Origin of the sequence: Nonomuraea angiospora, from assembly GCF_014873145.1 — a bacterium.
In the GTDB taxonomy this organism is placed as follows: Bacteria; Actinomycetota; Actinomycetes; order Streptosporangiales; family Streptosporangiaceae; genus Nonomuraea; species Nonomuraea angiospora.
Map to the genome: position 1 here is coordinate 11,736,139 of NZ_JADBEK010000001.1, position 113,464 is coordinate 11,849,602.

The window sequence follows — 113,464 nt, forward strand, 5'->3', positions numbered from 1 at the left end:
GATCACGGCCCCACCGCCCACGGCCAACGGATCACGGCCCCACGGCGCGCGACTCGCCCCTCGTACCCTCGGCCCCACTATGCGGCGGCTGACGGCCCACGGATCGCGGTGCCACGGCACACGGCTCGCCCCCACGGCGCGGCTGGGCAGCTGACGGTTAACGTGGCGAGCAGGCGCGGAGTGGCCGGTCATGGGCTGTCGGCGGCTACGATCGGGCATCGTGTCAGGGCAGGTGAGTCGGCGGGCCGCGATCGTCTCCGTCCTGCTCCTCGCCGTCGCCCCCGCCAGCGCCCCCACCCCCGATTCCCCCGTCCTCCCCGCCGAGATCCGCGGCCTGTGGGGTGACGGCGAGGTCGTGGTCCGCGGGGCGCGGTCCGTAGTCGTCGGCCGGCACACCGCATCCGGTGAGCTCGGCGACATCGCGCGCAGGGCTGATCGGGCGGGGCAGCGGGTGTCGGCGGTGCTCGGAAGGTCGGTACGACCGCTCGTAGTCGTTCCCCCGTCCGCGTCCGAGGCGGCCGGGCTGGCCGAGGTGGGGCGGGTGGACGGGCTGGCGGCGGTGGCCGATCGCGGGCGTGTGATCATCGTCCCCGAGTTCTTCGCCAAGCTGAACTCCATCGGCAAGGACGTCGTACTCACTCACGAGCTCACCCACGTCGTGGCCGGCACCGACCGCCTGCCCCCGTGGCTCTATGAGGGGTTCGCCGACTACGTCGGCTATCGCGACTCCGGGCTCCCCGTGAGGACCGCGGCCGCCGAGCTCGCCGCCGAGGTGCGGGCCGGGAGGCTGCCGGGGGAATTGCCCGGACCTGCGGCTTTCGCGGCTGACGGGCGGGACCCCGTCCGGCTCGCGCGGGCGTACCAGGAGGCTTGGCTGGCGTGTCGCTTCCTCGCTGACCGGTTCGGTGAGAGGACGCTGGTGAGGCTCTACCGTGACGCCCGCGAGGGCGGCGTAGACCGGGCACTCGCCGCGCTCGGCCTCTCCGCCGCCACGCTGACGGCACGGTGGCGTGACTACGTGCGAGATCAGCTCGCGTGAGGGGGAGGCAGATGAGCGAACGGCGGAACGTGGACGACGCGTCGCAAGAGGCGTCGAAGGAGGATGAGGAGGCGGCCGGAGGCGCGGTGGCGGCCGGGGGCGCGGTGGCGGCCGGGGGCGCGGTGGCGGCCGGGGGCACGGTGGCCGCTGGAGGCGCGGTGGCGGCCGGGGGCACGGTGGCCGATGGAGGCACGGTGGCCGATGGAGGCACGGCGGCGGGTCCGGAGGCCGATCCGCCGGGTGCGTCCGTGGAAGGGGAGAGCGCCGGTCCGGTGTCCGGAGGCGGTGTGTTCGTGAAGGGGGAGAGCGGCGGCGGAAGGCGGGGGCATGGTGAGGACGTGTCCGTGAACGGGGCAAGGCCGCCGGAGTCCGACGGCGAGGGCCGGCTGAGGCGGCAGGCGGCGGTGGCGGCCGTGCTGCTCGGCCTGGTGATCGCGGCCGTGGCCGCCTTCAGCACCCCGTGGCACCTCCTGACCTCCGGACCGCCCGACCCGGCCCGCGACTTCACCGCCGCGCAGATCGCCAGGTCCGAGGCGTTCGACGCGGCCAGCACCCTGCCCGGCTACCTCTCGCTGGCCCTCACGCTGATCATCGCCGGGCTGCTCGTCGCCACCCCGGTCGGCGTGAAGCTGGTGGCCTGGCTCAAAGGCCCCTGGTGGGTCCGCGTGGTGCTGGGCGTCGTGGTCATCACCCTCTTCACCCAGCTGGTCAAGCTGCCGCTCGCCATCTGGGGCGAGACGCTGCTGCGCAGCTACGGCCTGTCCATCCAGACCTGGGGGTCCTGGGGCTCCGACCGGCTGAAGAACATCGGCGTCGACGCGTTCATGCTCTGCCTGATGCTGCTGGTGCTCGTGGCGCTGGCCCGCAAATTCAGGCGGTGGTGGATCCCGGCCGCCGTGGGCGCGTTCGCGCTGACGGTGCTGGCGTCGTTCGTCTACCCGGTGGTGTTCGAGCCGCTGTTCAACGACTTCACGACCATGCAGCAGGGCCAGCTGCGCACCGAGCTCCTGGACATGGCCAAGCGGGACGGCGTGCCGGTCGAGGACGTGCTGGTCGCCGACGCCTCCCGCCGGACGACGGCGCTGAACGCCTACGTGTCCGGGTTCGGCGCCACGCGCCGCATCGTCGTCTACGACACGCTGCTCAAGGCCCCGAAGGCCGAGGTCGAGCTGGTCGTGGCGCACGAGCTGGGCCACGCCAAGAACGACGACGTGCTCTACGGCACGTTCATCGGCGCCCTGGGCGCCGCGCTGGGCGCGATCCTGCTGTTCTGGGTGTTCGGCCTGGTACGCCGCCGCACCGGCGTCACCGGCCTGGGCGATCCGCGCGCGGTCGGCGCGGTCATAGGCCTGATGACGTTCGGCTCGCTGCTCATGAGCCCCGCCGAGAACCTGATCAGCCGCCACATCGAGGCCAGGGCCGACCTGCACGCGCTGGATCTCACGCACGACCCGGCCACGTTCATAGCGATGCAGAAACGCCTGGCAGTCACCAATATTTCCGACTTGTCGCCGGATGCGGTGGAATATGTGCTCTATGCCTCCCATCCTTCCAGCCCCGAGCGCATCGCGATGGCCCGTGCATGGGCCAAGCTGAACGGCGTCCCAGTGCGGTGACTCGTGCGGTGACCCGTGCGGTGACACACCCGGCGGCCGATGCCGTGCCCAAGGTGGATGTCGTGCCCAAGGCCGATGCCGTGCCCAAGGTGCTCGTCGTCACGAACGACTTCCCGCCCAGGCCGGGCGGCATCCAGTCGTTCGTGCACGGCCTCGCGCTGCGCACGCCGGGCGTGGTCGTCTACGCGCCCGCCTGGCCGGGCTGCGAGGAGTTCGACGAGCGCCAGCCGTTCCCGATCGTGCGGCATCCGACGCGGCTCATGCTCCCGACCCCGGCCGTCGCCCGCCGGGCGGCGCGGCTGGTGGCCGAGCACGGCGCGCGGACCGTGGTGTTCGGGGCGGCGGCGCCGCTCGGGCTGCTCGCCCCCCGCCTGCGCCGGGCGGGCGCGCGGCGCGTGGTGATGCTCACCCACGGCCACGAGGCGTCGTGGGCGAGCGCGCCGGGTTTCCGCGCCGTGCTGCGCAGGATCGGCGGGCACGCCGACGTGGTGACGTACCTGGGCGAGTACACGCGCGGCCGCCTGGTCGCCGCCGTCCCGCCGGGCAAGCTCGTACGGCTGGCGCCCGGCGTGGACGTCGGCCAGTTCCGCCCCGACGCGCCCAAGGCCGAGCTGGGCCTGGACGGCCGGCCGGTGGTCGTGTGCGTGTCGCGGCTGGTGCCGAGGAAGGGCCAGGACCAGCTCATCAGAGCCTGGCCCCGGGTGCTGCGCTCGGTGCCGGAGGCGGTGCTGCTGCTGGTCGGCGGCGGCCCCCACCGCAGGACGCTGGAACGCCTGGCGGCGGGGCGGGAGTCGATCAGGTTCACCGGCACCGTGCCGGCCGCGAGCCTGCCCGGTTACTACGCCGCCGCCGACGTGTTCGCGATGCCGTGCCGTACCCGGTGGAAGGGGGTGGACGTGGAGGGGCTCGGGATCGTGTTCCTGGAGGCGTCCGCCACCGGGCTGCCGGTGGTGGCGGGCGCGTCCGGCGGCGCGCCCGACGCCGTGCGGTCCGGCGAGACGGGGCTGGTCGTGGACGGCGAGGACCCGGGCGAGGTGGCCCAGGCGATCGTCGAGCTGCTGACGGACCCCGCCAAGGCCCGCAAGATGGGCGCGGCCGGGCGCGACTGGATCGCCCGCGACTGGGCGTGGGAGCAGGTGGCCGCCCGCTTCCACACGCTCCTCTAGCCCCCGCTAACCCTTCGTGGCCCCCAGCGTCAGGCCGGCGACGAACTGCTTGTGCAGGAGCTGGAAGACGATCAGCGTGGGCAGCGCCACCAGCACCGACCCGGCGGCCAGCAGGTTGTAGTCGGTGAAGAACTGGCCGCGCAGGTTGTTCAGCGCGGAGGTGACGGGCAGCTTGTCGCCCGACGACATCAGCACCAGAGCCCACAGGAAGTCGTTGTACATCCAGGTGAACTGCAGCGTGGACAGCGCCGCCAGCACCGGACGGCACAGCGGCAGCGTCAGCCGCCAGTAGCGCTTCCACACCGAGGCCCCGTCCACCAGCGCCGCCTCGGTGATCTCCTCGGGGATCGTGCGCATGAAGTTCGCCATGACGAACACGCAGAAGCCGAACTGGAACGCCACGTGGATGAGGATCAGTCCCAGGTAGGAGTCGTAGAGCGACTGCGAGTCCGACAGCCACGCGGGCAGCGGGACGAGGGTGTAGAGGGTGTAGAGCGGGGTGATGAGGACCTGCGGCGGCAGCAGGTTCCCGGCGGTGAACACGATCAGCAGCGCCTTGCGCCCGGGGATGCGCAGCCGCGCGATGGCGAAGGCCGTGAACGACGCCATGAACAACGTGATCAGCACGCCGGGCACGACGATGATCAACGTGTTGAGGTAGTAGCGGGGCAGCTCGGCCTGCGACCACGCCTGCCCGTAGTAGCCGAGCGTGAGGTGCTCGGGCAGCGAGAAGTAGCCCAGGCGGGCGGTCTCCTCGTACGGGCGCAGCGACGCGTAGACGGCCAGCGCGAGCGGCAGCAGCCACCCGAGGGCCACCAGCGTCAGGAAGGCGTGCAGCAGGATCCGCAGCGGCCGCACCGGACGCCGGGACGGCGCGCGCCGCTCCTGGGCCGGGGGAGCGGCGGCCGGGGCCGTGAGCGTCATCGTTCCTCCCTGAACATCTGCGACAGGTAGGTGACGATGAACCCCAGCGAGATCACCAGCAGGATCACCGCGATCGCCGAGCCGAACCCGATCCTGCTGGCCTCGCCCACGATGTTCTCGGTGACCAGCACGGACAGCAGCTCCAGCCCGTTCCTGCCCTTGTTGATGGCGTAGACGATGTCGAAGGCCCGCAGCGCCTCGATCACCGTGATGACCAGCACGATCACGTTGACCGGCCGCAACGTCGGGAACACCACGCGGAAGAACGCCTGCCGCTCGTCGGCCCCGTCGATGGCCGCCGCCTCCTTCAGCGCCGGATCGACCGCCTTCAGCCCGGCCAGGTAGATGACCATCACGTAGCCGACGTGCCGCCACCCGGCCGCGACCATGACGACCCAGATGTTGATCGAGCTGTCGCCCAGCCAGTCCACGGTCAGCCCGGTCACCGCGTTCAGCACGCCGTAGTCGGAGGAGTAGACGAGCTGCGCGATGAAGCCCACGACGGCCAGCGAGAGCACGACCGGCATGTAGAGCGCGCTCTGGTAGACGCGCGACAGCCGCAGCCGCCGGTCCAGCAGCACCGCGCAGAACAGCCCGAACGGCGTCGCGATCAGCCCGAGGAAGCCCAGCCACAGCAGGTTGTTGCGGACGGCCGACCAGAACGGCGGATATTCGGCCGCCAGGTCGTGGTAGTTCTGCCCGCCCACCCACTCGATCGGCCCGATGCCGTTCCAGCCGGTGGCGGAGAGCCCGACGGAGGCCAGCGTGGGCCCCCAGATGAGGCCCACGTTGACGACGATGGCCATCCCCAGCCCGATGACCAGGATGGTCACGTCGCGGGCGGAGTAGCGGCGGGTTTTGACGGCCATCAGCGGAAGATGTTGGCCTTCTGCTTCTCGATGCTCGCCAGCAGGGAGTCGATCTCGCCGGGTTTGCTCACGAACGACTGCAGCGACGGGATCATCACGGTGGAGGCGAAGTCCGGCCGCGTGTCGCGGTCGAGGAACTGCGCGATGTGGGTGGCCTTCGACACCAGCTCGGCGCCGCGCTTCTGCAGGGCGCTGTAGCCGGAGGTGTCGGCCTTGGAGCTGGCGGCCAGCGTGCCCGGGTCCAGCTTCGTGGCGATGTTCTGCGAGGAGGCCTGGGCGAGGTGCTTGAGCAGCGCCTTGGCGCCGTCCACGTTCCTGGCCTTGGCGGAGATCATGTAGCCGTCGATGGGCGCGTCGATCGAGTCGGTCCCGTACGCCGGGTTGATCTCGGGGAAGGTGAAGAAGTCGAGGTCCGCGCGGTCGGCCTCGGGGAACTGCTGGGCGACGAACATCCCCAGGAGGTACATCCCGGTCTTCTTCTGCGCCAGCGACTGCCCGGCCTCCTGCCAGGTGCGGCCGAGCGCGGCCGGCTGGTGGTACTCCATCAGCCCCCGCCAGGTGTCGAAGACCTGCTTGACCTTGGGGTCGGTCCACGACTCCTTGCCGGCCATGAGCGAGACGTGGAAGTCGTAGCCGTTGATCCGCATGTTGAGGATGTCGAACGTGCCCATCGCCGGCCAGCCGTCCTTGTCGGCGAACGCGATGGGGATGAGCCCGTCGGCCTTCATCTTCCCGGCCAGCGCGGTGAACTCGTCCAGCGTGGCCGGCGGCTGGTATCCCTTCTCCTGCCAGACGCTCTTGCGGTAGAAGACCGCCCAGGGATAGTACGTGGCCGGCACGAAGTACTGCTTGCCGTCGGTCCCGGTCGACTGGTCCTTGAACGCCTGCGTGTAGTCGCCGCCGATCTCCCGCCACACGTCCGAGACGTCGGTCGCCAGCCCCTGCGCGGCGAAGAACTGCATCCGGTAGCCGGCGAACCAGGTGAACACGTCCTCGGGCGTGCCGCGCAGGTAGCGGTTGATGTTCTCCTGGAACGTGTTGTGGTCCACCGTGTTGATCTTGACCGTGGCCTGCGTGAAGGCCTTGACCTGGGTCTCCAGGGACTTCTTCGGGATCTCATCCGAGGCGTTGGAGCCGATCGTGACCGTCCCCAGGTTGCCGGCGGACCTGCCGCCGGCGGGGGCCGGGGTGTCGTCGGAGCCGCAGCCGACGAGGGCGGCGGGCACGCCGAGCGCGGCTGCTCCGAGCAGGAGATTGCGGCGGGAGATCGGCAGACGTCGGTCCATGATGAGTTCCTCCTAGCCGGACCCTTCAAATCCCCCCGACTTCACTGAAAACTCAACATTTCCGACTGTCAACGCACATTTCTATGACCTTGCCCTGCGGCCGCGCCGTGTCATGATGCGATCGAACCGGTGTCGGAACCTGTTGGGATCTGGTGATGCGATGCTCGCCCAGCAGCGTCAGCAGGCGATTCTGGAGCTCGTCAGGCAGAACGGCGGCGTCCGCGTGGTCGAGCTGGTGCGCGCGTTCGGCGTCTCCGACCTCACCATCCGCCGGGACCTGGAAGTGCTGGCCGGGCGCGGCCTGCTGGCCAAGGTGCACGGCGGCGCCACCAGCGTCGGCTCCACGGACGAGCCGGGCTTCGCGGTCAAATCGGTGCGCCAGGAGGGGGAGAAGCGGGCCATCGCCCGCCGCGCCGCCGCCCTCGTACGGCCCGGCGCCACCGTGGCGCTCTCGGCCGGAACCACCACCTGGACCCTGGCCCGCCGCCTGGCCGCCGTCCCGGCCCTGACCGTCGTGACGAACTCGGTGCGCGTCGCCGAGGTCTTCCGCCACGCCGGCCGGGGCGATCAGACGGTCGTGCTCACCGGCGGCGTGCGCACCCCGTCGGACGCGCTGGTCGGCCCGGTCGCGGTGGCCGCGATCCGCCGGCTCAACGTGGACCTGCTCTTCCTCGGCGTGCACGGCATGACCGTCAGGGCCGGCTTCACCACCCCGAACCTGATGGAGGCGGAGACCGACCGCGCCCTCGTGGAGGCGGCTGGCCGGCTCGTCGTGCCCGCCGACCACACCAAGTGGGGCACGGTCGGCATCAGCACCATCGCGGAGCTGCGCGAGGCGGACGTGCTCGTCAGCGACTCAGGGCTGCCGCCGCCGGCCAGGGAGGAGCTGGCCGGGCACGTGGGCGAGCTCCTCATCGCCGAGGCGCCCGGCCCGGCCCCGCGTGGCCGCGACGGCCCCTGAGCCGTCAGCGCTTGCCGTCGTAGAGCTCGTCGATCTCCTTGGCGAAGTCGCGCATGACGAGGTTGCGCTTGACCTTGAGCGTGGGCGTCAGGTGCCCGCTGTCCTCGGTGATGTCCAGCTCCAGGATCGTGAACTTCTTGATCTGCTCGGGCTTCGACACCAGCAGGTTGGCCCGGTCCACGGCCTCCTGGACCTGCGCCAGCACCGCCGGGTCCGTGCGCAGCGCGGCGGGGGAGGCCCCGTCGGGCAGCGCCTCCGGGTCGAGGGTGATCAGGGCGGCCACGAAGGGCCGGCCGTCGCCGACGATCATGGCCTGGGAGATCAGCGGGTGGGCGCGCAGCGCGTCCTCGATCGGCCCGGGGGCGACGTTCTTGCCCGCCGCCGTCACCAGGATCTCCTTCTTGCGCCCCGTGATCCGCAGGTAGCCGTCGGCGTCCAGCTCGCCGATGTCGCCCGTGTGGAACCAGCCCTCGGCGTCGATCACCTCGGCGGTGGCCTCGTCGTTCCTCCAGTAGCCCGGGGAGACGTTGCGGCCCTTGGCCAGGATCTCCCCGTCGTCGGCGATGCGCAGGCTCACGCCGGGCAGGGGCTTGCCGACGGTGCCGATCTTGTTGCCGTACGGCATGTTGACCGTGCACGGCCCGGTGGTCTCCGTCAGGCCGTAGCCCTCGAAGACCTCGATGCCGACGCCCCTGAAGAAGTGGCCGAGCCGCTCGCCCAGCGCGCCGCCGCCGGAGACGGCGGCCGACAGGCGGCCGCCCGTGGCCGCGCGGAGCTTGGTGTACACCAGCCGGTCGAACAGCAGATGCTTCAGCCGCAGGCCGAGGGGCACGCCGGCGGCGGAGGCGCGGCTCGAGGCCGTCGCCACGTCCACGGCGCTGGCGAAGATCTTGCCCTTGCCGCCGGAGATGGCCTTCTGCTCGGCGCCGTTGTAGACCTTCTCGAACACGCGGGGCACGCCCAGCAGGAACGTGGGCTTGAAGTCCTGCAGGTCGGGGGCCACGTTCTTCATGTTGGGCGTGTGCGCGATGACCGCGCCCGCCTCGATCAGCACCACCTGGATGATCCGGGCGAGGATGTGCGCCAGCGGCAGGAACAGCAGGGCCGCCGGGTCCTTGGTGGCGAACAGCGGCTCCAGCGGGCCGCGCAGCACGTTGAGGGCGGTGAAGAGCAGGTTGTCGTGGGTGATGCGGCAGCCCTTGGGGCGTCCGGTGGTGCCCGAGGTGTAGACGACGGTGGCGAGGTCGGCGATGCCCACCCGCTCGCGCCGCCGATCCACGTCGGCGTCGGAGACGTCACCCGGCTCCAGGGCGCCGTCGATCCGCCAGACCGCCTTCAGCTCGGGCGCGGCCTCCCTGACGGTCTCCTCGTGCTCGTCCAGCTCGACGAACACCGCCTTCGCCTCGCTGTCGGTCAGGATCCACCTGACCTGCTCGACCGAGGAGGTCTCGTAGATCGGCACGGTGACCGCCCCGATCGTCCAGATGGCGTAGTCGACCAGCGTCCACTCGTAGCGGGTGCGCGACATCAGCGCGACCCGGTCGCCGTGCGAGATCCCCGCCGCGATCAGCCCCTTGGCCACCTCGACCACCTGATCGCGGAACTCGGAGGCGGTGACCACGGGCCAGCCGGAGTCCGCCTTACGGCGCATGATCACGGCGCCCGGCTCCTGCTCGGCCCGCTTGAACACGGTGTCGGACAGGCCGGCGGAAGCAGGCACATCGACCAGGACGGGAACGCTGTACTCGCGCAACGGATCAACTCCTCTTCGGGGACCGCCTGGACGTTACCGCGTCAAGTTACGGGCGGGTAGTGTCACAGCTCACGCTAGCAGTCGGCCTCAGTAGGATTTGCCCATGAGGGTCCATGTCGTCAGCGATGTCCATGGCAGGGCCGACGCGCTGGCCAGGGCCGGCGACGGGGCGGACGCGCTGGTCTGCCTGGGCGACCTGATCCTTTTCGTCGACTACGACGACCACGCGCAGGGCATCTTCCCCGACCTGTTCGGCGCCGAGCGGGCCGCCGAGCTCATCGCGCTGCGCACGGCCAAGCGGTTCGACGAGGCCAGGGCCATGTCCGCGCGCCTGTGGGCGACGCTCGACGGCGACCCGCGCGAGCACATCGAACGCCGCGTGCGCTCCCAGTACGAGACCCTCTTCGCCGCCATGCCCACCCCGGCCTTCCTCACCTACGGCAACGTCGACCTGCCGCGGCTGTGGGGCGACTACCTCAGGCCCGGCATCCAGGTGCTCGACGGGCAGGTGGCGGAGATCGGCGGCCTGCGGTTCGGGTTCGTGGGCGGCGGGCTGCGGACCCCCTACCGCACGCCGTACGAGATCAGCGACGAGGAGTACGCGGCCAAGGTCGAGGCGGTCGGGGAGGTGGACGTGCTGTGCTGCCACATCCCGCCGGCCGTGCCCGAGCTCCTCTACGACGTGGTGGCCAGGCGGTTCGAGCGCGGCAGCGAGGCCACGCTGGCGGCCATCGAGCGGACCCAGCCGCGCTACGCGCTCTTCGGCCACGTGCACAACCCGCTCTACGCGCGCACCCGCATCGGGCGCACCGAATGCGTGAACGTGGGCCACTTCCGCGGAAGGGGCGAGCCGTTCGTCCTCGAATGGTGACCCGGCCTGCGGTGGCGGCGCCGGGCGATCCACCGCAACGAGCGGATTCTGCATTACGGTGGTCGCATGGCTGATCGCACCACTTCGAGCACCACCATCAGCGCCGGCCGGCCCGAGGTCATGGCGGTCATCGCCGACTTCCCCTCGTACCCCGACTGGGCCGGGCAGGTCAAGAGCGCCGAGGTCCTCACCACCGACGGGCAGGGCATGCCGGAGACGGTGCGCTTCGTCCTCGACGCCGGGATGATCAGTGACACCTACACCCTCGGCTACAGCTGGCAGGACGACCACGTGAGCTGGCAGGTGGTCGAGCCGGGCAAGATGGTCTCCGAGCTGCAGGGGAGTTACCGGCTCGCCGACACGGGCAGGGGCACGGACGTGACGTACGAGCTCACGGTCGATCTGAGCGTGCCCATGATCGGCATGATCAAGCGCAAGGCCGAGAAGGTGATCGTGGACACCGCGCTCAAGGGCCTCAAGAAGCGCGTCGAAGGCAGCTGAGTTGAGCCCGAGGGTCCTGCTCTTCACCGGGAAGGGCGGCGTCGGCAAGACCACGGCCGCCGCCGCCACCGCCACGCTCGCCGCCAGGCGCGGGCTCAAGACGCTCATCGTCTCGACCGACACCGCCCACTCGCTGGCCGACGCGCTCGATGTCGAGCCCGGCGAGATCGCGCCGGGCCTGCACCTGCACCAGGTGGACACGCAGAGGTCGCTGGAGCGCCACTGGGGCGAGCTGCAGCAGTACGCCAGGGGCGTGCTGAGCGAGCTGGGCCTCGACGAGATCACCTCCGAGGAGATCACCGTGCTGCCCGGCGCCGAGGAGGTCATCGCCCTCCTGGAGCTGCGCGAGCACGCCCGCGAGGGCCGCTGGGACGTGATCGTCGTCGACTGCGCGCCCACCGCCGAGACGCTGCGGCTGCTGGCCCTGCCCGAGGCGCTCGACTGGCACGTCAGCAAGCTCATGCCCGTCGGGCGCAGGCTCGTCAGGCTCGTCTCGCCGTTCATGCGCAGCGTCGCCCACGTCAGCGCGCCCGGCGAGGAGGTCATGAGCGCGGGCGAGCGCCTGCACCGCGGCCTCATGGAGGTGCGCGAGCTGCTCACCGGCGACCACGCCTCCGTGCGGCTCGTGCTCACGCCCGAGTCCGTGGTGCTCGCCGAGGCCAGGCGCACCCTCACCTCGCTCAACCTGTACGGCTACCGCGTCGACGCCGTCATCGCCAACCGCGTCTTCCCCTCCGGCGGCGCCGACGAGTGGCGCGAGGGGTGGGCGGCGGCGCAGTCCAGGCTGCTGGCCGAGGCGGAGCAGTCGTTCGCGCCGCTGCCCATCCACGTCATCCCCTACCTGCCCGCCGAGCCCGTCGGCATCGACGCGCTGGCCGAGGTGGGCGAGGCGATGTACGGCGAGTCCGACCCGTTCGCCGCCCACGCCGTCGAGCCGCCGCTGCGGATGGACGCCGACGAGCTGGTCCTCGCCCTGCCCGGCGCCGACCGCGGCGACGTCGACCTGGCCCGCAAGGGCGACGAGCTGATCGTCACGGCCGGGCCCTACCGCAGGATCCTGGCGCTGCCCGCGGCCCTGGCCCGCAGGAAGATCACCGGGGCCGCGCTCCGCGACGGCGTGCTGCGGGTAGGTTTCAGCCCGGGGAGCGAATCCGCGTCCTGAGGAGTTGAGGAGGATGAGCGACCCATACGCAGGGAGGGCGAGATGACCGAGAGCAACACCGGCAACGACAGAGACCCGATCGGGACCGTCGCGGACGAGGCACGCAAGCTGTTCGAGTCGATCCAGGGGCGGGCCACCCGCCAGGTCGGCAGGAGCGTGTTCAACTCGTTCACCGGCGCGGGCCCCCGCAGGGAGCGCGACGTGTGGGAAGAGGCGGTGTCCGAGTCCCACGACGAGTACATCTGCCGGGCCTGCCCGTGGTGCAGGGCCATCGCGGCGCAGCGCGAGTCGGGCGCCGACGTGACGGGGCACCTGATGGCCGCGGGCGGGGAGCTGTTCGCCGCGTTCCGCGGCGCGCTGGACTCGCTGAGCAGGCCCGCTCCCCGCGGGCCGCGCGAGGACACGCAGGAGCGCCGCGACCGCGGCGACAGTGTGGAACACATAGATCTGGGATAGGGAGAAAAAGGGGCAATGCTCACGATCGGTGTCGATATCGGCGGGACCAAGGTGGCCGCCGGTGTGGTCGACGACCAGGGCGTGATCGTCGAACACACACTCAGGCCCACCGCCGCCGACCGCCCCGACGTGGTGGCCGAGACGGTGGCCGATGTCGTTCGCGAGCTGAGCGCGGGCAGGCAGATCGAGGCCGTCGGGGTCGGCGCGGCGGGATTCGTCGACGAGACCCGCTCGATGGTGCGCTTCGCCCCCAACCTCGCCTGGCGCGAGGAGCCGCTGCAGAAGAAGATCAGCGGCCTCGTCGGCCTGCCGGTCGTGATCGAGAACGACGCCAACGCCATGGCGTGGGGCGAGAGCAGGTTCGGCGCCGGGCGGGGCCAGTCTTTCGTGGTCTGCATCACGCTCGGCACCGGCATCGGCGGCGGCCTGGTGGTCGACGGCGCCCTCTACCGCGGCCGCTGGGGCATGGGCGCCGAGTTCGGCCACATGCAGGTGCTCCCCGGCGGGCGCCAGTGCGGCTGCGGCAACGTCGGCTGCTGGGAGCAGTACGCCAGCGGCCAGGCCCTCGTCAAGGACACCAGGGAGATCGCCGAGGCCCACCCGGAGCAGGCGAAGATCCTCCTCGGCCTGGCCGGCGGCAAGATCGAGGGCGAGGAGATCACCGAGGCGGCCCGGCTGGGCGACGAGGCGTCGCTGGCCGCGTTCGCCAGCCTGGCCGACTGGCTGGGCCAGGGCATGGCAGACCTGGCCTCCGTCCTCGACCCCGGCTGCTTCATCGTGGGCGGCGGTGTCTCGCGGGCCGCCGACCTGTTCATCGACCGGGCCCGCCAGGCCTTCGCCGACAAGCTCACCGGCCGCGGGCACCGGCCGCTCGCCGAGATCCGGCTGGCCGAGCTGGGCGCCTCGGCGGGGGTGGTGGGCGCGGCCGACCTGGCCAGGCTGCGCTGACGATCCGGGTCGGCACGTACAACGTACGCGGGCTGCGCGACAGCGTGCCCGCGTTGACCAGGGTGATCACCGCCATGCGCGCCGACGTGCTGTGCGTGCAGGAGGCGCCCAGGCTCGTCCGCTGGCGGGCCCGGCGCGGGGCCCTGGCCGCCGCGGCGGGTCTGCGCGTGGCCACCCCCGGCCGGATCGGCGGCGTGGCCGTGCTCGCCGGCCCGCGCGCCGCCGTGCTGCACGCCGAGAGCCACGCCCTGCGGTCGTTCCTCGGGCTGGAGCGGCGCGCCCTCGCGCTCGCCGTGGTGGAGATCGAGGGGGCCCGCCTGGCCGTCGGCTCGCTCCATCTCGACCTCAACGGCCCGGCCAGGGTCCACCACGCCGCCGAGGCCGTGGCGCTGATGGAGCGCGCGGCCACCCGGTTCGGCGCGACGATCGTGCTCGGCGGCGACATCAACGAGCAGGCGCACCAGCCCGCCTGGCGCTACCTCGCCGGACGGCTGGCCGACTGCCACGCCGTGGCGCCCAAGGGCGATGGCCTGACGTTCACCGCGGCCCGGCCCTCCGTGCGCATCGACGGCGTGTTCGCGGCGCGCGAGGCGCGTGTCGTGTCGTGCGGGGGAGTGGACGCCCCGATCGCCGATCTGGCCGGGGCCAGTGACCATCTGCCTGTTGTCGCAGAGTTGCGAGTTGGGCACTAACGGGCAAGACCGGCCCCCCAGCCCGTAGCATTTGCTCATGACCCGTCGCTATCAGCGGCGTGCGCTCTCCTTGATCTTGGCGACGTCCGTGGCCTTGACGCAGGTCACGCCCGCCGCGCATGCCGAACCCCGCCGCCCCGCCACCATGGAGGCGTGGCAGCAGTCGACAAGCGCGCGCCTGCAGGCCGACGGTTCACTGTCCGACGTGCTGGCCGTCTCCTCCAACGAGGTGTGGGCGGTCGGCCAGCAGGAGATCTGGGACGTCTGGAAGAACCGCGGCACCATCCGCCACTGGAACGGCAGCGGCTGGTCCGAGGTCTCCCTCCGCGACGCCACCGCCGCGGGCAACCTGCGCGGGCTGGCCGTCGCCGGGCCGTCCGACGTGTGGGCGGTCGGCGACGGGCACGACGGGCTCCCGTACCTGGCCCACGGCGACGTCAGCGGGTTCGACCGGATCAGGCCGCAGAGCATCCCCAGCGGCGACGAGCGCCCCACCTCTCTCCTGCGGGCGGGAGACTGGCTGGGCGGCGTGGACGCCAAGCCGGGGCGGGTCGTGGCGGTCGGCAGCCGCGACCAGCAGGGCCTCATCCTCACCGGCCAGGGCAACTCCTGGACCGTGCAGCAGACCAAGGAGAAGGGCGCCCTCTACTCGGTGGCCGGCGGCTTCGCCGTCGGCGACACCGGCACCGAGCCGCTGATCGTCCACTACTCGGGCGGCGCGTGGAAGTCCATGCCGGTGCCCTCGATCCCCGGCGGCTACCTGCGTGACGTGCAGGTCGACAACGCCAAGCGGGCGGTGGCCGTCGGCGGCGTCTACCGCGGGCCCGGCGAGGTCTCGCCGCTCGTGCTCACCTGGAACGGCAAGCGCTGGAGCGAGCAGCCGACGCCGGTCGCCGACGCCCGCCTCTACGGCGTGACCGGCGACGGCAAGGGCCGCTACTGGATCACCGGCTACGACCCGGCGCGGGCCGCCGAGCCGTTCATGCTGCGCTGCGAGAAGGGCGAGTGCGCGACCATCCGCGGCGAGGCCATGCGGGGCCGCAGCAGCGTGCGCCTCCAGGCGGTGGCCTACCTGCCCGGCAAGGGCACGGTGTGGGCGGTCGGGCACGCGGTCGGCACGGGCGACCGCTACACCGACGTGGTCGAGTCGTTCGCGCCCAAGACCACCACCGCGAAGTCCTAGCGGCGGGCCCCTACAGCACGGCGCCGTCGTCCCAGCCGGAGTCGTTGGGCGGGCCGTCGCCCATGCGCACCACCAGCGCCACGAACCCGCCGATGAACGCCGCCACGGCCGTGAACAGCGCCCAGCCCTCCATGTGCCAGCTCGCCATCGCGGCCACCAGGAGATAGGCGGGGCCGCCGAACAGCGCCACCCACGCCAGCTTGGTGGGCAGGTCGAGCTTGGGCAGCGGAGGCGGCGGGGGCGGCTCGAAGTGCCCCTCGTCCTCCCCCTCGTCGTCCGCGGCGTCCTTGTACGGGTCCTTGTAGGAGTCCTCGTCGGGCTCGGGCTCCTCCGAGGGTTTGACCACTCGGCGGGTGGGCTCGGCGGGGACGTTCTCGCTGTCCGGCCATGGCTGGTCGGCCGAGTCGCGCTCGGCGGTGTCGTTGAAGGACGCGACGATCTGCCGCCAGACCTCGTCCTCGTCACTCTGGGGCGTCACCTAGATGGACCTCTCCACAGCGATCGCGACTTCCCCCTGGGTGCGATCAGTCCCTCTGCAAGGGTACCGAGGCATGTGTCCGGATGAAGTCGAGGCTCCCGGCAAAGATCCTGTCGGCATCGTTGTCAAGCGTCGCAACATGGTAGCTATCGCTTAGCTCCTCGATCGTGGCCTGTGGGACCCTCGCGCGGATGATCGCCACACTCGTCGGCTTGACCACATGGTCCTCCGTGCTGTGGAAGACCAGCAGTGGTTGCGTCACTTTAGCCAGGTCGGCCTGCACCAGCGACCACAGCGAGGGCAGCGACGCGGCCGCCTTCACCGGGGTGCGGGCATAGCCCAGCTCGGTCACGCCGGGTTTCTTGACGTCGTTGGCGACGCCGGGCACCGACGGCACGAACCACTTGAGCAGCGGAGCGAGCTTGAGCAGCGGCACGTCGTTCGCGATCGACGGGTTGACCGCGATCACGCCGGCGATCGCCGGGCCGTGCACCTCGGCGAGTCGCAGCGCCAGGCAGCCGCCCAGCGACAGCCCCGCCACGAACACGTCCGAGCAGCGCCCCTGGAGGTTCGCGAACGCCTTCTCCACCTCGGCGTACCAGTCCTCCCAGCGCGTCCTGTTCATCTCCTGCCACGTGGTGCCGTGTCCGGGCTGGCGGGGCAGCGAGACGCTCACCCCGTGCGCGGCCAGGAACTCCCCCCAGGGCCGCAGCGACTGCGGCGTGCCGGTGAACCCGTGGCAGAGCAGCACCCCGATCTGGCCCGCTCGATGGTGGTACGGCTCCGCGCCTGGCATGAGCGGCATAACAGCTCCTCCATGCAGTTTCATTCCGGCAGATTCCTCCGGGAACGGCCCGATCGTCGCACGTTCCGGGGTGTTTGTGCGAGAGCTGGTGTAGGAGCATCGTGTTCAAGGTGGGAAGATGACTCTGCTCACACGTAACGCGCTGGAGAAGAGGTGCCGGGGTGTTCTACTGGGTGGTCAAGGCCATCTTGGGTCCGTTCCTCCTCGCAGTCTTCCGGCCGTGGACGGAGGGCGCCGACAATGTGCCCAAGCAGGGGCCCGCGATCCTGGCCGGCAACCACCTGTCCTTCGCCGACCACTTCTTCGGCCCGCTGCAGATCCGCCGCAAGGTCATCTCGCTCGGCAAGGCCGACTACTTCACCGGGCGCGGCATCAAGGGCTTCTTCACCCGGCTGTTCTTCAGCGGCGTCGGCACCGTGCCGATCGACCGCTCCGGCGGCAAGGCGAGCGAGGCGGCGCTGCGCACCGGCCTGCGCATCCTGCGTGAGGGCCACATCCTCGGCATCTACCCCGAGGGCACCCGCTCGCCCGACGGCCGCCTCTACAAGGGCAAGACCGGCGTGGCCAGGCTCGCCCTGGAGTCACGGGCGCCGGTGATCCCGTGGGCCGTGATCAACACCTACGAGATGATGCCGCCGGGGCGGCCGCTGCCCAAGCTCGGGATCCGGCCGGGCGTCAAGTTCGGCAAGCCGCTCGACTTCTCCCGCTACTACGGGATGGAGGACGACCGGCTGGTGCTGCGCGCCGTGACCGACGAGATCATGTACGCCCTGATGGAGCTGTCCGGGCAGGAATACGTCGACAAGTACGCCGCGAGCGCCAAGGTGGAGCTGGAGCGCGCCGCGCGCGCCGCCGCCGCCAAGGGATGAGCTCACCCGGAGGCGCGTAAGACCGCCTCGGTCTTCCGCATGGCCGAGGTCATCGTGCGCAGCTCCTCGCGGCTGACCCGGTCGATCAGGTACGCGCGCACGACCTCCAGGTGACCCGGCGCCACCCGTTCCAGGCAGCGCACGCCCGCGTCGGTGAGCACCGCCAGCACCCCGCGCTCGTCGCCGGGGCAGGTGGCGCGCTCCACCAGGCCCGCCTTCTCGAGCTGGGTGATCTGGTACGTCAGCGCGCTCTTCGACACCACGACGCCCTTGGCCAGCTCGGTCATGCGCATCTGATGGCCCGGCGTCTCCGACAGCAGCGTCAGGATTTCGAACTGCGGATGGGTCAGCCCGGCCGCGGCCTTGAGCTGCTCCTCGATCCGCCGTTCGAGCAGGTGGGCGGTGGACAGGAAGGCGCGCCACGCCGCCATCTCCGTCGCGTCAAGCCATCGGGGGTGCGTCACCGGTTCAGTCTACTGTCGTTCAGATTTGAACAATCGATGCTAGGGTTGTCGTTCAAATCTGAACCACTCCCAAGGAGATCGCATGATCGGCCAGGCGCGCCCCGTCGTCCTTCTGCTCGCGAGGATCGCCATCGGCGTGATCTTCCTCGTCCACGGCTACCAGAAGTTCGCGACCATGGGGATCGCGGGCACGACCAAGTTCTTCGAGTCCGCGGGCATCCCGCTGGCCTCCGTGGCCGCTCCCGCCGTCGCCGTGCTGGAGGTGGCCGGCGGGCTCGCGCTGATCCTGGGCGCCGCGCTGCCGATCGCCGGCACGCTGCTGGCCCTCGACATGGTGGGCGCCATCGTGTTCGTGCACGGCGCGAGCGGGTTCAGCGCCGGCGAGGGCGGCTACGAGTTCGTCCTGGCGCTGGCCGCGGCCAGCCTGGCCGTCGGCTTCACCGGTGGGGGCGCGCTGGCCCTGGACAACGTCCTGGCCCGCCGCCGCAGCCCCGAGTCGGCGCTCGCCTGACGGCTTCTCGCACGGGACCCCGCGACCACGCGGGGTCCCGCCGCGTTTTCAGGACAGGTGGGCGCGGATCTGCGCGATGTGCTCAGGCGTCGTACGGCAGCACCCGCCGATCAGCGACGCGCCCGCCAGCTGCCACTCCTTGGCCGCCTGCCCGAACTCCACCGGGTCGGCCAGCCCCAGCCACCTGCGGTGCCCGGCGTCCCACGTCTCGCCCGAGTTGGGGTAGACCACCACGGGCAGCCCGCCCGCCAGGCACGAGATCAGCCCGGGGATGTGACGCGGCGCGGTGCAGTTGGCCCCGACGGCCACCACCTGCGGGTTTCCGCCGAACAGCGCGGCCGCCTCGGTGATCGGCGTGCCGTCGTTGAGCCGCTCGCCGTCGCGGCACGAGAAGCTCACCCACGCCTTCACCTCGGGCGTGCGGGCCAGCAGCCTGGCCAGCACCCGGGCCTCGGGATAGGACGGGATCGTCTCGCAGGCCAGCAGGTCGGCCCCGGCCGAGGCGAGGATCTCCCAGCGCGGCAGGTGCCAGTCGAACAGGCCGTCCTCGTCGAGGTCGTAGTCGCCGGTGTATTCGGCGCCGTTGGCCAGGAAGGCGCCGTACGGGCCGACCGAGGCCGCCACCAGCCCGCCCCCGGCCTCGTCGCGTGCCTGCGCGGCCAGCTCCACCGACAGCCTGATCAGCCGCTCGGCCGCCGCCACGTCCAGGCCGCGCCGGACGAATCCGGCGATCGTCGCCTGGTAGCTGGCGGTCGTGGCCACGTCGGCGCCCGCCGCGAAGTAGTCGGCGTGGGCGCGCCGGACCAGCTCTGGCCGCTCCAGCAGCAGCCGCGCCGACCAGAGCTCGTCGCCGAGGTCGGCGCCGAGCCGTTCGAGCTGGGTGGACAGGCCGCCGTCCAGGACAAGTGCAGTCACTCCACCAGGGTACGAGCACGTGGGCGGGCCCGCGGCCCCCTACCGGTGGCGTGAGCCCGCGCCCACGACCGGAGGCCGGCCGGGGAAGGCGCTGATCACGTGGTCGAGCAGGGCCGGCGTGTCCTCGGGGGAGTCCACCGTGAAGTCCGCCACGCGGGCCAGCTCGTCGCCCGTCTCGGCGTTGGCCACCGCGACCCGGATGCCCATGAAGGCCGGGTCGCGCTCCTCCCTGCCGCGCAGCGCCTCGAAGGCCCGGCCGTCGGAGAGGTCGTCGCCGAAGTACCAGGCGCGGGTCAGCGTCTCGATCTCGCGGGCGACGACCGTGCCCTTGTCGCGCTCGACGGGCGGCCTGAGCTCGACGACCATGCGCCCGTACTGCTCCCGCAGCCCCAGCTCGGCCGCCTTGCGGGACGACCACCGCTCGACCGCGCCGCGCAGCGCCGGGGCCGAGCGGTAGTGCAGCGCCACGATCAGCGCCTTGTCCTCGATCAGGATCTCCCGCGGCAGGTCGCGGGCGGCCTCCTCGGCCACCCGCCGCATGACCGGGGTCCACGGCTCGGCCTCGGCGGCCGTGCGCACCCGGCCGTTCTCGACGGTCTGCATGCCGTACAGGCCGAACAGGCGCAGCTGGGGAGCGCCCGAGAAGCGGTCGCACAGGTACGCGGCGGGGCGGGCGGACACGATCGCGACCTTGCTCACGAGCCTGGCCAGCACCTGCAGCCGTGCCACCGCGCCGGCCACGGGGAACACCGCGCCGGGGTCGCGCATGATCGGCGCGATGGTGCCGTCGTAGTCGAAGAAGAAGCCGGATCCGGCGCTCTCCGAGACGGTGGCGGACACTGCTTCGGCGAAGCGGAGCGGGGCGCGAGAGGTCGCCATGCTCAGTGACGATAGAACAGCGCGACCGGGTCGGACAGACGCCTTCCCGTGAATTTCCCGGCCCTTGCCCGCCACCCTCCGTTCATGATCAGGACGCCGGGTCCGGGTCCGGGAGGGCCGCCAGGCGGGCGAGGGCGCGCGGGTCCAGCACGACCACCTCGCCGGCCCGGATCTCGATCATCCCCCGCCGCTCGAACCCGCGCAGTGCCCGGTTGACGCTCACCCTGGTCGCGCCGATCTCGGCCCCCAGGCCCGCCTGGCCCGCGTGGAGCGGCACCCGGCCCTGGCGCCGGCCCGTGGCGCAGCGCCGTACCAGCCAGGTGGCCACGCGGGAGGGCACGTCGCGCACCGCCGCGTCGGTGAGCCGCTCGTCGAGGTCCCGTACGGTGGCGGCCAGCGTGCGCAGCAGCCGCGCCGCGACGGACGGTTCGGCGGCGAGGAGCTCCAGCACCGCCGAGCGCGGCAGGTAGGCCACCTCCACCGCCGTCATGGCCGTCCGGGTCGCGCGGTGCGGGCCGTCCACGAGGAGCGCCGTCTTGTCGAACGCGACGGGCGCCTCCTCCACGGCGAGCACCACCTCCTTGCCCTCGGCGCTCACCCGCCCGGCCCTGACCCGCCCGTCGAGCAGCACGATCAGCTGCTCCGCCGGGTCGCCCTCGGTGCACAGCACCTGCCCGGCCGGGTAGCGCCGCCGCCGCGACAGCGCCGCGAGCCCGCCCAGCCGCCCGTCGTCGAGCCCGCCGAACATCGGCAAATCGGCCAGCGTGTACGTCATGTATCCCGATATACACCAGCCCGGTGCCCGGCGATGCTGAGCGCCGGCACCGGGGACCCCTAGCGTGCGGCCATGGCGAGATACGTACTCCACCTGGCCTTCGACGGCGACCCCCGCCGCCTCGCGGCGCGCCCCGCGCACCGGGAGCACCTGCGGCGGCTCAAGGACCAGGGGCGGCTGGTGACCGCCGGGCCCTGGGCGGACGATTCGGGGGCGCTGCACGTGTACGAGGTGGCCGACGAGGCCGAGTTGCGCGACATCCTCCGGGAGGATCCGTACACGGCGGTGAACGGCTACGAGATCGTCCTCATGAAGCAGTGGACCCCGATCCTGTGACCCCGTTCTCCGGGGGCCCGGCCGGGCCCCCGGAGAGAGGTACTAGGAGCGCTTCCAGAACGGGCCGCGCCGAGGGCCGCTCGACCCGCCTGAGCCGGAGCCACCCGGGCCGGACCCGCCTGGACCCGAACCGCCTGGGCCGGAGCCGCCCACGAGGGCGGTGAGGACCTCCACCGCCCGGTCGTGCAGGGCCTGGGCGTCGGCGCCCGGTCGCTCGGCGGACTCCAGCTCGCGGGCCAGCGTCTCCAGCTCCGCGTTGCCCCCGAGGTAGGCCGCCAGCGCCGCCAGCCGCGAGCCCAGGTCCGCCAGGTAGAGCAGGTCGGCCATGGGCAGCGCCTTCAGCCGGTCGAGCTCGGCCACCAGTTGCGGCCTGACCGAGTCCAGCGGGTGGGCGGGACGCGGCGCGGACTTCGGCGCCCCGCCGGGCCTGCGCGGCGCGAAGGGAGCGGGCATCGGCTGCCCGGCGAACCCTCCTCCGCCCCCCGCCGGCCCGCCGGTCAGGAAGTCCGGTGCCGCGTCGGCGGCACCCAGACCGGGGTCCGGCATCCGCATCCGCGGGGCGGCCGGCGGGGCGGCCATCACCGCCGCCTGTGCCACGAAGCCCATCATCGGCGGGCTCTGCGGCAGCTCCCACCCGCTCGGCGGCTCGACCGGCTGGATGACCCGGTGCTCCGGCCCTCCGTCGGCGACCTGCCTGGTGTCGACCGCCACGTACGCGGTGAAGCGGCACAGCACGCCGTACTCCAGCGATGTCCGCACGATCCTCGGCTCCAGGTCGTGCTCGCCCATGGCGTAGCGGTCCTCCAGCTCGCGCAGGTGCGCGCGGGCCCACACCGCCTGGATGGCCGGATTGTCCACCGTCACGCCCGTGACCTGCTCCTCCCACGGCCCTCCGGCCGCCAGGCCGCGCACGGTCAGCGAGGAGCCTTCCCGGTAGCGCCCGTACACGCGCAGCGGCACGCCCGGGAAGATCGACCCGAGATGGGTGACGGTGTCCGGCTCGAGGTCGAGCCCCTTGAGGGAGAGGTCGGTCACCAGGGGAGCGCCGATCCTGCGGTGGATCTGCTCCATGGCCGCGTCCAGCCGGTCCTCCGACTCGACCAGCTCGCACCGGCCCGCGCCGAGCCCGGCCAGGCGGCCGAGGAAGCCGGCGTTCACGGCGCGGTCGATGCCGACCGTGTGCACGCGCATCGCCGACAGGGCGCCGCCCGCCTGCTCCAGGATCTGGTCCTCGTTGCCCACCTGGCCGTCGGTGACCAGGACGACGACCCGCTCGCGTTCGTTCCGGCCGTCCAGCAGGGCGACGGCCCGACGCAGCGGCTCCAGCAGCTCGGTGCCGCCGCGGGCGTCCACCCGCGCGAGGTGCTCGACGGCGCGGTAGCGGTTGCGGTCGGACGCCTCCACCAGCCCCTCGAACGCCTCCTCCACCACCGAGTCGAACGTCAGCACCGCGAACCTGTCCTGGGCCGTCAGCGTGTCGACGATGCGGGCGGCGGCCCTCCTCGCGGCGACCATCTTCCAGCCGCCCATGCTGCCGGAACGGTCGAGCACCAGCACCAGGTCGCGCGGCGGGCGCGCGGACTGGAGCGGCGGCGGCACGACGGTGAGCGCGAACGTCCCCCCGCTGTCGAGCTGCAGGGACGTGGACGCGTCGAACGACAGGCGCAGGATGAAGTCGCGGTCGAGCCGCTCGCCGGGGCGCAGGCGTACCGTGTGGCCGTCCTCCTCCACCACGTGCAGGCTGGAGGCCAGCTCGCGCAGCTCCAGCCCGGCCGCGTCCACGGTCGCGCTCAGCGACAGGCGCACCGGGTCGGGGAAGCCGGGCAGCAGGACGGGCGGGCTGATCCTGGACGCGTCCGGCACCGCGTCGGTGTCCGGCGCGACGCCGTCGCCCGCGGACGGGCCGTCGACGGGGCTGCCCGGGATGTAGCGCGGGGCCACGACCAGCGGGAAGCGGAACGTGGCCGCGCCGTCCTCGTACGGCAGGGGCTGGCTCATGCTCAGCCGGACCGAGACGCGCTCGCCGGGCAGGATGTTGCCCACCCGGATCGTGAACACGTCGGGCCGGTCCTCCTCGGCGATCGCCGCCCGCCTGCCCTCGCGCAACGCCTGGTCGTAGTCGGCCCGGGCCTGGGCGCGCTCCTTCAGCACCCCCTCGATCACCCGGTCGTCGGCCTCCATCCGGAACCCGGTGACGGCCGCCCGGTCGGGCAGCGGGAAGACGTACGTGGCCTCCAGGGTGACGTCGAACGGATTCCTGAACCCCTGCGTCACCTCGACCCCGGCGATGAGGCCGGAGATGCCGACGTTCACGTCCACGCTCTCGAGCGGCAGGTTGCCGCGCTCGGTCCGCAGCGCGCCGAACCCGGCGTCCGGCACCGGCAGGCACCGTGCGGGCTCCAGCGAAGTGATCTTCATATCAGCTCCCTTTCTTCGAGCACCGCGAGCAACGGCCCTGCCGCCGTCAGCACCGCCTGAACGTCCTCCTCGGACGGGACCCGGCCCGTGTCCAGCACCAGCCGCACCCCGTCCCCCAACCTGACCCCTACGACAACCGCCCCACCCGGGCCCCCCGACCCGCCCTCGTTCGCCACGTCGGGCTCGGTCGCCACGTGCGGCTCGGCGGCCACGTCCGGCTTGGTCGAACGCGCCCTACCTGGCGCACCGGGCGCGCGGGGCCTGCTGAGGGGCCCGTCGTCCGGCTCGGCCCGCTGACGGCCCGCCTCCGGAGCCCGCACGCTGCCTTTCCCCGGTCGCTCAGCCCAGAACCGCCCCCGCACCGACCCTCGATCGCCCTCCCGAGCGCCGCCCTCCCGAGCGCCGCCCTCCCGAGCGCCGCCCTCCCGAGCGCCGCCCTCCCGAGCGCCGCCCTCCCGAGCGCCGCCCTCCCGAGCGCCGCCCTCCCGAGCGCCGCCCTCCCGAGCGCCGCCCTCCCGAGCGCCGCCCTCCCGAGCGCCGCCCTGCCGATCGCGCGCGGCTTCGGCCGTGCCCGGCACCTCATCACCCCGATCATCCCGGGCGCGCACATCGCCACCGGCTGGTGCACCCTCACCGGCTCGTGCATGGTCACCAGCTCGTGAGCCTTCACCGGCCCCCGCCGACCTGCGCTCGGCCCTGTCCTGGTCGGCCCTGTCGTCCTGGTGGGCCGTGGCCTGGTGGGCCCTGTCGCGGTGGGCCCTGTCCTGCTCGGTTGCGCCGTGCTCAGGCGCCCTGCGCCCAGCCGCGCCACTGCCCCTGCGGGCGTCGGCTGCCGGGTGTGCGCCGTCGGGTGCCTCGCGTGCGTCAGCGCCCCTCCGGCCGCGCATGGCACCGGTCATGGGGGGAGTGGCCGCATGCGTCTGGGGCGGGCCCGGCGTTCCGGAGGTCGCATCCGGCATCCACGGCGCTCCGGACGCCGTCCCCGGCGCCGCGTCCGAGGCCGCCCCGGACGCCGGGGCCAGGCCCGCGGCGGTCTCCAGCATGCGGTCTGTGGCGCCCGCCAGGGCCGTCTGGATCTGGGCGATCGAGTGCCCGGCGGCCTGCAGCCGTTTCACGGCCACGAGTTGCAGCAGGTGCCGCCGGCCGTACTGGGCGATGCGGCCGCGCCTGGTCAGCGGCGGGTCCACCAGCCCGATCGTCGTATACCACCTGATCAGCCGCTCGCCGGGCACATCGCGGACCCGGCCGTTGACGCCCGGTGCGCCGTCCGAGCTCGCGCGCAGCGCCAGCGCCGCGCGCTCGGCCAGTTCGCCGATGGTCCAGCTGTCGCTCATACCTCCACAATGACACTGTCATTATTACACTGTCAATGACGCGGAAGAATGACCGCCGCCATGTCGTTCTAAATAGGGAAAAGTCCGATCGACGGGGAGGAACAGGACATGGCCACGATCACCGGCCCGCTCTCGGGAGATGCCAGGGACACCGTCGCGGAGGCCCTGCAGGGGGCTCTGGTTGATCTCATCGACCTCTCGCTGGTCGCCAAGCAGGCGCACTGGAACCTCATCGGCCCGCACTTCCGCCCGATCCACCTCCAGCTCGACGAGCTCACCGAGCTCGCCAGGACCCACATGGACACCATCGCCGAACGCGCCGTCGCCCTCGGGATCAACCCGGACGGACGTTCCACCACGGTCGCCAGGTCCACGAAGCTCCAGCAGCCGGAGTCCGGCTGGATCGAGGACGGCAAGGTCGTGGCGACGATCACCGGCCTGCTGGACGGTGTCAGCAAGCGGATGCACGAGCGCGTAAGGGTCACCGACGAGCCCGACCCGGTCACTCAGGACCTGCTCATCGCGGTGGCGCAGGAGATCGACAAGCAGCACTGGATGTTCCAGGCCCAGGCCTGACCCGCCAGAAAGCCCGGGAGCCCGCACGGGAGCCCGGGCTTTGGCATGCCGACAGGGCGTGCCAATGTGCCCCGCCAACATGCCCCGCCGGTGTGCCGCGCCGGTGTGCCCCGCCAATGTGCCGCGCCACCGGTGTGCCCCGCCGCGCCGCCGGTATGCCCCGCTGGCATGCCTCGCCGGCAGGGCCGTAACCCCTGGTCGGTGGTTCGCCGACGTGAGTTGGCCGGATGATCGTGCGGTGGGAGTCCGGGGTTTGCGCAGAGTTTGATGTCGCGAGTCCCTGCCATTCATGTCGGTGCGGTCGACTAGCGTGGCACCTAGAGGGAGGCCCCACGATGTCCCACAAGACTCTCCTCCGCACGGGCCCGCTCTTGCGGGGCGGCATCAGCCCGTACGGACCGCTCGGCCTACCGGGCGCCGACGGCCTCGCGCTGCCCTCGGGCTTCACCGGCAGGGTGGTGGCCCGCTCGGGCCACAAGGTCGCCGGGCTGACCTGGCACGCGGCCCCCGACGGCGGCGCCTGCTTCCCCGACGGCGACGGCTGGATCTACGTGTCCAACTCCGAGCTGCCCCTGCTCGGCGGCGCGTCGGCGCTGCGCTTCCGCGCCGACGGCACCGTCGGCGACGCCTACCGCATCCTGTCCGGCACCGACCTCAACTGCGCCGGCGGCGCCACGCCGTGGCACACCTGGCTGTCGTGCGAGCTCGGCCACCGCGGCCGCGTCTTCGAGTGCGACCCGTACGGCGCCCGCGCCGCCCGCCCCCGCCTGGCCATGGGCCGCTTCAAGCACGAGGCCGCCGCCTGCGACCCCGAGCGGCGCGTCGTCTACATGACCGAGGACGAGCCCGACGGCTGCTTCTACCGGTTCCGGCCGAGCGACTGGGGCGACCTGACCGAGGGCACGCTGGAGGTGCTGTGCTCCTCGGGCCACTGGCAGGCGGTGCCCTCGCCGGCGGCGCTGCGCACGGAGGCCCGCCACCAGGTCGAGGACGCCCGCCACTTCGACGGCGGCGACGGCTGCCACTACGCGGGCGGGGTGTGCTACTTCACGACCAAGGGCGACACGGGCCTGTGGGCCTACGACGCGCAGACCTCCGCGCTCGAGCGGCTGTGCGAGGGCGTGCGCGCCATCACCGCCGCCCCCTCCGGCGACCTGTACGTGGCCAGGGAGACGACGGAGGTCGACGTCATCACCCCCGACCGCGCGGTCACGCCGTTCCTCAGGCTGGAGGGGCACGCCGGGACTGAGCTGACCGGGCTGGCGTTCTCGCCGGAGGGCGAGCGGCTCTACTTCTCGGCCCGGCGCGGCCGCACCGAGGGCCACACCTTCGAGGTGTCGGGCCCCTTCCGCGGCTGAGCGCGAGGCGCGGCCCCGCGAGCGGTGAGCGTCGCCCGGCAGTGCGGGGTGCGGGTCCCGCGAGCGGTGAGCGTCGCCCGGCAGCGCGCGGTGCGGACCCCGTGGGCGGTGAGCGTCGCCCGGCAGCGCGGGGTGCGGGTCCTGCGGGCGGTGAGCGTCGCCCGGCGGCGCGGCGTGGAGCGCCGCGTGGGCCCGTGCTCAGCTCAGATAGCGGACCAGGGCGAGCTTCAGCTCCGCCACCAGCTCCGCGCCGCGTTCCGGCGTCGCCGTGGTGACCAGCGGCATCACCGCCTTCACCATGGCCACCGCCATCGTCCCCATGAGCGCGGCGCGCTCCTCCGCCAGGCCGGGGGAGCGGCGGCGGAGCATGGCCGCGACCTGCCGGGCGATGTCGTCGTGCAGTCGCTGCGAGGCCGAGGCCAGCTGGTCGCCCGTCGCCGACCCGTACAGCAGCGACCAGTACGCCGGTGACGCGCTCTTGAACCTGACGCTCTCGTCCACGACCTGCCCCACCAGCGCCTCCAGCGGCACCTCCGGGGTGACGGCGGCCAGCCGGGCGGCCCAGAACTCCTGCCGGTCGTCGGTGTAGCGGGCCACGAGCCCGTCGAGGATCTCCTCCTTGTTGCGGAAGAACTGGTAGAGCGACCCAGGTGACATCCCCGCCCGCGTGGCGACGTGGTTCGTCGTCATGTCCGGGTATCCGACCTCGGCGATCACCGACTCGGCGGCGTCGAGGATCTCCGCCATGCGCTTCAGGCCACGCGCCTGCCGGCGGACCGTGCGTTCAGGCATGGGTCTCCTCGTTGACAAATGCGAGCATTTACTTGTATTTCTGATCCGGAGAGCAAACACGAGTAGTTTACCGAGTTTTGATGCGGGGGGCCTCACATGGCGCTGAACACCCGGCTACGGCCGGTCAACGAGGAGACGGCCGGGCCGCCGCTGCGCAGGCTGGGCTTCCTTCTCTTCCGGCGGCGACGGGCCGTGCTCGCTCTGGCCCTGGTCGTGCTCGCCGTCGCCGCGGCGCTGGCGGCCGGGGCGGTGCCGCGGCTGTCGCTGGCCAGGTTCGAGGCGCCGGGGTCGGAGTCGGACCGGGCGCAGGCCGAGCTGGTGCGGCGGTTCGGGACGGGCAGCCCCGACATGATCTTCCTGGTGACCGCGAAGGCCGGCACCGTGGACGACCCCGCGGTCGAGGCCGAGGGCCGGGCGCTGACCACGCGGATCGGCGGGCGCGAGGGAGTCGCCGAGTCCGCGTCGTACTGGACCCGAGGCAGGCCCGCCACCATGCGCAGCGAGGACGGCAGGCACGCGCTGATCGTGGTGCGCATCCCCGGGGACGCCGACCACGTGCGCGGGCAGGTGCTGCCCCGGCTCGTGCCCGAGATCACCGAGGGCACCGGCCTGCTCCAGGTGCGGGCCGGGGGAGGGGAGGAGGTCTTCAGGGAGACCGTGCCGCTGTCCAGGCAGGACTTCCTGCGGGCCGAACTGGTCATCTTCCCGCTGGCGTTCGTGCTGCTCTGGCTCTACCAGCGGCGGGCCATGGCGGCCCTGGTGCCGATCCTGGCCGGGGTGTTCGCGATGGTGATCGGTCTGGCGCTGCTGCGCGCGCCCCTGGCCTTCACCGGGATCTCCACGTTCGCCCTGAACCTGACCCTCGCGATGGGGCTCGGGCTCGGCATCGACTACTGCCTGTTCGTCATCCAGCGCTTCCGCGAGGAGACGCGGCGCGGCGCGGACCGGGCGGGCGCGGTGGCCGGGGCCGTGGAGCACGCGGGGCGGACGGTGCTGTTCAGCGGGCTCACCGTGGCCTCGTCCCTCGCCGTGCTGTTCGCGCTGCCGTTCGACTTCCTGAGATCCTTCGCGTACGCGGGCATCGCCGTCGTCGCCGGCGGCCTCTTCGCGGCGGTGATCGTGCTGCCCGCCGTGCTGGCCTCGATCGGGACCACGGTGCTCCCCAAGCGGGTCAGGCCGGAGCGGGAGGCGGGGTTCTGGCACGCGCTGGCGGTCCGGGTGATGCGGCGGCCGCTGGTGTTCGGCGGGCTGGCCACGGCGGTGCTGCTGCTGCTCGCCTCGCCGTTCCTGGGGCTGCGGTTCGGCGTGGCCGACGACCGCATCCTGCCCCCGGAGGCGTCGTCCCGGCAGACGCAGGAGATCATCCGCCAGTCCTTCCCGGCGGAGGAGACCGACGCCATCCAGATAATCCCCAAAAATCCGACGTCGGGCGATATTTCGCAGTATGCGGCGGCGTTGTCCCGGCTCCCCGGCGTCGCCCAGGTCGACTCCGCCGCCGGCTCGTTCGCGGACGGCGCCCGGGTGGGCGACGGCGCTCCCGAGAGGTTCCGCCGCGGCTCGATCTGGGACACCTGGCTGTCCGTGGTCCCGTCCGCCGAGGCGCTGGCCGGCGACCCCGTGCGGCTGGTGCAGTCCGTACGCGCCGTCGAGCCGCCCTTCGAGGTCCTCGTCGGCGGCTACCCGGCCGAGCTGGCCGACTACCGCGCCTCCGTCGTCGACCGGCTCCCCCTGGTGCTGGCCCTCATGCTCGGCGTCACGTTCCTGGTCCTGTTCGGGATGACCAGGAGCCTGATCATCCCGCTCAAGGCGTCCCTGCTGAACCTCCTCAGCATGGGCGTCATGTTCGGCGCCGTCGTCTGGGTCTTCCAGGACGGCAACCTCTCCGGCCTCCTGGGCTTCACCCCGACGGGCACGCTCGACCCCAGCATCCCGATCCTGATGCTCTGCGTCGCCTACGGCCTGTCGATGGACTACGAGGTCTTCCTGCTCTCCCGCATCAAGGAGGAGCACGACCGGACCGGCGACACCGAGCAGGCCGTGGCCACCGGCCTGCAGCGGGGCGCGCCGCTGATCACGGCCGCCGGCGGGATCCTGGCGCTCACGTTCGCCGCCTACGCCACGGCGCAGGTGATGTTCGTGCAGATGCTGGGCGTCGGCATGGCCGTGGCCGTGCTGGTCGACGCGACCGTGATCAGGGCGGTGCTGGTGCCGAGCCTGATGCGCCTGGCGGGCCCGCTCAACTGGTGGCCTAGAGGTCGCGTGCCCACATCTGGTCGGTGACCTCGACCCCGTTCTCCACGCTCTTCTCCTCCGACTCCAGCTCGAACCCGGCCCCCTGGTAGATCCGCCGCGCGCTCACCAGGCAGTCGCGGGTCCACAGCGTGATCCGCTTGTACCCCTCGGCCCGCGCGTGCCGCAGGCACTCCTCCACGAGCCGCCGCCCGAGCCCCAGCCCTCTGGCGGACGGCTCCACCAGCAGCATCCGCAGCTTGGCCGTCGTCTCGTCCTGCCGTACGCAGAACACGCAGCCGGCCCGCTCCCCGCCGACCTCGGCGATCCACCCGGCGTCCCGGGAGAAGTCCAGGTTGCCGACGATCCTGGCGACGAGCTGCTCGAACTCCGTGCCCCAGCCGTACTCGCGGCTGTAGAGGTCGCCGTGCCGGTAGACGACCCAGCCCAGGTCGCCGGCGCGCGGCGGCCTGATCACGTACGGCTGCCCGGCGCCCCCGTCGCCCAGCAGCTCCCTGATCGTGGCCATGCCGGCCACCAGCCGCCCCTGGCTCTCGTCCGGCAGCCCGGACAGCAGCCGCTCGATCTCCTCGGCCGAGCGCCGGTCGAGGTCCCCGAACGTCCGCTCGCCCGTGGAGGTGAGCCGTACGAGCTGCTTGCGGGCGTCCGAGGAGGACCGCTCGCGCGAGATCAGCCCGTCGGTCTCGAAGCGCGCCAGGATCCGGCTGAGGTAGCCGGCGTCCAGGTCGAGCAGGGAGCGCAGCGCCCCGGTCTCCATCGGCGCGGCGTGCGCCAGCTCGAACAGCACCCTCACCTCGGTCAGCGAGTACGGCGAGTCGAGCATGCCCGCCTGCAGCACGCCGATCACTTTCGTATAGAACCGGTTGAAGGCCCTGACCTCAGAGACCCTTGCCTCTGTCAACGAACTCATTGCTACAGTCAACCATGAGAGGATCCCGGTTGTGAAGCGCGTCTACATAGGCGGATACGGCCCCGGCATCGTCACGGTCGGCGGCGGGCTCACCAGAGTGGCCTCGCCGTCGTTCCTGGCCGCCCATCCCACCCTGCCGGTGCTGTACGCGGCGGGCGAGCTCGAACGCGGCTGGCTCACCGCGTTCCGGGTGGGCGAGACCCTCGACGTGCTGGACGAACGGCCGAGCGAAGGCTCCTTGCCCTGCCATATCGCCGTGGACCCCACCGGCAGCGTGCTCGCGGCGGCCAACTACGGCGACGGCGTCGCCGTCGTCTACCGCCTCGACGATCGCGGCGCGTTCGAGGGCGAGCCGATCGTGCTGCGCCACCAGGGCTCGGGCCCGGACCCGGAGCGCCAGGAGGGCCCCCATGCCCACGAGGCCGTCTTCCACGACGGGATCCTGCACGTCTCCGACCTCGGCACCGACGAGATCCGCCGCTACCGCTACGACGGCACCGCGCTGGAGCCGATCAGGCTCGAGCCCGGCACGGGCCCGCGCCACTTCGCCTTCTCCGGATCGCGCCTCTACGTGGCGGGCGAGCTGGCCGGCACCGTCACCCTCATCGAGGACGGGCGGCACACGGTCGTCCCCGCCTCGCGCGCGGAGGACAAGGAGGGGGGCAAGAACGCCCCCTCCCACCTCCAGCTCGCCGACGACCTCGTGTACGTCGCCAACCGCGGCCCCAACACCGTCACCGTGCTGCGCGCCGCCGACCTGTCGCACGTGGCGGAGGTGCCGGCGGGCGGCGAGTGGCCCAGGCACTTCGCCGTCGACGGGACCACCATGTACGTGGCCGACCAGCACTCGGACACCGTGGCCGCCTTCCGGCTGAAGGACGGCGTGCCCGAGCCCACGGGGGAGGTGCACGAGGTCGAGAGCCCGGCCTGTGTGCTGATCATGTAAGGAGTTCGCCAAATCACGGCTCACCGGGTCGTTCGGTCATGACCATGGACGGGTGCGAAAGATCCTCGTCATGCTGTCGTCGCTGGTCGTCGTCGCCGGGTGCGGCGGCTCGCCCCCGGCTCCCACCCCGGACGCGGTCCAGCGCCCCGACCGGGCCGGGACGCCTCCGCCCGTGGCGGAGGTGCAGGAGTCGTGGCACATCACCCGGCGCGGCGCGGAGCACGAGATCGAGGGCTACGCCGACCGGGTGAGCGTCCTGCCCGGCGAGCGCTTCGGGCTGCGGGTCTCGACGACCGCTCCGCGCTTCTCGGCGCGCGCCTTCCGCATGGGCGCGAACCCGGTCAAGGTGTGGGAGTCGCCCGCCGTCCGCGGCGTACGGCAGGCGCCGATGCGGCTCGTGGACGGCACGGTGAGCGCGGCCCACTGGCGGCCCTCGCTCACCGTGGACACCGCGGGCTGGCCCGAGGGCGCGTACCTGATCAGGCTCGACGCCTCGACCGGCGCCCAGCGGTACGTCCCGATCACCGTGCGCTCGGCCTCCACCGCCGGCCGGGTGGTGATGGTGAACGCGGTCACCACCTGGCAGGCGTACAACCGGTGGGGCGGTCGCAGCCTCTACACGGGCCCGGGCGGGTTCGCCGACCGCTCCCGCGCCGTGACCTTCGACCGCCCGTACGACGACGTCGGGGCCCGGCTCTTCCTGGACTTCGAGAAGGACGCGCTGGCCGTGGCCGAGCAGAGCCACGTGCCGCTGGCGTACCTGACGAACCTGGACCTCAAGCCCGGCGTGCTCGACGGCGCCCGCGCGGTGGTGTCGCTGGGACACGACGAGTACTGGTCGCCCGGCATGCGCGCGGTCGTCACCACGGCCAGGGACGCCGGCACGAACCTGGCCTTCCTCGGTGCCAACGCCGTCTACTGGCGGATCGCGATGCACGGCAGGACGCTCGCCTGCGACAAGGAGCGGCTGTGCCGGCTGTGGCGCGACTCCAAGCCGGAGAGCACGCTGGTGGGGCAGATGTACGACTGCTTCCCGGCGGAGGGCGCCTACCAGGTGACGCGGCCGCACCACTGGATCTTCGCCGGGACCAAGGGGAGGCGCTTCCCGGGGATGGTCGGCGTGGAGTCCGACAAGGTGTCGCGGGGGTCGCCGGGGAACGTCCAGGTGCTGGCGGAGTCGCCGTACTCCTGCGGCGGCGGGCGGGCGACGCACTCCGACAGCACCTATTACGTGGCGCCCAGCGGGGCGGGGGTGTTCGCGTCGGGGACGATGCGCTGGGTGTGCGCGTTGCGGGGGGAGCGGTGCGGGCACGGCGTCTCCGACCGCGCCGCCGCCTTCACCCGCCGCGCCACCACCAACCTCCTGACCCGCTTCGCCCAGGGCCCGGCCGGCGCCCATCAACACGCCCCGTCGAACTGAAGCGCCGCTCCGAGCCGAGGCGCCCTGGGGCCCTGATCAGGCCATGGTGTCCCGCAGGAACTCGCCGAGCGTCCGGACGATCTCGCGCTCGGCGGGCTCCTTCGTCACGCCCAGCTCGCCCAGCGCCCGGGCCACCGGATCGTCGTCCAGCGACAGCACGCCCAGCAGCAGGTGCTCGGTCCCGACGAACGGGTGGCCCAGCCGCAGCGCCTCCCGCAGCGTCAGCTCCAGCGCCTTCTTGCTCTGCGCCGCGAACGCCACGGCCTCGGCCGTGGGCTCCCCGCCCGGCCCGAGCGCCGCCCTGGCGGCCTCCCCGACCGCCTCCGGCGAGGCCCCGAGCGTCACCATGGCCTTGGCGGCCAGCCCGTCCGGCTCGCTCAGCAGCCCCAGCACCAGGTGCCCCACCTCGATGTGGCCGTGCCCACCGTCCTGCGCCTCCTTCTGCGCCCGTACGACGACGCGGCGGGCCCGATCGGTGTAGCGGGCGTAGGCCCGCAGGTCCCCGGCCGGGGAGCCGCCGTCCTTGGGCACGAACCGCTTCTGCACGGCCTGCTTGCTGACCCCCATGCTGTGCCCGATGTCGGTCCAGGACGCCCCGGACCGCCTGGCCTGGTCCACGAAGTGCCCGATCAGGTGGTCGGCCACCTCGCCGATGTGCTCACCCAGGGTCACGGCGTCGGCCAGCTCTTCCAGCGGGTCGCCGTCCGGGTGGCGGCTCTTGATCGCGTTGATGAGGTCATCGAGACGAACGATTCTGTCCATGCGTCAACCGTAGGTTGACGATCCACCTCCGTCAACCCTAGGTTGACGGCTGAGACTCCCAGAGATAGTTGTCACATCCCAGCCATACTTGTCACCAAGATCAGGTTGGCGGTGGCGTCGGGAGGCGAATCGGTGACGACGGACGTGGCGGCAATGACAGAACGCGAGTACTTCGCCTTCGTGGCCAAGCGGTTGGGCATGTTCGTGGCGGGGTCGAGATTCGCTGGGGTGGAAGGGTTTCTGGACGGCTATGATCAGCACGCGCTGCGGCATGGAGGTCCTGGCCTGCGTGGCTGGCGGGAGTGGCTGGTAGCTCGGCGAGGCCAGGACTGCAACCACGGCTGGCATGGCCAAGTGCGTCATATCGCTCTCCCTGATGGGTGGGAGCGGTGGGATCTGTCCCGCGAAGAGGAAGCCAAGGTTATCGAGGTCCTCTTCACGCTGCTGGATGAGTTTCTCGCTGAACGGGAACTGTCGACGGCGCCTGGTAACTAGACCATCCGGCGATAGCTTCGGGTGACAAAGAGCTGCTGGCGGGCATATTGCTGGTGGATGCCCTGGGTGGACATGCCGACGGCTGCGGCGAGCTCGGCCCAGCTCACCGGCTTGGGCAGGTTCCGTGCGATGGTGAGCGCTTCGTACTCGTCCCTGTCCAGCTCACGGAGGATGCGTTTCGTGCGTTCCATGGTGAGCTTCACGAGCGCGATCGCGATATCCGGTGTGGGGCTCGGGTCGGCGCGGGCGGCGGCCAGGGCGTCTTCCAGGGGAAGGAGTTCACCGCGTTCGTGCCAGGCCAGCGCTGCGGGGCCCGTGGCGTAGCGGTCCGTGAGCAGTTCCAGGCCGGTCAGCGGGGAGGTGGCCGATCGGGCGCGTGGAGGAGGTGGTGGTGGGTGCATGTTGCCTCGCATCGGAGTGCGTCGGAAGACCTCGGCGAGCGTGCTGGAGCGCCGTGAACTGGTGCGGATGGCGTTGGCCGTCCGCGGGTCGTGCTTGGCGCGGCCGATCAGCTCTTGGAAGGTGTCCCGGGCGCTGTCGGGGGACGGTTTGCCGAGCAGTTTGTGCGTGATGCAGAGCAGCGCGGCGCAGGCCAGGGCATCGGTCGGCGGGGCGGCCCAGGGAGAGCGGAAACCTCGCCTGGCCGCTGCCGACGAGGCGTCCGACTGTCGGAGGCGCAGCTCCACTTCGGTGTCGATCGCTGCGGCGAGCGTGCGGGAGGGACAGAGCCGCCGCGTCGCCGGCCAGGACAGCAGGATTAGGCCGGCGGTGAGGGCGGTGTCGGTGAGGTATTGCAGGGGGTCGACGGCCCGGCCCAGCACGGTGGGTGGTTCTGTCGTCGGCTGCCCGGGTTCGATGTGCTGCAGAAGCCGGGTCTGCAGCTTGAGCAGGCGGCGCAGGTCAGCGACTTCCAAGGGCGGCGTTGCCAGGTCGGTCAGTGTCGCCGCGCAGGCCGGCGTGCGTGGCCGGAGCGAGTAAGGGACCTTCTGCGGGACGGTTGCGACGGTGGCGCGGCATCGCAGGGGGTGCAGGCTCGGGTCGGTGGCCCGGCCGACCGCGCAGGGCGGGGACTGCGCGCTGGTGGTGTGTCCGCAGACGCGGCAACGGGCGACGAGGACCGTCATGTGCTCTGGGCAGATGAAGACCACCGGCAGGTGCCACTGCTTGCGCCAAGAGCCGCCGAACTCCGTCTGGACGGGACTTCCGTCGCCGGCCAGGCATTGCGGGCACCAGCGGCTGGCAGCGGTGAAGACCCACGGGGTCTCGAAGGCAGCGCGGCGGAGATCGTCAGAGGCACCCTTGCCGCGGTCGGGGAGCCGGAGAGCAGAGAAGGACCTCATCTGCAGGTTCTCTGCTTCTTGCCTGGTCAGACGGGTGCTTTCGGCGAAGACGCCGAGAGCGGAAGCATCGTCGAAGAAGGCGAGCCGGCGGCTGGGGATCTGATGCGGAAGGTGAGCTGGGAGGCCGAGCCGCCTGACGGCCGGCATGAGCCCGGTCAGAACGGTGAGTTGTGCGGGGGAGATCTCCAGCCGGTAGGACAGCCGCAGGACATAGCCGCGCAGCGATTCGTCGGGCAGCGGGTCCAGGCTTCGGGGGAGGGGGAGAACGTCCATGTTGTCCACTGTCTTAGCTCGCTGAGGAACTGCTGGCCGGCCCACGGTCGTCGAAGACCGTGTTGCGGCCGCGCTTGTATGCCGGTGCAGGCCGGGGCGGCTGGGGGACCTCGGGGATCTCTCCGGCTTGCGGGTCGCGTCCGGGGACGTCCCGCAGGTCGATGTGAATGTCGTCGAGGAGGCTGACGGTGAGCTTCTCGGTGCCGTTGTCGATCGCGGCGGCGCATCCGTCCTCGATGAGCCGTTCCAGGAGGCCGACGACTCCCTGGGTGCGGCGGAACAGGTATTCCGGCATGTCGCCGGTGGTCAGCATGCCGGGCTCGGCGTGGAACAGGCGCAGGCAGTCTTCGAGGCCGGCCAGGTGGCTGGTCCAGGCGGCGATCCTGGCCGGGCTGTCGTAGCGGAACGGGTCGAGGTCGATCAGGTCGAAGCGCCGGTCGGTCTGCGTCCCCGCCTCGTCGTTGAAGTAGCTCTTGCCGTCTTTCCGGGGCAGGAAGCGCCATTGGCCGGAGGCCGCGTCGTAGTGCCCGCCGGTCAGCAGCCCGGATTGCCGGATGCCGACACCCACCAGGACGAGTGTGACGTTCATGCTCATCAGCCCGCGCATCAGGTCCAGCGCGTCCTGATCGGCCTCGCGGTGCATCTTCAACCGGGTCACATCGTCCAGGATCAGGACGCGCGTGCCGTGATCGCGAAGTGACGCGCGGACCAGCCGGCAGAGCTGGGGCAGGGTCGCGCCCCGAGCGATCGGAGCGCCGAAGAAGTCGAGGATGGCCTCGCAGACGCTCTTGGGCTTGGCCGTCACCGGCGTCTGCACGTAGGCGACGGGCGCGTGCAGATCACGGGTCCCCGCGACGGCATCAGGGTTGAGCTCCTGATGCAGATCGCGCAGGAAGTCCTCGAAGGCGGCCGCGCAATCGCAGACCGTCTCCGTCTTGCCCTGGAACCCGCCGCCGGAGACCATCAGGCCGGACTGCGTGCTCGCCTTGGTCTTCAACGCGTTGTTCTGCATCCGAAAGCGCATCAGCCGGTCAACGGCCGCGCTCATCGGCGTCTCCAGCAGCGGCAGATTGACGTGCGTGGCAGTGCGGTGCAAGTCATGCAGCGCCTTGCGGCGCGGGCTCAACCGGCGATAGTCGGCCAGCGTCAGCCGCGGCGCTGGCTGAAACGACGCCCGGGTGAGCCGATAACGCTGCCAGCCCGCGAGGGTCTCGCGGTCCGGCGGCTGCGTCACCGGGAGCACGAACGGGCTGACCGGCTGACCGGCAGGCTCAGGCTGGATCATGCTCATCGCCCTCCGGATCCTCCGTCTCGTCGGCGGCGGGAAGCAGGAACAGATTGCCCCGCCGGTAGCTGTCTCCCAGGCGGCCGGGCAGGTTCGGCTTCTCGGCTGTTGTGGCCTCCCGTCGACGCCGCCGTTCGGCATCGACCGCCTGAACTGCCTGAACGGGACGCGGTGCGGCGGGCAGGGCCGTCACAGTGTTCTCCGTCGGCCGCTCTTGACCAGCGGCGGCCGGGGGCCGGTCCGCGGCTGCGGCCTGTCCTTGCAAGGCTTCGCGCGCGTGCTCGGCCCGCTTCTTCTTCGGCATCTGCGTCGGCCAGGAGGCCACCGGGATGAGGCCGCCGATGAGTTCCAGCAGCACCGGCAGCAACTCGGCGTCGGACCGGGGGGCCAGCCCTGCCCGTTTGGCCTCCCGCAGCAGCTCGGTGACCCGGGCGTCGCCGAAGCAGGGCACCTCCCCCTCCGGTGGCAGCCCGGTCCACCGCAGCGTGTGCCACTCCTCGGTGCGTGGATCTTGGAAGAAGGTGTAGCGCCGATCGCGAGGATCACGGCGGATCACCCAGCCGCGCTTGTGCCGGCCGCCCCTGGCAGAGGGCTGGTTGCGGAAGTCGTCCAGGGCTGGATCGTCATAGAACAGGCCGCGGACCTTCACCCCGCGCCCCGGGTCGATGCGCCGGACGTAAGTGATGGGCAGCAGCTCGAAGAACAACTCCGGGGCGGGGATCTGCATCGCGAACCCGCCCTGGCCCATGGCCACCGCCATCAGGCTGTTGGGGCTGTGCTCCTCGCCCGGCCCCCACGCGGGGGCGTGACCGCCGAGTTTGCGGTTCTGCCAGACCTTCACGATCCAGGTGGCGATCTCGTGTTCCATCTGCTCGATGGTCAGCACCGCGTCCCCTTCGGGATCGGATCCGCGGTCGGCGACGTCGACGCCGGTGTAACCGAGCAGCCGCTCGAACAGCAGCGACCGGAACGCGCCGAAGGCCCGCTCGATGGCCTGCTTGTCCGTCGGCCGCAGCACCCTCGACGGCAGGATGTTCGTCCCGATCACACGCTGGACCTCCACCAAGTGGTGGTTGCGATAGACCGACCCGTGATCAGTGGTCACCGTCTCCGGCGTGAAGAACGGCAGCGCGGCCACCTTGTGCCCGGCGAACTCCGCCACCACCGTGGCCGGCAACCCCGGATAGGGCCACTCCAGCTCCTCGCCCCAATCCTCCCGCAGCGGCAGAGGCATCATCATGTCGCGCAGCAACATCGCGACATCGATCGAGGAGTCGGAGACCAGCGTCAGCCGGAACGCCACCGCCGAATGCGTGTAGGCGTCCAGACCCGTGGTCAGATGCACCGACACCGGTTCGCCGAACACGCCGTCCAGCACCTTCACCGGCAAGATCGTGGTGTCCAGGACCACCACCTGCCCCGGCCGGTGCACGACCACGTGCTGCCCGGATGCCTTGAGTGAGGAGGCGGCATAGCGCTGACGCGCCCCGCCGGGCCCAAACAGCTCCTTCCAGACCAGCCGCAGCGTCTCCCGGGCGGGCACCGGAATCTGCGGGCCGTGCTTCTCCAGGACCAGCTGGCGCAGCAGCACCTCGCGCGAGGCCATGCTCATCCGCGAGCGCCGCAGCGACTCCTGCCGAACCTCATAGATCGCTTCCAAGACCAGATCGCTGACGCTGGGATGACCGCCTCCCGGCCGCAGCCACCGGCCGTCCGCGCAACCCAGCGCGCCCAGACGCCGCTTGCGGACCTCCCACCTGATCAACGTCCGGTAGCCGACCTTGTGCAAGGCCAGCAGCCGGGCGTGCTCACGATCGAGCGCGCGCAGCTCGGCGACCTTCGCGTGGCGCCGCTGGGTGAGCGTGGTGGCCGCCGGATCGTAGGCCGGCTTCGGCTCACCCGGGCCGGGGCGGGTGGGATCGCCGCCGCGAAACCCGGTTTCGACCTCGAGCAGGTGCGCCATCCGCAAGGCGACCAGGTCCTGCTGATGAGGTGTCAGATCGTCGAGCACGGCCGGCTGACGGCTGCCCTGGGCCGGCGATCCCACCGCCTCAGGTTCGGGCCCGAAGCCGGCGTGCGTGAGCAGATACCGGATGTTCGTGCGCTCCCGCAGCCCGTTCTCGCTCATCAGCACGACCCGACTGTGCTGAGGTTCGAGCTGGTCGACCACCCAGCGCATGCCGTGCATCTCCACGTCGGAGCCGACCGCAAGGTTCAGTAATCCCGCACTCATCGCCCGGCCTCCTCGGCGGGGTAAACGATCGAGTCGTCGGTAAGCGGGCAGACCAGGTCAACACCTGCCCGCCGCCACCACAACAGGTGCAGTAGCTGAGCGCGAGCGACAGCCGAAGCGACCGTGCCGGCCACCAGCGTGCCGAACGAGCAGGGCCCAGACCGCAGCCTGTCCAGCAGAAGCGGCCGCAGCTTCAACGGATCAGACGACGACCGGCGCTGGGAGGAAATACCGTCCAGCGTCGTCATCACCTGCTGCCGCCAGCCGGCCACCACCAGATACCGCCATCCACAGGCCAACGCGACCTCCGCCGTGGCGGCGAACTTGACCCGGTCGTCCGGACCGATCCGGCCCTGGGGACGCACATCGATCAGCCACGTCCCCGACCTCGTGACCGCCAGGACATCCGGGGCATGCTTCGCAGGGCCCTCTGGCGTGGCGAAGTGCAACCAGAACGGCTGACACAACAGCGTGGTGATCCCGCCCAGGAAGTCCAGCGCCAGCAGGAGCTTGGCCTCCTCTAGACTCTCGAACCCCACCTGCAGGCCCGTACTGACCATGTAGGCCAGCCCGGGCCGGTGTCGTTGCCCTGTCCGCCAGGTGAACCGGCGCGCCGGCTCGGCCCGGCGCACCTCGAACGAGGTCATGTCACGGACGGGGCAGACCACCTCTGTGCTGTTGACCTGCCACGACGTCGTCCATCTCCGAGACCAGTCCGGGCTCATGCTCCAGCCCAGCTCGGCCCAGGACACCGCCCCGGGATCTCCGATGATCAGGTCCAGGAGATCACAGCAATGCGAGAGAACCTCGCGTGTGTCACACCGTCCCAGCGGCACCATCGCACCACGGTAGGAATCGCGTTATGTGCAGCTCTATATACGCAGAGCAACACTTCTGTGTCCTAGATGATCAATTCCAAGGGGTGCCTGCCGAGGGTGTGGGGGTGGGCGGTCAGGCGTCGGGGTCGACTTCGGGGTGCGTAAACCGCACGGGCTTGCCCAGCGACCGGGCGTAGGCGATTTCGGCTCGGGTGCTGTCTCCGATGTAGTCGCCGACTACGAACACCTCATCAGCGAGCCGGATCTTCGCGAGGTGCAGATCGTCGAGTCGAACCTTCAGCGCCTCGGCCTCGACAGGATCGGACCAAAGTTCGTGCGGCGACTTCATGTCGCAACCCGGCTTGACGACAATCTTCCCGGCTTTGGTCTCCCGCAGATCGGCCTCGGTCATCTCGGTCATGAAGCGGGTGGAGCCGCAGATCACGACGATACGCGGGAGGCTCAGCTGCTTCTTCGCGTCGGCGAGTTTCTCCTCGGGGGTGAGCTGTTGCGGGTATGACACTGGTTCCTCCTGGTGATGTGGTCCAAGGGGTGCCTGCGGAGACGAACGCGCTGACCGCCGCGATCTGGCACAACGACGCCACCGGACCAACCGTCCTACGCTCACTGATCGCCTACGATCACTGACCTCTTGGAATAGATCATCTAGCGCGATGCTCAAGGTGACAACTACCGCAAGCAGCTTGGCGCAGGTGACGGATACCCCCGGGAAGAAGTGACAGATACCTCTGGGCAAGGGGGTGCCGGAGGGCTGTACGCGATGGATACTCAGTGACAGTTATCGCTGGCAGTCACAACGGCGAGTGGGTCGACGGCTCCGCCGCGAGCCCGGCGGCACCCGTGGTCCTAGCGCCGGGAGCCAGACGCTTCCCGGGAGGTCAGCTCGACGGCGGCCCGCCAGCGCTCGTAGGCGGCGTCGTCCCGCGGGCCGGGCTCGAAGCGGCGTTCGAGCTGCCACGTGTGGCGCAGCTCGGTCCGCGAGCCCCACACGCCCGCTCCCAGCCCGGCCAGGAAGGCGGCGCCGAGGGCGGTGGTCTCCTGGATCACCGGGCGCTCCACCGCCGCCCCGAGCTGGTCGGCCTGGAGCTGCATGAGCAGGTCGTTCGAGCTGGCCCCGCCGTCGGCCTTGAGCACCGGTACGGCGCCCCCGGTCATCACCTCCACCACGTCCCGCACCTCGAACGCGATCGCCTCCAGCGTGGCCCTGACCAGGTGTGCCCGCGTCGTGCCCCGCGTGATGCCGGTGATCAGCCCGCGCGCGCCGGGGTCCCAGTGCGGCGCCCCGAGCCCCGTCAGAGCCGGGACGAACACCACGCCCCCGCTGTCGGGCACCGTGCGCGCCACGGCCTCGGACTCCGGCGCCGTGCCGATCAGCCCCAGCCCGTCGCGCAGCCACTGCACGGCGGCCCCGGTCACGAAGATCGACCCCTCCAGCGCGAACGTGCGCTCGCCCGCCGGCGTCTGCCAGGCCACGGTGGTCAGCAGCCCCTTGTCGGAACGGACGATCTCCCCGCCGAGGTTGGCCAGCACGAACGAGCCCGTGCCGTAGGTGCACTTGACGTCCCCCACGTCGAAGCACGTCTGCCCGAACAGCGCCGCCTGCTGGTCGCCGGCCACCCCGCTGATCGGCAGCTCCAGCCCGAGGAAGGCGGCCGGCTCCGTGAGCCCCAGCGGCCCGTAGTTGGGCACGATCTCGGGCAGGGCCTCCATGGGCACCCCGAACAGCTCGCACAGCTCCGGCTCCCAGCCGCCGGAGGCGAGGCCGTACAGGAGGGTGCGCGAGGCGTTGGACGGGTCGGTCACGTGCCGCGCGCCCGCCGTGAGCCTGGCGATGAGGTAGGAGTCGACCGTCCCGACGGCGATGTTCCCGGACCGGATGCCCGCCCACGTGCTCTCGTCGTGCTCGGCGAGCCACGTCAGCTTCGTCGCGGTGAAGTACGGGTCGAGCCGCAGCCCGGTCAGCTCCGACACGCGCGGCTCGTGGCCCGCCTCGCGCAGCCGGTCGCAGATCCCGGCCGTGCGCCGGTCCTGCCACACGATGGCCCGGCACGGCGCCGCCAGTGTGTGCCGGTCCCACAGCACGGCGGTCTCGCGCTGGTTGGTGATGCCGACGCAGGACGGGGAGACGGAGGCTCCGCTCAGCGCGGTGCCGCACGCGGAGAGCGTGGCCTGCCAGATGTCTTCGGGATTGTGCTCCACCCATCCGGGGGAAGGAAAGTGCTGTGCGAACTCCTCGTAGCCCTTGGACTCGATTTGTCCGTTTTCTGTGACTACGAGAGCAGTCACGCCCGTCGTCCCGGCGTCAATGGCCAACACACTCACGAAATATCCCCGCAATCTGGGCAGGCTGGCGTTTGGTCTAGACCACTGCCCGCGACGACGGGCAGAATGCGAGTCTGACATCAAGGTGACCCCCATCGGGAGGAACCCGCCATGCGTATTGGAGTGCTGACCGGGGGCGGCGACTGCCCCGGCCTCAACGCCGTGATCAGGGCAGTAGTGCGTAAGGGGGTGAGCGTCTACGGTCACGAGTTCGTCGGATTCCGTGACGGCTGGCGCGGCCCCCTTGAAGGCGACACGATGCCGCTCGACATCCAGGCCGTGCGGGGCATCCTGCCGCGCGGCGGAACGATACTGGGTTCTTCCCGCACCAACCCCATCAAAATTGAGGGCGGGGTCGACCGGATCAAGGAGAACCTCGCCGCCACCGGCGTCGACGCCTTGATCGCCATCGGCGGCGAAGACACGCTGGGCGTCGCCAAGCAGCTCTACGACCGCCACGTCAACGTGGTGGGCGTGCCCAAGACCATCGACAACGACCTGTCGGGCACCGACTACACCTTCGGCTTCGACACCGCCGTCAACATCGCGACCGAGGCCATCGACCGCCTCCACACCACCGCCGAGTCCCACCACCGGGCCCTCATCTGCGAGGTCATGGGCCGCCACGCGGGCTGGATCGCGCTGCACGCGGGCATGGCGGGCGGCGCGAACGTCATCCTCATCCCGGAGCGCCCGTTCGACATCGACCGCGTCTGCGAATACGTCGAGTCCCGCTTCCGCACCCGCTACTCGCCGATCATCGTGGTCGCCGAGGGCGCCCACCCGATCGAGGGCCAGATGGAGCTGCAGACGGGCGAGCTCGACGCGTTCGGGCACGTACGGCTGGGCGGCATCGGCGAGATGCTGGCCAAGGAGATCGAGAAGCGCACCGGTAAGGAGGCCCGCACCACGGTGCTCGGCCACATCCAGCGCGGCGGCACCCCGACGGCCTACGACCGGGTGCTGGCCACCAGGTTCGGGCTGCAGGCCATCGACGCGGCCCACGAGGGCGACTACGGCAAGATGGTCGCCCTGCGCGGCACCGAGATCGTCCGCGTCGGGCTCGACGAGGCCACGGCCGAGCTGAAGACCGTGCCCGCCTCGCGCTACTCCGAGGCGGAGGTGTTCTTCGGCTGAGTGAAAGCCGCTTGCAAGCGCGCGGCCGTACCTTCTGAACCAGCGGGGTCGGAAAACCTCGCCTCAGGGTACGGCTTGCGCCGCGGCGAGTCGGCGGCCCACCACGCGTCGCAAGCCGTACCCAAGAGATAGCTCAACCGCGGGGCGTGCCGAAGAGATCCACTTCCGGCGCGCCCTCGTCGTTCCCGCGCAGCCGATCCCGGTATTCCGCCTCGCTGCGCAGCTCCTTCTCCGAGGGGGAGAGGAGGACGGCGAGCAGCAGCCCGACGGTGATCACGCTGATGCCGACGATCAGCGGCAGCAGCAGGTCGACGGCCTTGACGCCGGGCACGGGCACCATGTCGGAGTGCAGGTCCACCGACATCGAGTACATCCCCGTGTAGTGCATGCCCGAGACCGCCACGCCCATGACCAGCGCGGCGCCGCCGATCCTGAGGGCGCCGCTGACGCGGACCGTGAACCAGAGCGCCACCGTCGCCGCCGCCACCGCGATCAGGACGGACAGGGAGACGACCAGCGGGTCGTAGGAGACCATGGCCGACATGTTCATCGCGTACATGCCGAGGTAGTGCATGCCGGCCACGCCGCAGCCGGTCAGGACGCCGCCGCCGAGCAGGTAGGTCAGCCGCTCGCCGCCGTAGGAGACCAGGAACAGGCCCATCCCCACGACGACGACCGCGATGAGCGCGGACAGGGCGGTGAGCGGCACGTCGTAGCGGATCACCGAGCCGGTCACGGAGAAGCCGAGCATGGCGAGGAAGTGCATCGTCCAGATGCCGGTGCCGCCGATCGCGAAAGCGGCGCCCACCAGCCAGAACTTGCTCTCGCGCCCGCTGGACAGGCGGGCTCTCGAGGTCAGCAGCAGGCCCAGCATGGAGCCCACGCTGGACATGACGTACGCGAGCGCGGGCGTTAACAGCCCAAAGGAGAAATGATCGATCGGCGACACGAACCCCCACCCCAACCCCTTACGCACCGATAAGGGAGTATGAACAGGGAGTTGCGCCCCGCGCAACTATCTTCTGCGGCCCTGCATGGCCTGGCGGCGCGGCCGCGGCATCGGCATCGGCGGCGGCGGCGCGGGGTAGGTGAGCTGCTGCTCCTGCTGGGCGGTACGCCGGCGCAGCTCCAGCTTGGCGACCAGCTCGGCGTCCTCGTGCAGCTCCTCCTCCGAGGGCGACAGGATCACCATGAGCAGCATGGTCAGCGTGATCAGGCTGATCACGGTCATGAGGGGCACGAGGAAGTCGAGCGCGTCGGCGCCCGAGACCACGCCGGGCTCGGGGTCGACCGTGACGTGCATCGCGTAGATGCCGGTGTAGTGCATGCCCGAGACCGCCACGCCCATGACCAGGGCGGCGAGGGTGATCCAGATGGGCTTCTTGACCCGCAGGGTGAACCACAGCGCCACCGTCGCGGCCACGACGGCGATGACCACGGAGGCGGCCACGGTGAGGCGGTCATAGGAGACGTGGGCGGACATGTTCATCGCGTACATGCCCAGGTAGTGCATGGAGGCCACGCCCAGGCCGGTGAGCAGGCCGCCGCCGAGGAGCGCCAGGACCCGGCCGCGGCCGTACGAGACCAGCAGCAGGCCGGTGCCCACCACCACGATGGCCACCACCGCGGAGGCGGCGGTGAGCCACACGTCGTACTTGATCTGGGTGCCCTCCACCTGGAAGCCCATCATGGCGATGAAGTGCATGACCCAGATGCCGGTGCCGCCGATCGAGATGGCCCCGCCCAGCAGCCAGCGCAGCCGGGCACCGCCCCGAGAGGCGTGTGCCTGAGCGGTGAGCCGTAGTCCGAGCATCGATCCGATGCAGGACATCACGTAGGCGAGCACAGGAGTCAGCAGGCCGTAGGTGAAATGATTCACTGCGGAGGTCATCTATCGGTTCCTTGGTAATTAGGGGTCCCCGGATTGTGCCATCCGGGATGTCCCATTCGCATGGATACCACCACTATCTGTCAACCTCCCTGTCGGAACATGAGAAGGGCTCATGGCTATCGAAGGCCCGTTCTGGCGCGCGATCGCGGTCTTCCGGGTGGCGTCGCTCGTGTACGCGGCCGCCCTGATGGCCCAGCACCGCGGCTACGAGCAGCCCGTGCTCGGCTGGCTGGTGATCGGGGTGATGGCGCTGTGGACGGCGGTGGCGACGTTCGCCTACGCGGCCGAGCCGGCGCGCCGGTGGCCGCTGCTGGCGATCGACCTGCTGGTCGCCCTGGCCTGCCTGCTGGTCTCGCCGTATGTCGAGGGCGCGGGGCAAGGCGCGGAGGGCACCATGCCCGTGCCCGCGACGTGGATCGCCGCTCCCGTGCTGGCCTGGGCCGTGCACGGGGGCAGGCGGCTGGGCGCGGTGGCGGCGGCCGTCGTCGCGGCGGGCGACCTGTGGCTGCGCGTCCGCACCGGCCAGGCGCCCGTCCTGATCAACGGCGCGGTCCTGCTCTTCCTGGCGGGCGTCGTGGTCGGCCACGTGGCCCGGCTGGCCAGGCAGGCCGGGGAGCGCATGCAGCGGGCCATCGAGATGGAGGCCGCCCAGCGCGAGCGCGAGCGGCTGGCCCGTGACATCCACGACTCGGTGCTGCAAGTTCTGGCCCTGGTTCAGCGGCGCGGCCGGCAGATCGGCGGCGAGGCGGCGGAGCTGGGGCGGCTGGCCGGCGAGCAGGAGGCCGTGCTGCGCCGGCTCGTCGCCCCCGCCTCCGCCCCCGTGCCCGCGGGGTCCGCCGACCTGCGTACCCTCCTGCTGGCGCACGCCTCGCCCCAGGTGACGGTCGCCACGCCGGCCACGCCGATGATCCTGCCGGCGCCGGTGGCCGAGGAGACGGCGGCCGCCGTCCGCGCGGCGCTGGACAACGTACGGGACCACTGCGGGCCCGGCGCCCGCGCCTGGATCTTCGCCGAGTCGGCGGACGGAGCGATCACGGTGACGGTGCGGGACGAGGGCCCGGGCATCGCCGAGGGCCGCCTGGCTGAGGCCGCCGCGGCCGGCCGCCTGGGCGTCGCCCAGTCCATCCGCGGCCGGATCGCCGGCCTCGGCGGCACGGTCGCCTTCGCCGGCCGCATCGGGGAGGGAACGGAAGTCGAGATCAGCGTGCCCGTCCCGGGGCCGCCGCGGCCGCGGGGCGGGGCCGGCACGCGCGGTTAGAGTTGCGGCATGGTGCGGGTGATGGTGGTGGACGACCATCCGATGTGGCGTGACGGCGTCGCCAGGGATCTCACCGAGGCCGGATACGAGGTCGTCGCCACTGTGGGGGAGGGGCGGCAGGCGGTACGGGCGGCCGGGGCGGCACGGCCGGACGTTGTGGTGCTCGATCTGCGGTTACCGGATATGTCGGGCGCGGAGGTGGCCGCCAGGCTGGCCGCGGTGGAGCCGCCGCCCAGGGTGCTGGTGTTGTCGGCCAGCGCCGAGCAGGACGACGTCCTGGAGGCGGTCAAGGCCGGCGCGTCCGGATATTTGGTGAAATCGGCCAGCCGGGAGGAGTTCCTCGACGCGGTACGCCGCACCGCCGACGGCGACGCCGTGTTCACCCCGGGCCTGGCCGGGCTCGTGCTCGGCGAATACCGGCGGCTGGCCGCGCAGCCGGCCCCTGCCGAGGGGCCGCGGCTGACCGAGCGCGAGACCGAGGTGCTCAGGCTGGTCGCCAAGGGCCTGTCCTACCGGCAGATCGCCGAGCGCCTCGTGCTCTCCCACCGCACGGTGCAGAACCACGTCCAGAACGCGCTGCGCAAGCTCCAGCTCCACAGCCGGGTGGAGCTGGTCCGATATGCGATCGAGCACGGGCTGGACGCGGACTAAACTCGATGGCGCGCGGCGTTGCCTTCGACGCGTGCCCTTCCCCGTCTTCCCGGAGGTTCCACCATGACGATGTCCGCCCTGGGCGAGCCATGCGTTCTGCTCAAGCTGGGCGAGATCGTCCTGAAAGGCAAGAACCGCGAGCTGTTCGAACGCCGCCTGATCAGCAACATCCGTGACGCGCTCCAGTCGCTCGACCTCAAGCTCGACGTGCGCAAGCGGCATGGCGTGATCGCGATCTTCCTGCCCCAGGGCGCCACCGCCGAGCAGGCGGAGGCCGTGGCCCAGCGGGTCGCCGACGTTCCCGGGCTGGTCTGGATCCACCGGGCCTGGCGCGTGGCCAAGGACCCCGACGCCGTGCTCAAGGCCGGCCTCGAGCTGGTCGGCGAGACCGAGGAGGCCAAGCGGGGCGCCCGCTTCGCCGTCCGCTCCCGCCGCCGCGACAAGCGCTTCCCCCTGCGCTCCAACGAGCTCGACCGCCTCGTGGGCGGCGCGATCAACGACGAGTACGGCCTGCCGGTCGACCTGAAGAACCCCGAGCTGACGGTCTCCATCGAGGTCGACAGGGACGAGGTGTTCGTCTTCACCGGCGGCATCCCCGGCCAGGGCGGCCTGCCGGTAGGCAGCAGCGGACGGGCCCTGGTGCTCATGTCGGGCGGCATCGACTCGCCGGTGGCGGCATACCGGATGATGCGGCGCGGGCTGCACGTCGACTTCCTGCACTTCTCCGGCATCCCGTTCACCACCTCCGAGTCGATCTACAAGGCCTACGCGCTGGTCAAGAAGCTCGACCGGTTCCAGGGCAGGTCACGGCTGTGGGTGGTGCCGTTCGGCAAGGCGCAGCAGTCGATCCGCACCTCCGGCCAGGACCGCCTGGCCGTGATCGCGCAGCGGCGGCTCATGCTCAAGACGGCCGAGGAGGTCGCCCACCGTATCCACGCCGCCGCGCTGGTCACCGGCGACGCGCTCGGCCAGGTCTCCTCCCAGACCCTGGCCAACATCACCGCCCAGGACCAGGCGGTGGAGCTGCCGATCCTGCGGCCGCTGGTGGGCTGGGACAAGACCGAGATCATGGCCGAGGCGCGGCGCATCGGCACGCTGGAGATCTCCGAGCTGCCCGACGAGGACTGCTGCACGCTGCTGGCGCCCAAGCGGGCCGAGACCCGGGCCAAGATCGAGGACCTGAAGCAGATCGAGAAGCGGCTCGACGCCGAGGAGCTGTGCGTGCAGCTCGCCGACTCGATCCAGGAGTACACCCTCGACTAGCGCCCTCAGGTGCTCACCTTGAAGGGGTCGTGCTCGGTCAGCAGCTTGTCCAGCCGCGCCTGGTCGACGCGCTTGCTGACCTCCGACTGCTCCTGCCGGTCCCGTACGACCTTGCACAGCGTGACCGTCGAGGTGACGACGTACAGCAGGCCGAGCCCGAGGAACGCCCTGACCCACCCCTCGACGGGCAGGTAGACCAGGGCGATCACCACGGAGGACAGCGAGACGGCGAACGACAGGATCGCCTGGACGTAGTACGCGGTGGTCTGCGTGGGTTGGATGGGCTTCGTCATGCGGCCATCGTCGCGCCGCGCCACAGCCGGCCGCATGGGGTCACGTACTCAAGTTACTTCTGAGTACGGCCGGCCGCTCGGCTCGTGGCGGCGGCCGGCCGTACGTACGCGCGGGATCGCTCGTGGCAGGCACGGATACGGCATCGGATCAGCGGGTCAGACGGTGGCCGCGACCGCGGCGGACTTGCCGAGCAGCGCCGGGAAGTCGTTCATGACCTGGGCCAGCTCGCCCAGATCGGCGTCGACCAGGGCCTGCGGGCCGTCGCAGAGCGCCTGCTCGGGCTGCGGGTGGACGTCGATGATCACGCCGTCCGCGCCCACCGCGATGGCCGCGCGGGTCAGCGGCAGCACCAGGTCGCGCCGCCCGCCCGAGTGGGACGGGTCGATGATCACCGGCAGGTGCGACAGGCGCTGTGCCACCGGCACGGCCGAGACGTCGAGCGTGTTGCGGGTCGCCGTCTCGAACGTCCGGACGCCCCGCTCGCACAGGACGATGTCCAGGTTGCCGCGCTGGGCGATGTACTCGGCGGCCATGAGCCACTCCTCGATCGTGGCGGTCATGCCGCGCTTGAGCATCACCGGCCTGCCCGCCGCCCCGACCGCCTGCAGCAGCGCGAAGTTCTGCATGTTGCGGGTGCCGACCTGCAGCATGTCGGCGTAGGAGGCCACCAGTTCGACGTCCTGGGCGTTCACGACCTCGGTCACGATCGGCAGCCCGGTCTCCTCGCGCACGTCGGCCAGGATGCGCAGGCCCTGCTCGCCCAGCCCCTGGAAGGCGTACGGCGACGTGCGCGGCTTGAAGGCCCCGCCGCGCAGCAGCACCGCCCCGGCCGCCTGCGCCATCCTGGCCGCGTCCAGCGTCTGCTGGTGCGTCTCCACCGCGCACGGCCCCGCGATCAACGTCACGGTGTCGGGGCCGATCGGCACGCCGCCCACGTGGACCGTGGAGCGTTCCGGGTGGTTCTCCCTGCTGACCAGCTTGTACGGGGTGGACACGCGCATGACGTCGCGCACCCCGCCCATGCCGCGCAACGCGACCGGGTCGAGCTGGGTCACGTCGCCGACCAGGCCGACGATCGTCCGTTTCACGCCCTTGCTGACGAAAGCCTCGACCCCGGCCGCCTGGACGACCGACACGATCGCCGAAAGATCATCCGCGGTGGCCTCGGGGCCCATCACGATCACCATTCTGTACAGCTCCTTCGTCCGGAAACACAGAAGGCCCCGGGTCCTGTCGGACCCGGGGCCTTCGTTCGCCTGTCTGCTAGCGCAGCGTCAGATGGCGAACGGACTCGGGTCCGTCGCCATACCAAAACAGGGACGCGTTGCGCATAGGCCGTAAGGATAGCGCACCCGACCCGCCCGCGAAGCCTCATCGATCCGATGGCAGGATGGCCCCAGACGGCGAGTCAGGTGAGGGGAGTGATCGTGGAGGAGTCGCGCCTGCCTCCAGGCCAGTACGTGCCGCGCGGCCGACCCGTGATCCACTACGGCAGGGTGCCCCGGTTCAAACCGGAGAGCTGGGACTTCCGGGTCTTCGGCGCCACCGCGTCGGGGGCGGAGCACCATTTCTCCTGGAGCGAGTTCGAGGCGCTGCCGCGGTCCACCCGCATCGCGGACTTCCACTGCGTCACCAAGTTCTCGCTCATGGCCAACGAGTGGTCCGGCGTCACCCCCGCCACGATCATGGCGGCCGCCCCGCCCGCTCCCGGCGTGCGCCACGTGATGATCTGGGCCGAGTACGGCTACAGCGCCAACCTGCGGATGGCCGACTTCGCGGCCCCCGACACGCTGTTCGCCATGGAGCTCGACGAGAAGCCGCTCAGCGCCGAGCGCGGCTTCCCGCTGCGGATCGTCGTGCCCCACCTGTACGCGTGGAAGAGCGTCAAATGGGTGCGCGGCATCGAATACCTCCTCGAGGATCGCCGGGGCTTCTGGGAGGAGCGCGGCTACCACAACATCGCCGACCCCTGGCGCGAGCAGCGCTACTCCTACCAGGAAGAACCCGGGGAGGGACCCCCCTAGACTTCACTCCTGGTTTTCCCCCGGACACGCTCTGTTTTGGCTACGGTTTTCCCCGTGCTGACCACCGCGTGCGTGGCGCTGTCCTCCTCCTTGGCCTCGTTGGCCTTCGTCGCCGGCTACGGGCTCGCCCGCGCCCGGTGGCGCCTCGTGGCGCTGCCGGAGGGCCGTAGATCGGACGAGGCGACGTTCACGACGCTGCACATCGCCGCGATGGCCGCCCCCGCCCTGCGGACCGGGCTCAACCGCGACTCCGCCCGCAAGGCCGTACGGCACCTGCGCACGCTGCTCGGCACCCAGGCCGTCGCGATCACCTCGACCGAGGCCGCGCTGGCCTGGGAGGGGCCGTGCACCGACGACGTGCTCACCTACGCCCGGGCCGCCCTGGCGGCGGGGCGGCCCCAGGTGTTCGCCGGCGAGCCGCACGGCGCGGTCGTGGTGCCGCTGACGGTGGACGGCACGGTCGTGGGCACGCTGGCGGCCTTCGACGACGAGGTGAGCGCCGCGCTCGTGCGCACCGTCACGGAGGTCGCCCGCTGGGTGTCGGGCCAGTTGGAGCTCGCCGACCTGGACGCCTCGCGGCGGCGCGCGCTGGAGGCGGAGATGCGCGCGCTGCGGGCGCAGATCTCGCCGCACTTCGTCTACAACGCGCTCACGACGATCGCCTCGTTCGTCCGCACGAACCCCAAGCGCGCCCGCGAGCTCCTGCTCGACTTCGCCGACTTCTCCCGGTACGCGCTGCGCCGGGCGCACGACTTCACGACCCTGGCCGACGAGCTGACCTGCGTCGACCGCTACCTCCTGCTGGAACGTGCCAGATTCGGCGACAAGCTGCGCTTCACCATGCAGGTGGCGCCCGAGGTGCTGCCCGTACCCGTGCCGTTCCTGTGCCTGCAGCCGCTCGTCGAGAACGCCATCAAGCACGGCATGCGGGGCCGCGGCGGCGCCGGCGAGGTGCGGGTCGTGGTGCGCGACGCGGGCCCGGAGGCGCACATCACGGTCGAGGACGACGGCGCGGGCATGGACCCGGAGTGCGCGCGGCGGATGCTCGACGAGGACCCGGCCCGCGAGGGCAGCGGCATCGGGCTGGCCAACGTGGACCTGCGGATGCGCCAGATCTACGGCGACGGCTACGGGCTCGTCGTGGAGACGGCGCTGGGCGCGGGCACCAAGGTGCGGCTGCGGGTGCCCAAGAGCCAGCTTAGCTCGTTGTAGTCATTTCATTACGCTGAGCTGGCGTGTCGCTTGTGACCTTTGCTTTCATACGGCAGCGTGGAGGACATGCTGAGAGTCCTGGCCGTCGACGACGAGGTCCCCGCTCTGGAGGAGCTCGCCTACCTGCTGCGCCAGGACGAACGGATCGAACACGTCGCGACCGCCGCCGACGGCGTCACGGCGCTGCAGGACATGGTGCAGATGATCGGCGGGGGCGAGCGGCTCGACGGGGTGTTCCTCGACATCCGCATGCCCGGGCTCGACGGGCTCGACCTGGCCCGGCTGGTCGGCGGGTTCCCCAGCCCGCCCCGGCTGGTGTTCGTGACGGCGCACGAGGAGTGCGCGGTGCAGGCGTTCGAGCTGGAGGCCGTCGACTACCTGCTCAAGCCGGTCAGGGCCGAGCGCCTGGCCGAGGCCGTGCGCCGGCTGGAGGCCACCTCCCTGCCCGCGCCCGAGCCCGGCCAGGACGAGGTGATCCCGGTCGAGCTGGGCGGGCGCACCAGGTTCGTGCCGCAGCAGGCGGTCTGGTTCGCCGAGGCCAAGGGCGACTACGTGCGGCTGCACACCGCCGACGGCAGCTACCTCGTGCGCATGTCGCTGGCCGCGCTGGAGCGGCGCTGGTCGGACGCCGGGTTCATCCGCATCCACCGCAGCACGCTGGTCTCCGGGCGGCACGTCAGCGAGCTGTGCTTCGAGGGCGGGCGGGTGACGCTCACCGTCGGCACCGAGACACTGCAGGTCAGCAGGCGGCACACCCGGCAGGTGCGCGAGCAGCTCGTACGCCACCACCGGGGCGTGATCTCGTGACGGCGGAGCGGCGGGTGGTCGTCTCCCGCAGGCCGGCCGCGCTCGGGCGCTCCCGCGACCGCTTCGACCCGGACGACGGCGGGCCCGACGTGCCCGCGATCGTGGGGCGGCAGTTACGGCAGGCGCTGCTGACCGTGGGCGCCGTGGCCGCGCTGCTGGCGGGCGTCCCGGTGATCGCCGTGTGGGTGCCCGCTCCCTGGGCCTGGTTCGCGCTCTCGCTGGCCGTGCAGGGGGTCTGGGTCGTGCTGGCCGTGCTGCAGCTGAGGCGCGCGGAGCGGCTGGAAAGGTGAGCGGGCTGCGGCTGGACCGGGCGGAGCGGCTGGAGAGATGAGCGGGCTGCGGCTGGGGCGGGCGGACGGATGACCGTCGCGGTGCTGACCGGGGTCGCCTTCGTGCTGGTGCTGGGCGTCATGGTGGGCTCCGCGCGACCGCGCCGCGCCAGCGGCGTCTGCGACTTCCACGTGGCGGCCAGGGCCGTTCCGCCCTGGTGGAACGGCGCCGCCATCGCCTCCGAGGTCACCTCGGGCGCGGCCTGCCTGGGGCTGGCCGGGCTCATCGCCACCCGCGGCGGGCCGATGCTGTGGTACCCGCTGGGGGCCACGGCCGGGTTCGTCGTCATCCTCGCCCTCGTCGTCGCGCCCTTGCGGCGGTCGGGGACGTACACGCTGCCCGACTTCGCCGAGTGGCGGCTGAGATCGGCCAGGCTGCGGCGCTCGGCCACGTTCCTCGTCCTGGTGATCGGGCTGGCGTTCATGGTCGCGCAGTTCCACGCGGCCGGGGCGGTGGTGCGGCTGCTGACCGGGCTCCCGCCGTGGCTCGGGTGGGTGGCCATCGCCTCGGCGGCGCTCGTCGTGGCCTGCGGGGGCGGGCTGGGGAGCGTGACGAGCGTGCTGGCCGCGCAGTTCTGGCTGAAGCTGGTCGTGTTCGCCGGGGTGGGGGCGGTGTGCTGGTGGGGGGCGGGCGCGCGGTCCGTCACCTGGTTCGAGGGGGCGTACCGGGCCGCCGAGCCGGGGCTGGCGGGGGTGGGCGACCCGTCGCTGCCCGGCGTGCTGACCGTGCTGGTGGCCTGCGCGCTCGGCACGATGGGGCTGCCGCACGTGATCGTCCGGGTCTACACCAACAGCGACGGGCGCGAGGCCAGGCGGTCGATCGTGGCGACGCAGGTCATGCTGGCGGTGTTCTGCGTCGTGCCGCCGCTGTACGGGCTTCTGGGGCACGGGCACGTGCACGCGGGGCCACCGGACGAGATCGTGCTGTTGCTGCCCGCCAGGCTGCTTCCAGGGCCGGTCGGTGACGCGCTCACCGGGGCGCTGGCCGCCGGGGCGTTCGCCGCCTTCCTGGCCACCACGACGGGCGTGCTGGTGGCGGTCGGGGGAGCGGTGTCGGCCTGCCTGGCCAGGGCCGGGGTCCGCGCCTTCCGCGCGGCCGTGTGCCTGGTGCTGCTGGCCGCGCTCGCCCTGACGGCGCTCACCGGGCCGCGGGCGTCGGTGGCGCTCGTCCTGCTGGGCTTCAGCCTCTCGGCGGCCACGCTCTGCCCGCTGCTGGTGCTCGGGATCTGGTGGCGGCGGCTGACGGACGCGGGGGTGGCGGCCGGGTTCGCGCTCGGCGGGGGCGTGACGGCGGTGCTGGTGGTCGAGGAGCAGGCGGGCGTGAAGATGGGCGTGCTCACGTCCAACCCCGCGCCGGTGGCGGTGCCGGTGGCGTTTGCCGCGATGGTGATGATTTCCCTGGTCACACCGGGTCGGATGCCGCGCGGGGTGGGGCGGATGATGGCCCGGATGCACCTGCCCGAGCACCTCGCGGGCCCACGGGACTACCGCTCGTCGCAGCACGGCGACCGCTCATCGTAACAGCACTCTCCGTATGGCGATGACTACGGACCGTTCAACGAGCTGTCCGAAAACAGGGTATCGCCCGCAAGATCGCGACCGTAGTGTTTCGGCAACGGAAAGCCACTCCGGCGCATCGGGGGGGACGAGCCGGGGGGCTCACAACAGGCCTGATGCGCCGGCTTCACCGGTGACCGCGCAGGTCACCACGGCTGCCGGGCCCCCATCCGGGGGTGGGGCCCGCCACGCCGGTCACGTGAAGGGGCGCCTGCTGAGGCCCTCAGCCGGCCCCGCGATTCGGCCCTTCGGGGGCGGCCGGATCGCGCGAGCAGGCGCCCCTTTCACGACGAGCCGGCCGGGTCAGGAGTCGCGCAGCTTCTTCAGCAGGGCGATGTCCTCGGCGTGCTTGGGCGCCTTGCCCGGCGTCTCGATGCAGATCGGCACCCCCGCCACGGCCGGGTGGCGCATGAGCTCGGCGAACGGCTGCGCGCCGATGTGGCCGGCCCCGATGTTCTCGTGCCGGTCCTTCTTGGCGCCGCACACGTCCTTGGAGTCGTTGGCGTGGATCAGCTTGAGCCGCCCGGGGGCGATCTCGTGCAGCGCGTCGAACGTCTCCTTCACCCCGCCCGGCGCCGCGAGGTCGTGGCCGGCGGCGAAGGCGTGGCAGGTGTCGAGGCAGATGCCGGCGCGCGGATGCCAGTCGAGCGCGGCCAGGTAGGGCTCGATGTCCTGGACGGTGGCGCAGAGCATGGCGCCCTGCCCCGCCATCGGCTCCAGCAGCAGGTCGGGCCCGCCGTCGGGGATCTCCTCCAGCAGCGGCAGCAGGGTCTCCCGGACCTGGCGCAGGGCGTCGTCGCGCGACTGGGTGACCGCCGAGCCCGTGTGCACCACGACCCCCTTGGCGCCGATCTCGGCGCCGCGCCGCAGCGTGTGGCGCACCAGCGCGATGGAGTTGGCCAGGGTCTCCGGGCTGGGCGAGCCGAAGTTGGCCAGATAGGGCACGTGGACGTACGCCTCGACGCCCGACTCGGCCAGCTTGGCGTCCTCCTCGGGCTTGCCCTCGGCGAGCGCCCAGGCGCGCGGGTTGGTCACGAAGACCTGGATCATCTCGGCGCCGATCTCGGCCATGTATTTCAGGCCGCCCGTCGCGAGGCCGCCCGTGACGAGCACGTGCCCGCCGATCAGGGATGTTGGGGTCATGATGGCTCTCAGTGTAGGCGCACGCCCCGACATCCCGGCGCGGGCGCGTCGCCCCGCCGGTTGGATGATGACACGAAAAGTCCTGGCCGAAGGGGTGGCCGGTTCGGAGTTCTCGCGGATGGACCGGGCACGAAGCGAGTGTGTGTACTTCTGACATGCCCGACACGCTGAGCGACTTCAACGCCAGGTCCCCGGCCGGCGCCGAGGAAGCGCTGCTGGCCTGCTGCGCCTCGCGCGCCTTCGCCGCGAAGGTGGCGGCGCTGCGGCCGTACGACGACGTCGACGAGCTCGCCGCGACCGCCGAGGCGGCAGTCCGGGACCTGGGGTGGGACGACGTGATGGAGGCGCTGCGGGCGCACCCGAGGATCGGGGAGCGGGCTGCGGGCGACGGCAGGCAGGCGTCGTGGTCGCGCCAGGAGCAGTCAGGAGTCGAGGAGGAGGCGCGCCAGGCGCTCGCCGCGGGAAACAAGCAGTACGAGGACCGGTTCGGGCACGTCTACCTGGTCTGCGCCACCGGGCTCACCGGGGCCCAGCTGCTGGCCAGGCTGCGCGAGCGGCTGGGCAACGACGAGGAGAGCGAGCGGGCGGCCGTGCGGGGCGAGCTGGCCGCGATCACCGCGCTGCGGCTGCGCAAGCTCATGAAGGAGGGGACATGAGCTTCTCGACGCACGTGCTGAACGCGGTCACCGGGCTGCCCGCGCGGGGCGTCCACGTCCGGCTGGAGCACGAGGGCCGGGTGGTGGCCGAGGGGCACACCGACGACGACGGGCGCATCAAGGGCTGGAACCCGGGCGCCGGCGTCCACCGGGTCGTCTTCGACACCGGGGCCTATCTGGAGGAGACGTTCTACCCCGAGGTCGTCGTCACCTTCACCGTCGCCGACCCCGAACGGCACCACCACGTGCCCCTGCTGCTCAGCCCGTACGCCTACTCCACCTACCGAGGGAGCTAGATGTCCATCAAGCTCGGACCCAACCGCTACGGCAAGGCGGAGACCAGGCTCGTCCGCGTGGTCAGGGACGGCCCCGTCCACCACGTCAAGGACCTCAACGTCAGCACCTCCCTCTCCGGCGACATGGAGGCCGTCCACCTGACCGGCGACAACGCCGCCGTCCTGCCCACCGACACGCAGAAGAACACCGCGTACGCGCTGGCGAAGAAGCACGGCGTCGGCCAGATCGAGGAGTTCGCCCTCCTGCTGGCCGGGCACTTCGTGGACGGGCAGCCGACCGTCCACCACGCCAGGGTCGAGATCGACGAGTACGGGTGGACCCGCCGCGGGCCGCACTCGTTCGTCCGCGACGGCGGCGAGGTGCGCACGTGCGTCGTCCACCGCGACCGGGACGGCCGCTCCACCGTGGTGTCCGGGCTCAAGGACCTGGTGCTGATGAACACGACCGGCTCGGAGTTCCACGGCTACATCGTGGACGAGTACACCACGCTGCCGCCCACCACCGACCGCGTCCTGGCCACCGCCGTCGCCGCGCGCTGGCGGCACGCGGGGGACACGCCCTCGTACGGCAAGTCGTACGAGCAGGTGCGGCAGTGCCTGCTGGACGCGTTCGCCGACACCCACAGCCTGTCGCTCCAGCAGACCCTCTACGCCATGGGCGAGCGCGCCCTGAACACCTGTCCCGAGATCTGCGAGATCCGGCTCGCGATGCCGAACAAGCACCACTTCGCCGTGGACCTGTCGCCGTTCGGCCTGGACAACGAGAACGAGGTCTTCCACGCCGCCGACCGCCCCTACGGGCTGATCGAGGGCAGCGTGCTGCGGGAGGACGCACCCGGCGCCGGATTCGCCTGGGAGTAGGAGACATGGACTTCTTGCGACCCACGACGTGGGAGGAAGCGCTGGCCGCCAAGGCGGACCGGCCCGACGCGGTGCCCATCCAGGGCGGCACCGACGTCATGGTGGAGATCAACATGGACGTGCGCAGGCCCGCCGCGCTGCTCGACCTCAACCAGGTGGCCGAGCTGCGGGAGTGGGCCATGGTGGGCGGCACGGTGAGCGGCACGGTGGGCGGCACGGCGGGCGGCATGTGCCGGGTCGGGGCCGCGGTGCCGTACGCGCGGATCATCGAGGAGCTGGCCGGGCCGCTGCCGGGGCTCGCCCAGGCCGCGCGCACGGTCGGCTCGCCGCAGATCCGCAACCGCGGCTCCGTCGGCGGCAACCTCGGCGCGGCCTCGCCCGCCGGCGACAGCCACCCGCCGCTGCTGGCGGCCGGCGCGGTGGTCGAGGCGGAGTCGCGCGAGCGCGGCGTCAGGATGATCCCGGCCGACGAGTTCTACCTGGGGGTCAAGCGCAGCGCGCTGGAGCCGGACGAGCTGATCAGGGCCGTCCACGTCAGGCCCGCGACCGGCCCCCAGTACTTCTCCAAGGTCGGCACGCGCAACGCCATGGTGATCGCGGTGTGCTCGTTCGCGATCGCGCTGCACCCGGGCGAGCGGCGGGTCGGCACGGGGATCGGCTCCGCGGCGCCCACGCCGCGCCGGGCGCTGGAGGCCGAGGAGCTGCTGGCCCGCGAGCTGGACTGGACGGCGCCGCTCGACCCGGCGCTGAGCAGGCGATTCGGCGAGCTGTGCGCGGCGGCCGCGGCGCCGATCGACGACGTACGGGGCAAGGCCGCCTACCGGGTGCACGCCATCGGCGTGATGGCCCGCCGCACGCTGGCCTGGGCCTGGAACGACCATCTGGGAAGGAGGGCCGCCTGATGCGCGTCACCTTCACCGTCAACGGCCGCGAGGAGATCGCCGACGACGTCTGGGAAGGCGAGAGCCTGCTGTACGTGCTGCGCGAGCGCGTCGGGCTCCCCGGCTCCAAGAACGCCTGCGAGCAGGGCGAGTGCGGATCCTGCACGGTCTATCTCGACGGCGTGCCGGTCTGCTCCTGCCTGGTCGCCGCCGGGCAGGCCGAGGGGCGTCAGGTGCGCACCGTCGAAGGGCTGGCCGAGGAGGACCGGCTCGACCCGGTCCAGCAGGCGTTCGTGGAGTGCGGGGCCGTGCAGTGCGGGTTCTGCACGCCGGGGCTGCTGGTGCAGGCGCACGACCTGATCGCGCGGGTGGAGCGGCCCTCCGACGCGGAGATCAGGGAGGCGCTGGCCGGGAACCTGTGCCGGTGCACCGGCTACGAGAAGATCATCGAAGCGGTGCGGCTGGCCGCCGAGCGGAAGGCGGCCGCCGGGTGAGCCTGCTCATCGAGAACGTCCACATCGCGCCGGTCGCCGGCCCGGAGATCCGGTCCGGCTACATCAGGATCGAGGGGGACCGGATCGCCGAGCTAGGCCCCGGGCCGGCGCCCGTCGATCCGGGCGCGGCCCGGATCGACGGCACCGGCTGCCTGGCCACCCCCGGCCTGGTCAACACCCACCACCATCTCTACCAGTGGGCCTCGCAGGGCCTGGCCCAGGACGCGACGCTGTTCGAGTGGCTGGTCGCGCTCTACCAGGTGTGGGCCGCCATGGACGCCGAAGTGGTCAACGGGGCGGCCACGGCGGGCCTCGGCTGGCTGGCGCTGTCGGGCTGCACCACCTCCAGCGACCACCACTACCTCTTCCCCAAGGGAAGGGGCGACCTGTTCGCGGCAGAGATCGAGGCCGCCCGCGAGGTGGGCATCCGCTTCCACCCCGCCCGCGGCTCGATGGACCGGGGCGAGTCGCAGGGCGGGCTGCCGCCGGACGTCGTGGTCGAGGCGCTGGACGAGATCCTGGCCGCCACGTCGGAGGCGGTGGACGCCTACCACGACCCGTCCTTCTCCTCGATGCTGCGGATCGCGGTCGCGCCGTGCTCGCCGTTCTCCTGCAGCGCCGAGCTGATGACCGAGTCCGCCGCCCTGGCCAGGGCCAAGGGCGTCCGCCTGCACACGCACGTCGCCGAGACCTCGGACGAGGACGAGCACTGCCTGGCCCAGTTCGGGCTGCGGCCCGTGGACTACATGGAGAAGCTGGGCTGGCTGGGGCCCGACGTGTGGTTCGCGCACTCCGTACACCTCAGCGACGACGACATCGGCAAGCTCGCCGCCACCGGCACGGGCTCGGCGCACTGCCCCTCGTCGAACGGCCGGCTCGGCGCCGGCATCGCCCGCGTCTCCGAGATGCTGCGCCGCGGCGCGAACGTGGGCCTCGGCGTGGACGGCAGCGCCTCCTCCGAGCTGACGCCGCTCGTGGGAGAGCTGCGGCAGGCCCTGCTGTTCCAGCGCGCCAGGTACGGCCCCCAGGCGCTCACGGCCCGCCAGGCCCTCGAGATCGCCACGCTCGGCGGGGCCCGCAACCTCGGCCGCGAGCACGAACTCGGCACCCTCGAACCCGGCAAGCTGGCCGACCTCGCCCTGTGGCGCGTCGACGGCCCCTTCACCTCGGCGGTGGCCGACCCCGTCTGCGCGCTCGTCTTCGGCCCCCCGCCGCCCCTGGCGCGGGTGCTGGTCGGCGGCCGGGTCGTGGTCGAGGACGGCGAGCTGAGGACCGTCGCCCAGGACGCCGCCGGGCGCGCGGGCGCCGAGGCCCACCGCCGGCTGATGCGGCTGGCGGACGAACGCGGCCTGACCGCCGCCAAGGAGCTCCACTGACCGGGAGACTAGGGTGGGAATGTCCCGAACGAGCAGGAAGGCGATCCCGTGCCCGAGGAACTCCCCGACGAGCGGCTGGCGCAGCTCAAGAGCACTTTCGCGTCGATCGACACCGACGGCGACGGCTACATCAGCGAGGCCGAGCTGAAGCGGCACTTCCCTGGCCTCCCGGCGGAGGCGCTGGGGGCGATGAGCCAGGCCGCCGACTCCGACCAGGACGGCCGCTACTCGCTGGAGGAGTTCATCCGCACGGTCTCCTGACCCTCCGGGCGGTCTCCGGAACGGGCCCCGGACGGCCCGCGCGGCGCGGGGATGTGATGATGAGTCACGCCTTCCTGCCCGCTCGCACCGGGCAGGAAGGCGTGTCAGGACATTGTTCACCATCCTGTAGGGGTTCGTAGTGGTTCAGCAGGTTCTGGTCGCCCCCGACAAGTTCAAGGGGTCGCTGACGGCGGCCGAGGTGGCCGCCCGGGTCTCGGCCGGGCTCGGCGTGCCCACGGTGGAGCTGCCGGTGGCCGACGGAGGCGACGGCACCGTGGACGCGGCCGTGGCCGGCGGGTTCAGCCGGGTCACGATCGAGGTCACCGGGCCCACCGGCGAGCGGATCTCCGCCTCGTACGCCTGGCAGGACGCCGGCGCGACGGCGGTGGTGGAGCTGGCCGAGGCGTCGGGGCTGCGCCGCCTGCCCGGCGGGCACGAGCCGCTGACCGCCACCAGCCACGGCACGGGTGAGCTGATCGCGGACGCTGTGCGCCGGGGCGCCAAGCGCGTGGTCCTGGGGCTGGGCGGGAGCGCCTGCACCGACGGGGGAGCGGGCATGGCGCAGGCGCTCGGCGCGCGCCTGCTGGACGCCGACGGCGACGACCTCCCCCGGGGCGGGGCCGCGCTGAAGGGGCTCGCCCGGATCGACCTGTCGGGGTTCGTGGACGTCTCCGGCGTGGAGTTCGTGGTGGCCAGCGACGTGGACAACCCGCTCCTCGGCCCGCACGGCGCCGCCGCCGTCTACGGGCCCCAGAAGGGCGCCACCCCCGACGACGTCAGGACGCTGGAGGCCGGTCTGGCCCGGCTGGCCGCCGTCGCCACGGCCACCCACGGGCTGATGGGCGCGGTCGAGCACGACGACACGCCGCGCGCGATGGGCGTGGCGGGCGCGCCGGGGGCGGGGGCGGCCGGCGGGGTGGGGTTCGCCGCGCTGGCGTTCCTGCACGCCGAGCTGCGGCCCGGCATCGGCTACCTGCTCGACCTGCTCGGGTTCGGCGAGCTGGTCAAGGACGCGCGGCTGGTGATCACGGGCGAGGGCTCGCTGGACGAGCAGTCCCTGCGCGGCAAGGCCCCCGTCGGGGTGGCGCGGGCCGCGGCCGAGGCGGGCGTCCCCGTGGTGGCCGTCTGCGGGCGCCGCACGCTCACCGACGAGGAGCTGCGGGCGGCCGGCATCGAGGCCGCCTACGCCCTCACCGACCTCGAACCCGACCCCGAACGCTGCATGGCCGAGGCCGGGCCCCTGCTCGAACGCCTGGCCGCGCGGCTGGCCGCCGTCCATCTCCAAGGGGACTAGATGATCGATCTGGTGATCCGATCCCGCCGCACCGTCACCCCCGAGGGTGAGCGGGCGGCGGCGGTGGCCGTGCGCGGCGAGAAGATCGCGGGCCTGTACGACTACGCCGCCCCGCTCGACGCCGCCGAGGACATCGACCTGCGCGACCTGGCCCTGCTCCCCGGCCTGGTCGACACCCACGTTCATGTCAACGAGCCGGGGCGGACGCACTGGGAGGGGTTCGGCTCGGCGACCAGGGCGGCCGCCGCCGGAGGCGTCACCACGATCCTCGACATGCCGCTCAACTCCCTCCCGCCCACCGTGAACGTGCCCGCCTTCGAGGCCAAGCTGCGGGCCGCCGAGGGCCAGTGCCACGTGGACGTGGGCTTCTGGGGCGGGGCCGTGCCGGGCAACGTCAAGGACCTCGCGCCCCTGCGCGAGCGCGGTGTCTACGGGTTCAAGTGCTTCATGTCGCCGTCGGGGGTGGAGGAGTTCCCGCCGCTCGGCGACTCCGAGCTGCGGGAGGCGCTGGCCGAGGTGGCCGCGGTCGGCGGGGTGATGGTGGTGCACGCCGAGGACCCGGCGCTGCTCTTGGAGCCGGCCGGGCCGACGTACCGGGAGTTCCTGGAGTCGCGGCCGGGAGAGTCGGAACGCAGCGCCGTCGCGCGGGTGGTGGAGCTGGCGGCGCTGACCGGCGCCCGGGTGCACATCCTGCACGTCTCCAGCGCCTCCTGCCTGGAGGTGCTGGAGTCGGCGCGGGCCGAGGGGGTGGCGGTCACGGCGGAGACGTGTCCCCACTACCTGACGCTGGCGGCCGAGCGGGTGCCCGAGGGGGCGACCGCGTACAAGTGCTGCCCGCCCATCCGCTCCGAGGCCAACCGCGACCTGCTGTGGGACGGGCTGGCCAGGGGCGTGCTGAGCTGCGTCGTGTCCGACCACTCGCCCTCGACCGCCGACCTCAAGGTGCCTGACTTCGCCGCCGCCTGGGGCGGCATCGCCTCGCTCCAGCTCGAGCTGCCGGCGGTCTGGACGGAGGCGTCGCGGAGGGGGTACGGGCTGGGGGACGTGGTGCGCTGGATGTCAGCCAATCCGGCGACGATGGCCGAAATTTCCGGAAAAGGCGGGATAAAGCCGGGTAATGATGCCGATCTGGTGGCATTTGACCCGGCCGCCGACAACCCCGTGGACGCCGCGCGCCTGCACCACAAGAACCCGGTCACCCCGTACCACGGCCGGGTCCTCAAGGGCGCCGTCCTGACCACCTGGCTGCGCGGGCGGCCCGTGGACGACGTGCCGCACGGACGATTCCTGTTGGGAGAGCAGTAGATTTGCCAGGCTTCAGCACCCTTCCCGACCTTGCCCTGCGCACGCTGGGCGGCTCCGTCGTGGCGGCCAGCGACGAGTCGTTCGCGGAGAAGGAGAGCCTGATCCGGCCGGGGCGGCCCGGCTTCCAGGCGGAGACGTTCGGGAACAAGGGCCAGGTCTACGACGGGTGGGAGACCCGCCGGCGCCGCTCACCCGGCCACGACTGGGCCCTGGTACGGCTCGGCGTCCCCGGCGTGATCCGGGGCGTGGTGATCGACACGGCCTGGTTCAAGGGCAACTACCCGCCCCACGCCTGCGTCGAGGCGGCCTCGGTCGAGGGCCACCCCTCCCCGGACGAGCTCGAGGCCGCTCAGTGGACGGAGATCGTGCCCCGGTCCGAGCTCACCGGCGACAGCGAGCACCACTTCGCCGTCACCGACGAGCGCCGGTTCACCCACGTGCGGCTGAACATCTTCCCCGACGGCGGCGTCGCCCGCCTCCGGGTGCACGGGGAGGCCCGGCCCGACCTGTCCGTGTACGACGGGCTCGGCCTCGACCTGGCCGCGCTCGCGAACGGCGCCCTGGTCACCGCCTGCTCCGACGAGTTCTACTCGGCCCCCAACAACGTCATCGCCCCCGGCCTGGCCCGCCACCAGGCAGAGGGCTGGGAGACCGCCCGCCGCCGCGGCGAGGGGAACGACTGGCTGGTCATCCGGCTGGCCGGGCGCGGCGTGATCGGGCTGGCCGAGATCGACACCACGAACCTGCTGTTCAACGCGCCGGGCGCGGTCTCGCTGACGGGTCTGGACGGTGACCGGGAGGTGGAGCTCCTCCCGAGGACCCGCCTGCAGCCCGACACCCCGCACCGCTTCCGCCTGGCCCACCCGGACCCGGTCACGCACGTACGAGTGGACATCTACCCGGACGGCGGCCTCGCCCGCGTCCGCCTCCACGGCCACCTCGCCACCCCCTGACCGCCCGCGCCTGGCCTGCGGCCTGGGTGGGCGGACTTCAGGCATCGTGCGATCGCCCTCATCCGCCCTCACCTCCCGAAGGGACCGCACCCCTCGCCCAAGGCGGGCCTCACTGCCAGAGGACGACCGTGCTCCCCTGCGGCCGCTCGCTGTTGGGCAGCGGCCGCTGGAACTGGACCACCCCGCGGTTGCCCAGCCGCTGCACCCGCACCTTGAACCCCAGTGCCTCTAACTCCGCCTTGGCGTCCCCGATATTCTTTCCGATCACCGCCGGAACCAGGGCGAACTGCTGGTCGTCGCGGGCCTGGTTGTCCCCGTTGCGGTTGAGCCAGTCCCAGAAGTCCCGCTGGCACCGCGCCACCGTGATCATGACCTGCGCGCCCTTGTCCACCTCGGACTTGGCCTTGGGCGTCTGCGCGATGACCGTGCACGGCTCGGCGTCGTCGTCCACCTCGTTGACCTGCACCTGGAAGCCCAGGCCGCCGAGATATTGGGCGGCCTCGTCCTTGGGCATGTTGTCGACGTCAGGCATGACCATCCCGGCACTGACGTAGATGTCGACCCTGGCGCTCTGGCGCACCTTCTCGCCGACCTGCGGCGAGGTGCGGATGACCTTGTCCCGCTCGATCTCCTGGTTGGCCAGCCGCTTGACGACGCCCACGGTCAGCCCGGCCTCGGCGATCTTGGCGCGGGCCTGGTCGCCGGTCATGCCCTCGGTGTTGGGCACGACGATGCGCCTGGGCCCGAGCGAGGGGACCAGCGTGATCGTGGTGCCCTTCTCCACCTCGGCGCCGAACGCCGGGTCGGTGCGCAGGATCAGGCCCGCGGCCGTCTTCTCGTCGTTGCGGCCTTCGGCTTCCTGCACCTTGAGCCCGGCCGCGGCCGCGCTCTTCCTGGCCAGCGCCAGGTTCTTGCCGACCAGGTCGGGCACGGAGACCATCTCGGGCTGCGCGAAGTACCAGCCGGTCACCCCGACCGCGACCACCATCACTCCGGCGAGCAGCACCAGGAACCAGTGGGGCTTGAACCCCGCCCGCCGCGCCGGAGGCGGCACCTCCGTCCGCGGCTGGATCATGGTGTGGGCGGGGGCGGGCTGGGGCATCGAGGCGGCGCCGGAGGCGTTGAAGACCTGCGTCCGCGCGTGTGGGGCCGCAGAGGGCCCCTGCGGGTGTGAGCCCGGCGGGTTGGTCAGGCGCGGCAGCATCCGGTGCGTCTCGACGGCGGCCACGAGCATCGCGGTCGCGTCGGCGGGGCGCTGGTCCGGCTCGCGGGCCGTCGCCTGGGCCACCAGCGTGTCGATCAGCGGCGGCACGTCGTGGACGACCGACGACGGCGCGGGCACGGTGTCGTGGACGTGCCGGTAGGCCACCGACATGGGCGTCGCGCCGTCATACGGCTGCTGGCCGGTGACCAGCTCGAACAGCATGATGCCCGCGGCGTAGACGTCGCTGCGCACGTCGGCGGCGCCGGTGGTGACCTGCTCGGGCGCCATGTAGCCGATGGTGCCGATCATCACGCCGGTGCGGGTCTGGTTGGTGGCCTCGATGGCCCGGGCCAGGCCGAAGTCGACGACCTTGACCCGGCCGTCGTCGGTCATCAGGACGTTCTCCGGCTTGACGTCGCGGTGGACCATCCCGGCCTGGTGGGCCGCGCCGAGGGCGGCGAGCACCGGGATCATGATCTCCAGCGCCTCGCGGGCGGGCAGCCTGCCGCGCTCGCGCAGGATGTCGCGCAGCGTCTTGCCGGGCACGTACTCCATCGACAGGTAGACGACATCGGTGTCGGTGCCCTGGTCGAAGACGTGCACCACGTTGGGATGGGAGAGGCGGGCAACCGACTTGGCCTCGCCGATGAACCTGCGCACGAACGCGGGGTCCTCGGCCAGCGAGCGGTGCATGACCTTCAGCGCCACCGTCCGGTCCAGGCGGACGTCCAGCGCGAGGTAGACGGTCGCCATACCGCCCCGGGCGATCCGGCTCTCGATGCGGTAGCGCCCATCGAGGAGCCGCCCGACCAGGGGGTCCGCAGTCGTCGTATCCACCCCGCTGAGTTTACGGGCGTTTTGCCACTGGGAGGGCCTCGCCGCCCGAAACCGATGCTGAGACGTTCCCGTTGGAACGTCCCAGCTCCCCACGCGTCACTCGGGTCAGCGAGTCATCGGAACTCGGGCCGGGGGCCATCGGAACTCGGGCCGGGGATCATCGGAACTCGGGCCGGGGGCCATCGGCACTCGGGTCAGGGGGTCATCGGTGAGGACGCCTCGGCGTAGCGCCTGCGCGGGATGCGGCCCGCCAGCCGCGCCAGCCGTCCGGCCTCCACGGCCTGCTTCATGGCGAGCGCCATGAGCTCGGGCTGCTGCGCCCTGGTGACCGCCGTGGCCAGCATCACGGCGGCGCAGCCCAGCTCCATCGCCAGCGCGGCGTCGCTGGCCGTGCCGATGCCCGCGTCGAGCACCACCGGCACGGACACGGCCTCGACGATCAGCTCGATGCTGTGCGGGTTGCGGATGCCGAGGCCCGAGCCGATCGGCCCGCCCAGCGGCATCACCGCCGAGCAGCCCGCCTGTTCCAGCCGCCGCGCCAGCGCGGGGTCGTCCCCGATGTACGGCAGCACCACGAACCCGTCGGCCACCAGCCGCTCGGCCGCGTCGAACGTCTCGATCGGGTCGGGCAGCAGGGTCCGCTCGTCGGCGATGACCTCGACCTTGATCCAGTTGGTGCCGAGGGCCTCCCTGGCCAGCCGCGCCGTCAGCACGGCCTCGCCCGCCGTGAAGCAGCCCGCGGTGTTGGGGAGCACCTTGATGTCCCGCTTGCGCAGCACGTCCAGGACCGAACCCCGGGCGCTCGGGTCGAGCCGCCGGATCGCCACCGTGGTCAGCTCGGTGCCGGACGCGGCCAGGGCCTGGTCGAGCACCTCCAGCGAGGGCGCGCCGCCGGTGCCCATGATGAGCCGGGAGGAGAAGCTCTCCCCGGCGATGATCAGATCATCCACCTTGCACCGCCGTCAGAACCTCCACCCGGTCACGGTCGCTGAGCGCCGTCGTCTCCCACGAGCTCCGCGTGACCACCTCGTCGTTGACGGCCACGGCCACCCCGGTGGTGGCCGTGGTCAATGTGCGTACGGCCTGCGCCACGGTCATGCCGTCGGCCACCTCGTGCGAGGCCCCGTTGATCATCACAATCATGAAATATCCCGAAATCTCCCGGGCGAGCACATTGCCGCGAGCTCGCCCTCTTCGCCCAGCAGGATGTCCGCCGTGAGCGGCGCCAGCAGCACGCCGCCCCGGTGATGGCCGGTGGCCAGCGCCAGCCCCGGGGTGCCGCTCGGGCCGATGAGCGGCAGGTTGTCCGGCGTGCCCGGCCGCAGCCCGGCCACCACGTCGGAGACCTCCAGCTCGGTGATGCCCGGCACCAGCTCCCGGGCGTCGCGCAGCAGCTCGTAGAGCCCGCCCGCGGTCACCCTGGTGTCGAAGCCCATCTCCTCCTGGGTGGCCCCGACCACCAGCTCGCCGTCGCCCCGGGGGACGAGGTAGACCGGCGTGCCGTGCACCGTGCCCCGGACGCACCGGGTGAGCAGCGGCTGCGGCGAACGCAACCGCATGATCTGCCCCTTGACCGGCCGGACCGGCACCTCGGCCAGCCCGGCGCTCCACGCCCCGGCCGCCAGGATCACCCGATCCGCCCGCAGCTCGGCCCGCCCGTCGTCGTCGCCGGGCGGCTCCAGGCGTACCCCTGTGACCTGGCCCCCTGTGACCTGGCCCCCTGTGACCTGGCCGCCTGTGACCTGGCCCCCTGTGACCTGGCCGCCTGTGACCTGGCCGCCGTCGCGCAGCAGCTCGGCGACGCGCGCCCGTACGAGCCGGACTCCCCGCCGGTCGAGCGCGGCGAGCAGCGCCGCCGTCACGCGGCGCGGGTCCACCCAGGAGTCGCCGGCGGCCAGCAGCCCGCCCCGCACCGAGGGGGCCAGCATGGGCTCCAGCCGGCGGCACTCGCGGCCGGTCAGCCGCTGGACGGGCAGCTCCAGCTTCTCCAGGTACGCGGCCAGCTCGTCCAGCGCGGCCAGGTCGTCCGCCCCGAACGCCACGTCGAGCGTCCCCTCGGAGCGCAGGTCCAGGGCCTCGGCGCCGGGCAGCCCCGCGTCGGCGGCCAGCTCGGCGGCGAAGCCGGGCCAGCGGCGCAGCGAGGCCACGCCGAGCCGCAGCAGCGGCACCTCCGTGTAGGTGACCTCGCTGACCGGCGCCAGCATCCCCGCCGCCGCGTGTGAGGCCCCCGAGGCGGGCGCAGGGTCCACCAGCGTGACGGGCCGCCCTTCGCGGGCCAGCCGCCAGGCCAGGGAGAGGCCGACGACCCCGCCGCCCACGATCACATCCATCCGCGCTCCCTTCGCCGGCATGATCCGGATCAGGTGTCTTGCGGTCGAAGGCCCGATGGCAGCCTTCCTCTCAGCCCGGTCACGGCCGGACTCCCGCGCGTCTTACGCCCCCAGCCTACGGCCTCGCTGCGACACCCGGACACCGGCCCACGTTAGGGTCATGAACGTGAACGAAGTCGTGGTGGTGGGAGCGGGCCTGGCCGGAGTGCGCACCGTGGAGGCGCTGCGCGCACGGGGGTTCGGGGGGCGGATCACGCTGGTCGGCGAGGAGCGGCATCGCCCCTACGACCGTCCACCGCTGTCCAAGGCCGTGCTGTTCGGCGACGCCGACACCAGCTACGTCGACACCGACCTGGCCGCGCTCGACGTGGAGTTCCAGGCGGGGGTCAGTGCCAAGGCGCTGCGTAAGGGGGTCGTGGAGACCACCGAGGGCGAGCTCCGCTACGACGGGCTGGTCATCGCCACCGGCGCCGAGCCGATCAGGCTGCCCGGCGACGGCCCGCAACACGTGCTGCGCACGCTCGACGACGCCCACGAGCTCAGGGCCATGCTCGTCCCCGGCGCCCGCGTCGTGATCATCGGCGCCGGCTGGATCGGCGCGGAGGTGGCCACCGCCGCCCGCCGCGCCGGGTGCGCGGTGACCGTGATCGAGGCCGGCCCGGCGCCGCTCGCGACGGCCGTCGGCGCCGAGATCGGGGCCCGCACCCAGCGCTGGTACGACGGCATCGACCTGCGGCTCGACACCATGGTCGACTCCGTGGACGAGGGCGGCGTGCGGCTGGTGGGCGGCGAGTTCGTGGACGCCCACGTGGTGGTCACGGGCATCGGCGTGCGCCCCGCCGTCGAATGGCTCACCGGCGCCGACATCGACCTCCACAACGGCGTCGTCGTGGACGAGCACCTGCGCGCCTCCCTGCCGAACACGGTCGCCGTCGGCGACTGCGCCGCCTGGTGGTCGCGCCGCTGGCAGACCAGGCTCAGGGTCGAGCACTGGGACACCGCGCTCAACGCCCCCGAGGTGGCCGCCGCCAGCCTGCTGGGCGAGGACGTCGCGTACGATCCCGTTCCGTACTTCTGGTCGGAGCAATTCGGGCACATGGTGCAATATGCAGGTCATCATTTGGCAGGCGAGCGGCTGATCTACCGGGGCGAGCCGGAGGGCAAGTGGTCGGCCGTCTGGCTCACGGCCGACGACGCCCTGGCCGCGGTGCTCGCCGTGGACCGGCCTCGAGACCTCGTACAGGGGCGCAGAATCATCGACGCGGGACACCGTCTCGACGCGGAACGCCTGGTAGATCCAGAAGTCTCTCTACGGGATTGTGTTGTTTGAGCAAGCGCGGCATGTGGTAGTTGTGGTTTCGTGACGCTTTCTGTTGCACAGATCGACCGGGAGACCGACCAACTCGTCGACGAGTGGCTCACGCTCCCCGAAGTGGCCTCGCGCCTCGACCTTCCGATCGGGCGGGCCAAGCAACTCCTCAAGGACCATAAGCTGCTCGGCGTTCGCCGGGGGAGCGGCGGGCCGCAGGTGCCCGCGGTGTTCCTCGATGGAAAGGACGTGATGAAGGGCCTGCCCGGCACGCTGACCGTGTTGCTGGACGCCGGCTACGACGATGTCGAGTCGCTGCGCTGGCTCTTCACCCCTGACGAGTCCCTGCCCGGATCGCCCATCGAGGCGATCAAGGCCGGCCGTCATACCGAGGTCAAGCGGCGTGCCCAAGCCCTCGGTTTCTGAAGCCCGCCTCTATCTCTGCACCGACGGTCGCCGCGACCGCGGCGACCTGGCGGAGTTCCTCGACTCGGTGCTGGCCGGCGGCGTGGACATCATCCAGCTGCGGGAGAAAGGCCTGGAGGCGCGCGAAGAACTCGCGCTCCTCGAAGTCTTCCGCGACGCCTGCGACCGGCACGGCAAACTGCTGGCCGTCAACGACCGGGCGGACATCGCCTACGCCGCCCGGCCCGACGTGCTCCACCTGGGGCAGGACGACCTTCCCGTGACGGTCGCGCGAGAGATACTCGGCGACGACATCGTCATCGGACGGTCCACCCACTCCGTGGCCGAGGCTTCCGCCGCGGCAGCGGAGCCGGGCGTCGACTACTTCTGCTGCGGCCCCATCTGGCCCACGCCCACCAAGCCCGGCCGCCCGGCCCCCGGCCCGCCGCTGCTCCGGCACGCGGCCGCGCTGGAGACCTCGCGGCCGTGGTTCGGGATCGGCGGCATCGACCTCGCGAACCTGGACGAGGTGATGTCGTACGGCGTGCGCCGCGTGGTGGTCGTACGCGCGATCACGGACGCGGAGGACCCGGGTGCGGCGGCGGCGGAGTTCGCCAAGCGCCTGTCCTCCGCCTGACGACCAGGGCCCTGACCGGGGCGGCCCCCTGACCCCAGGAGGCCGCCCGACCACAGCGCGCCCTGTGACCCCACAAGCCCCCGACCGCATCGGGCCCTGTGACCCCACGAGGCCCCCACCGCATCAGGCACTGTGACCCGCATCGGGCCCTGTGACCCGCATCGGGCCCTGTGACCCCACGAGGCCCCCGACCAACGAGGCGCCCGCCACCATGCGGGCGCCTCCGAGCCGGAAGGCGAGCCGGAGGCCGGGCCCTGGGGTGGCGATCCTGCCCCTCGCCCTGCCCCGCCCCGCCCAGGTCAGGTCAGGTCAGGTCTTGCGGGAGGTGGCGGCGATGGCCAGTTCCGTCAGGGCCGCGCGGGCCTCCACCGTGATCGGCGCCTCGTTCAGCGCGGACAGCGCGTCCCCCAGATAGTCGCCGATCAGGTCCTCGCACTCCCGCAGCGCGCCCGTCTCGTCGATGATCTGCCGCAGCGTCTCCACCCCGCGCTCGTCCAGCCCGGGATCCCCCAGCAGCCGCCGGACGGTCTCCGCCGCGCCCGGGGAGGCGGCCGCCAGCGTGCGGGCCACCAGCATCGTCCGTTTGCCCTCCCGCAGGTCGTCGCCCGCGGGCTTGCCGGTCTGCGCCGGGTCGCCGAACACCCCCAGGATGTCGTCACGCAGCTGGAACGCGATCCCGACCCGCGTGCCGTAGCCCGTGCAGAGCTCGTCCATCCAGGGCTCGAGCTTGCCGCCGGCGAGCGCCAGCCCGAGCCTGAGCGGCTGCTCCACCGAGTATTTGCCGCTCTTGTACAGGGCCACTCGCAGCGCCGACTCGAACGTGTTCTCGCCGTGCGCCTGCTCCAGCAGGTCGAGGTACTGGCCGCACATCAGCTCCGTACGCATGTGGTCGTGCACGGGCTGGGCCGCCGCCAGGGACTCGGGCGGCAGGCCGCTGGTGCGCCACATCTCGCCCGACCAGATCAGCAGCAGGTTGCCCAGCAGGATCGCCGCGCCCTCGCCGAACTGCTCCGCGGACCCGTACCAGGCGGACTTCTCGTGCAGTGCCTGGAACCGGCGGTGCGCGGACGGCATGCCCCTGCGCAGGTCGCTCTTGTCCATCACGTCGTCGTGCACCAGCGCGCTGGCCTGCAGCAGCTCCAGCGAGGCCGCCGCGGTGAAGATCGCGGGCACGTCCGTGCCGCCCGCGCCGCGCCACCCCCAGTAACAGAACGCCGGACGCAGCCGCTTGCCGCCGGCCAGCAACTCGTCGGCGGCCGTACGCAGCGGCTCCAGCTCGGGGTCACCGGGGGCGGGCAGCTGCCGTTCGACGAACTCTCCGAGGGCACGCTCCACCTGTGTGCGCAGGGTGTCCATGCCAACGGCGTCAGTGGTCATGCCTTGAGACTAGTGGCCGCGTGCGGGGAATCGGATGCGCAGGTGTCCCAATAGGGGCATCCGGGGTGAGATGGACGATGATGGGCGACTCGGGCCGGTGACATGGCTGTGGCGGCAGGGGTGACATGGCCGTGACCTTGAGTCGGCGCGGTCCCTGTAACCTTGGGACATGGCGCTTGGTCGACCCTCCATCCTGCCCGATCGTGTTCCCACCGTCCGCGACATGCTCGCCGCCGGTGGCCGGTCGTTCTCCTTCGAGTTCTTCCCGCCGAAGACCGACGAGGGAGAGCGGCAGCTCTGGAAGGCGATCAGGGAGCTGGAGTCGCTGCGGCCGACGTTCGTGTCCGTGACCTACGGCGCGGGCGGCTCCACGCGCGACCGCACGGTCGACATCGTCGAGCGGATCGCCCACGACACGACGCTCACGCCCGTGGCGCACTTCACGGCGGTCAACCACTCGATCCGCGAGCTGCGCCACCTGGTGGGGCGCTTCGCCGACGCCGGGGTGCGCAACATCCTGGCCGTCCGCGGCGACCCCCCTGGCGACCCGACGGCCGAGTGGCTGCAGCACCCCGAAGGCGTCCTCTACGCCGAGGAGCTGGTGCGGCTGATCAGGCAGGCGGGCGACTTCTGCGTCGGCGTCGCCGCCTTCCCCTACAAACACCCGCGCTCGCCGTCCATCGAGAGCGACACCGAGTTCTTCGTGCGCAAGTGCGAGGCGGGCGCCGACTACGCGATCACGCAGATGTTCTTCCGCGCGGACGACTACCTGCGGCTGCGCGACCGCGTGGCGGCCAGGGGGTGCGACACGCCGATCATCCCGTGCATCATGCCGGTGACGCAGATGAGCACGATCGCGCGCTCGGAGCAACTGTCGGGAGCGCCGTTCCCGGCGGAGGTGGCGGCCCGCTTCGAGGAGGTCGCTGACGACCCGGCGGCGGTGCGGCGGCTGGGCATCGAGCATGGGGCGGAGCTGTGCCGGCGGCTGCTCGACGAGGGCGCGCCGGGCATCCACTTCATCACCTTCAACCGCTCCAGCGCCTCGCGCGAGGTCTTCCAACGCCTCGGCGCGGTGTCCGTTTCCGCCTGACCCCCGTTTTCTGCGGCTTTGCGGGAGATCGCTGAGCGCCGCCGCCCGCTGAGACCCTCCTTCTTTACGGCGGAGCACGTGCGGCGCCACCCGCCGCACGTGGCTCATGGCCTCCAGGGAGACGCCCGCTGACCCGCACGGGGTGGCCCGCCGCAACGGCGCAACGTGGGGCTCCTCGGGGGTTCAGAAGCGTTGACCATGGGCGGTCGGCAAGATCTGCCCGACGAGCACACGAACGCCGACCAACGGTCGCACGCCGCCTGGACCACCGGCCGCACACGAACGCCGACCAACGGTCGCATGCCACCTCGACCACCGGCCGCACACCAACGCCGACCACCGGTCGCACACCAACGCCGACCACCGGTCGCACACCAACGCCGACCACCGGTCGCACACCAACGCCGACCACCGGTCGCACACCAACGCCGACCACCGGTCGCACGCCATTCCGAGCACCCGCCCCGCACCAATGCCGACCACCCGCCGCACGCGTTACGCCGGTCCCTTTCCCGCCGCGCGTATTGCGCCGGATCCCGCCGACCGCCTTCTCGCCGTACCGGCGCTGGGAGGGCCGTGCGGATCTGGGCCGCACACCGGCCGGGAGGCACGCCGGCCGGGAGGTGCGCTGGGCCGGAGGTGCGCTGGGTGGGGTCGCACCGTCGGTTGGTTGCTCGCCGTGCGTATTGCGCCGGGTTCCGCCGACCGCCTTGTCGCCGCACCGGCGCCATAGGGGCCGCGCGGATCTGGGTCGCACGCTGCCGGTAGGCACGCCGGGCGAGAGCTGCGCGTGGCGGGAGGCGGCTGGGTGGGGTCGCACCGTCGGTTGGTTGCTCGCCGTGCGTATTGCGCCGGGTTCCGCCGACCGCCCTCCCGCCGCACCGGCGCCATAGAGGGCCGCGCGGACCCGGGTCGTCGGCCGTGGCGTCGGGAGCATTGGGTCGGCGGTTGCCGTGGTGTCGGGACCGTTGGGTTGGGACCGTTGGGTCGGCGGTTGCCGTGGTGTCGGGACCGTTGGGTTGGGACCGTTGGGTCCGCGGTTGCCGTGGTGTCGGGACTGTTGGTTTGGGACCGTTGGGTCGGGGGTTGCTGTGGCGTCGGGTGAGGGCGTTGAGTGCGGCGAGTGGAAGGGGCCCGTCACCCGCCCGCAGGGGGACCGGGCGGGTGACGGGCAGGGGGCCGGTAGACGTTCAGTAAAGGAGTGACTACCTTGCGTAATGGATGGTGCCCCAAGTAATCAGCGGACAAACGCAGCAGTCACGGGTTCATCAGGACGTGAACCTCACGTCAAGGGCAGGGGGCGGCCCATGATGGCGTAGTCCTCGTAGCCGCCCGGGAAGATGAACCTCGAGAGCAGGTCCGTGAAGCCCATGCTGGCGTAGAGGTGGCGGGCGGCCGTGGGCTGGTCGTGGGTGGACAGGACGGCCGAGCGTTCGGGGCGGCCCGCGCAGAGGGTGCGGATCATGGCGCGGCCGATGCCCTTGCTCTGGAAGTCCGGGTGGACGTGGATCTCGGCCAGCTCCAGCGCATAGCCGAGCCAGGCGTTGGCGGCCTCCTGGCCGAGCCGGTCCGTCAGGGCGCGGAAGACCACGTCGTGCCACCACTGCCCTGGAGTGCCGCGGAAGCCGTAGGCGAAGCCGACGGTGAGGGGGGCGGAAAGGGACGGATCGCGCAATTCTGCGAAATAACACTGAAAATAGGGATAAGTCGCGTGATTTCGCATGATGGTTTTGCGGCCGTTGATCTGGTCCGCGGGCGGGTTCATGGCAGCCGTGTAGATGTCGATCACCGTGTCCAGCCGCTCGACGAACTCGGCCGGCCCCGCCCCGCGAAACTCGATCACGCGTCGCACACTACTCGACGTCCACCGCCGTGCCCCCGGTGATCCGCACGAGCTCGTCAAACGTCGTCGGGAACACGGTCAGCGGATGCCCCCCGGCCGCCCACACGACCTCGTGCTTGCTCAGCCAGTTGTCCACCAGGGTCCGCACGGGCGCCGGATGCCCGACCGGGGCCACGCCGCCGATCGGCTGCCCGGTCGCCGCCCTCACGAACTCCGGCGTCGCCCGGCGTACCTTCCCGACCCCCGCGGTGCGGGCGATCAGCTCCACGTCCACGCGGTGCGCCCCGCTGGTCAGCACGAGCAGCGGCGCGCCGTCCGCGTCGAAGATCAGGCTGTTGGCGATGGCCCCGACCTCGCACCCGAGCTGGGCCGCGGCGGTCGCCGCCGTGGGCGCCTTCTCGGGCAGGACGATGACCTCGCCGGCCGCCCCGAGCTCGCGCAGAGCGGATTGAACGACGACCGCGTTGGACGGCAACTTCTCAGACATGGACACACTCTAAACAGGTTGACCGCTCCATTACCGATTCATGATGAGTGGTATAAGGTCAACTGATCGTTTGCTCATGGTATGCGAGGTGGTACTGGTGGGGGCTCGACGGCTGCCCGGAGTGGCTGCTCTCCTGACGGCAGGCGCCGTCGCACTCTCGGGCTGCGGCACGCACGGATTGCATCGTTCGACGGCGTCCATGAGGACGGCGTCCCCGACCGTCACACACACCTCCGCGGGAGGCCGATCCGGTCCCGCCGCCATCGCCCCCGAGACGGTCACCGCGCCGCGCAAGACGCTCAGGCTCGGCGCCAAGGGCAAGGCCGTCCAGTGGCTGCAGAGGCGCCTGGCCCAGCTCGGCTACCGCCCCGGCAAGGCCGACGGCCGGTACGGGGGCGCGACGCTGGCGGCCGTGTGGGCGTTCCAGAAGGTGAACGGCATCAGGCCGACCAGCACCGTCGCCAGGCGCACGTGGGACGCCCTGGAGACCCCCAGGTCGCCGCAGGTCCTGGTCAGGAACGGCAGGCCGACCCGCGCCGAGGTCAACCTCACCAAGCAGATCATGGTCCTGTACGTGGACGGCGAAGTGAAGCTGATCACCCACGTGTCCTCCGGCAGCGGCGTCCCCTACTGCGAGACCGCCGCGTGGCAGGGCAAGCAGCAGCGGTTCTGCGGCTCGGCCACCACGCCGACGGGCGACTTCAAGACGACGTGGCGCGCTCGCGGCTGGCACAGGTCGTACCTGGGGCAGCTCTACAACCCGATCTTCTTCAACGGCGGCATCGCCTTCCATGGCGCGCTGTCAGTGCCGCTGTATCCGGCTTCGCACGGATGCGTGCGCATGCCGATGAACGTGGCCGAGGTCCTGCCCGGGATGCTGGGCAAGGGCGTGCCGGTGCACGTGCGGGGCAGGTTCAAGCGCCTCTGAGCACGCCCGCCGCGCCGGCGGCATAACGCCCGCATAACCGGAAGCGGTGACGGGCCGGTTATGCCGTTCTTGCTGGACTCCCTCCTGACGTTCTTGGGGGGAGAGCATGACGACTGCGTTCATGACGCCGGCGCCCGTTCACGCGGCGGCGCGGCATACGGGACGGGCCCGCCTGTGGTGGCTGCTGGCGGCCGGGTGGGTCGCCCACGTGGCGTTACGGCTGTGGCTGTACCGGTATCACACCGGACCGGTGGCGAACCCGGACGAGACCGGATACCTCCTCGCCGCCCGCTGGCTGGCCGGGGGACCGGGCGCCGACCTCAGCGGCTCGACCTTCTACCAGGGCGGCTATCCGCTGCTGCTGGTCCCGATCTTCTGGCTCACCTCCGATCCGGTCCTGGCGTACCGGCTGGCGGCCGGGGTGGGGTCGATGGCGGCGGCGAGCGCGTACCCGCTGGCGTACCTGCTGCTGCGGCGGCTGGGCCTGGGCAGGCGGGCGGCGCTGATCACGGCGTTCGTCGCGGCGCTGTCGCCGGCGCTGGTGGTCTTCTCCGGGCTGGCGCTGACCGACGCGATCCTGCCCGTGCTCGTCCTGGCCTGGCTGGTCGCGCTGCACGACCTGGTCGCGTACGGGTCGGCGCGGGCCGGGGCGGTGGCGGGCGCGCTGGCGGCGTTCGCGATGGCGGCCCATCTGCGGGGGACCGTGGTCCTGGTGGTGTTCGTCCTGGTCGTCGTGGTGGTGGTGTGGGCCCGCAGAACGGCGGTGGCGCCGGGTCGCAACAGCGCGAAGGGTCAGGCGGAGGCGGCGGGTCCGGCGAGGGCGGTGCGGCCGGCGGTCGCGGCGCTGGCGAGCGCGGCGGTGGTCGCGGTGGCGGGCAAGGCGCTCAACGGGGCGCTGGGCGCCGCGCTGTATCCGGGCGGGCCCCGCGACCTGTCGGGGCTGCTGGTGTCCAGGCTCACAAGCCTCGAAGGCCAGGCGTGGGCGCTGTCGGGGGCGGCCGGGCAGCTCTGGTACCTCGTCGCCGGCACCTGGGGGCTGGCGGGCGTCGGCCTGGCGGGCGCGGCGGCCACGCTGGTACGGCGGTCCGCGCCGTACGCGCACCGCGTCCTGGCGGGCGCGCTGCTGCTGACGACCCTGGGCATCGCGTACGCCTCCTCGGCCGCCCTGCCGGACGAGCACCGCGTCGGCAACTACGTCTACGGGCGCTACCTGGCCTGCGTCGCCGTGGCCTGGACCCTCGCCGGACTGATCGTCCTGGTGAAGGGCGGGCGCCTGGCCGTGGTGCGGCACGCGCTGGCCGCCGCCGGGCTGATGGCGGTGACCGGCGGGGTGGCCGCCTGGTACGCGGGCGACCGGCTGGAGCGTTACGCGTTCATCGCGTTCGACTTCCCCGAAGTGATCTTTCTCACGGGTGAGAACGACGCCCTGAACCTGGTCGAGGCCTCCGTGCCCGCCCTGGTCCTGCTGGCCTGCCTGACGGGGGCGGCCTTCCTGACCGCCCGCCGGGCCAGGCTGCTGCTGGTGGTGGGCGTGCTGGCGCTGATCGACATCGCGTTCACGGCCGGGCAGGCGCCCGCCCGCCCGTCGGGCGCCGACTGGCTGCCCGCGCCGCCTCCCGGACGCGTGGCGGTGGACCGGCGGGTGCGGTGGAACATCTGGGTGCCGCTGGCCTACCGGGTGTCGTGGACCCGGATCGAGCTCTACAGCGACCGGCCCCCGGCGGGCGCGTGCACCGCCGTGGTCCCGTACGGGACGGCTCCGCCGCCGGGCTGGACCGCCACCGGGCTCGGCGGCGCCCAGCAGGGCTGGGCGACCTGGTCGAACGGCCGCTGCCGCTGAGCCGTCAGGTCCGGGGGTCCGCGGCCCGCCTGCCGTGCGCGGCCGCCATCGCCACTCCCACGGCCTGGGCCAGCCCGGCCGCCACCAGGATGAGTACGGTGGCCGGCTGCCACCCGGGAAGGCCGTCGGCGAAGTCAGGGGTGTCGTAGAGCCCCGCCAGCGCTCTGGCGGGGTTGAGCACCGCGGTGAGGACCGCGAGGGCGTACGGGACGATCAGGACGCCCGACAGCACGAGCAGGAGCGTGCGGCCCCGGCCGCCCCGCCGCAGGAGCACGCCGATGACGATGTAGACCACTCCCAGGACCCCCACGACGACGGCGGCGGCCAGGATCAGCCGCCAGGAGTCCCGGCCCAGAGCCGTCATCCCGTCGGCGGCGAGCCGGCCGCCCGCCCACTCCGGGCCCGTCATCTGCGCCTTGACGGCCGCCTCGACGGCCACGCGGTTGACGCCCGCGTACGCCGCCGCCAGGACCGGCCCCAGCGCCGGCAGGACGACAGCGACCAGCCACCTCTTGCCCGCCATCCGGCCCCCTTCTCCGCTCCGGACAGCTTCTCAGAAAGCGGGCATCCGGAGCTATCCGAGGGAGCGCAGGCCGGCGAGCGCGATCTCGGCCGCCCGCCGCGCCGTGCTCGCCATCTGCTCCGCCGACAGGTCGTGGCCGAGGTCGGCGATGACCGCCAGCTTCACCGCCCCGAACATCGCGCCCACCGCGGCGGCCGCCTCCACCGGGTCCAGCTCGGGGTAGGCCTCCCGCAGCGCCCGGGCCAGCGTGCTCTGGCTCTCGAGCAGCATCACCAGCGCCCGCGCCCGCAGCGTGGGCTCCTTGAGCACGAGCCGGATCCGCAGCTCCGCGTCCTCGAACGTGAGCTCCTCGTACGTGGTCAGCCAGGTCAGGCTCTCCTCCACGATCCGCAGGAGGACGTCGCCCGGCGACTCGCCGGGAGCCCTGCCCGCCAGCGCCGCGGCGGCCAGCTCCATCTTGCGGGCGGAGTCGTAGAAGACCACGTCCTCCTTGCTCGCGAAGTAGCTGAAGAACGTGCGGGTCGACACGTCGGCCTCCGCGGCGATCTCCGCCAGCGTGGTCTCGTCGAAACCCTTCTCGTCGAACAGCCGGAGCGCGGCCTCGATCAGTGCCCGGCGCGTGCGCTGCTTCTTGCGCTCCCGCAGTCCCACGCCGCCGTTATCCACCATGACGGAACTATACTGCATGCATATATGTTTTTCATGCATTGAAGTTTTGCAATGAATGAGGTTTTCTGGGGGTGAAGCTCGGAAAGGAGCCGAAACATGTCCGACGTGACGTTTCCCACCGACCGGCAGCGCCCGTTCGATCCGCCCGACGAAGCCACTGAGCTGCGAGAACGGGCGGACATGCACCGCATGACCTTCGCCGACGGCCACCGGGGCTGGCTGGTGACCGGCTATTCCGCCGCCCGCGCAGTGCTGGCGCACCCGCACTTCAGCAACCGCCCCGAGCTGGCGCACCCGCCGATCCAGGGCAGCCTGCTCCGGGCCAGGCTGCAGAAGGACGCGAAGACGCCGCCCGGGTTCTTCCTGCGCATGGACGAGCCCGAGCACGCGCGCTTCCGCAGGCTGCTGACCGGCCAGTTCACCGTGCGCCGGATGAAGATGCTCGAACCCAGGGTCGAGGAGATCGCCAACGCCTGCCTGGACGACATGGCCGCCGTCGGCGGGCCCGTGGACCTCGTCGAGAAGTTCGCGCTGCCGATCCCGTCGCTGGTGATCTGCGAGCTGCTCGGGGTGCCGTACGAGGACCGCGCGCAGTTCCAGGAGGACACCAAGCTCCTGGTCAACCTGGAGACCAAGGCCGAGGACGCGATGGCCGCGCTCGGCCGGATCACGGCGTTCATGTACGGGCTCGTCCAGCGCAAGCGCAAGGAGCCGGCAGACGACCTGATCAGCGGGCTCATCGAGAGCGGGGAGCTGGACGACGAGGAGCTCGCCGGGGTGTCGCTGCTGCTGCTGGTGGCCGGGCACGAGACGACCGCCAACATGCTGGGGCTCGGCACGTACGCCCTGCTCACCAACCCCGCGCAGCTCGCCGCCATGCGCGACGACCCGTCGGTGGTGGAGAACGGGGTCGAGGAGCTGCTGCGCTACCTCACGATCATCCACCTCGGCCCGATGCGCACCGCGCTGGATGACGTCGAGATCGAGGGCAACCTCATCGAGGCGGGCGAGTGCGTGGCGCTCCACCTGCCCACCGTCAACCGCGACCCGTCCCGCTTCCCGGACGGCGACCGGCTCGACGTCGGCAGGCCCGCGGGCGGGCACCTGACCTTCGGCCACGGCATCCACCAGTGCCTGGGTCAGCAGCTCGCCCGCATCGAGATGCGCATCGGGTACCCTGCGCTGCTGCGCCGCTTCCCAGGTCTACGCTTGGCCGTAACACCCGAGGAGGTGCCGATGCGCTCGGACATGAGCATCTATGGAGTGCACCGCCTCCCAGTCACTTGGTAGGTCACCATGGAAATCAAGGCAGATACGACGGTGTGCATCGGGGCGGGCATGTGCGCGCTGACGGTGCCGGAAGTGTTCGACCAGAGCGAGGACGAGGGCACGGTGGTGCTCCTGCAGAAGGTGCCTCCCGCGGAGCTGGAGGACGGCGTCCGTCGCGCCGTGACCCTCTGCCCGTCGGGGGCCATCTCGGTCGTCTGACGACCGCCCTGCCGTCCTCCTGAACCACCCGGCCGTCGCCGCAAGCTCTCCGCGGCGACGGCTTTTTCGCGCCCTCCCACCCATACTCGTCGAACCTGTGTTCGTGGAATCGGTTGACACCGAGCGTGATCGAAATTATGTTCGACGTAGTGACGGTGGGGCTCGCGGCTCAACGTCACCAGGACCTGGTCGCGGGCCGTTCGCTTCCCCAAGCGTTCCCCCGCGGCCAGGCTCCATGGGCGAAGGGCACGTCCTCGTCGTCGGCGGAGACGAGTGGGCGTGCCCTGGCCGGACGGGGAGTGGGGAAGCTCCTCGTCCGGCCGGCCCGGCGGAAATGTCGGTGGGGTCTGCGAATGTTGACACCACCGGCGCAGACGCCGGCGGCCGCCCACGACTCCAAGGAGGCGCGCAAGATGGCACCACGGCCTAGAGAAACGCCCGGGCCCCGGCTGTCGCCTGCGGTTCGGGCACACTTGACCGATTCTCGTTCCTGCCTGGCGGAGGCGGCCGGCGCCCGCACCCCGGCATCCCGATACGTGGCCGCCCACCTGGCGGCTCTTCGGGCGGCGGCGGCGATCCTGGCTGCCCGTCCCCGTCCCATGGAAGGCCGCAGGCGCCGCCTGCGCAGCGCCTGGGAGCTGCTGCCCGAGGCCGAGCCGCATCTGGCCGAGTGGGCCGCCTACTTCTCGGTGAGCGCCGCCAAGCGCGCCGCCGCGGAGGCGGGCATGGTCAGCCGGGTCAGCGCGGCCGACGCCGACGAGCTCCTGGCCGAGGCGGAGACGTTCGTCTCCACCGTGGAGGACCTGCTCGGCATGCCGGGCCAGCCCCAGCTGCCGGCCAGCGTCCCGCTGGCAGGCTGACCCTCCCACGTCCGTTCGCCGGGCCGATCTCGCCTTCCTGGTCCGGGTGGACGTTCCCGTCGCCGGGCTGACCCCGGCGCCGGGTGCGCCAGGCTCTGAGCGCAGGGATGACTGCGGCGTCTGGCTGGATGCGCTGGGTGCAGAGGTCGCCGCACCGTGCTCGAACGCGGCTCTCGCACGGCCGGGCGCCGACGACACTCCCCGGTGGATGTTCCCTTGGTGGCCCACCGGCTCTTGGCGTGCCGCAACGCGGCCGAACACGCCGACGAGCTTCCGGCCGAGGCGAAGACGCGCGTTCCCGCGACGTGCCCGCCCGACCCGACCTCGGCTCGCCCCGCCCCCTGGGCGCTCCAGCACGAGGAGCTCAGCTCGCTCGCAGGCGGGCCTCAGTTCGCCCCGCCCTGGTGGCCGGGCGGGAGCGGGGCTGAGCGCCGATGTGGGCGGCCCTTGACCGCGACGTACGTCGGCGCGTACCACCGAGCCCGCTCGCTCGGTGGCGCACCAACTGAAACCCTCATACGCCAGCAAGCGCTTTCCGGGACCGCCGCCCCATGCGAGGGGCGGAAAGCGTCCACGGTGCCCCATGCCGCGGGGAAAGCGCGGCGGGCAAGGGAGGGGCGTTCGATGCCGGGTGGCTCGCCGGCCGTGCGGCGGTGGCGAGCCCTCAGGCGCGCGAGGCGGCCTCAGAGCGGGGTGAGACGGCCTCGGAGGGAGGGGATGACCTCAGGGGAGAGGAACGGCCTCAGAACGACTCGACGGCGCGGCGGGCCTCGGCGTCGAGCACGCCCCAGCTGATCAGCTCCTCGGTCAGCTCGCTCGGCGACTTGTCGTAGATCACGGCAAGCGAGCGCAGGTCCTCCTGGCGGATCGACAGCACCTTGCCGTTGTAGTCACCGCGCTGGCTCTGGATCGTGGCGGCGTAGCGGGCGAGTGCCCCCGCCTTCTCCTTCGGCAGCGTGGCCAGGCGCTCCAGGTCGATCACAAGCTTGGGCGTCGGTCCGAGCGGGCTGGGCGCGGCTCCGCCCGGCAGCAGCTCGGACACGGGCACCCCGTAGAAGTCGGCAAGCTCGGCAAGCTTCTGCACGGTCACCGCACGGTCGCCACGCTCGTACGAGCCCACAACTACGGCTTTCCACCTGCCACGCGACTTTTCCTCGACTCCATGCAGGGACAGGCCCTGCTGGGTGCGTATGGCGCGGAGTCGTGCACCCAGCGACTTTGCGTACTCAGACGGCATTGTGTGGCCCCCGGCTCTCGTATGTATCGCTCTCAGTAGATTGTGCTCCCTTGCGGCGTATGCCCTAGCCACCGGGGGGTCTGGTGCCATGCTCGGCACCATCGGTAGCCATGGCCCCAGGTTTACCCCAGAACGCCGCGAGGTGTGGTTACGCACAGTGACGGTAAAGGGGCGGACGCCTGAGGTCAAGCTGATTGGAAAAAAGATGCCGAATCCGATCCGGTAGGGATCGCCGCAATCGCCCCTCATGTCCCAGAGGTAACACTACTTCGTCAGAGTTTGACGAGAAATTTCCCCGCGCTAGGTCTGCCGCGTGAGAATCATGACAGGGCAGGTCGCGGCCCGTACGATCTTGATCGAGGTGTCTCCGAGGAAGACCCGCCTGAGTGGCCCGGTGGCGCTGGAAGCGCATATGATCATCTCGCCGGAGAGCCACGAGGTCGTGCCGAGTGCCTGGGCGACGTTGCGGCCCTCCAGCACCTCCACCTCCACGCGTGGCCGTCCGCGGGCCGCCGCCCGCAGGTTGGAGGCCGCCTCGTCGCGCAGGCGGACGAGCATCTCCTCCTCGATCCTGGCGCGCCTGCCGGTGCTGATCACCAGCGTGACCAGCCGCAGGGGCACGTCCAGCGACGCGGCCACCGCCGCCGCGTCCTTGACCGCCGCGTCGCAGCCGGGACCGCGGCGGTAGGCGACGGTGAGGCGTTCGAAGGCGGCGGGGGGCTGGTCGCCGTAGCCGCGCGGGGCGAGCAGCACGGGAACGGAGGACGAGTGCAGGAGCTGGTCGGCGGTGCTGCCGACGGCGATGCGGCCCTTGCCGCCGCCGGAGGCCGAGCCGATCACCACGACGTCGGCGCCGCGCTTGCGCGCCAGCTCCACCAGCCCGCGCCCGCTGCCCTTGTGGGTGTGGACCACGTAGTCGGCGTCGTCGCCGGCCAGCTCGCGCGCCTGCCAGAGCGTCGCGTCGGCCTGCTCCATCAGGTACGCGCGCCACGCGCTCTCCTCGGCCCTGGCCGGTCCGGGCGCCGACCACGCGGGCGGCTGCACGTAGGCCACCGTCAGATGCCCGCGGACCTGCTCCTTGACCAGCACGCCCAGCGCCAGCCCGTCCCTGCCCCTGGGCTCCGGGATGCAGCCCGCCAGCACGTTGTCGAGCTTCATTCAGCGCACCTCGGCATTCAGCCGCGAATGGCCGTAGCCGTACAGGAAATAGCAGATCAGCCCCACCAGCATCCACAGCCCGAACGCCACCCAGGTGACCCCGGCCAGGCCCGCCATCACGACGAGGCAGAAGACGGCGCCGAGCACCGGCGTGGCGGGGAACAGCGGCGTGCGGAACGTGCGTGGCAGCTCGGGGCTGCGGTAGCGCAGGACGAGCACGCCGACGTTCACGATGGCGAAGGCGAACAGGGTGCCGATGCTGGTGGCCTCGGCGAGCTGGCCGAGCGGCACCAGGCCGGCCAGCACGGAGATGAACGCGGCGACGATGAGGGTGTTCGCGACGGGGACCTGGTGGCGCATGTCGACCCGCTGGAAGACGCGCGGGATCAGCCCGTCGCGGGACATGGCGAACAGGATGCGGGTCTGGCCGAAGATCACGGTGAGCACGACGCTGGCGATGGCGATGACCGCCCCGAACGAGACGATGAGGCCCGGCCAGGTGGCGCCGACGGCCAGGTCGGCGATGTAGGACAGGCTGGCCTCGGTGCGCTTGGGGTCGAACTCCGTCCACGGCATCGCGCCGATGGCGGCCAACGCGACGAGCACGTAGACGGCCGTCACGATGACCAGTGACAGGATGATCGCCAGGGGCAGGTCGCGCTTGGGGTTCTTGGCCTCCTCGCCCGCGGTGGAGGCGGCGTCGAAGCCGATGTAGGAGAAGAAGACCTGCGAGGCCGCCGCCGTGATGCCGGCCACCCCCAGGGGGGCGAAGGGCGTGAAGTTCTTGGCCTGGAAGGCGGTGAACGCCACCACGCAGAAGAAGAGCAGCACCACGACCTTGATCATCACGAAGACCGCGTTCGCCGTGGCGCTCTCCGAGGCCCCGTACAGCAGCAGCCACGTGGCGAGCAGGACGATGACGATCGCGGTGACGTTGATCACGCCGCCGTCCTGGCCGGGGGAGCGGGTGATCGCCGCGGGCAGCGTGAAGCCGAACAGGGAGCGCAGGAACGAGTTGAGGTATTCGCCCCAGCCCACGGCCACCGCCGCCACGGACACGGCGTACTCCAGCATGAGGCACCAGCCGCAGATCCACGCCACGAGCTCGCCCAGCGTCGCGTACGCGTAGGAATAGGACGAGCCGGACACCGGGATCGTCCCGGCCAGCTCGGCGTACGACAGCGCCGAGAACAGCGCCGTGATCGCCGCCAGCACGAACGACACCACCACCGCCGGCCCCGCCTTGGGCACCGCCTGCCCCAGGATGACGAAGATGCCGGTGCCGAGCGTGGCCCCCACGCTGAACAGCGTCAGCTGCCAGAGCGACATGGTGCGCCGCAGCTCGCCCCCCTCGCCGTGGCCGCCCTCCGCGATGATGCGCTCCGTGGGCTTGGTGCGGAAGAGCCGTCGGGCCAGTGTCAACCGGGACACCCCCTACAGCGTGCTCGTCAGCGGCCACCTGCCGTTGGGCGTCACGATCGTTCCCGCTGTGCCGTCGAGTATGCGCTCGGCCTCGTCGAGTTTCCCGATCGCGGCCATGTCGCCGGTCGTCTCCACGAACCGGCACACCGCCTGCACCTTCGGCCCCATCGACCCCGCGGGGAACTCCATGGCGCGCAGCTCGTGCGGCGTGGTGTGGGCGATCTCCGTCTGGTGCGGCGTGCCGAAGCCCCGCATGACGCGCGGCACGTCGGTGAGGATGAGGAACGCGTCGCACTCCAGTGCCTCGGCCAGCATCGAGGCGGTGAGGTCCTTGTCGACCACCGCCTCCACACCGGTCAGCCGGCCGCGCTCGTCGCGGACGACCGGGATGCCGCCCCCGCCCGCGCACACCACGATGACGCCCTCGCGGATCATCTGGCGGATCAGCCGGGTCTCGACGATGCGGCGCGGGGCCGGCGACGGCACGACGCGCCGCCAGTGGTCGCCGTCGCGCCGGACCGTCCAGCCGTACTCGGCGGCCAGCTTCTCGGCCTGCTCGCGCTCGTAGACCTGGCCGACGAACTTGGTCGGCTGCTCGAACGCGGGATCGACGGCCGTCACCAGCGTCTGCGTGACCATGGCCAGGACCTGCCGGCCGGGCAGGGCGTTCTGCAGGGCCTGCTGCATCCAGTAGCCGATCATGCCCTGCGTCTGCGCGCCGAGCGTGTCGAACGGGTACGGCCTGGTCAGGTTGGGGTCCGCGGCGCTCTCCAGGGCCAGCAGGCCGACCTGCGGGCCGTTCCCGTGGGTGATGACCAGCTCGTGCCGGTCGGCGAGCCGGGCGAGCGTCCTGACGGCCGCGCGGACGTTGGCCCGCTGGACGTCAGCGTCCGGCGCCTGGCCGCGCCGCAGCACCGCGTTGCCGCCGAGGGCGACGATGACCCGCATCCGGCCCCTCCTCAGACTCCGTCGCGTTCGAGCGGGCAGCTCATGCAGCGGGGGCCGCCGCGCCCCCGGCCGAGCTCGCTGCCCCTGATCGTGATGACCTCGATGCCGTGCTCGCGCAGGTAGGCGTTGGTGGTGGTGTTGCGCTCGTAGGCGACGACCACGCCGGGCTCCAGCGCCAGCCCGTTGCACCCGTCGTCCCACTGCTCCCGCTCGGCCGCGTGGAGGTCCTGCTGGGGCGTCAGGACCGTGATGGCGGGCAGGTCGATGGCGTGGGCGATGGCCTGGTGCATGTCCTGCGGCGGGTGGTCGGTGACCTTGAGCTCCTTGCGGGTCTCGCCGGGCTCGATGGTGTACGCGGGCAGCATCCCGAGGCCCGCGTACTTGGTGAACACGCCCACGTCCAGCATCGTCATCACGGTGTCGAGGTGCATGAACGCCCGCGCCTTCGGCATGTCGAGCGCCACGATCCGGCGCGCGGAGCCGGCCGCGAACAGCCGCTGCGCCAGCATCTCCACCGCCTGCGGCTGGGTGCGCTCGCTCATGCCGACCAGCACCGCGCCCCTGCCGATGACCAGCACGTCGCCGCCCTCGATGGTCGCCGGCGCGGCCGGCTGGCCGGGCATCCAGCAGTGGAAGCCGCCCTGCCCGGGCCGGTTGAAGCCGTCGGCGAACGTCGGGTGGTACATGTAGACGGCCTCCATGTTGACCGTCTCGCGCATGCGGGCCTTCTTCTTCATCGCGTTGATCGACACGCCGTCGTAGATCCAGCAGGACGTGTCGCGGGTGAAGAGGTGGTTGGGCAGCGGCGGCAGGATGAAGTCGTCGTCGCGCATGGTGTGGAAGGTCACGGAGCCGGGGCCGCAGCCCATCTCGAGCAGCTCGCCCTTGGTGATGCCGCCGGTCAGGTAGACCTGCAGCGTCGCGGAGTCCATCCCGTCGAGGATGTTGCGGACGTCGTCGATGGCGCCGGGGCCGAGCCAGCGCTCGTCGATGACGGCGTCGAGGATGTGCTTGCGCGCCTCGGGGATGTCGACGGTCTCCCTGAGCAGGTCGGCCAGCAGGTGGACCTTGATGCCGCGGCCGGTCAGCACCCGGCGGAACTCCTCGTGCTCCTCCATCGCGCGCTGGACCCACAGCACGTCGTCGAAGAGGAACGCGTCCTTGTTGGACGGGGTCAGCCGTCTGAGCGCCAGGTCCGGTCCGTGAAGGAGCACCTGGCGCAGGTGCCCGACCTCGGAATCGACGTGAAAGGCCATCTTCGCTGCATCCCCTCCTGGCGGCTTCCCCGGGCAGTATCAGCGTCTCCCCGGGGAAGCCGGTACGCCATCCGTACCCCGATGAAGCTTCGTGACGCCACGGGAGCCCGCTCGCGTTGTTCCTGGTAGCCCCTGGTACTGTGTGTGCCGACCAGCACCCTTTTAAGACCCGTCCCGTGAGGCGGGAAAGGTGGTGAGATTCGCCATGTCCGATTCCAGGGCTGTCCTCGAGGCCCCGGACATCCATCGCGCGCTGACCCGCATAGCGCACGAGATCCTCGAGCGCACCAAGGGCGCCGACGACGTCGTGCTCCTCGGCATCCCGACCCGCGGCGCCACGCTGGCCCGCAGGCTCGGCGACCGCATCGAGCAGTTCGAAGGCGTCAAGATCCCCGTCGGCTCCATCGACATCACGATGTACCGCGACGACCTGCGGCTCAAGCCCGCCAGGCCGCTCGGCCGCACCGAGCTGCCGCCGGACGGCATCGACGGCAGGGTCGTCGTGCTCGTGGACGACGTCCTCTACTCCGGCCGCACCGTGCGCGCCGCGCTCGACGCGCTCAACGACCTCGGCAGGCCCACCGCGGTGCAGCTGGCCACGCTGGTCGACCGCGGCCACCGCGAGCTGCCCATCCGCGCCGACTACGTCGGCAAGAACCTCCCGACGGCCAAGAGCGAGAAGGTCAAGGTCTACCTGCAGGAGATCGACGGCCGCGACGCCGTGCTCCTCATGAAGGGGGACGCCAAGTGAACCGCCACCTGATCTCCGCGGGCGACCTCACCAAGGACGACGCGCTCCTCATCCTCGACACCGCCGAGGAGCTGGCGAGGGTCTCGGAACGTTCCATCAAGAAGCTGCCCACGCTGCGCGGGCGCACCGTGGTCAACCTGTTCTTCGAGGACTCCACCCGCACGCGCATCTCGTTCGAGGCGGCGGCCAAGCGGCTGTCCGCCGACGTGATCAACTTCTCGGCCAAGGGGTCGAGCGTGTCCAAGGGCGAGTCGCTCAAGGACACCGCGCTCACCCTCGAGGCCATGGGCGCCGACGCGGTCGTCATCCGCCACGGCGCCTCCGGCGCGCCGCACCGCCTGGCCAACTGGGTGCGCGGCAGCGTCGTCAACGCCGGCGACGGCACCCACGAGCACCCCACGCAGGCGCTGCTCGACGCCTTCTCGATGCGCCGCCGCCTGGGCGGCCTCGAAGGGCGCAGGGTCACGATCGTCGGCGACGTGCTGCACAGCCGGGTCGCCCGCTCCAACGTGCTGCTGCTCGACACGCTCGGCGCCGACGTCACGCTGGTGGCGCCGCCGACCCTGCTGCCCGTCTCCGTCGGCTCCTGGCCGTGCGAGGTCTCCTACGACCTGGACGCGGTGCTGCCGAAGTCGGACGTGGTGATGATGCTGCGGGTGCAGAAGGAGCGGATGAACGCCGCCTACTTCCCCAGCGAGCGGGAGTACTCACGCCGGTACGGCCTGGACCGGGACCGGTTCGCCAAGATGCCCGAGGACGCCATCGTGATGCACCCCGGGCCGATGAACCGGGGCATGGAGATCGCCGCGGAGGTGGCCGACTCGGCGCGCTCCACGATCGTCGAGCAGGTCGCCAACGGTGTGACCATTCGCATGGCGGTGCTGTACCTGCTGCTGGGGGGAGAGAGCGCGTGAGTGAGCGAAGCGAACGAACCAATGGGCACAGCATCTTGATCATTGTGCCGACGAAGGAGGCGCAATGATCATTAAGAATGTCAGGATTGTGGGCGGGGACCTCGTCGACATCCGCGTCGCCGACGGGGAGATCGCCGAGATCGGGCCGGGCCTGGAAGGGCCCGAGACCGTCGACGGCGGCGGCGCGATCGCGCTGCCCGGCCTCGTGGACCTGCACACCCACCTGCGCGAGCCCGGCCGGGAGGACGCCGAGACCGTGCAGACCGGCACCCAGTCGGCCGCCCGGGGCGGTTACACCGCCGTGCACGCCATGGCCAACACCTCGCCGGTCGCCGACACCGCGGGGGTCGTCGAGCAGGTGTGGCGGCTCGGGCGCGAGTTCGCGCACTGCGACGTCCACCCCGTCGGCGCCGTCACCGTCGGCCTGGAGGGCAAGCAGCTCGCCGAGCTGGGCGCGATGGCCGACTCGGCCGCCCGCGTGCGGGTCTTCTCCGACGACGGCAAGTGCGTGGACGACGCCGTGCTGATGCGCCGCGCCCTGGAGTACGTCAAGGCGTTCGACGGCGTCGTCGCCCAGCACGCCCAGGAGCCCAGGCTCACCGCCGGGGCCCAGATGAACGAGGGCGTCATCTCCGGCCGGCTCGGCCTGACCGGCTGGCCCGCGGTCGCCGAAGAGGCGATCATCGCCCGCGACTGCCTCCTGGCCGCCCACGTCGGCTCCCGGCTGCACATCTGCCACGTCTCCACGGCCGGCTCGGTCGAGATCATCCGCTGGGCCAAGTCCAAGGGCTGGAACGTCACCTGCGAGGTCACCCCGCACCACCTCCTGCTCACCGACGACCTGGTCGAGGAGTCCCCGGTGGGCGCGTACAACCCGATCTACAAGGTCAACCCGCCGCTGCGCACCCGCGCCGACGTCGAGGCGCTGCGGGCCGCGCTGGCCGACGGCACGATCGACATCGTCGCCACCGACCACGCCCCCCACCCGGTCGAGGACAAGGAGACCGAGTGGTCGGCCGCGGCCATGGGCATGGTGGGCCTGGAGACGGCGCTCAGCGTGGTCCAGGAGGCCATGGTCGAGACCGGGCTGCTCGACTGGGCGGGCGTCGCCCAGCGCATGTCCGCCGTCCCGGCCCGCATCGGCCGGCTCGGCGGGCAGGGGCAGCCGCTGGAGGTGGGCGCCCCGGCCAACATCACGCTGTACGACCCGTCCGCGCGCACCGAGGTGGATCCGTCCGCATTCGCGTCGAAGAGCAGGAACACCCCCTACGAGGGGATGACGCTGCCCGGCCGGGTGGTGGCCACGTTCCTGCGCGGCAGGGCGACCGTTCTCGAAGGGAAGCTGGTTTGAACACATCGGTGCTCGTCCTGGAAGACGGCCGCGTCTTCCAGGGACGTCCGTACGGCGCCGAGGGCGAGACGTTCGGCGAGATGGTCTTCAACACCGGCATGACCGGCTACCAGGAGACCCTCACGGACCCGTCCTACCATCGGCAGATCGTCGCCATGACGGCGCCCCACATCGGCAACACCGGCGTCAACGACGAGGACCCGGAGTCCGGGCGCGTCTGGGTCGCCGGCTACGTCGTGCGCGAGCCGTCCAGGATCGTCTCCAACTGGCGGGCCGACCGCTCGCTCGACGACTACCTCAAGGAGCAGGGCGTCGTCGGGATCGCCATCTCCGGCACCCGCGCGCTCACCCGCCACCTGCGCGAGCGCGGCGCCATGCGCGCCGGCATCTTCACCGCGCCCACCGCGCCGGTCGAGGAGCTGGTCGAGCGGGTGCGGCAGTCGCCCCGCATGGAGGGCGCCGACCTGGCCGCCGAGGTGGCCACCACCGAGCCGTACGTCGTGCCCGCGATCGGCGCGAAGAGGTTCACGGTCGCGGCCGTCGACCTCGGCATCAAGGGCATGACGCCGCACCGGATGGCCGAGCGCGGCTGCGAGGTGCACGTGCTGCCCGCGACGGCCACGTACGAGCAGATCATGGCGGTCGGGCCGGACGGGGTCTTCTTCTCCAACGGGCCCGGCGACCCCGCCACGGCCGACGTGAGCGCGCTGCGCGGGGTCCTGGAGGCCAAGGTCCCGTTCTTCGGGATCTGCTTCGGCAACCAGCTCTTCGGGCGGGCCCTGGGCCTTTCCACCTACAAGCTGCGCTACGGGCACCGGGGCGTCAACCAGCCCGTCCAGGACATGCGCACCGGCAAGGTCGAGATCTCGGCGCACAACCACGGGTTCGCCGTCCAGGCGCCGCTCGACGGGCCGTTCGAGACCCCGTACGGTCAGGCCGAGGTCAGCCACGTCAACCTCAACGACCGCTGCGTGGAGGGGCTGCGCCTGCTCGACGGGCGGGCCTTCAGCGTCCAATACCATCCGGAGGCCGCCGCGGGGCCCCACGACGCCGCCTACCTTTTCGACGAGTTCAGTGAGGTCATGAGCCGTGCCCAAGCGTGAGGACATCAGGTCCGTCCTGGTGATCGGCTCGGGGCCGATCGTGATCGGCCAGGCGTGCGAGTTCGACTACTCCGGCACCCAGGCGTGCCGCGTGCTGCGGGCCGAGGGCTTCCGCGTCGTCCTGGTCAACAGCAACCCGGCGACGATCATGACGGACCCCGAGTTCGCCGACGCCACGTACGTCGAGCCGATCACTCCCGAGTACGTCGAGAAGATCATCGCCAAGGAGCGGCCCGACGCGCTGCTGCCGACCCTGGGCGGGCAGACCGCCCTCAACACCGCGGTCGCGCTGCACGAGTCGGGCGTGCTGGAGAAGTACGGCGTCGAGCTGATCGGCGCCGACTTCGACGCGATCCAGGCGGGGGAGAACCGCGAGCGGTTCAAGGAGATCGTCGCCAAGGTGGCCCGCGAGCGCGGGCTCAACGCCGAGTCGGCCAGGTCGGCCATCTGCCACACGATGGAGGAGTGCCTGGCCGCCGCGGGCGAGCTGGGCTACCCGGTCGTGGTCAGGCCGTCGTTCACCATGGGCGGGGCCGGCTCCGGCTTCGCCTACGACGAGACCGACCTGCGCCGCATCGCCGGCGCTGGGCTCGACGCCTCTCCGACCACCGAGGTGCTCCTTGAGGAGTCGATCCTCGGCTGGAAGGAGTACGAGCTGGAGGTCATGCGCGACAAGCACGACAACGTCGTCATCGTCTGCTCCATCGAGAACATCGACCCGATGGGCGTCCACACCGGCGACAGCGTCACCGTCGCGCCCGCGCTGACCCTGACCGACCGCGAATACCAGAACATGCGCGACGTCGCCATCGCCGTCATCCGCGAGGTCGGCGTCGACACCGGTGGCTGCAACATCCAGTTCGCGGTCGACCCGCGCACCGGCCGCATGATCGTCATCGAGATGAACCCGCGCGTGTCCCGCTCTTCGGCGCTGGCCTCCAAGGCCACGGGGTTCCCGATCGCGAAGATCGCGGCCAAGCTGGCCATCGGCTACACCCTCGACGAGATCCCCAACGACATCACCAAGGAGACCCCGGCCTCCTTCGAGCCGACGCTCGACTACATCGTGGTGAAGGTGCCGAGGTTCGCGTTCGAGAAGTTCAGGGGCGCCGACCAGACGCTCACCACGCACATGAAGTCCGTGGGCGAGGCCATGGCCATCGGCCGTTCCTTCCCCGAGGCGCTGCAGAAGGCGCTGCGGTCGATGGAGAAGAAGGAGTCCTCCTTCACCTGGGCGGGCGAGACCGGCGACAAGGCCGAGCTGCTCGAGCGCTGCCGCACCCCGCACGACGGGCGGCTGCGCACGATGCAGCAGGCCATCAGGGCGGGCGCCACGCCCGAGGAGCTGTTCGAGGCGACCAGCGTCGACCCCTGGTTCGTCGACCAGCTCTTCCTGCTCCACGAGGAGGCCGGCGAGGTCGCCGACGCCCCCGAGCTGACCGCCGAGGTGCTCGAGCGGGCCAAGCGGCACGGGTTCAGCGACGCGCAGATCGGCGAGATCCGCGGCATCGACGAGGCCCGGGTGCGCGACCTGCGCCACGCGCTGGGGCTGCGCCCGGTCTACAACACCGTCGACACCTGCGCCGCCGAGTTCGCCGCGAAGACGCCGTACCTCTACTCCACCTACGACGAGGAGAACGAGGTCCCCGACGGCGAGCGCGAGAAGGTCATCATCCTCGGCTCCGGGCCCAACCGCATCGGGCAGGGCATCGAGTTCGACTACGCGTGCGTGCACGCCTCGTTCGAGCTGTCCAGGGCCGGGTTCGAGACCGTCATGGTCAACTGCAACCCGGAGACCGTCTCGACCGACTACGACACCTCCGACCGGCTCTACTTCGAGCCGCTCACGCTGGAGGACGTGCTGGAGGTCGTCTACGCCGAGCAGCAGACGGGCCCGGTCGTGGGCGTGATCGTGCAGCTCGGCGGCCAGACGCCGCTGGGGCTGGCACAGGCGCTCAAGGACGCGGGCGTGCCCGTGGTCGGCACCTCGCCGGAGTCGATCCACCTGGCCGAGGAGCGCGGCGCGTTCGGGCGGGTGCTGGCCGAGGCGGGGCTGCCCGCGCCCAAGCACGGCACCGCGCTCACCGTCGCCGAGGCCCGGGAGATCGCCGAGGAGATCGGCTACCCCGTGCTCGTGCGGCCGTCCTACGTGCTCGGCGGCGCCGGCATGGCCATCGTGTACGACGACGAGACGCTGACGACGTACATGGCGGCCCAGGAGGGCGGCCACCCGGTGCTGGTGGACAAGTTCCTGGACGAGGCCATCGAGATCGACGTCGACGCCCTCTACGACGGGTCGGAGCTCTATCTCGGCGGCGTCATGGAGCACATCGAGGAGGCCGGGATCCACTCCGGCGACTCGGCGTGCGCGCTGCCGCCCATCACGCTCGGCAGCCACGACATCAAGCGCATCCGCGCCGCCACCGAGGCCATCGCCGCCGGGGTGGGCGTGCGCGGCCTGCTGAACGTCCAGTACGCGATGTCGGCCGGCGTCCTCTACGTCCTGGAGGCCAACCCGCGGGCCAGCCGCACCGTGCCGTTCGTGTCCAAGGCCACGGCGGTGCCGCTGGCCAAGGCGGCGGCCCGGGTGATGCTCGGCTCGTCGATCGCCTCGCTGCGCGAGGAGGGCATGCTGCCCGCGACCGGCGACGGCGGGACGCTGCCGCTGGACGCGTCGATCGCGGTCAAGGAGGCGGTGCTGCCGTTCAACCGGTTCCGGGGCGTGGACATCGTGCTGGGGCCCGAGATGCGCTCCACGGGCGAGGTCATGGGCATCGACGAGTTCTTCGGGACCGCGTTCGCCAAGTCCCAGGCGGCCGCCTACGGCGAGCTGCCGACCAAGGGACGCGCGTTCGTGTCCGTGGCCAACCGGGACAAGCGTGCGATGATCTTCCCTGTGAAGGCGCTCGCGGATCTCGGATTCGAGATCCTGGCCACCGAGGGGACCGCCGAGGTGCTGCGCCGCAACGGCGTCCATGCCAAGATCGTGCGAAAGCAGAGCGAGGGTCCTGGTCCCGGAGGTGAACGCACGAGCGTGCAGGCCATTCTCGACGGCGAGGTCGACCTGATCGTCAACACGCCCTTCGGCAGCCCGGGGCAGTCGGGGCCGCGGCTCGACGGCTACGAGATCCGCACCGCCGCGGTGCTGCGCGGCATCCCGTGCATCACCACGGTCTCAGGGCTCGCCGCGGCGGCGGCGGGCATCCAGGCGATCGTCCGGGGCGACGTCGGCGTACGGTCGCTCCAGGAGCACGCACAGGCACTCCGGGGCTGACCCCGCACGGGAGGTGAAGACGACTGGCCGGCACTCCGGTGCAGGTGACGGGCACGGTGCTGACCACGCGCCGGGTCGACGCCTACCATGCGCTGACGGTGGTGGCGCCCGGCATAGCCGAGCGCTACCGCCCCGGTCACTTCGTCTCCGTCGCGGTGGGCGGGGGCCAGACGTCGATGGTGACGCGCCGCGCGCTGTCCATCCATGACGTCAAGTCCGACTACGGCGGCACGGTCGAGCTGGTCTTCACCGCCCGGGGCCCCGGCACGGCCTGGCTGGCCGAGCGGCGCGCCCGCGACACGCTCGACCTGGTCGGGCCGCTCGGCCGGCCCTTTCCGCTGCCGCGCGACCCGGTGCACTGCGTGCTGGTCGGCGCCGAGTACGGCTCCGCGTTGCTGTTCCCGCTGGCCGACGCGCTGCTGGCGCGGGGCTGCCGGGTCGACTTCGTGCTGGGCGGCACCGGGGCCGAGCGGGTGTTCGGGGCGATGCGGGCCCGCCGCATCGCCGAGACCACCACGCTGACCACCGAGGACGGCTCGCTCGGGCTCCGTGGCAAGGTCACCGACGCGCTACCCTCGGTGATCGCCGACACGCGGGCCGACGCGGTCTACGCCTGCGCGCCGATGGAGACGCTGCGGGCCGTGACGGCGGTGTCGATGGAGTTCGACATCCCGGTGCAGGTGGCCGTCGAGGAGTCGATGGCCTGCGGCATCGGGGTGTGCATGACGTGCGTGCTGCCCGTCATCGGGGACGACGGGGTGACCAGGATGGTGCGGGCGTGCGCGGAAGGACCGGTGTTCCGGGGGGAGCGGGTGCGCTTCGAGGACGTGGGAACGATCCCGTTCGACGCGCTCGGCGCCCCCGGAGGCGGTGCACGACATGTCAGTTGATATGCGGACATTTCTGGCGCATGTGGAGCTCGCGAACCCGATCACCACGGCCGCCGGATGCGCCGCGTCCGGGCGGGAGCTGGCCCAGTTCTTCGACCTGCACCGGCTCGGGGCGCTGACCACCCGCTCGATCACCATGGCCCCGCGCGCCGGGCGGCCCACGCCGCGCATGGCCGAGACGCCCTCGGGCATGCTCAACGCGGTCGGCCTGCAGGGGCCGGGCATCGACGCGTTCCTGGAGCGCGAGCTGCCCTGGCTCGCGCAGCGGGGCATCAAGACCATCGTCTCGATCGGCGGCGGCACCGTCGCCGAATACTCCGAGCTGGCCCGCAGGCTCGCCGACGCGCCCGGGGTCACCGCGCTGGAGGTCAACCTCTCCTGCCCGAACATCGAGGACCGCGGCCGCGTCTTCGCCCGCGAGGGCAGCGCCGCGGCCGAGGTGATCGCCTCGGTCCGCTCCATCATGCGCTACGACGTGCCGGTCGTGGCCAAGCTGGCCCCCGACGTGGCCGACATCGTCTCCGTCGCGCGGGCCTGCGTGGACGCCGGGGCCGACGCGCTGTCCATGATCAACAACCCGCTGGGCATGGCCATCGACACCGAGGCGCTGCGGCCCTCGCTCGCCGCCGTGACCGGAGGGCTGTCGGGGCCCGCGATCCTGCCGCTCGCCGTACGGTGCGTGTGGCAGGTCCACGCCGCCCTGCCCGGGGTGCCCCTGATCGGCATCGGCGGCGTCATGAGCGGCAGGGACGCCTTCCAGCTCGTCCTGGCGGGCGCCTGTGTGGTCGGAGTGGGCACGGCGCTGTTCCACGACCCCTACGCCTGTCTGCGCATCGAACGCGAGCTTGAGGACCTTCTCAGGGCCCGCGGCTTCCAGCGCCTGGCCGACGCCGTCGGCCTCGCCCACCGCCCGCCGGGCAGCGCCCCCCGCCACCTGCTCGTCGACTCCGAAGAGAGCACACCATGACCATCAGCCGCCCCATCGAGGAGAGTTCGTCTTGACCCCCGCACCGCTCCTGACTCCCGCGCCCATCGCCGTCGCCCTGGACGCCCCGGACCTGGAGACCGCCGCCCAGTGGGCGGCCCTGGTGACGCCGCACGTCAGCACGGTCAAGGTGGGCCTGGAGCTCTACCTCCGCTACGGGCCCGACGTGATCGCCTCGGTGCGGGGTGCCAGCGGCGTGCAGGTGTTCCTCGACCTCAAGCTCCACGACATCCCCAACACCGTCGCCGGCGCCTCCCGCGCCGTCTCCCGGCTGCGCCCGGCCATCCTCACCGTGCACGCCGCCGGGGGCCCCGCCATGATCCGCGCCGCCGTGGAGGCCGCGGACCCGCAGACCAAGATCGCCGCGGTGACGATCCTGACCTCGCTGTCGGAGGCCGACCTGGCGCGCATCGGGCTCGTGGGGCCCGCCGACGACGCCGTGCGCCGCCTGGCCGCCCTGTCGGTGGAGTCGGGCGCCAAGGGGCTGGTGTGCTCGCCCAACGAGGTGTCCGCGGTGCGGGCGGAGGTGGGGGAGGGCATCACGCTCATCACGCCGGGGGTGCGGCCCGCGGGGGCCGACACGCAGGACCAGGCGCGGGTCGCCACGCCCGAACAGGCCCTCGCCGACGGCGCCGACCTCCTCGTCATCGGCCGCCCCATCACCGCCTCCCCGGACCCGGGCGCGGCCGCCGCAGCCATCGCGTCGTCCCTCCGGCGCGCCTCTTAATCCCTCTCGCTCTCTTCGCGGCTGCCCGGCGGACGTTGCTGAGGCTGCCCGTAGGCGTTCTTCGCGGCTGCCCGGCGGACGCTTCTGGAGGCTGTCCCGTGGGCGTTCCTTGCGGCTGTCCGGCGGGCGCTTCGAAGGCTGCCCGGCGGCTGTTTCTTGGGGCTGCGCGGCGTGCCGGGCGCCGTTCAAGCCGTGCATCCTTTACGCCTGCGCGTGGTGGGCGGCGCGCCGTTCGCCCCCAAGCCTTTACGCCTGCGCGCGGTCGGCGGCGCGCCGTTCACCCCCTAGCCTTTACGGCTGCGCACGGTGGGCCGCACGCGCCGACGTCCGTTGCCGTCCGTCATGGCCGGTCGTGAAGGCTCACGGGCCGGTCGCCGTGACGACGCGCACTCTTGACCGGCTCCGTGGCGAACCGCCGGCCCGTCGCGCCCGCCCCTTCCGTGTGCCGGGCGCCTGCCGTTCCGCCCACCCACGCGATCGCCGCGGCCGGGTGGGCTACTGGCCCCTCAGCGCGGCCAGTCGTCGATCATCCTCACGGCGCTCGATGCGGCGCGAGGCGCGGGTATCGCAATGGGTGATCCGCGGGCTCGGATCGGGGTGGCGGGTCCCTTGGCGCGGGGTGCCGTCCGGGGGTGGGCGGCGGGGATTGTGGATCATGCCGTGCCTGGGTGCCTCGCAAGATCGTAATGCATTCGCGGGGGCCCGCGCACGCGATCTTCGGAATGGGTTTCGGCCCAGGTCTGGGCGGGGTTTCGGACATTGGTTGGTGGCTGGAATGCGATCATCGTTGCGTTTCGCGACACCGTCGCGGGCCGACGCGCGAACCGGGAAGTGAGGGCGATTTGATCAGCACAATGTGATTTTACGAACACGGAGAGTGATGAAGTGGATTTTGTAAGGAGAGAAACGGCGCTTGACGTTGCTTAGGGGGCGATGACCAGCTAGTTTCCCTTCCCGTCCGAGTACATCGACAGAAATTCGAGGTGACCCGGCGTGGCTCTTCCTCCACTGACCCCTGAGCAGCGCGCCGCAGCCCTGGAGAAGGCTGCCAAGGCCCGTAAAGAGCGTGCCGAGGTCAAGAACCGGCTCAAGCATGGCGCGGTTTCTCTGGCTGAGGTGCTCAAGGATGGGCAGACCGACGACGTCATCGGCAAGATGAAGGTGTCGGCTCTGTTGGAATCGCTCCCCGGCGTCGGCAAGGTCCGCGCCAAGCAGCTCATGGAGCGGCTTGCCATCGCCGAGTCCCGCCGCGTGCGGGGTCTCGGCGCGAACCAGAGGGCCTCCCTCGAGCGCGAGTTCGGTGGCAACGAGAGCTAATCTCTGTTCCACAAGAAAGCGCAGGTTCAACGGGGGGTAGGAAAGTGACCGACAGGTCCTGGTCCGGCGAAGTCAGTGCCTACGAGGCATTCGGGCCCGGCGCGGAGGTCGGATTCTTGCCCTTGAGCGAACGGCGGCTGACGGTCCTTTCAGGGCCGTCGGGCGTCGGCAAGTCCACGGTCGTCGCCGAGCTCCGGCGGGCACACCCCGCGGTGTGGCTGTCGGTCTCGGTGACCACCAGGAGGCCCCGTCCCGGTGAGGTGAACGGGGTCCACTACTACTTCGTCGACGGCGAGGAGTTCGACCGGCTGGTGACGGCCGGGGAGCTGCTCGAGTGGGCGGAGTTCGCGGGAAACCGCTACGGCACGCCGCGCGAGCCGGTGCTGAAGAAGCTCGCCGACGGGGTCCCCACCCTGCTCGAGATCGACCTCGAAGGCGCCAGGCAGGTGCGCAGGAGCATGCCCGAGGCCCTGCTGGTGTTCCTGGCCCCGCCCACCTGGGAGGAGCTGGAGAAGCGGCTGCGTGGCCGCGGCACCGAGCCCGAGGACGTCATCGCCCGCCGCCTGGAGGCTGGGCGGGTCGAGATGGCCGCGGAGCAGGAGTTCGACTTGACACTCGTGAACACAAGCGTCCAAGACGTGTGCCGCCGGCTGATAGCCTTGATGACTGACCCTCAGGGGGTCACGACAACCACCAACCGAGAGGTCTGACATCGTGGCAGGCACCACCCCGGCCGCGGAGGGCATCACCAACCCGCCGATCGACGCGCTGCTCGACATCGTCGACAGCAAGTACTCCCTGGTGATCATGGGTGCCAAGCGCGCCCGCCAGATCAACGCTTACTACTCCCAGCTCGGCGAGGGCCTGCTGGAGTACGTCGGCCCGCTGGTCGAGACGCACGCGCAGGAGAAGCCGCTGTCCATCGCGCTGCGCGAGGTCTCCGAGGGCCTGCTCAACGCCGAGCCCATCGAAGGCGCGGTCTGACGCCTTCGATGAAGGTCGTCCTGGGCGTCAGCGGCGGCATCGCCGCGTACAAGGCTTGCGAGCTGTTGCGCCTGTTCACCGAGTCGGGGCACGAGGTGCGGGTCGTGCCGACCCGCGAGGCGCTGAAGTTCGTGGGCGCGCCCACCTGGGCCGCCCTGTCCGGCAACCCCGTGTCCGCCGAGGTCTGGGACGACGTTCACGAGGTGCCCCACGTGCGGATCGGCAAGCAGGCCGATCTCGTCGTGGTGGCGCCCGCGACCGCTGACGTGCTCGCCAGGGCGGCCCACGGGCTGGCCGGCGACCTGCTCACCAACACGCTGCTGACGGCCACCTGCCCGGTCGTGTTCGCGCCCGCGATGCACACCGAGATGTGGCAGCACCCCGCCACCCGCGCCAACGTCGAGACGCTGCGCGAGCGGGGCGCCGTCGTGATCGACCCCGCCGTCGGGCGCCTCACCGGCGCCGACACCGGCCCGGGGCGCCTGCCCGACCCCGCGGAGATCTTCGAGGTCTGCCTGCGGGTGCTGCGCGGCCGGCCCCGCGACCTGGCCGGGCGCAAGGTCGTCGTCTCCGCCGGAGGCACGCGGGAGGCGATCGACCCGGTCCGCTACCTCGGCAACCGCTCCTCGGGGCGGCAGGGCTACGCGCTGGCGCGCACGGCGGTCGCCCGGGGGGCCGAGGTGACGCTGGTGGCGGCCAACGTCACGCTGCCCGACCCCGCCGGTGCCAAGGTCGTGCGGGTGGAGTCGGCGTCCGAGCTGCGCGATGCGGTGCTCGCCGCCGCGGCCGACGCCGACGTGGTGGTCATGGCCGCCGCGGTGGCCGACTTCCGGCCCGCGACGCGGCACGAGGCGAAGATCAAGAAGACGGACGGCGAGCCGGAGCCGATCTTCCTGGCCAAGAACCCCGACATCCTTGCCGAGCTCGGCACCCTCCGCCGCGAGGCCCGCGCCGCGCGCACGCATGCTGGAGGCGCGGCGCAGCCCCTCTCGGCCGCCGCGGATCCGGAACCCGCCGATGCCGCAGCTGCCGGACCGGAGCTTGCCGGTACCGCAGCTGTCGGGCCGAGGCTTGCCGGTGCCGGTGCCGGTGCCGGCGCTGCGCCGGAGTCCGCCGCTGCCGTTGCGCCGGCATCTGACGTCGCCGGACCGGAAGCCGCCGTCGCGGGGTCGGAGGCTGCCGTCGCCGGATCCGGGCCGGGGGGCGTCACACCGCGGCGGGAGCGTGGGGCGTACCCCGAGGTGATCGTCGGGTTCGCGGCCGAGACGCACGACGTGCTCGCCAACGGCCAGGCCAAGCTCGCCCGCAAGGGTTGCGACCTGCTGGTCGTCAACCAGGTGGGGGAGGGGCTGGCGTTCGGCACGCCCGACAACGCGGCCACCGTGCTGGTGGCGGGTGGCGACCCGGTCGAGGTGCCGTTCGGGCCCAAGGAGGCTCTCGCCGACGTCGTGTGGGACCTCGTGGCGGCCCGCCTTCCCTAGCGCGGCCCCGCACTTCCGGGTTGGACGTATCCGGTGCTCATACCCCGTATTGGACCGTTCAAATCGTACAAGACCGATTACCCGATCACCTATTGCTACACCCCTACACGCCTGCGGATACTTGGGGCGAAGGGGGATGGAATGCCGGTGGGTTCTGCTGTCAGAGACCGTTGTAGAACATTGCTCGGCGACCAGGGAGAGATCCGCTACGTCTTTCCGGCGGTGTCGGCGGGACCGGGCGGGACGGGGAATTTCCTGGTCGTGGTCACCGCTTCCTCGATATCGGTGCTGGCCACCAGGACGCTCAGGAGCGATCGGCCGGTCGCGGTGTTCGCGGAGTTCCCGCGACACACCCGGCTCGGTCCCATCCTGCCTGGGCCGGTCATCGAGCTGGACTCCATAGTGTTCGAGTTCGACGAGGAGTACGCCGCGGTGGTGGCGGCCGCCGACGCGGAGATCTTCGCGCCGGAGACCCTGCCGCCCGACCCGCTGCCCGAGCTGTGACGGAAACTGGACGCGGACGGTTTCGCGCCCTGGCGCCGGGTGGGGCTAGACTTCGGCGAGGCCCAGGCATGCCCATGCGTCCCGGGCCTTAAATCCGTCAGCAGCCGCTGCATGAGGAGCCACTGAGTTGTCACGTCGCCTGTTCACCTCCGAGTCGGTCACCGAAGGCCACCCGGACAAGATCGCTGACCAGATCAGTGACGCGATTCTCGACGCCATGCTCAAGGACGACCCCAAGAGCCGGGTCGCGGTCGAGACGCTGATCACTACCGGCCAGGTCCATGTCGCAGGCGAGGTCACCACCGAGACCTACATCGACATCCCGGCCCTCATCCGGGAGAAGATCCTCGAGATCGGCTACGACGCCTCCCACAAGGGCTTCGACGGCGCTTCGTGCGGCGTGTCGGTGTCCATCGGCGCCCAGTCCCCCGACATCGCCCAGGGCGTCAACGACGCCTACGAGAGCCGGGTCGACCAGGCCGAGGACGAGCTGGACCGCCAGGGCGCGGGCGACCAGGGCCTCATGTTCGGCTATGCCTGCCGCGAGACCCCCGAGCTCATGCCGCTGCCGATCACCCTGGCCCACCGGCTGGCGCAGCGGCTGTCGGAGGTGCGCAAGAGCGGCACGGTGCCCTACCTCCGTCCCGACGGCAAGACGCAGGTGACGATCGAGTACGACGGCGACACGCCCGTCCGCCTCGACACCGTGGTGGTCTCCACGCAGCACGCGGCGGAGATCGACCTGCAGGAGATGCTGACGCCGGACATCAAGGAGCACGTGGTCGACCCCGTGCTGGCCGGCCTCGACCTCGACACCGAGGGCTACCGCCTGCTGGTCAACCCGACCGGCCGCTTCGAGATCGGCGGCCCCATGGGCGACGCCGGCCTGACCGGCCGCAAGATCATCATCGACACCTACGGCGGCATGGCCCGCCACGGTGGCGGCGCCTTCTCCGGCAAGGACCCGTCCAAGGTCGACCGCTCGGCGGCCTACGCCATGCGCTGGGTGGCCAAGAACGTCGTCGCCGCCGGCCTGGCCGACCGGTGCGAGGTCCAGGTCGCGTACGCGATCGGCAAGGCGCAGCCGGTGGGTCTGTTCGTGGAGTGCTTCGGCACCGAGAAGCTGCCGGTCGAGAAGATCCAGGACGCCGTCCTCCAGGTCTTCGACCTGCGCCCGGCCGCCATCATCCGCGACCTCGACCTGCTGCGCCCGATCTACTCGGAGACCGCCGCCTACGGCCACTTCGGCCGTGAGGGCTTCTCCTGGGAGTCCACGGACCGCGCCGAGGCCCTGCGCACCGCCGCCGGCCTCTGACCCACGCCGTCCCAGCTCAAGGGGCGCCGCCTTGGTGCGCGGCGCCTCTGGGCGGGTCAGGCAGGCCCAGAGCCGGTACGGGTCCGAGAGGCGACCTTCGCGGTCTCGCTTGAGGTGCGAGGGGCGTGCTCGGTGCCGCCGAGCCACCGGATCGTCCAGCCTCAAGGCGGCGGATCACCGGGCCCCGCCGGAGCCTCCCGGTGCGGGGATCCGGACGGTCCTGATCCGGCCCACCGGGCTCGACCAAGCGGGCGCGCCCCGGGCTACCGAGGCGGTGCTGAAGACGCCCGGCCGAGTGCATCGCTCCGGGCTATTGAGGCGGTGCTGGGGGCGCCTGCCGAGCGCATTGCCCGGGCTGCCGAGGCGGTGCTGGGGCGCTGACCGAGTGCATCGTCCCGGGTCATCGAGGCGGTTCTGGAGACGCCTGCCGAGTGCAGTGCGCCGGGCTACCGAGACGGTGCTGGGGATGCCCGCCGAGCGCATCGCGCCGGGCCATCGAGGCGGTGCTGGAGTCGCCTGCCCAGTGCATCGCCCCGGGCGAGGTCGAGGAGCTGGGCGAATGCGGGCTGTCGGCGTGCCCGTAACCACTCGGGGCGCGTGGCCCCGGCAACGCCTCCGCTCTCGCTCGGTCACGGCGAACGGTCTGGTAGACGTTATGCGTGACCGACTCCGACGACGCCCTTCTGCCGCTCGACGCCGTGCGGCCCCCAGCGTCGTCGAAGGACACCAAAGGGGCCCCCGCGCCCGCCCCTGAACGCCCCGTGGCCAGGGTCGTGGTGGACAGCCCGCTGCCGCACCTCGACCGACCCTTCGACTACCTGGTGCCCGACTCCATGCACGAGACGGCCGAGCCGGGCGTGCGGGTGCGGGTGCGGTTCGCGGGCAAGCTGGTCGACGGGTTCCTGCTGGAACGGGCGGACGAGAGCGAGCACGACGGCAGGCTCATGCCGCTTGAACGCGTGGTTTCCCCCGAGCGCGTGCTCACCCCGGAGATCGCCGGGCTGGCCAGGGCGGTCGCCGACCGGTACGCGGGCACCCTGACCGACGTGCTCCGCCTGGCCGTCCCGCCCCGCCACGCCAAGGCCGAGGCGGAGGAGCCCGCCAAGCAGGACCTGCCGCCCGCGGAGCCGTCCCAGACCGAAAGCGCATGGAACGCCTACCCGACCGGCCCCTCCTTCCTCGGCGCGCTGCGCGACGGGCGCGCGCCCCGGGCCGTGTGGTCCGCCCTGCCGGGCGCCAGGGGATGGGCGGGGGCGACGGCCGAGGCCGTGCGGGCGACGCTGGACGGCGGCAGGGGAGCGGTCGTCGTGGTGCCCGACGGGAAGGACGTGGCGCTGGCCGACGGCGAGTTCGCCCGGGTGCTGGGGCCGGGCAGGCACGTGGCGCTCACCGCCGACCTCGGCCCGGCCGAGCGCTACCGACGGTGGCTGAAGGTGCTGAGAGGCCAGGTGCGGGCCGTCGTCGGCACCAGGGCCGCCATGTTCGCCCCCGTCGCCGATCTCGGCCTGGTGGCCATCTGGGACGACGGTGACGACCTCCACGCCGAGCGCCTGGCGCCGTATCCGCACGCCCGCGAGGTTCTCGGCCTGCGCGCCCACAGGAGCGGCGCCGCGATGCTCATCGGCGGATACGCGCGCACCGCCGAGGCCACCCAGCTCGTCGCCTCCGGCTGGGCCAGGCCGATCGTGGCCGCCCGCACGACGATCAGGGGCCTGGGCCCCCGGGTGCGCCCCGCCGGGGAGGACGCCGAACTGGCCAAGGACCAGGCGGCCCGGCAGGCCAGGCTCCCCAGCCTCGCCTGGCGGGCCCTGCGCCACGGCCTGGAGAGCGGGCCCGTGCTCGTGCAGGTGCCCAGACGCGGCTACCTGCCCGCCCTGGCCTGCCGGCACTGCCGCACCCCCGCCCGCTGCGCCCTGCCCCCCACGCGCAGGGCGGCGTCGCCGCCGGACCCGCACGCCGGCGCGGCCTTCCCGATCCCGGAGGCGCCGGCGGGGCCCGGCCACCTGTGCCACGGGCCGCTGGCCCTCAGAGGCGGCCACGCGGCCCCCTACTGCCGCTGGTGCGGCCGGGTGGACGCCGACTGGCGCTGCTCGTCCTGCGGCAGCCCCAGGCTCCGCGCCGTGGTCACCGGCGCCAGGCGCACCGCGGAGGAGCTCGGCAGGGCCTTCCCCTCCGTGCAGGTGCGCACGTCGGGCCGCGACGGCGTCCTGGCCACCGTCCCCGCCGCCCGCGCGCTGGTCGTCGCCACGCCGGGCGCCGAGCCCGTGGCGGAGGGCGGCTACGCGGCGGCCGTGCTGCTCGACGGCTGGGCGCTCCTGGGCAGGGCCGACCTGAGGGCGAGCGAGGAGGCGGTGCGCAGGTGGATGAACGCCGCCGCCCTGCTCCGCCCCGCCGCCGAGCTGGTGGTGCTCGGCGACGCCGCGCTGCCCGCCGTTCAGGCCCTGCTGAGGTGGGACCCCGTCACCCACGCCGAGCGCGAGCTGGGCGACCGCGCCGAGCTGGGCTTCCCGCCGGCGGTGCGGATGGCCACGCTCACGGGCGTGGCGAGCGCGGTCAGGCAGATGCTCGACGAGGTACGCCTGCCGCCCGACGCCGAGGTGCTGGGCCCCGTCCCCGTGGACGAGGCGGGCCAGGAACGCGCCATGATCCGCGTACGGAGGTCCGGCGGGGCGGCCCTGGCGGCCGCGCTCAAAGGGGCCATTGGGGTGCGTGCGGCACGTAAGACGCCCGATGTCGTGAAGGTGAGTGTCGACCCGCTCGACCTGATTTAGACCATTTCCCCGATTCGCTCATCTGAAGGCCAGCCGTTAGCGTGCCCATGTGTCGATCGAATGGGTGAACCAGGCCATCGACGACCTGCGCGCTTGGGGGCGCGCGCGGGAAGTCGAGGTGGACGCGGACGAGGTCCGCCTGCTCTGCGACTACGCCAGCGACTACCTCAACGTCAACGAGCTGGGTGACTTCAGCCCGGAGACCTTCGACGAGCTGCTGCTGTCCATCTACCCGCGCAAGGTCATCGCCCCCCCGGAGAGCGCTCCGGAGACCGTCGCCGCCGCCCGCACCCTCGTCGACTACCTCAGCGAGGCGGGCGCGGTGCCCGAGCCGACGGCGGTGCTCATGCGCGACAGGCTCGACGACATCGCGCCGCGCCTGCCCGAGGCCCTCGCCGACCCCGCCAACTTCGGCATGGCCAAGAGCCTGTTCAGCTCCATCGGCCCGGAGTCGCTCGAGCAGGCGGTCGCCATCCCCTCAGGGGAGGTGCCCGACCTGGGCGAGGCGCCCTGCGACTGCCCCGGGTGCACGCCGCTGCCCGCCGTCCGGCTGGCCGCGCGGGAGGACCTCGTCGCGGCGCTGGAGAGCGTGCCCCTGCTGGCCGAGGACCCGCTGCCCGACACCGGCGACCCGCTGGAGGGCTGGGCGGCGCGGGTCGCCGACCTGGTCGAGCGGGAGGAGGGGCACTACGACCTGTTCGACATGCTCTACCGGCTCCAGGTGCGGGTGCCCGTCACCGTGATCGGCGACTACCTCGACGAGATCGCCGAGGACGGCGAGGCCGACCTGGCCGGCACGCTCGACCGGCTGTCGTGGTGCGGCATGATCCAGGTCACGGACGACACCGCGGAGCTCACCCCGCTGGCCGTCTGGGGGCTGCGCGAGCACTACCTGTCGCTCGACCTCGACGCGCCCGAGGCGCCCGACCTGGCCGAGGCCGACGCGCTCGGGCTCATCGAAGGGCTGCTCGAAGGCGTGCCCGCCGAGCTCGCCGAGCAGGACATCAGCCGCTGGCTGAGCGGCCGGTCCTCCGGCGAGGCCGCCGCCGAGCTGCTGGCCGCCGCCTCCGGCGCGCCCGCCGTGGCGCGCGGCATCGCGATCACCATCGTCGACCGGCTGGGCGCCGAGGCCGAGCCCCAGGTCCGCCACTACCTCGACGACCAGGAGCTGCGCCCGCACGCCATCCACTGGCTGGCCGCCAGAAGGCTGCCCGCGCCGCAGCTCACCCAGGAGGAGCTGCTCTGGGTCAGCGTCGACATGCTGGCGCTCGCGATGCCCGCGGCCGAGGAGGATCCCGAGATCTTCGCCGAGAACATGGCCGCCTCGGGCCCGCCCGCCCATATGATCGAGGAGATGTGGCGGGTCGACCACCCCGACGTCGTGGAGGTCCTGGAGCTGCTGGGACGCTCCATCCCCGACGGCACGGTCGCGAAGGCGGCACGCAAGGCCGCCTTCAAAGCCCGCTCCCGCGCCATCCGTTGAGTACGCCCATGTGACTCCTGTGCAGTAAGTTTCGTGGGTGGCAAACAACGTCTTCGACCTCGCCGAGCTGCGCAAGCTGATCGATGAGCAGGCCGCCGTGCCCCCACGGCCTCCTGAGGAGACTCCCGTGGAGCACGAAGCGCTGACGTTCCCGCCGGTCCTGCTCGCGTCCGACGCCGAGCTGGCCGCGGCGGTGCCCGGGGTGCCGCTCGTCGCCGACGCCATCAGGCTCACCACCTGGACGGGCACCCGCCAGGTCACCCCGGAGGGGCACCTGAGCGAGACGGACGCCGAGGCCGCCGCCCGGGAGCTCGGCCTGCCCGCCTCCCGGCTGCGCCTGATCTGGATCGTCGCCGTCAACACCGGGCTACTGCAGATCCTCGGCGGCCAGGCCGCCCGCGGGCCGCTGTCGATGCAGCTCACGGTGGAGGCCACGCTGGAGTTCTGGGACGGCGTGGTCATGGACGTGCTCGACCGCGCCGACGAGGGCCTGACGGGCTCCGCCGTGGTCGACGGCCACCTGGCCGAGATGCTCGCCACGATCTACTCCGTGCGCTCCGGCGTCGCGACCGCCAACCTCGCCAGGGGCATCCTCCAGTCCCACGAGGTCGCCTGCGCGCCCGGCCCGGTCGAGATGCGCCGGCTGGCCGCCGCGCTGCCCGCCGAGCTGCTGGAGGCGCTGTCGCTGCTGACGTACTGCGGGCTCGTGGAGCAGACCGCGGCCGGCCGCACCGCGCTCACCCCGCTCGGCGTCTGGGCCATCCGCCGCGACCTGCTGCGCGAGGGCCACGACGCGCCGACGGCGGCCGAGGTGGAGGTGTTCGCCGACCTGTCGGCGGCCGAGCTGGTGGCGGCGCTGGTCAAGGGTTCGGCCACGCAGAGCGCCGTCGCCGGGTGGCTGGAGCGCCGCGAGCCGGAGTCCGCGGCCCGCGACCTGATCGAGATCGCCGCGTCGGGCACGGCGGGGCAGCGGGGCGCGGTCGGCGCCATCCTCGAGGAGCTGGGCCCGGAGGCCGAGGGGCCCGTCAGGCAGGCGCTCGGCCATCCGCTGATGCGCCGCTACGCCGCCTCCTGGCTGCACATCCGCGACCTGGAGGCGCCCACGCTCAGCCCCGAGGACCACACCTGGATCGCGGTCGACTCCCTGGCCGCCCTCATGCACCTGTCGGGCCCGGCCGCGGGGCGGCTCGACACGCCCGAGCCGGGCGAGGACCTGATCAAGCTGGTCGGCGACATGACCGCGGTGGACCACCCCGACACGATCGCCGTGCTCGACATGCTGGCCTCCGCCCACGACGACCAGGCCGTGGTCAAGGCGGCGCGCAAGGCGGCGATGAAGGCGCGCTCCCTGGAGAGCACTAAACTGGGTTGATCCACAGACGAGAAACGGAGTAACCCCCTTGGCGATCCAGTCGATCCGGCTGTTCGGAGACCCGGTGCTGCGCACCCCGGCGGCCCCGGTCGTCGACTTCGACAAGGAGCTCCGCAAGCTGGTCAAAGACCTCACCGACACGATGATGGACGCGCCGGGCGCCGGCCTGGCGGCCCCGCAGATCGGGGTCGGGCTGCGGGTGTTCACCTACTACGTGGACGAGCAGCTCGGCCACCTGATCAACCCCGACCTCGACCTGTCCGCCGAGCTGGACGAGGAGGGCGAGGAGGGCTGCCTGTCCTTCCCCGGCCTGTCCTACCCGACGCCGCGCGCCATCCGCGCCGTCGCCAAGGGCTTCAACATGCACGGCGAGCCCGTCACGCTGGAGGGCACCGACCTGATGGCCCGCTGCTTCCAGCACGAGACCGACCACCTCGACGGCATCCTGTTCATCGATCGCATGGACCCCAAGCAGCGCAAGCTGGCCATGAAGGCCGTGCGCGAGGCCGAGTGGAGCGGCCTGTCCGCCCCTGTGATCAAGGTCTCGCCGCACGCCACCGGCGGAAGGGCGCTCTGAGAGCATGCGTCTCGTCTTCGCGGGCACGCCGGAGACGGCGCTGCCGTCGCTGCGCACCCTGATCGACTCGCCGCGCCACGAGGTCGTCGCGGTCGTCACCCGGCCCGACGCCCAGTCCGGGCGCGGGCGCAAGGTCCACCCCTCGCCGGTGGCCGAGCTCGCGGAGGAGGCGGGCATCGAGGTGCTCCGCCCGGCCAAGGCCGGCGACCCGGAGTTCCTCGACCGGCTGCGCGCCCTGGAGCCCGACTGCTGCCCGGTGGTCGCGTACGGGGCCCTGCTGCCGCAGTCGGCGCTGGACATCCCCCGCCACGGGTGGATCAACCTGCACTTCTCGATCCTGCCCGCCTGGCGCGGGGCCGCTCCCGTGCAGCACTCGATCCTGCACGGCGACGAGATCGGCGGGGCCACGACGTTCCAGATCGTCAAGGAGCTGGACGCCGGGCCCGTCTACGGCGTGGTGACCGAGGAGATCCGCCCGGACGACACGAGCGGGTCCCTGCTGGAGCGGCTGTCGGTGTCGGGGGCGGGGCTGCTGGCCGCCACCCTCGACGGCGTCGAGGACGGCGCCCTGGAGGCCCGGCCCCAGCCCGACGAAGGGGTGACCGTCGCCCCCAAGATCACTGTGGTCGACGCCCGGATCGACTGGACCAAGCCCGCCATGCACGTCGACCGCCGGATCCGGGCCTGCAGCCCGGCGCCCGGGGCGTGGAGCGAGTTCCGGGGGCAGCGGGTGAAGGTGGGGCCCGTGCGGATCGTGCCCGGCGAGCGGCTGCCCGAGGGCGAGATCGCCGCCTCCAAGACGGGGGTGCTGGTCGGGACCGCCACCGACGCGGTGGAGCTGGGTGAGGTGCAGCCGCAGGGCAAGCGGGTCATGGGGGCCGTGGAGTGGGCCCGCGGGGTTCGCCCGGAGAGTAAAGAGATCTTCAAGTGATCCGGTGTGCCGGCGTACAAGGCGTGAGGGAAGTCTGAGGGGATGAGGACGAGGGGGGACCAGGGCGCCGGAGGCAGGGGCGGCGGGAGCCGTACGCGCAGGCCGCCGAGGCCGACGCGCGACCACGCCCGCAACGCGGCCTACGACGTCGTGCGGGCGGTCGACGAGCGCGACGCGTACGCCAACCTGCTGCTGCCGCGGCTCCTGCGTGAGCGCGGCATCAGGGGGCGCGACGCCGCGCTGGCGACCGAGCTCGCCTACGGGACGCTGCGCGGGCTCGGCACCTACGACGCCGTCATCGAGATGTGCAGCGACCGCGTGCCCGACCCGGACGTGCGCGACGCGCTGCGGCTGGGCGCGCACCAGCTGCTGCGCATGCGCGTCCCGCCGCACGCGGCCGTCGGCACCACCGTCGACCTCGTACGCCTGCGCATCGGCGCCGGGGCGGCCAAGTTCGTCAACGCGGTGCTGCGCAAGATCGGCTCCAGGACGCTCGAGGAATGGGTGCCCATCGTCGCGCCCGACCCGGCCGACGACCCGGTCGGCCATCTGGCGATCGCCTACGGCCACCCCCGCTGGATCGTCTCCGCCTTCCGCGACGCGCTCGGCGGGCCCGACGAGCTGCCCGACCTGCTCGACGCCGACAACGCCCGCCCCCTGGTGACGCTGGTGGCGCGGCCGGGGCGCAGCTCGGTGGAGGAGCTCGAGGCAGTTGGCGCCCTCACCGCCCGCTATTCGCCGTACGCGGCCTATCTGCGCGAGGGCGACCCCGGCCAGATCGAGGCCGTGGCCGAGACCCGCGCCGCCGTCCAGGACGAGGCCAGCCAGCTGGTGGCGCTCGCCCTGACCCGCGTTCCGCTGGAGGGGGACGGCGACGAGCTGTGGCTCGACATGTGCGCGGGCCCCGGCGGCAAGGCGGGCCTGCTCGACGCCATCGCCACCCATGGAGACCTGGCGGGGCTGAGCAAGGAGGCCAGGGAGCGCGCCCACGCCCCGGCCGCCGACGCCGCCCCGGCGGCCTTCCCGGGGGGCGCGCGGCTGGTGGCGGCCGACGTGCAGCAGCATCGGGCGCGGCTGGTGTGGCAGACGACCAGGGACGCGGCCGTGCTCACGGTGGACGGCATCGAGCCCGCGTGGCGGCCCGGGGTGTTCGACCGCGTGATGCTCGACGCCCCCTGCACCGGTCTGGGGGCGCTGCGGCGGCGGCCGGAGGCGCGCTGGCGGCGGGATCCGCACGGGATCGCCGAGCTGGGCAAGCTGCAGCGGCGGCTGCTCGGCACCGCGCTGGACGCCGTACGTCCCGGCGGCGTCGTCGCGTACGTCACCTGCTCCCCGCACCTGGCCGAAACCCGGGTCGTGGTCGGGGACGTGGTGGCGCGCCGGGGCGACGTCGAGCAACTCGACGCCCGCGCCTACCTGCCCGAGGCCGGCGACCTGGGCGACGGTCCGCACGCCCAGTTCTGGCCGCACCGGCACGGCACCGACGCCATGTTCCTGGCCCTGCTCCGCAAGCGTCCCCAGGCGTGATCCGACCGGCCCGCCGGAGCCGGGCCCGGGTCGTTCACTAGACTTGCCCAATCATGGCCGTACAGATCTCGCCCAGCATCCTCGCCGCCGACTTCGCCAGGCTCGCCGACGAGGCCGCCGCCGTGCCCAATGCCGACTGGCTGCACGTCGACGTCATGGACTACCACTTCGTGCCCAACCTCACCATCGGGTTGCCCGTGGTCGAGGCGTTGCGCAAGGCGACCTCGACGCCGCTCGACTGCCACCTCATGATCGCCGACCCGGACCGCTGGGCGCCGCAGTACGCGGAGGCGGGGGCGGGCAGCGTGACCATCCACGCCGAGGCGGCCAAGGGCCCGATCAGGACGCTGCGCGAGATCCGCTCGCTCGGCGCCAGGGCCGGTCTCGCGCTCAACCCGGCCACG

At 71.9% G+C, this 113,464-nt stretch carries 109 protein-coding genes and 1 riboswitch (1 of these 110 cut by a window edge); of the genes, 69 read left to right on the forward strand and 40 right to left on the reverse strand.

The window, feature by feature from the left end; translation table 11 throughout:
- Nucleotides 1-220: 220 nt before the first annotated feature.
- The 3 genes from H4W80_RS53835 (at nt 221) to H4W80_RS53845 (ending at nt 3,821) form a co-directional block, all read left to right on the forward strand.
- Complete coding sequence (locus tag H4W80_RS53835; RefSeq protein ID WP_192792138.1) at nt 221-1,039, forward strand: hypothetical protein; 819 nt, start codon at nt 221-223, stop codon at nt 1,037-1,039.
- An 11-nt stretch (nt 1,040-1,050) separates the two neighbouring features.
- Nucleotides 1,051-2,655: a M48 family metallopeptidase gene (locus tag H4W80_RS53840; protein ID WP_192792139.1), complete on the forward strand. Its 1,605-nt coding sequence runs from the start codon at nt 1,051-1,053 to the stop codon at nt 2,653-2,655.
- Between the two features lie 80 nt (nt 2,656-2,735).
- Complete coding sequence (locus H4W80_RS53845; RefSeq protein ID WP_192794294.1) at nt 2,736-3,821, forward strand: glycosyltransferase family 4 protein; 1,086 nt, start codon at nt 2,736-2,738, stop codon at nt 3,819-3,821.
- A 6-nt stretch (nt 3,822-3,827) separates the two neighbouring features.
- Here the strand turns inward: H4W80_RS53845 and H4W80_RS53850 are convergent, their stop codons facing one another.
- From H4W80_RS53850 to H4W80_RS53860, 3 genes are read right to left on the reverse strand one after another with little or no spacing between them, the layout of a single operon-like run.
- The gene (locus H4W80_RS53850; RefSeq protein ID WP_192792140.1) at nt 3,828-4,745 is read right to left on the reverse strand and encodes a carbohydrate ABC transporter permease; all 918 of its coding nucleotides are present in this window, start codon (nt 4,743-4,745) and stop codon (nt 3,828-3,830) included.
- The gene (locus tag H4W80_RS53855; RefSeq protein ID WP_192792141.1) at nt 4,742-5,614 is read right to left on the reverse strand and encodes a carbohydrate ABC transporter permease; all 873 of its coding nucleotides are present in this window, start codon (nt 5,612-5,614) and stop codon (nt 4,742-4,744) included. The genes H4W80_RS53850 and H4W80_RS53855 overlap by 4 nt, the downstream gene beginning before the upstream one ends.
- Nucleotides 5,614-6,900: an ABC transporter substrate-binding protein gene (locus H4W80_RS53860; protein ID WP_192792142.1), complete on the reverse strand. Its 1,287-nt coding sequence runs from the start codon at nt 6,898-6,900 to the stop codon at nt 5,614-5,616. The genes H4W80_RS53855 and H4W80_RS53860 overlap by 1 nt, the downstream gene beginning before the upstream one ends.
- Nucleotides 6,901-7,060: 160 nt before the next feature.
- On the opposite strand from H4W80_RS53860, the gene H4W80_RS53865 reads away from it, so the two are divergent.
- Nucleotides 7,061-7,861, forward strand: a complete 801-nt coding sequence (locus tag H4W80_RS53865; RefSeq protein ID WP_192792143.1) for a DeoR/GlpR family DNA-binding transcription regulator — start codon at nt 7,061-7,063, stop codon at nt 7,859-7,861.
- A gap of 4 nt (nt 7,862-7,865) precedes the next feature.
- Here H4W80_RS53865 and H4W80_RS53870 read toward each other — a convergent pair whose 3' ends face one another.
- Nucleotides 7,866-9,614 carry an AMP-dependent synthetase/ligase gene (locus tag H4W80_RS53870; protein WP_192792144.1) on the reverse strand — a complete coding sequence of 583 codons (1,749 nt, stop codon included), beginning with the start codon at nt 9,612-9,614 and terminating at the stop codon, nt 7,866-7,868.
- Between the two features lie 103 nt (nt 9,615-9,717).
- Here H4W80_RS53870 and H4W80_RS53875 point away from each other — a divergent pair, with 103 nt between their 5' ends.
- The 7 genes from H4W80_RS53875 to H4W80_RS53905 all read left to right on the forward strand — a co-directional run bounded on the left by H4W80_RS53875 (nt 9,718) and on the right by H4W80_RS53905 (nt 15,427).
- Nucleotides 9,718-10,485: a metallophosphoesterase family protein gene (locus tag H4W80_RS53875; RefSeq protein WP_192792145.1), complete on the forward strand. Its 768-nt coding sequence runs from the start codon at nt 9,718-9,720 to the stop codon at nt 10,483-10,485.
- A gap of 66 nt (nt 10,486-10,551) precedes the next feature.
- Nucleotides 10,552-10,986: an SRPBCC family protein gene (locus H4W80_RS53880; RefSeq protein ID WP_192792146.1), complete on the forward strand. Its 435-nt coding sequence runs from the start codon at nt 10,552-10,554 to the stop codon at nt 10,984-10,986.
- A 1-nt stretch (nt 10,987) separates the two neighbouring features.
- Nucleotides 10,988-12,148 carry an ArsA family ATPase gene (locus tag H4W80_RS53885; protein ID WP_192792147.1) on the forward strand — a complete coding sequence of 387 codons (1,161 nt, stop codon included), beginning with the start codon at nt 10,988-10,990 and terminating at the stop codon, nt 12,146-12,148.
- A gap of 42 nt (nt 12,149-12,190) precedes the next feature.
- Nucleotides 12,191-12,604, forward strand: coding sequence for a DUF5304 family protein (locus H4W80_RS53890; RefSeq protein ID WP_192792148.1), 414 nt, complete (start codon nt 12,191-12,193; stop codon nt 12,602-12,604).
- Between the two features lie 15 nt (nt 12,605-12,619).
- Nucleotides 12,620-13,552 carry an ROK family glucokinase gene (locus H4W80_RS53895; protein WP_192792149.1) on the forward strand — a complete coding sequence of 311 codons (933 nt, stop codon included), beginning with the start codon at nt 12,620-12,622 and terminating at the stop codon, nt 13,550-13,552.
- A 62-nt stretch (nt 13,553-13,614) separates the two neighbouring features.
- Nucleotides 13,615-14,244, forward strand: a complete 630-nt coding sequence (locus H4W80_RS53900; protein WP_318787653.1) for an endonuclease/exonuclease/phosphatase family protein — start codon at nt 13,615-13,617, stop codon at nt 14,242-14,244.
- Nucleotides 14,245-14,281: 37 nt separating this feature from the next.
- Entirely contained in the window at nt 14,282-15,427 is a 1,146-nt protein-coding gene (locus H4W80_RS53905) for a hypothetical protein (RefSeq protein WP_225964187.1), read from the forward strand.
- Nucleotides 15,428-15,437: 10 nt separating this feature from the next.
- Here H4W80_RS53905 and H4W80_RS53910 read toward each other — a convergent pair whose 3' ends face one another.
- A complete protein-coding gene (locus H4W80_RS53910) occupies nt 15,438-15,905 on the reverse strand; it encodes a hypothetical protein (protein WP_192792150.1) in 468 nt (155 codons plus the stop codon).
- A 46-nt stretch (nt 15,906-15,951) separates the two neighbouring features.
- Entirely contained in the window at nt 15,952-16,710 is a 759-nt protein-coding gene (locus H4W80_RS53915) for an alpha/beta hydrolase (protein ID WP_192792151.1), read from the reverse strand.
- Nucleotides 16,711-16,871: 161 nt separating this feature from the next.
- On the opposite strand from H4W80_RS53915, the gene H4W80_RS53920 reads away from it, so the two are divergent.
- Nucleotides 16,872-17,579 (forward strand): lysophospholipid acyltransferase family protein, encoded by a 708-nt coding sequence (locus tag H4W80_RS53920; protein ID WP_192792152.1) that lies wholly within the window; start codon nt 16,872-16,874, stop codon nt 17,577-17,579.
- A gap of 2 nt (nt 17,580-17,581) precedes the next feature.
- Here H4W80_RS53920 and H4W80_RS53925 read toward each other — a convergent pair whose 3' ends face one another.
- A complete protein-coding gene (locus H4W80_RS53925) occupies nt 17,582-18,043 on the reverse strand; it encodes a MarR family winged helix-turn-helix transcriptional regulator (RefSeq protein WP_192792153.1) in 462 nt (153 codons plus the stop codon).
- An 82-nt stretch (nt 18,044-18,125) separates the two neighbouring features.
- On the opposite strand from H4W80_RS53925, the gene H4W80_RS53930 reads away from it, so the two are divergent.
- Nucleotides 18,126-18,554: a DoxX family protein gene (locus H4W80_RS53930; protein ID WP_192792154.1), complete on the forward strand. Its 429-nt coding sequence runs from the start codon at nt 18,126-18,128 to the stop codon at nt 18,552-18,554.
- A 48-nt stretch (nt 18,555-18,602) separates the two neighbouring features.
- Here H4W80_RS53930 and mmuM read toward each other — a convergent pair whose 3' ends face one another.
- From mmuM to H4W80_RS53945, 3 genes are all read right to left on the reverse strand, one after another.
- Nucleotides 18,603-19,469, reverse strand: coding sequence for a homocysteine S-methyltransferase (mmuM, locus tag H4W80_RS53935; protein WP_192792155.1), 867 nt, complete (start codon nt 19,467-19,469; stop codon nt 18,603-18,605).
- Nucleotides 19,470-19,508: 39 nt separating this feature from the next.
- Entirely contained in the window at nt 19,509-20,348 is an 840-nt protein-coding gene (gene otsB, locus H4W80_RS53940; RefSeq protein ID WP_192792156.1) for a trehalose-phosphatase, read from the reverse strand.
- Nucleotides 20,349-20,436: 88 nt separating this feature from the next.
- On the reverse strand, nt 20,437-21,123 hold the full coding sequence (locus H4W80_RS53945; RefSeq protein ID WP_192792157.1) for a Crp/Fnr family transcriptional regulator: 687 nt from the start codon (nt 21,121-21,123) through the stop codon (nt 20,437-20,439).
- A gap of 72 nt (nt 21,124-21,195) precedes the next feature.
- On the opposite strand from H4W80_RS53945, the gene H4W80_RS53950 reads away from it, so the two are divergent.
- Nucleotides 21,196-21,459 carry a YciI family protein gene (locus tag H4W80_RS53950; RefSeq protein ID WP_192792158.1) on the forward strand — a complete coding sequence of 88 codons (264 nt, stop codon included), beginning with the start codon at nt 21,196-21,198 and terminating at the stop codon, nt 21,457-21,459.
- A gap of 42 nt (nt 21,460-21,501) precedes the next feature.
- On the opposite strand, the gene H4W80_RS53955 is transcribed toward H4W80_RS53950, so the two are convergent.
- Entirely contained in the window at nt 21,502-23,877 is a 2,376-nt protein-coding gene (locus H4W80_RS53955; protein WP_192792159.1) for a VIT domain-containing protein, read from the reverse strand.
- Nucleotides 23,874-25,211: a MerR family transcriptional regulator gene (locus H4W80_RS62135; RefSeq protein ID WP_225964188.1), complete on the reverse strand. Its 1,338-nt coding sequence runs from the start codon at nt 25,209-25,211 to the stop codon at nt 23,874-23,876. The genes H4W80_RS53955 and H4W80_RS62135 overlap by 4 nt, the downstream gene beginning before the upstream one ends.
- Before the next feature lie 108 nt (nt 25,212-25,319).
- On the opposite strand from H4W80_RS62135, the gene H4W80_RS53965 reads away from it, so the two are divergent.
- Nucleotides 25,320-25,787, forward strand: coding sequence for a Dps family protein (locus tag H4W80_RS53965; RefSeq protein ID WP_192792160.1), 468 nt, complete (start codon nt 25,320-25,322; stop codon nt 25,785-25,787).
- A 335-nt stretch (nt 25,788-26,122) separates the two neighbouring features.
- A complete protein-coding gene (locus tag H4W80_RS53970; RefSeq protein WP_192792161.1) occupies nt 26,123-27,145 on the forward strand; it encodes an alkaline phosphatase PhoX in 1,023 nt (340 codons plus the stop codon).
- 198 nt (nt 27,146-27,343) lie between these two features.
- Here H4W80_RS53970 and H4W80_RS53975 read toward each other — a convergent pair whose 3' ends face one another.
- Nucleotides 27,344-27,937 carry a TetR/AcrR family transcriptional regulator gene (locus tag H4W80_RS53975; protein WP_192792162.1) on the reverse strand — a complete coding sequence of 198 codons (594 nt, stop codon included), beginning with the start codon at nt 27,935-27,937 and terminating at the stop codon, nt 27,344-27,346.
- A gap of 96 nt (nt 27,938-28,033) precedes the next feature.
- On the opposite strand from H4W80_RS53975, the gene H4W80_RS53980 reads away from it, so the two are divergent.
- Complete coding sequence (locus H4W80_RS53980; RefSeq protein ID WP_192792163.1) at nt 28,034-30,217, forward strand: MMPL family transporter; 2,184 nt, start codon at nt 28,034-28,036, stop codon at nt 30,215-30,217.
- On the opposite strand, the gene H4W80_RS53985 is transcribed toward H4W80_RS53980, so the two are convergent.
- A complete protein-coding gene (locus tag H4W80_RS53985) occupies nt 30,186-31,097 on the reverse strand; it encodes a bifunctional helix-turn-helix transcriptional regulator/GNAT family N-acetyltransferase (protein ID WP_192792164.1) in 912 nt (303 codons plus the stop codon). The genes H4W80_RS53980 and H4W80_RS53985 overlap by 32 nt on opposite strands.
- Nucleotides 31,098-31,128: 31 nt before the next feature.
- On the opposite strand from H4W80_RS53985, the gene H4W80_RS53990 reads away from it, so the two are divergent.
- Nucleotides 31,129-32,043, forward strand: coding sequence for a lactonase family protein (locus H4W80_RS53990; protein WP_192792165.1), 915 nt, complete (start codon nt 31,129-31,131; stop codon nt 32,041-32,043).
- A gap of 52 nt (nt 32,044-32,095) precedes the next feature.
- Entirely contained in the window at nt 32,096-33,463 is a 1,368-nt protein-coding gene (locus H4W80_RS53995) for a N,N-dimethylformamidase beta subunit family domain-containing protein (RefSeq protein ID WP_192792166.1), read from the forward strand.
- A 36-nt stretch (nt 33,464-33,499) separates the two neighbouring features.
- Here the strand turns inward: H4W80_RS53995 and H4W80_RS54000 are convergent, their stop codons facing one another.
- Nucleotides 33,500-34,225, reverse strand: coding sequence for an ATP-dependent Clp protease ATP-binding subunit (locus H4W80_RS54000; protein WP_192792167.1), 726 nt, complete (start codon nt 34,223-34,225; stop codon nt 33,500-33,502).
- A 132-nt stretch (nt 34,226-34,357) separates the two neighbouring features.
- Between H4W80_RS54000 and H4W80_RS54005 the strand changes: the two genes are divergently transcribed.
- Nucleotides 34,358-34,720, forward strand: coding sequence for a hypothetical protein (locus H4W80_RS54005; protein ID WP_318787507.1), 363 nt, complete (start codon nt 34,358-34,360; stop codon nt 34,718-34,720).
- On the opposite strand, the gene H4W80_RS54010 is transcribed toward H4W80_RS54005, so the two are convergent.
- From H4W80_RS54010 to H4W80_RS54035, 6 genes are all read right to left on the reverse strand, one after another.
- Nucleotides 34,717-36,333, reverse strand: coding sequence for a TniQ family protein (locus H4W80_RS54010; RefSeq protein WP_192792168.1), 1,617 nt, complete (start codon nt 36,331-36,333; stop codon nt 34,717-34,719). The two genes, H4W80_RS54005 and H4W80_RS54010, sit on opposite strands and share 4 nt — an antisense overlap.
- A gap of 13 nt (nt 36,334-36,346) precedes the next feature.
- The gene (locus H4W80_RS54015) at nt 36,347-37,624 is read right to left on the reverse strand and encodes an ATP-binding protein (RefSeq protein WP_225964190.1); all 1,278 of its coding nucleotides are present in this window, start codon (nt 37,622-37,624) and stop codon (nt 36,347-36,349) included.
- Nucleotides 37,605-39,797 (reverse strand): transposase, encoded by a 2,193-nt coding sequence (locus tag H4W80_RS54020; protein WP_225964191.1) that lies wholly within the window; start codon nt 39,795-39,797, stop codon nt 37,605-37,607. Before H4W80_RS54020 ends, H4W80_RS54015 begins: the two co-directional genes overlap by 20 nt.
- Nucleotides 39,798-39,847: 50 nt before the next feature.
- Nucleotides 39,848-40,498, reverse strand: a complete 651-nt coding sequence (locus tag H4W80_RS54025) for a TnsA-like heteromeric transposase endonuclease subunit (protein WP_264086038.1) — start codon at nt 40,496-40,498, stop codon at nt 39,848-39,850.
- Nucleotides 40,499-40,802: 304 nt separating this feature from the next.
- A complete protein-coding gene (locus tag H4W80_RS54030) occupies nt 40,803-41,192 on the reverse strand; it encodes a hypothetical protein (protein WP_192792170.1) in 390 nt (129 codons plus the stop codon).
- Nucleotides 41,193-41,536: 344 nt separating this feature from the next.
- Nucleotides 41,537-43,012: an FGGY family carbohydrate kinase gene (locus tag H4W80_RS54035; RefSeq protein WP_192792171.1), complete on the reverse strand. Its 1,476-nt coding sequence runs from the start codon at nt 43,010-43,012 to the stop codon at nt 41,537-41,539.
- 111 nt (nt 43,013-43,123) lie between these two features.
- Here H4W80_RS54035 and H4W80_RS54040 point away from each other — a divergent pair, with 111 nt between their 5' ends.
- Nucleotides 43,124-44,149 (forward strand): 6-phosphofructokinase, encoded by a 1,026-nt coding sequence (locus H4W80_RS54040; protein WP_192792172.1) that lies wholly within the window; start codon nt 43,124-43,126, stop codon nt 44,147-44,149.
- Nucleotides 44,150-44,282: 133 nt separating this feature from the next.
- On the opposite strand, the gene H4W80_RS54045 is transcribed toward H4W80_RS54040, so the two are convergent.
- Together H4W80_RS54045 and H4W80_RS54050 are read right to left on the reverse strand one after the other, a co-directional pair.
- On the reverse strand, nt 44,283-45,041 hold the full coding sequence (locus H4W80_RS54045; protein WP_225966277.1) for an MHYT domain-containing protein: 759 nt from the start codon (nt 45,039-45,041) through the stop codon (nt 44,283-44,285).
- A 123-nt stretch (nt 45,042-45,164) separates the two neighbouring features.
- Nucleotides 45,165-46,040 carry an MHYT domain-containing protein gene (locus H4W80_RS54050; protein WP_225964193.1) on the reverse strand — a complete coding sequence of 292 codons (876 nt, stop codon included), beginning with the start codon at nt 46,038-46,040 and terminating at the stop codon, nt 45,165-45,167.
- 112 nt (nt 46,041-46,152) lie between these two features.
- Here H4W80_RS54050 and macS point away from each other — a divergent pair, with 112 nt between their 5' ends.
- The 3 genes from macS (at nt 46,153) to thiI (ending at nt 49,212) form a co-directional block, all read left to right on the forward strand.
- Nucleotides 46,153-47,298, forward strand: coding sequence for a MacS family sensor histidine kinase (macS, locus tag H4W80_RS54055; RefSeq protein ID WP_192792174.1), 1,146 nt, complete (start codon nt 46,153-46,155; stop codon nt 47,296-47,298).
- Between the two features lie 9 nt (nt 47,299-47,307).
- A complete protein-coding gene (locus H4W80_RS54060; RefSeq protein WP_192792175.1) occupies nt 47,308-47,949 on the forward strand; it encodes a response regulator in 642 nt (213 codons plus the stop codon).
- A 63-nt stretch (nt 47,950-48,012) separates the two neighbouring features.
- Nucleotides 48,013-49,212: a tRNA uracil 4-sulfurtransferase ThiI gene (thiI, locus tag H4W80_RS54065; RefSeq protein ID WP_192792176.1), complete on the forward strand. Its 1,200-nt coding sequence runs from the start codon at nt 48,013-48,015 to the stop codon at nt 49,210-49,212.
- Nucleotides 49,213-49,217: 5 nt separating this feature from the next.
- Here thiI and H4W80_RS54070 read toward each other — a convergent pair whose 3' ends face one another.
- A complete protein-coding gene (locus H4W80_RS54070) occupies nt 49,218-49,505 on the reverse strand; it encodes a YiaA/YiaB family inner membrane protein (RefSeq protein WP_192792177.1) in 288 nt (95 codons plus the stop codon).
- Between the two features lie 156 nt (nt 49,506-49,661).
- Complete coding sequence (gene aroF, locus H4W80_RS54075; RefSeq protein WP_192792178.1) at nt 49,662-50,693, reverse strand: 3-deoxy-7-phosphoheptulonate synthase; 1,032 nt, start codon at nt 50,691-50,693, stop codon at nt 49,662-49,664.
- A 240-nt stretch (nt 50,694-50,933) separates the two neighbouring features.
- Between aroF and H4W80_RS54080 the strand changes: the two genes are divergently transcribed.
- From H4W80_RS54080 to H4W80_RS54100, 5 genes are all read left to right on the forward strand, one after another.
- Nucleotides 50,934-51,530 (forward strand): molybdopterin-dependent oxidoreductase, encoded by a 597-nt coding sequence (locus H4W80_RS54080; RefSeq protein WP_318787508.1) that lies wholly within the window; start codon nt 50,934-50,936, stop codon nt 51,528-51,530.
- A 54-nt stretch (nt 51,531-51,584) separates the two neighbouring features.
- Nucleotides 51,585-52,742 carry a sensor histidine kinase gene (locus H4W80_RS54085; RefSeq protein ID WP_318787509.1) on the forward strand — a complete coding sequence of 386 codons (1,158 nt, stop codon included), beginning with the start codon at nt 51,585-51,587 and terminating at the stop codon, nt 52,740-52,742.
- A gap of 66 nt (nt 52,743-52,808) precedes the next feature.
- The gene (locus H4W80_RS54090) at nt 52,809-53,549 is read left to right on the forward strand and encodes a LytR/AlgR family response regulator transcription factor (protein WP_192792180.1); all 741 of its coding nucleotides are present in this window, start codon (nt 52,809-52,811) and stop codon (nt 53,547-53,549) included.
- Nucleotides 53,546-53,839 (forward strand): hypothetical protein, encoded by a 294-nt coding sequence (locus H4W80_RS54095; RefSeq protein WP_192792181.1) that lies wholly within the window; start codon nt 53,546-53,548, stop codon nt 53,837-53,839. Before H4W80_RS54090 ends, H4W80_RS54095 begins: the two co-directional genes overlap by 4 nt.
- Before the next feature lie 69 nt (nt 53,840-53,908).
- Nucleotides 53,909-55,399, forward strand: coding sequence for a sodium:solute symporter family transporter (locus H4W80_RS54100; protein WP_192792182.1), 1,491 nt, complete (start codon nt 53,909-53,911; stop codon nt 55,397-55,399).
- A gap of 339 nt (nt 55,400-55,738) precedes the next feature.
- Here H4W80_RS54100 and H4W80_RS54105 read toward each other — a convergent pair whose 3' ends face one another.
- On the reverse strand, nt 55,739-56,578 hold the full coding sequence (locus tag H4W80_RS54105) for a deoxyribonuclease IV (RefSeq protein WP_192792183.1): 840 nt from the start codon (nt 56,576-56,578) through the stop codon (nt 55,739-55,741).
- A 155-nt stretch (nt 56,579-56,733) separates the two neighbouring features.
- Between H4W80_RS54105 and uraD the strand changes: the two genes are divergently transcribed.
- From uraD to alc, 10 genes are all read left to right on the forward strand, one after another.
- The gene (gene uraD / locus H4W80_RS54110) at nt 56,734-57,234 is read left to right on the forward strand and encodes a 2-oxo-4-hydroxy-4-carboxy-5-ureidoimidazoline decarboxylase (protein WP_192792184.1); all 501 of its coding nucleotides are present in this window, start codon (nt 56,734-56,736) and stop codon (nt 57,232-57,234) included.
- Nucleotides 57,231-57,530 carry a hydroxyisourate hydrolase gene (uraH, locus tag H4W80_RS54115; RefSeq protein WP_192792185.1) on the forward strand — a complete coding sequence of 100 codons (300 nt, stop codon included), beginning with the start codon at nt 57,231-57,233 and terminating at the stop codon, nt 57,528-57,530. Before uraD ends, uraH begins: the two co-directional genes overlap by 4 nt.
- Nucleotides 57,531-58,391 carry a factor-independent urate hydroxylase gene (gene pucL, locus H4W80_RS54120; RefSeq protein WP_192792186.1) on the forward strand — a complete coding sequence of 287 codons (861 nt, stop codon included), beginning with the start codon at nt 57,531-57,533 and terminating at the stop codon, nt 58,389-58,391.
- Between the two features lie 5 nt (nt 58,392-58,396).
- Nucleotides 58,397-59,293, forward strand: coding sequence for an FAD binding domain-containing protein (locus H4W80_RS54125; protein ID WP_192792187.1), 897 nt, complete (start codon nt 58,397-58,399; stop codon nt 59,291-59,293).
- On the forward strand, nt 59,293-59,766 hold the full coding sequence (locus tag H4W80_RS54130; RefSeq protein WP_192792188.1) for a (2Fe-2S)-binding protein: 474 nt from the start codon (nt 59,293-59,295) through the stop codon (nt 59,764-59,766). The genes H4W80_RS54125 and H4W80_RS54130 overlap by 1 nt, the downstream gene beginning before the upstream one ends.
- Nucleotides 59,763-61,142: an 8-oxoguanine deaminase gene (locus H4W80_RS54135; protein ID WP_192792189.1), complete on the forward strand. Its 1,380-nt coding sequence runs from the start codon at nt 59,763-59,765 to the stop codon at nt 61,140-61,142. Before H4W80_RS54130 ends, H4W80_RS54135 begins: the two co-directional genes overlap by 4 nt.
- Nucleotides 61,143-61,190: 48 nt before the next feature.
- A complete protein-coding gene (locus H4W80_RS54140) occupies nt 61,191-61,403 on the forward strand; it encodes an EF-hand domain-containing protein (RefSeq protein WP_185072944.1) in 213 nt (70 codons plus the stop codon).
- Between the two features lie 139 nt (nt 61,404-61,542).
- Complete coding sequence (locus H4W80_RS54145) at nt 61,543-62,697, forward strand: glycerate kinase (protein ID WP_192792190.1); 1,155 nt, start codon at nt 61,543-61,545, stop codon at nt 62,695-62,697.
- The gene (gene allB, locus H4W80_RS54150; RefSeq protein ID WP_192792191.1) at nt 62,698-64,002 is read left to right on the forward strand and encodes an allantoinase AllB; all 1,305 of its coding nucleotides are present in this window, start codon (nt 62,698-62,700) and stop codon (nt 64,000-64,002) included.
- A gap of 2 nt (nt 64,003-64,004) precedes the next feature.
- Nucleotides 64,005-64,955, forward strand: coding sequence for an allantoicase (gene alc, locus H4W80_RS54155; RefSeq protein WP_192792192.1), 951 nt, complete (start codon nt 64,005-64,007; stop codon nt 64,953-64,955).
- Nucleotides 64,956-65,064: 109 nt separating this feature from the next.
- On the opposite strand, the gene pknB is transcribed toward alc, so the two are convergent.
- The 4 genes from pknB to H4W80_RS54175 all read right to left on the reverse strand — a co-directional run bounded on the left by pknB (nt 65,065) and on the right by H4W80_RS54175 (nt 69,326).
- Entirely contained in the window at nt 65,065-66,996 is a 1,932-nt protein-coding gene (gene pknB / locus H4W80_RS54160) for a Stk1 family PASTA domain-containing Ser/Thr kinase (RefSeq protein ID WP_318787510.1), read from the reverse strand.
- A 194-nt stretch (nt 66,997-67,190) separates the two neighbouring features.
- On the reverse strand, nt 67,191-67,946 hold the full coding sequence (locus tag H4W80_RS54165; RefSeq protein WP_192792193.1) for a thiazole synthase: 756 nt from the start codon (nt 67,944-67,946) through the stop codon (nt 67,191-67,193).
- The gene (gene thiS, locus H4W80_RS54170; protein WP_387557547.1) at nt 67,939-68,130 is read right to left on the reverse strand and encodes a sulfur carrier protein ThiS; all 192 of its coding nucleotides are present in this window, start codon (nt 68,128-68,130) and stop codon (nt 67,939-67,941) included. Before thiS ends, H4W80_RS54165 begins: the two co-directional genes overlap by 8 nt.
- A 5-nt stretch (nt 68,131-68,135) precedes the next feature.
- Nucleotides 68,136-69,326, reverse strand: a complete 1,191-nt coding sequence (locus tag H4W80_RS54175; RefSeq protein WP_192792194.1) for an FAD-dependent oxidoreductase — start codon at nt 69,324-69,326, stop codon at nt 68,136-68,138.
- Nucleotides 69,316-69,433, reverse strand: a riboswitch (TPP riboswitch). It overlaps the preceding gene by 11 nt.
- 53 nt (nt 69,434-69,486) lie before the next feature.
- Here H4W80_RS54175 and H4W80_RS54180 point away from each other — a divergent pair.
- The 3 genes from H4W80_RS54180 to thiE are packed head-to-tail and all read left to right on the forward strand — an operon-like array spanning nt 69,487 to nt 71,677.
- On the forward strand, nt 69,487-70,656 hold the full coding sequence (locus H4W80_RS54180; protein ID WP_192792195.1) for an NAD(P)/FAD-dependent oxidoreductase: 1,170 nt from the start codon (nt 69,487-69,489) through the stop codon (nt 70,654-70,656).
- A gap of 30 nt (nt 70,657-70,686) precedes the next feature.
- Nucleotides 70,687-71,061, forward strand: a complete 375-nt coding sequence (locus tag H4W80_RS54185) for an Rv2175c family DNA-binding protein (RefSeq protein WP_318787511.1) — start codon at nt 70,687-70,689, stop codon at nt 71,059-71,061.
- The gene (gene thiE / locus H4W80_RS54190) at nt 71,039-71,677 is read left to right on the forward strand and encodes a thiamine phosphate synthase (RefSeq protein WP_318787512.1); all 639 of its coding nucleotides are present in this window, start codon (nt 71,039-71,041) and stop codon (nt 71,675-71,677) included. The genes H4W80_RS54185 and thiE overlap by 23 nt, the downstream gene beginning before the upstream one ends.
- 309 nt (nt 71,678-71,986) lie before the next feature.
- Here thiE and H4W80_RS54195 read toward each other — a convergent pair whose 3' ends face one another.
- Nucleotides 71,987-73,054 (reverse strand): polyprenyl synthetase family protein, encoded by a 1,068-nt coding sequence (locus tag H4W80_RS54195; RefSeq protein WP_192792197.1) that lies wholly within the window; start codon nt 73,052-73,054, stop codon nt 71,987-71,989.
- A gap of 169 nt (nt 73,055-73,223) precedes the next feature.
- On the opposite strand from H4W80_RS54195, the gene metF reads away from it, so the two are divergent.
- Complete coding sequence (gene metF, locus H4W80_RS54200; RefSeq protein ID WP_192792198.1) at nt 73,224-74,144, forward strand: methylenetetrahydrofolate reductase [NAD(P)H]; 921 nt, start codon at nt 73,224-73,226, stop codon at nt 74,142-74,144.
- 1,282 nt (nt 74,145-75,426) lie between these two features.
- Here metF and H4W80_RS54205 read toward each other — a convergent pair.
- Both H4W80_RS54205 and H4W80_RS54210 read right to left on the reverse strand, forming a co-directional pair.
- The gene (locus H4W80_RS54205; RefSeq protein WP_192792199.1) at nt 75,427-75,987 is read right to left on the reverse strand and encodes a GNAT family N-acetyltransferase; all 561 of its coding nucleotides are present in this window, start codon (nt 75,985-75,987) and stop codon (nt 75,427-75,429) included.
- A 10-nt stretch (nt 75,988-75,997) separates the two neighbouring features.
- Entirely contained in the window at nt 75,998-76,474 is a 477-nt protein-coding gene (locus tag H4W80_RS54210; RefSeq protein WP_192792200.1) for a YbaK/EbsC family protein, read from the reverse strand.
- Between the two features lie 199 nt (nt 76,475-76,673).
- Here H4W80_RS54210 and H4W80_RS54215 point away from each other — a divergent pair, with 199 nt between their 5' ends.
- Complete coding sequence (locus H4W80_RS54215; protein WP_225964194.1) at nt 76,674-77,402, forward strand: L,D-transpeptidase family protein; 729 nt, start codon at nt 76,674-76,676, stop codon at nt 77,400-77,402.
- Nucleotides 77,403-77,508: 106 nt separating this feature from the next.
- The gene (locus tag H4W80_RS54220) at nt 77,509-79,242 is read left to right on the forward strand and encodes a hypothetical protein (protein WP_192792202.1); all 1,734 of its coding nucleotides are present in this window, start codon (nt 77,509-77,511) and stop codon (nt 79,240-79,242) included.
- 4 nt (nt 79,243-79,246) lie between these two features.
- Here H4W80_RS54220 and H4W80_RS54225 read toward each other — a convergent pair whose 3' ends face one another.
- Both H4W80_RS54225 and H4W80_RS54230 read right to left on the reverse strand, forming a co-directional pair.
- Nucleotides 79,247-79,765: a hypothetical protein gene (locus tag H4W80_RS54225; protein ID WP_192792203.1), complete on the reverse strand. Its 519-nt coding sequence runs from the start codon at nt 79,763-79,765 to the stop codon at nt 79,247-79,249.
- Between the two features lie 51 nt (nt 79,766-79,816).
- A complete protein-coding gene (locus H4W80_RS54230) occupies nt 79,817-80,434 on the reverse strand; it encodes a TetR/AcrR family transcriptional regulator (protein ID WP_192792204.1) in 618 nt (205 codons plus the stop codon).
- Nucleotides 80,435-80,530: 96 nt separating this feature from the next.
- Here H4W80_RS54230 and H4W80_RS54235 point away from each other — a divergent pair, with 96 nt between their 5' ends.
- The 3 genes from H4W80_RS54235 (at nt 80,531) to H4W80_RS54245 (ending at nt 82,782) form a co-directional block, all read left to right on the forward strand.
- Nucleotides 80,531-81,724 (forward strand): cytochrome P450, encoded by a 1,194-nt coding sequence (locus H4W80_RS54235; RefSeq protein ID WP_192792205.1) that lies wholly within the window; start codon nt 80,531-80,533, stop codon nt 81,722-81,724.
- Nucleotides 81,725-81,730: 6 nt separating this feature from the next.
- Entirely contained in the window at nt 81,731-81,922 is a 192-nt protein-coding gene (locus H4W80_RS54240; RefSeq protein WP_185072964.1) for a ferredoxin, read from the forward strand.
- 473 nt (nt 81,923-82,395) lie between these two features.
- Nucleotides 82,396-82,782: an SAV_6107 family HEPN domain-containing protein gene (locus tag H4W80_RS54245; protein WP_225964195.1), complete on the forward strand. Its 387-nt coding sequence runs from the start codon at nt 82,396-82,398 to the stop codon at nt 82,780-82,782.
- A gap of 742 nt (nt 82,783-83,524) precedes the next feature.
- Here the strand turns inward: H4W80_RS54245 and bldD are convergent.
- The 5 genes from bldD to H4W80_RS54270 form a co-directional block, all read right to left on the reverse strand.
- The gene (gene bldD / locus H4W80_RS54250) at nt 83,525-84,019 is read right to left on the reverse strand and encodes a transcriptional regulator BldD (RefSeq protein ID WP_026214021.1); all 495 of its coding nucleotides are present in this window, start codon (nt 84,017-84,019) and stop codon (nt 83,525-83,527) included.
- Between the two features lie 300 nt (nt 84,020-84,319).
- Nucleotides 84,320-85,177, reverse strand: coding sequence for a universal stress protein (locus H4W80_RS54255; protein WP_192792206.1), 858 nt, complete (start codon nt 85,175-85,177; stop codon nt 84,320-84,322).
- Entirely contained in the window at nt 85,178-86,599 is a 1,422-nt protein-coding gene (locus H4W80_RS54260; protein WP_192794304.1) for an amino acid permease, read from the reverse strand. It abuts the gene before it with no gap.
- A gap of 12 nt (nt 86,600-86,611) precedes the next feature.
- On the reverse strand, nt 86,612-87,547 hold the full coding sequence (arcC, locus tag H4W80_RS54265; protein ID WP_192792207.1) for a carbamate kinase: 936 nt from the start codon (nt 87,545-87,547) through the stop codon (nt 86,612-86,614).
- An 11-nt stretch (nt 87,548-87,558) separates the two neighbouring features.
- Nucleotides 87,559-88,803 (reverse strand): arginine deiminase, encoded by a 1,245-nt coding sequence (locus H4W80_RS54270; protein WP_192792208.1) that lies wholly within the window; start codon nt 88,801-88,803, stop codon nt 87,559-87,561.
- A 205-nt stretch (nt 88,804-89,008) separates the two neighbouring features.
- Here H4W80_RS54270 and pyrR point away from each other — a divergent pair, with 205 nt between their 5' ends.
- The 21 genes from pyrR to rpe form a co-directional block, all read left to right on the forward strand.
- On the forward strand, nt 89,009-89,554 hold the full coding sequence (gene pyrR / locus H4W80_RS54275; protein WP_185072969.1) for a bifunctional pyr operon transcriptional regulator/uracil phosphoribosyltransferase PyrR: 546 nt from the start codon (nt 89,009-89,011) through the stop codon (nt 89,552-89,554).
- The gene (locus H4W80_RS54280; protein ID WP_192792209.1) at nt 89,551-90,468 is read left to right on the forward strand and encodes an aspartate carbamoyltransferase catalytic subunit; all 918 of its coding nucleotides are present in this window, start codon (nt 89,551-89,553) and stop codon (nt 90,466-90,468) included. Before pyrR ends, H4W80_RS54280 begins: the two co-directional genes overlap by 4 nt.
- A gap of 64 nt (nt 90,469-90,532) precedes the next feature.
- Nucleotides 90,533-91,819 (forward strand): dihydroorotase, encoded by a 1,287-nt coding sequence (locus H4W80_RS54285; protein WP_192792210.1) that lies wholly within the window; start codon nt 90,533-90,535, stop codon nt 91,817-91,819.
- Nucleotides 91,816-92,922 (forward strand): glutamine-hydrolyzing carbamoyl-phosphate synthase small subunit, encoded by a 1,107-nt coding sequence (gene carA, locus H4W80_RS54290; RefSeq protein ID WP_192792211.1) that lies wholly within the window; start codon nt 91,816-91,818, stop codon nt 92,920-92,922. Before H4W80_RS54285 ends, carA begins: the two co-directional genes overlap by 4 nt.
- Nucleotides 92,909-96,196 (forward strand): carbamoyl-phosphate synthase large subunit, encoded by a 3,288-nt coding sequence (carB, locus tag H4W80_RS54295; protein WP_192792212.1) that lies wholly within the window; start codon nt 92,909-92,911, stop codon nt 96,194-96,196. Before carA ends, carB begins: the two co-directional genes overlap by 14 nt.
- Before the next feature lie 38 nt (nt 96,197-96,234).
- Complete coding sequence (locus H4W80_RS54300; RefSeq protein ID WP_318787513.1) at nt 96,235-97,086, forward strand: dihydroorotate dehydrogenase electron transfer subunit; 852 nt, start codon at nt 96,235-96,237, stop codon at nt 97,084-97,086.
- Nucleotides 97,076-98,053 (forward strand): dihydroorotate dehydrogenase, encoded by a 978-nt coding sequence (locus H4W80_RS54305; RefSeq protein WP_185072974.1) that lies wholly within the window; start codon nt 97,076-97,078, stop codon nt 98,051-98,053. Before H4W80_RS54300 ends, H4W80_RS54305 begins: the two co-directional genes overlap by 11 nt.
- Nucleotides 98,054-98,102: 49 nt before the next feature.
- Complete coding sequence (pyrF, locus tag H4W80_RS54310) at nt 98,103-98,798, forward strand: orotidine-5'-phosphate decarboxylase (RefSeq protein ID WP_192794306.1); 696 nt, start codon at nt 98,103-98,105, stop codon at nt 98,796-98,798.
- Nucleotides 98,799-99,791: 993 nt separating this feature from the next.
- Entirely contained in the window at nt 99,792-100,115 is a 324-nt protein-coding gene (mihF, locus tag H4W80_RS54315) for an integration host factor, actinobacterial type (protein ID WP_020541698.1), read from the forward strand.
- A gap of 116 nt (nt 100,116-100,231) precedes the next feature.
- On the forward strand, nt 100,232-100,825 hold the full coding sequence (gmk, locus tag H4W80_RS54320) for a guanylate kinase (protein WP_185072975.1): 594 nt from the start codon (nt 100,232-100,234) through the stop codon (nt 100,823-100,825).
- Between the two features lie 4 nt (nt 100,826-100,829).
- Nucleotides 100,830-101,099, forward strand: a complete 270-nt coding sequence (rpoZ, locus tag H4W80_RS54325; RefSeq protein ID WP_043638590.1) for a DNA-directed RNA polymerase subunit omega — start codon at nt 100,830-100,832, stop codon at nt 101,097-101,099.
- A gap of 8 nt (nt 101,100-101,107) precedes the next feature.
- A complete protein-coding gene (coaBC, locus tag H4W80_RS64870; RefSeq protein ID WP_378525864.1) occupies nt 101,108-102,580 on the forward strand; it encodes a bifunctional phosphopantothenoylcysteine decarboxylase/phosphopantothenate--cysteine ligase CoaBC in 1,473 nt (490 codons plus the stop codon).
- 180 nt (nt 102,581-102,760) lie between these two features.
- Nucleotides 102,761-103,084 (forward strand): hypothetical protein, encoded by a 324-nt coding sequence (locus tag H4W80_RS54335; RefSeq protein WP_225964196.1) that lies wholly within the window; start codon nt 102,761-102,763, stop codon nt 103,082-103,084.
- 127 nt (nt 103,085-103,211) lie between these two features.
- The gene (gene metK, locus H4W80_RS54340; protein WP_192792214.1) at nt 103,212-104,399 is read left to right on the forward strand and encodes a methionine adenosyltransferase; all 1,188 of its coding nucleotides are present in this window, start codon (nt 103,212-103,214) and stop codon (nt 104,397-104,399) included.
- A 659-nt stretch (nt 104,400-105,058) separates the two neighbouring features.
- Nucleotides 105,059-107,170, forward strand: coding sequence for a primosomal protein N' (locus H4W80_RS54345; RefSeq protein WP_192792215.1), 2,112 nt, complete (start codon nt 105,059-105,061; stop codon nt 107,168-107,170).
- A gap of 49 nt (nt 107,171-107,219) precedes the next feature.
- Entirely contained in the window at nt 107,220-108,653 is a 1,434-nt protein-coding gene (locus H4W80_RS54350; RefSeq protein ID WP_192792216.1) for a hypothetical protein, read from the forward strand.
- Nucleotides 108,654-108,690: 37 nt separating this feature from the next.
- The gene (locus H4W80_RS54355) at nt 108,691-110,025 is read left to right on the forward strand and encodes a hypothetical protein (protein WP_192792217.1); all 1,335 of its coding nucleotides are present in this window, start codon (nt 108,691-108,693) and stop codon (nt 110,023-110,025) included.
- Between the two features lie 28 nt (nt 110,026-110,053).
- Nucleotides 110,054-110,602, forward strand: a complete 549-nt coding sequence (def, locus tag H4W80_RS54360; RefSeq protein ID WP_185072981.1) for a peptide deformylase — start codon at nt 110,054-110,056, stop codon at nt 110,600-110,602.
- Between the two features lie 4 nt (nt 110,603-110,606).
- Nucleotides 110,607-111,533 carry a methionyl-tRNA formyltransferase gene (gene fmt, locus H4W80_RS54365; RefSeq protein ID WP_192792218.1) on the forward strand — a complete coding sequence of 309 codons (927 nt, stop codon included), beginning with the start codon at nt 110,607-110,609 and terminating at the stop codon, nt 111,531-111,533.
- A gap of 42 nt (nt 111,534-111,575) precedes the next feature.
- Nucleotides 111,576-113,060: an RsmB/NOP family class I SAM-dependent RNA methyltransferase gene (locus H4W80_RS54370; protein ID WP_192792219.1), complete on the forward strand. Its 1,485-nt coding sequence runs from the start codon at nt 111,576-111,578 to the stop codon at nt 113,058-113,060.
- Between the two features lie 53 nt (nt 113,061-113,113).
- Nucleotides 113,114-113,464 carry the 5' portion of a ribulose-phosphate 3-epimerase gene (rpe, locus tag H4W80_RS54375; protein ID WP_192792220.1) on the forward strand. It continues 312 nt past the right edge of the window, so 351 of the gene's 663 nt are visible here — the first part of the coding sequence; it begins with the start codon at nt 113,114-113,116; its stop codon lies beyond the right edge, outside the window.

Bases quoted from the DNA above. Each gene is read 5' to 3' on its own strand.
- H4W80_RS53840 (WP_192792139.1), top strand. From the start codon at position 1,051: ATGAGCGAACGGCGGAACGTGGACGACGCGTCGCAAGAGGCGTCGAAG.
- H4W80_RS53850 (WP_192792140.1), bottom strand. From the start codon at position 4,745: ATGACGCTCACGGCCCCGGCCGCCGCTCCCCCGGCCCAGGAGCGGCGC.
- H4W80_RS53855 (WP_192792141.1), bottom strand. From the start codon at position 5,614: ATGGCCGTCAAAACCCGCCGCTACTCCGCCCGCGACGTGACCATCCTG.
- H4W80_RS53860 (WP_192792142.1), bottom strand. From the start codon at position 6,900: ATGGACCGACGTCTGCCGATCTCCCGCCGCAATCTCCTGCTCGGAGCA.
- H4W80_RS53865 (WP_192792143.1), top strand. From the start codon at position 7,061: ATGCTCGCCCAGCAGCGTCAGCAGGCGATTCTGGAGCTCGTCAGGCAG.
- H4W80_RS53875 (WP_192792145.1), top strand. From the start codon at position 9,718: ATGAGGGTCCATGTCGTCAGCGATGTCCATGGCAGGGCCGACGCGCTG.
- H4W80_RS53880 (WP_192792146.1), top strand. From the start codon at position 10,552: ATGGCTGATCGCACCACTTCGAGCACCACCATCAGCGCCGGCCGGCCC.
- H4W80_RS53890 (WP_192792148.1), top strand. From the start codon at position 12,191: ATGACCGAGAGCAACACCGGCAACGACAGAGACCCGATCGGGACCGTC.
- H4W80_RS53895 (WP_192792149.1), top strand. From the start codon at position 12,620: ATGCTCACGATCGGTGTCGATATCGGCGGGACCAAGGTGGCCGCCGGT.
- H4W80_RS53905 (WP_225964187.1), top strand. From the start codon at position 14,282: ATGACCCGTCGCTATCAGCGGCGTGCGCTCTCCTTGATCTTGGCGACG.
- H4W80_RS53915 (WP_192792151.1), bottom strand. From the start codon at position 16,710: ATGCCGCTCATGCCAGGCGCGGAGCCGTACCACCATCGAGCGGGCCAG.
- H4W80_RS53930 (WP_192792154.1), top strand. From the start codon at position 18,126: ATGATCGGCCAGGCGCGCCCCGTCGTCCTTCTGCTCGCGAGGATCGCC.
- otsB (WP_192792156.1), bottom strand. From the start codon at position 20,348: ATGGCGACCTCTCGCGCCCCGCTCCGCTTCGCCGAAGCAGTGTCCGCC.
- H4W80_RS53945 (WP_192792157.1), bottom strand. From the start codon at position 21,123: ATGACGTACACGCTGGCCGATTTGCCGATGTTCGGCGGGCTCGACGAC.
- H4W80_RS53950 (WP_192792158.1), top strand. From the start codon at position 21,196: ATGGCGAGATACGTACTCCACCTGGCCTTCGACGGCGACCCCCGCCGC.
- H4W80_RS53955 (WP_192792159.1), bottom strand. From the start codon at position 23,877: ATGAAGATCACTTCGCTGGAGCCCGCACGGTGCCTGCCGGTGCCGGAC.
- H4W80_RS62135 (WP_225964188.1), bottom strand. From the start codon at position 25,211: ATGAGCGACAGCTGGACCATCGGCGAACTGGCCGAGCGCGCGGCGCTG.
- H4W80_RS53965 (WP_192792160.1), top strand. From the start codon at position 25,320: ATGGCCACGATCACCGGCCCGCTCTCGGGAGATGCCAGGGACACCGTC.
- H4W80_RS53970 (WP_192792161.1), top strand. From the start codon at position 26,123: ATGTCCCACAAGACTCTCCTCCGCACGGGCCCGCTCTTGCGGGGCGGC.
- H4W80_RS53975 (WP_192792162.1), bottom strand. From the start codon at position 27,937: ATGCCTGAACGCACGGTCCGCCGGCAGGCGCGTGGCCTGAAGCGCATG.
- H4W80_RS53980 (WP_192792163.1), top strand. From the start codon at position 28,034: ATGGCGCTGAACACCCGGCTACGGCCGGTCAACGAGGAGACGGCCGGG.
- H4W80_RS53985 (WP_192792164.1), bottom strand. From the start codon at position 31,097: ATGAGTTCGTTGACAGAGGCAAGGGTCTCTGAGGTCAGGGCCTTCAAC.
- H4W80_RS54000 (WP_192792167.1), bottom strand. From the start codon at position 34,225: ATGGACAGAATCGTTCGTCTCGATGACCTCATCAACGCGATCAAGAGC.
- H4W80_RS54010 (WP_192792168.1), bottom strand. From the start codon at position 36,333: ATGGACGTTCTCCCCCTCCCCCGAAGCCTGGACCCGCTGCCCGACGAA.
- H4W80_RS54015 (WP_225964190.1), bottom strand. From the start codon at position 37,624: ATGAGCATGATCCAGCCTGAGCCTGCCGGTCAGCCGGTCAGCCCGTTC.
- H4W80_RS54020 (WP_225964191.1), bottom strand. From the start codon at position 39,797: ATGCGCTGGGTGGTCGACCAGCTCGAACCTCAGCACAGTCGGGTCGTG.
- H4W80_RS54025 (WP_264086038.1), bottom strand. From the start codon at position 40,498: ATGACCTCGTTCGAGGTGCGCCGGGCCGAGCCGGCGCGCCGGTTCACC.
- H4W80_RS54040 (WP_192792172.1), top strand. From the start codon at position 43,124: ATGCGTATTGGAGTGCTGACCGGGGGCGGCGACTGCCCCGGCCTCAAC.
- H4W80_RS54045 (WP_225966277.1), bottom strand. From the start codon at position 45,041: ATGTCCAGCGTGGGCTCCATGCTGGGCCTGCTGCTGACCTCGAGAGCC.
- H4W80_RS54050 (WP_225964193.1), bottom strand. From the start codon at position 46,040: ATGACCTCCGCAGTGAATCATTTCACCTACGGCCTGCTGACTCCTGTG.
- macS (WP_192792174.1), top strand. From the start codon at position 46,153: ATGGCTATCGAAGGCCCGTTCTGGCGCGCGATCGCGGTCTTCCGGGTG.
- H4W80_RS54060 (WP_192792175.1), top strand. From the start codon at position 47,308: ATGGTGCGGGTGATGGTGGTGGACGACCATCCGATGTGGCGTGACGGC.
- thiI (WP_192792176.1), top strand. From the start codon at position 48,013: ATGACGATGTCCGCCCTGGGCGAGCCATGCGTTCTGCTCAAGCTGGGC.
- H4W80_RS54070 (WP_192792177.1), bottom strand. From the start codon at position 49,505: ATGACGAAGCCCATCCAACCCACGCAGACCACCGCGTACTACGTCCAG.
- aroF (WP_192792178.1), bottom strand. From the start codon at position 50,693: ATGGTGATCGTGATGGGCCCCGAGGCCACCGCGGATGATCTTTCGGCG.
- H4W80_RS54090 (WP_192792180.1), top strand. From the start codon at position 52,809: ATGCTGAGAGTCCTGGCCGTCGACGACGAGGTCCCCGCTCTGGAGGAG.
- H4W80_RS54100 (WP_192792182.1), top strand. From the start codon at position 53,909: ATGACCGTCGCGGTGCTGACCGGGGTCGCCTTCGTGCTGGTGCTGGGC.
- H4W80_RS54105 (WP_192792183.1), bottom strand. From the start codon at position 56,578: ATGACCCCAACATCCCTGATCGGCGGGCACGTGCTCGTCACGGGCGGC.
- uraD (WP_192792184.1), top strand. From the start codon at position 56,734: ATGCCCGACACGCTGAGCGACTTCAACGCCAGGTCCCCGGCCGGCGCC.
- uraH (WP_192792185.1), top strand. From the start codon at position 57,231: ATGAGCTTCTCGACGCACGTGCTGAACGCGGTCACCGGGCTGCCCGCG.
- pucL (WP_192792186.1), top strand. From the start codon at position 57,531: ATGTCCATCAAGCTCGGACCCAACCGCTACGGCAAGGCGGAGACCAGG.
- H4W80_RS54125 (WP_192792187.1), top strand. From the start codon at position 58,397: ATGGACTTCTTGCGACCCACGACGTGGGAGGAAGCGCTGGCCGCCAAG.
- H4W80_RS54130 (WP_192792188.1), top strand. From the start codon at position 59,293: ATGCGCGTCACCTTCACCGTCAACGGCCGCGAGGAGATCGCCGACGAC.
- allB (WP_192792191.1), top strand. From the start codon at position 62,698: ATGATCGATCTGGTGATCCGATCCCGCCGCACCGTCACCCCCGAGGGT.
- thiS (WP_387557547.1), bottom strand. From the start codon at position 68,130: ATGATCAACGGGGCCTCGCACGAGGTGGCCGACGGCATGACCGTGGCG.
- H4W80_RS54175 (WP_192792194.1), bottom strand. From the start codon at position 69,326: ATGGATGTGATCGTGGGCGGCGGGGTCGTCGGCCTCTCCCTGGCCTGG.
- H4W80_RS54180 (WP_192792195.1), top strand. From the start codon at position 69,487: ATGAACGTGAACGAAGTCGTGGTGGTGGGAGCGGGCCTGGCCGGAGTG.
- H4W80_RS54195 (WP_192792197.1), bottom strand. From the start codon at position 73,054: ATGACCACTGACGCCGTTGGCATGGACACCCTGCGCACACAGGTGGAG.
- metF (WP_192792198.1), top strand. From the start codon at position 73,224: ATGGCGCTTGGTCGACCCTCCATCCTGCCCGATCGTGTTCCCACCGTC.
- H4W80_RS54210 (WP_192792200.1), bottom strand. From the start codon at position 76,474: ATGTCTGAGAAGTTGCCGTCCAACGCGGTCGTCGTTCAATCCGCTCTG.
- H4W80_RS54215 (WP_225964194.1), top strand. From the start codon at position 76,674: ATGAGGACGGCGTCCCCGACCGTCACACACACCTCCGCGGGAGGCCGA.
- H4W80_RS54220 (WP_192792202.1), top strand. From the start codon at position 77,509: ATGACGACTGCGTTCATGACGCCGGCGCCCGTTCACGCGGCGGCGCGG.
- H4W80_RS54225 (WP_192792203.1), bottom strand. From the start codon at position 79,765: ATGGCGGGCAAGAGGTGGCTGGTCGCTGTCGTCCTGCCGGCGCTGGGG.
- H4W80_RS54230 (WP_192792204.1), bottom strand. From the start codon at position 80,434: ATGGTGGATAACGGCGGCGTGGGACTGCGGGAGCGCAAGAAGCAGCGC.
- H4W80_RS54235 (WP_192792205.1), top strand. From the start codon at position 80,531: ATGTCCGACGTGACGTTTCCCACCGACCGGCAGCGCCCGTTCGATCCG.
- H4W80_RS54240 (WP_185072964.1), top strand. From the start codon at position 81,731: ATGGAAATCAAGGCAGATACGACGGTGTGCATCGGGGCGGGCATGTGC.
- bldD (WP_026214021.1), bottom strand. From the start codon at position 84,019: ATGCCGTCTGAGTACGCAAAGTCGCTGGGTGCACGACTCCGCGCCATA.
- H4W80_RS54255 (WP_192792206.1), bottom strand. From the start codon at position 85,177: ATGAAGCTCGACAACGTGCTGGCGGGCTGCATCCCGGAGCCCAGGGGC.
- arcC (WP_192792207.1), bottom strand. From the start codon at position 87,547: ATGCGGGTCATCGTCGCCCTCGGCGGCAACGCGGTGCTGCGGCGCGGC.
- H4W80_RS54270 (WP_192792208.1), bottom strand. From the start codon at position 88,803: ATGGCCTTTCACGTCGATTCCGAGGTCGGGCACCTGCGCCAGGTGCTC.
- pyrR (WP_185072969.1), top strand. From the start codon at position 89,009: ATGTCCGATTCCAGGGCTGTCCTCGAGGCCCCGGACATCCATCGCGCG.
- H4W80_RS54285 (WP_192792210.1), top strand. From the start codon at position 90,533: ATGATCATTAAGAATGTCAGGATTGTGGGCGGGGACCTCGTCGACATC.
- H4W80_RS54305 (WP_185072974.1), top strand. From the start codon at position 97,076: ATGTCAGTTGATATGCGGACATTTCTGGCGCATGTGGAGCTCGCGAAC.
- coaBC (WP_378525864.1), top strand. From the start codon at position 101,108: ATGAAGGTCGTCCTGGGCGTCAGCGGCGGCATCGCCGCGTACAAGGCT.
- fmt (WP_192792218.1), top strand. From the start codon at position 110,607: ATGCGTCTCGTCTTCGCGGGCACGCCGGAGACGGCGCTGCCGTCGCTG.
- H4W80_RS54370 (WP_192792219.1), top strand. From the start codon at position 111,576: ATGAGGACGAGGGGGGACCAGGGCGCCGGAGGCAGGGGCGGCGGGAGC.